Raw genomic sequence first — 107,018 nt, forward strand, 5'->3', positions numbered from 1 at the left:
GTCACGGCCCTGTGCCGCCTCCTCACCGGGCGGGCGATCCGCGCGCTGCTGCTCGTCGGCCCCGTCCTCGTCCTCAGCGTCGTCTCGGTGGGGTCGATCTTCCTGCCGCCCGTGCAGGAGCTTCTCGGGATGCTGGTCCCCGACGCCTCCTTCACCGGGCGCAGCGAGATCTGGACCTTCGCAGTCGAGAACATCGCGCAGCGCCCGCTCATCGGCTGGGGCTACGGCGCCTTCTGGATGACCGAGCGCACCATGTACGGAAGCGGGCTCGTGTCGGACTGGACCCACACGGCCAACCACGCCCACAACGCCTATCTCGACACCGCCCTGATCATGGGCCTGCCGGGCCTCGCCGTCACGATCCTGGCGCTCGTGCTGGCGCCGCTGCGGGACCTGCTCCGCCTCGCCGCCGGGCGTGATCTCGATCCCACGACGCTGCTGTTCGTTCGCCTCTGGTTCTTCGCGCTCGTCACGGCGAACTTCGAATCCGCTCTCTACAACGGCAACGACGCGACCTGCTGCATGCTGATGATGTCCGTCTTCGGCCTGCGCCTGCAGATGTCCCACCGGATGATCGCGGGCTGAGGCGCGCTTGCCCTCATTGCGGCAGTTCGAACACCACGAGCGCGTCGCCCGTGCCGAAGCCCGACGCCCTGGTGTAGGAGGAGCCGCCCGCCGCCACCGCCAGGTATTGCCGCCCGTCGAGCGCGAAGGTGACGGGCGGCCCGCTGATGCCCGCCCCGCACTGGAAGCGCCACAGGACGGCGCCGGTGCGCGCGTCGTGCGCGTCGAGATGCCCGTCCTCCTCGCCCGAGAAGACGAGGCCGCCCGCCGTCGACAGCGTGCCGCCCGAGAGCCGGCTCCCGGCCTTCACGGACCACGCGATCCGGCCCCCGGCGCGCAGATCGATCGCCGTCAGCGTGCTGAAGGCGGGCTCGCCCCGCGCCTCGCTCGTCTCGGTGTAGCGGATCTCGGGGCGGCCACCCGCCGCCGGCACGGTCTTGACCGTGTAGGTCGCCGCGCCGTGGCGCACCTGCGCGAAGGCCAGCCCGAGCGCCGGGTCGTAGGCGACCGGGTGCCAGGAGATCGCCCCGAGCGGCCCCGGGCTCACCACCGTGCCCTCCGGCGTCGGCGGCGCGTAGAGGTTCTTGTGCCGGATCACGGGCTCGGATCGGGCCAGCAGCCGCCCCGTCGCGCGGTCGTGCACGTAGAGCCAGCCGGTCTTGCTCGCCTGCGCCACCGCCTTCACGGGGCCGTCGGGCGTCGGATAGTCGAGCAGGAAGGGCGGGCTCGCGACGTCGTAGCCCCACTCGTCGTGGGGCACCTGCTGGAAGTGCCAGCGCAGGCTGCCGGTGCGCAGGTCGAGCGCCACGAGGCTCATCGTGTAGAGGTTGTCGCCCGGCCGGGTCAGGCCGAAATTCTGCGGCGCCGGGTTGCCGGTGCCGAGATAGATCAGGCCGAGATCCGGGTCGTAGGCCGGCGTCATCCAGAGCGAGCCGCCGCCGACCCGCCAGGCCTCGCGGTTGGCGGGAGCGGCCGCCTTCTCGGCCGCGACGTCGCGGTGGAGGGGCACGCCGTCCGCGGTCCTCTCGACGAAACCGCCCTCCCAGCCGTCGGCCTTCGTCACGTACCAGCGCCAGCGCTCGGCGCCGGTCCTCGCGTCGTAGGCCGCGAGCCAGCCGCGGCGGCCGTAGCCGCCCTCGATGCCGACCACCGCCCCGCCGTCGAGGCCGCCCTTGTCGTCCTCGACGTGCAGGCCGTAGCCGGCGCCCGCCACGCCCACGATGACGAGGCCTTCGGCCACGAGCGGCGGCATCTTGAAGCCGAGCCGGCTCGATCCCTGGACCGGCTTGTCGCCCAGGCGCGCCGCGAGCGCCGAGGCCGTCTCGGTCTCGCCCTCCTCGGGCCGCACCGCCTCGTGGTCCCAGACGATCTTGCCCGTCTTCGCGTCGAGGGCGATGACCCGCCCGTCCATGGTCGCCTCGTAGACGAGGCCGTTCGCGACCGCGACGCCCCGGTTCGAGGGCGGCCCGAAGATCTTCTCGGTCCGCGCCTTGTGCGTGTAGGTCCAGAGCACCCGGCCGGTCCTCGCCTCGAGCGCCGCGACGTGGTTGCCCGTCGTCGAGACGTACATTACGCCGTCGACGATCACCGGCTCGGCCTGGAAGAAGCCGGTCACGCCGGTCTGGAAGATCCAGGCGGGCCGGAGCCGGGCGACGTTGCTCCGGTCGATCCGGTCGAGAGGCGAGTGGTGGCCGTTGCCGTGGTCGCCGCCGAAGACCGGCCAGTCCTCAGCGAGGGCCGGCGAGCCGGCCGAGAGCAGGAGCGCGAGCAGGAGGCGCGCCGGGCGTGCGGGCCGGCGGGGGCTGTCGACGGGCATCGGGCGGTGTGTCCTCGGGTTCGGGCGGTCTCGCCCGGACGTCTGTTTCGGGGCGAGCCTACAGCGCTTCGGCGTAGAGCGCGCGGGCATCGGCCTCCGTCAGCGCGCGCGGGTTGTTCACGAGAAGGCGGGTCTGCAGCATCGCGTCTCGGGCCAGGGCCGGGATGTCGTCGCGGGTGATGCCGGCCGCCGAGAGGCGGGCGTCGAGGCCGAGTTCCGGGGCGAGCCGGGCGAGCGCCGCGACGAGGGACTGCGTGCGCGCTTCGGCGCTGCCGGCCGCCTCCGGCACCAGGATCCCGGCGAGTTCCGCGTAGAGCGCCGCGGCGGCGGGCGCGTTGAAGCGGATCACGGGGGCGAGCACCATCGCGTTCGAGAGCCCATGCGGCACGTGGAAGCGCGCCCCGACCGGGTAGGCGAGCGCGTGCACCGCCGCCACCGGCGCGTTGGCGAAGGCCGTGCCGGCGAGCATCGCGCCGAGCAGCATGCCCTCGCGGGCCGCCCGGTCGCGGCCGTCGCGGCAGGCCGTGCGGATGTGGCGCCAGAGGAGCGCCAGCGCCTCGCGGGCCAGCGCGTCCGAGAGCGGATTCTTGCGGTGCCGGCTCGTATAGGCCTCGATCGCGTGCACCATCGCGTCGATGCCGGTCGCTGCTGTCACGGCCGGCGGCAGGCCGAGGGTGAGGTCGGCGTCGAGCACCGCCCAGTCGGGCAGGAGAACGGGGGCGACGACGCCCTTCTTCTCGCCGGCAGGCGTCGTCAGGATCGCGATCGGCGTCACCTCCGAGCCGGTCCCGGCGGTCGTCGGGGCGAGAACCAGCGGCAGGCGCGGCCCGCGGGCGAGGCCGACGCCGTAGATCTCGGCGAGGGGCTGCGGCGTGCGCGCCAGGAGCGCCACGAGCTTGGCGACGTCGAGGGAGGAGCCGCCGCCGAGGCCCAGCACCGCGTCGGCCTCCGCCTCGCGCGCCTGCGCCGCCGCGGCCTCGACCGCCGATTCCGGCGGGTCGGCCGTGACACCGGCATAGAGGCTCGCGGCGATGCCGGCGGCCTTCAGCCCGTCGAGGGCCGGACCGAGGAGCCCTGCCCGCGCGATGCCGGAATCGGTCACGAGGAGGGCGCGGCGGCAGCCGAGATCGCGCAGCAGGCCGGCGATCCTGCCCGAGGCACCGGCCTCGACGAGGAGCGAGGGCGTTGTCTGGAAGGTGAAGCCCATCGTCGCGGCCCGTCCCCTGATGGCGAGTGAACGGAATCGAAGCCCGGGCGCGGCATGGCTGTCAATCGTGGGACCGGGCAGCGCATGCGGCCCGACGCTGCCCGGATGACCCTGCCCAGATGACGCTGGCCGGATTCAGGCCGGGCGCGGCGCCCGGGCGACCTGGGCCGGGGTGTCGGCGGCGCCCATGGCCCGCGCCATCTCGGCGGCGCTCTGCCCGGTGCCGTCGCGGCGGTCCGGATCCGCCCCGTGCGCGAGCAGCAGGTCCACCATCTCGGTGCGGTTGAACATCGCCGCCAGCATCAGGGCCGTGCGGCCGCCCTCGCCCGTGCCGTCGACCCGCGCGCCGTGCGCGAGCAGCAGCCGCGCGATGCCGGTCTCGCCCTTGAAGGCCGCGCCCGCGAGCGGCGTCTGGCCGCGATCGTTGGCGAGTTCCGGGTCGCCGCCGGCCTCCAGGATCACCCGCGTCGCGGCCTCTTGGCCGTTATAGGCGGCGAGCATCAGCAGGCTGTCGCCCTTGTCGTTGCGCAGATTGGCCGGGAGCCCCTGCGCGAACAGCGCGGCCAGCTCCTCCGCGTGCCCGGCCCGGGCGTACTGGAAGACCCGGCCCGCGAAGGCGAGAGTCTCGGCGTCGAGGACGGGCTTCGGAGCGTCGGGGTCGGCCATCGGGGTCTCGGGCGAGGATTTCCGTCCCGCGCATCTGGCGCCGGCGCGCTCCCCTGTCCAGCCCGCATAGGGGCGGGCCTCCCTCTGGCCCCGAAGCCGGGCTGGCCTCGTCACGGTCCGGGCGCCCGCCCTCGCGACCGGCCGCCCTCCGCTTCGGCGAAGATCGCTCCAGGTCGGCCGCCCGCAGCGCTCGGCAGGCCTCAACCGGACGGCAAGATCGGCGCCAGAATACAACTTCAAAGTGTAATATGAATATCTTCCGGAACAGGGCCAGATCCGATTACATTTCGGCACGACGGAACTACGCCCGCATTGAAACTGGACAGAATTTACAACCAACATAAGTTAGGATAATCCGGAAACATCAGAATCACGCCCGGACCGGCGCCCGGCTCCGACGGTGAAAACGCTGCTCAAACCTCGGGCTTGCTCGCCGCGCGGGGTGATTATTGAGATGCGAGCGGACATCGTCGCGGGAGTTCATCGATTGTCCATCGGAGTCTCGACATGCACGGAGCTGACGGACGCCGCACCGGTCGCCGATGGAGGTTGCCGATGGCGGCGATAGTCGGGATCGCGCGCCGATGAACGCACCGCCCAACATCCAGAGCTTCGCCTTCTCGTCGCGCGAGTTCCTGCGGCTGATCGAGAGCTACGGACTGACCGGCAACTGGGGCTGGACCTTCGCCACGAACGAGCATGTCTGGTCGGCGGGCTTCTACCGCCTGCTCGGGCTGGAGCCGAGGACGGTGCGTCCGAGCTACGAGCTCTTCCTCGGCCTCGTGCACCCGGAGGACCGGCCGGAGATCGAGACCAGCGCCCAGATCATGCAGCAGGGCCTCCTGCAGGATCACACCTTCCGGGTGATCCGTCCGGACGGCTCGATCCGCATCCTCTCAGGCCGGTCCGAGATCTACTTCGCGCCCGACGGCCGTCCGCGCGGCGCGGCCGGCATGGTGCTCGACATCACCGACCGCGAGGCGCTCGCCCGCCTGCAGGCCGCCTAGCGGCGGCGCAAGCAAGCGCTGTTCGAGCAGGCTGGCACCATGATCCTGGCACACGGCCCGCGGGGGGAGGCCATCGTTCCTGCGGAAGCGCCCGCGGTGTTCGGGATCCCACGGGAGGAGCTCGCCCTGGACATCGGCCTCGTCGTCGATCAGCGCGAGCGCGAGTATTGGCGACAGTTCGGCATGGGTTGCATCGCGACCGGAGAACCGTTCAACATCGAGGCGGCCGTGGTGCTGGCGAATGCCGAGACCGGCCGCTACCGGTTCGTCCTGGTCCCGGTGCGGGATGCCTCAGGACGGATCGTCGAGTGGACCGGCCTCACGCAGCCCGCAGCGGGATCGGGACCGGCCACAGGGATTCTCCGGCAGGGGCTGGAGCAGCGCGTGGGAGCGTGTCACATCCGGGCGGCGCGGGCCCTGCTCGGCTGGTCGATGGCCGATCTGGCTGCCGCAAGCAGCCTGTCCTTCTCCACGGTGCGCCGCCTGGAGCAGGACGGCGAGGCCGCCGCCGCCCGCTCGCGCCACACGGCCATCGCGGCCCTGCGGCAGGCCGGCATCCACTTCTCGCTGGCTGACGGCAACGTCGTCGCGGTTGCCAAGGCCTGATGGGCGCTGCCCTTTCCGGCACGCGCCCGAGCCGCCATATTCGGCCCATGCCGACTCCCAGAAAGCCCCGCCCCGCCTCGGGCAAGGCCGAGAAGCCCGAGCTGAAACCGCTCGACCCGTTCCTGGCCGAACTCCTCAACCCCGCCCTGAACCGCAACCGCCTGCCGGATCCGGTGCCGTCGCGGCCCGGAGAGCCGAAGCGGAAGGGCCGCGGCGGGAAGGCCGATCCGGCTGCCCGGACGGGCTTCGCCGAGGCGCCGCAGGCGAGCTTCGCGCATGGCAGCGCCGCCGACGTCGATCCACGGCTCGCCCAGGCTCTGGGACTGCGCGACGGCGAGGACGGGCCGGCGCCGGAGGGGGCCGTCGAGGACGGGTCGACCTCGCTCGCCGCGGACGGGGTCTCGGCCACGGTCGACGCGCTCTCGAAGCTGCTGACCGAGGGCAACCCGCTCTTCAAGGACGGCAAGACCTGGGTGCCGCACCGTCCCGAGCGGCCCCAGAAATCGGAAGGGGGCGTCGCCTTCCGGCTGAAATCCGACTTCACCCCGGCGGGCGACCAGCCGACCGCCATCGCCGAGCTCGTCGGGGGCGTGAAGGCGGCCGAGCGCGACCAGGTGCTCCTCGGCGTCACGGGCTCGGGTAAGACCTTCACGATGGCCAAGGTGATCGAGGAGACGCAGCGCCCGGCGCTGATCCTCGCCCCGAACAAGACGCTCGCCGCGCAGCTCTACGGCGAGTTCAAGAGCTTCTTCCCCGACAACGCGGTCGAGTATTTCGTCTCCTACTACGATTACTACCAGCCGGAGGCCTACGTGCCCCGGTCGGACACCTTCATCGAGAAGGAATCGTCGATCAACGAGCAGATCGACCGGATGCGCCACTCGGCGACGCGCGCGCTGCTGGAGCGGGACGACGTGATCATCGTCGCCTCGGTCTCGTGCATCTACGGCATCGGCTCGGTCGAGACCTACACGGCGATGTCCTTCACCGTGAGCCTCGGCGAGCGGATCGAGCAGCGCCAGCTCATCGCCGACCTCGTGGCGCTCCAGTACAAGCGCATCCAGTCGGACTTCGCGCGCGGCACCTTCCGGGTGCGCGGCGACGTGATCGAGCTGTGGCCGGCCCACCTCGAGGATCGGGGCTGGCGCATCGGGCTGTTCGGCGACGAGATCGAATCCATCGTCGAGTTCGACCCGCTCACCGGCAAGAAGATCAACGAATTGAAGTTCGTGAAGGTCTACGCGAACTCGCACTACGTCACGCCGCGCCCGACGCTGCAACAGGCGGTCAAGGGCATCAAGGGGGAGCTGAAGGGCCGCGTCGAGGAACTGACCCGGATGGGCCGCCTGATCGAGGCGCAGCGGATCGAGCAGCGCTGCACCTTCGACATCGAGATGATCGAGGCGACCGGCTCCTGCAACGGCATCGAGAACTATTCCCGCTACCTCACCGGCCGCAAGCCCGGCGAGCCGCCGCCGACCCTGTTCGAGTACCTGCCCGACAACGCCCTCGTCTTCACCGACGAGAGCCACGTCACCGTGCCCCAGATCGGCGGCATGTACCGGGGCGACTTCCGCCGCAAGGCGACGCTCGCCGAGTACGGCTTCCGCCTGCCCTCCTGTCTCGACAACCGCCCGTTGCGCTTCGAGGAATGGGACGCGATGCGCCCGCAATCGGTCCACGTCTCGGCGACGCCCGGCAAGTGGGAGATGGAGCGCACGGACGGCGTCTTCGCCGAGCAGGTGATCCGCCCGACCGGCCTCGTCGATCCCGTCATCGAGGTGCGCCCGGCCCGCTCCCAGGTCGACGATCTCCTCGGCGAGGTGCGCGAGGTCGCCCAGGCCGGCTACCGCACGCTCGTGACGACGCTGACGAAGCGCATGGCCGAGGACCTCACCGAGTACCTGCACGAGAACGGGGTGCGGGTGCGCTACATGCACTCGGACATCGACACGCTGGAGCGCATCGAGATCATCCGCGACCTGCGGCTCGGCGCCTTCGACGTCTTGATCGGGATCAACCTGCTGCGCGAGGGCCTCGACATCCCGGAATGCGCGCTGGTGGCGATCCTCGACGCCGACAAGGAGGGCTTTCTGCGGTCCGAGACGTCGCTCGTGCAGACGATCGGCCGCGCGGCGCGCAACGCCGAGGCGCGCTGCATCCTCTACGCCGACCAAGTGACGGGCTCGATGGAGCGCGCCATGGCCGAGACCGAGCGGCGGCGCCAGAAGCAGCTCGCCTACAACGCCGAGCACGGCATCACGCCGCAATCGGTCAAGCGGGGCATCGCCGACATCCTCGACAGCGTGTTCGAGCGCGACCACGTGCAGGTCGATACCGGGCTGGCCCGGGACGCGATCACGGTCGGCCACAACCTCAAGGCGGTGATGGCGGATCTCGAGAAGCGCATGCGCGCGGCCGCGGCCGATCTCGACTTCGAGGAGGCGGCGCGGCTGCGCGACGAGCTGAAGCGCCTGCAGGCGACCGAGCTCCTCGTCTCCGACGACCCCATGGCCCGCCAGGCGGAGGTGGAGCGCGAGGCCGGCAAGTACGGCACGAAGCCCGGACGCAAGGGCGCCGGCGGCTCGCGCATCGCGAAGCCCAGCCTCGACGACATGGGCCCGGGCACCGACCGCGAGCTGCCGGTCGGCGGCCCCGCGCCCTACCAGGAGCGCCCGAAGGCGCGCTCGACGCAGGGGATCGGCGGCCAGCGCCCGAAATACAAGGGCCGCGGCGGGCGGCGTTAGCCCACCTTCCCACCCGGATCGGGCCTGCCCGATCCGGGCCGGCAAGGGCGGATCCCGGACAGGCCCGAGCTCTGCGGGAGAGGAGAGCCGCGTCGCGCAGGCCCGGGAACCTCGAACCCTCTCCGGGCTTTGCTCCGGCAACATCGAGCCCCGCGGGCTCGGCCACGCAGCGACCGGACGAGAACATGCCGCGTTCCCCACTTCGCCCCCGCGCCGGCGGGGCCGCCACCGCCCTGTTCCTCGCGGGCCTCGCCGTGTCGGGCGGCGTCGCGCTCCTCGGCGCGCCGATGACCGAGACGGCCCAGGCCCAGACGGTGGCCAACCCGAACGACCAGCCGACCGCCGGCCCCCTCCCCGCCGGCACCTCGACGGTGACGGGCTCGGAGCCCGCCGCGAACCGCCCGACCGACGGGGTCGCGCCCCCCGCCACCATCCGCAGCCCGACCGCCGTGGTCGGCTCCGACCGGGACGGCAAGCGCGCGACCACGAACCCCCTCGACCACCTGCCGCCGCGCGACCGCTCGCACTAAGCGGTCCCGCAGCGGACGCGGGCGCAACCCCGGCCCCGCCCTGGCGTTGACCGCCCGAACGGCCGCGTTCGGCCGGCACTGGGAGGTGCGCCATGGGTCTGCTCGATTCGGTCATCGGAGGCGTCCTCGGGCAGGTGCTCGGCGGCGGGCGCGGCCGGCAGCAGGGCGCCGGCATGTCGCCCCTCGTGAAGGCGCTCCTGATGCTGCTCCTCGCCAAGGGCGCGAGCGGCGGCTTCGGCGATATCTTCGGCAAGGGCGAGAACCACGAACCCGGTCGCGGGCCCGGCCGCGAGCCCGGTCCCGCCGACGACCGCTCCGGCGGCGCCGGCCCCTACGGGCGCGACGGCGACATCGGCGGCTTCAACCAGGGCGGCGGCTATCGGCCGGACGATAGTCGGCAGGACACACCCCTCCCCCGCGGCGATTACGGCGACCTCTCCGGCATGCTCGACGGGCCGGGCGATGCCGGCCCGGCGAACCTGCCCGGCCGCAGCCCGGGCGCCGGCCCCTACGCCCATCTCGACCGCGAGCCGGGCGATTCCCCCGAGCGCGGCGGCCCGGGCGGGCAAGGCGGCGATCTCGGCGGCCTCGACGGCCTGATCGAGCGCTTCGAGCGCGGCGGCCTCGGCGACCTCATCGGCTCCTGGATCGGCCACGGCCAGAACCGCCCGGTCCAGCCAAGCCAGCTCGCCCAGGCGCTCGGCCCCGACACGCTCGACACCCTGGAGCGCCAGACAGGAATGGACCGCGACGCGCTGCTCGGCCAGCTCGCCCAGGTCCTGCCGGAGGTGATCAACGGCCTGACGCCGCAGGGGCGGGTACCGGGGCATGAGGAGCGCAGGGGCTGGTGAGCGGCCCGCCCCGCGCAGGGGCGCCGGCCCGCTCCCACCCGCGGCCCGCCTCACCCGGCCTCCCACCCGCGACCTCATCCTGAGGCGCCGCGAAGCGGCCTCGAAGGAGGCGTCCAGGCTCCGCGCGGGACCGGGAAGCCTCCTTCGAGGCCGACGCTGCGCCTCAGGATGAGGTCGCGGGTGGGATCGAGGGAGACGACGAGGGCGATCGTCCGGATGGGGTGACCGTACGTCGGGCCTTCGATCTGGCCCGCCCTCGACGCCGAGTCACAGAGCTCCCCCAGGCGCGCGGCCCCCACATACTCAATATCCAGGAGCGCCAGACGGGCCTGGACCGTGACACGCTGCCCGGCCAACTCGCGCAGGTCCTGCCAGAGGTGATCAATGGGCAAACGCCGCATGGGCGGGTGTGGGGGCCGGAGGAGCGCAGGGGCTGGTGAGCGGCCCGTCCCGCACACGATCCCCGGCCTGACCGGAGCGGAGGCGTCACGCATCGGCGGTCACGCCTTCCACGGTCCGACCCTCACGCCCATCCCACGCGACCGCTGACCGGTGACGTCCCGCCTGCGGCCCGCCCGACGCGACTCCCACCCACGACCTCATCCTGAGGCGCCGCGAAGCGGCCTCGAAGGAGGCGCCCAGCGATCTCGGCGCGTTCTGGAGGCCTCCTTCGAGGCCGGCGCTGCGCGCCGGCGCCTCAGGATGAGGTCGTGGGTGGGAGTACATGCTGAAAGTTGCACAAGCTCCTGGGTAAATCGTTCAGACGCCCTCAGTTGGCGCTTGCTGCTCAAGCACTCTCGACATCAAACTGATGGCAGCCGCTTTGCGTAGCATTGATTTCGCTTCGTGCACCGTTGTGGATTGATAAGCCGCTACTGAAACGGCAAGTTGATGCAACGCCTGGAATGGGATGCACAGCAATGTTCGGTTGGCGTGTGTGAAGAGCGAAAGTTTTAAAATTTATCTACTTGTTCCAGGTTTGACTGACTACAATGCACTCATTTTATGTATAAAGCGAGACAAAATGATACTGATAATTGCAGACAAATTTGATGCCCATGCAGATGCTGTTCAACATCATCTGTCAATTAGAAATTCAAAATTTTTCCGCTTAAACTTAGATATTGCGTCGCTTATGTTAAGTTATGTCTACATTGACGAGAATCAATGGACGATTTCGCAGAATAATGAAGAAATCCACCTCTCCGACATTTCCTGTGTTTGGGGAAGAAGATTAACCGTAAGTCTTGACCTTGAGAAGCAGTCGGTAGCGGAAGAACCCGATTTTCGTCTTTGGCGGTCGGAGTGGAATCGTTGTCTCTATGGTGTCTATGCCTATCTACGCGAGCGGTTTTGGCTTAACCCGATCGGTAACGCTTCTCTGATGGATAATAAATTTTTTCAGATGAAGGCAGCGCGGGCAGCCGGTTTTCAGATCCCCGAGTTCATTTCCAGCAACAAGAAGGCAGAACTGTTGAGTTTTGCTAGAGACCACAAATACGTTGCTCTGAAGTTTATGTCGCAGGAAATTTATAAAATGCCGGACGGAAGCTATTCAGGTTTGTATGTGAATAAGATTTCGGCAAAAGAGCTAGAAAGTTTTTCTGATGTAAATGAAAATCCTGTTACATTGCAGAGATATATCGAAAAGAATTTTGAGGTAAGACATACGTTCATAGATGGAAGTCACTTTTCTTGCAAAATAGACTCGCAGAAATCGAATAGAGCCAACGTGGATTGGAGGCGCTACGACATCCCATTTACTCCTCACGAACAAATTATAGCCCCAAGATGCATTACAAATTGCATAGAAAAACTGATGAAAGAAAACAATTTACGATATGGGGCATTCGATTTTATTGTCGATAGTGATAATAATTGGTGGTATTTAGAAGTAAACACCGCAGGTCAATGGCTTTGGATTGAAGACTTGGCGGGGATGCCAATATCAGCTAGGATAGCGGAGGCATTGAGCGCTCGTTAAAAGGAGGGTTAAACTCATGGCAGTTTTCGGCATGCGATTTATGGAGAAGATGCAGGCCAACAGCGTGGTAAACACAGAAGGTTGGGCTTGGAAGCCAAAATCGTCTGACGCTATACGAGTATACGCATCAGGAAACTCTACCAAGTCGCGCGAATCGACCTATGCAGCGGAAAAAGATGACCGCGCAGATGAAGATAGGCCGAATGAAGGCCTAGCTGCTTAATCATAATGATTAGTCGCGCATTATACGTCGCAGGCCGCTCATGATTTGATCATCTGAGCGGTCTGCAGTTGCCCATTCTAAAGAGCCTAATCCACCCGCCGCATCACGAGGCTCGCATTCGTCCCACCAAATCCAAAAGAATTCGACAGAACCACATCCACCCGCTTGCGCTTCGCCTCGTGCGGCACGAGGTCGATCTCGGTCTCGACGCTGGGGTTGTCGAGGTTGAGGGTCGGGGGGAGCACGCCGTCGCGGATGGCGAGGACCGAGAAGATGGCCTCGACCGAGCCGGCGGCGCCGAGGAGATGCCCGATGGCCGACTTGGTGGAGGACATCGAGGCTTTTCGGGCGGCCGGGCCGAGCAGGCGCTCGACCGCCTTCAGCTCCAATTCGTCGCCCATCGGCGTCGAGGTGCCGTGGGCGTTGATGTAGTCGATCTCGGAGGGGTCGATGCCGGCCCGCTTCACGGCGGCGCTCATGCAGCGGAAGGCGCCGTCGCCGTCCGGGGACGGAGAGGTGATGTGGTAGGCATCGCCCGAGAGGCCGTAGCCCACGACCTCGGCGTAGATCTTGGCGCCGCGGGCCTTGGCGTGCTCGTATTCCTCGAGCACCACGATGCCGGCGCCCTCGCCCATCACGAAGCCGTCGCGGCCCCGGTCGTAGGGGCGCGAGGCGCGGGTCGGGTCGTCGTTGAAGCCGGTCGAGAGCGCCCGGCAGGCCGCGAAGCCCGCGAGCGCGAGGCGGTTCACGGGTGATTCGGCCCCGCCCGCCACCATCACGTCGGCATCGCCGAGCGCGATCAGCCGGGCGGCGTCCCCGACCGCGTGCGCGCCCGTCGAGCAGGCCGTGACGACGGCGTGGTTCGGGCCCTTGAGGCCGTGCGCGATCGAGACCTGGCCCGAGGCGAGGTTGATGATGCGGCCCGGGATGAAGAAGGGCGAGATCCGGCGCGGCCCCTTCTCGTGCAGCGTCACCGAGGCGTCGTAGATGCCGCCGATGCCGCCGATGCCGGAGCCGATCAGGACGCCGGTGGCGTACTGGTCGGTGTCGCTCTTCGGGTGCCAGCCGGCATCGTCGAGCGCCTCGCCGGCCGCCGCCATCGCGTAGACGATGAACGGGTCGACCTTGCGCTGCTCCTTGGCCTCCATCCACCGGTCGGGGTTGAAGGTGCCGTTCCCGCCGTCGCCGAGCGGGATCGAGCAGGCGATGCGGCAGGCGAGGTCCTGGGTCTCGAAGGCCGTGACCTTGGCCGCGCCGCTGTCGCCCGCGATCAGCCGGCTCCAGGTGTGCTCGACTCCGCTGCCGAGCGGCGTGACCATGCCCAGACCCGTGACGACCACCCGACGCATCGCGACTTCCCGAAACCGTTACCGTCGATCCATGAACGGCGGGCGGGGCGTTTCGGCCCCATCCGCGCCGTCCGAAATTTTCAAGCGGAGTTCTTCTCGAGGAACTTCACCGCGTCGCCGACCGTCTGGATCGTCTCGGCGGCGTCGTCCGGGATCTCGACATTGAACTCCTCCTCGAACGCCATCACGAGCTCGACGGTGTCGAGGCTGTCGGCGCCGAGATCGTCGATGAAGTTCGCGCCCTCGACCACCTTCTCGGGCTCCACGCCCAGGTGCTCGACGACGATCTTCTTCACGCGCTCAGCGATATCGCTCATCGTTGTTGGTCCTCGTGTCTCATCGTGATGGTGAAGGCGCCGTGGCCGCTGTCCCGGTGCCGGGCGTTTCGCAGCGGCCGGTGACCGATCGCGCGTCGTCTTGGACTTGCAACCCGCTGAACGGTCAACCCCCCTTGCACGGCTGCCGGGGTGTTAACACAGGGTTCCCGCGCTGGCGAGAGCCGGTTCACGAACCGTTCAGACCTGTGGTTTTTCGAGCGATTTCCTCGGGTTGGGTGCAACCTGGATGCGAACTTCCCTCCCCTTCGCGGGGAGGGCGAGGCCCCTCACACCATCGCCATGCCGCCGTTGACGTGCAGCGTATGGCCGGTGACGTAGGCGGCCTCGTCGGAGGCGAGGTAGAGGGTGGCGGCCGCGACCTCGGCGCCGGTGCCGAGGCGGCCCATCGGCACGCGGGCGAGGATGCCCTCGCGCTGCTTGTCGTTGAGCTCGTCCGTCATCGGCGAGGCGATGAAGCCCGGGGCGATGCAGTTCACGGTGATGTTGCGCGAGGCGACCTCGGCGGCGAGCGCCTTGGTGAGGCCGACGAGGCCGGCCTTGGCCGCCGCGTAATTGCCCTGGCCGGGATTGCCGGTCGAGCCCACCACCGAGCCGATATTGACGATGCGCCCGTGCCGGCGGCGCATCATCCCCTTCACGGCGGCCCGCGACAGGCGGAAGGCGGCGGTGAGGTTGACGGCGATGACCGAATCCCACTCCTCGTCCTTCATCCGCATGAAGAGGTTATCGCGGGTGATGCCCGCGTTGTTGACCAGGATGTCGAGCCCGCCCATCGCCGCCTCGGCGGCCGGCACCAGCGCCTCGACGGCGGCCGGGTCCGCGAGGTTCGTCGGCGTGACATGGACCCGCTCGCCGCCGAGCTCCTGGGCCAGCGCGTCGAGCGCCTCTTGCCGGGTGCCCGACAGCGCGACGGTGGCGCCCCGGGCGTGGAGCGCGCGGGCGATCGCGCCGCCGAGGCCGCCGGTGGCGCCCGTGACGAGGGCCTTGCGGCCGGTGAGATCGAACATGGCGTGGGATCCTTCCGTTCAGGCCGCCGAGAAGGCGGCGACCTCGTCGGGGCCGCCGATCGCGGCGGCGGTGGCGCCCGGGGCGATGCGCTTGGCGAGGCCGGTCAGTACCTTGCCGGCGCCGAGCTCGAGGAAGCGCGTCACGCCGGCCCCGGCCATCGCCGCGACGCATTCGCGCCAGCGCACCGTGCCGGTGACCTGCGCCACCAGCGCCTCGCGAATCGCCTCCGGGCTCGTCACGGGCGCGGCCGTGACGTTGGCGTAGACGGGCACGAGCGGGGCGGCGATCCGCACCGCGGCGAGCGCCTGCCGCATCGCCTCGGCCGCCGGCTCCATCAGGCGGCAATGGAAGGGGGCCGAGACGTTGAGCATCACGGCCCGCTTGATGCCGCGCCCCTGCGCGATGGCGACCGCGCGCTCGACCGCCGCCGCGTCGCCCGACAGCACCACCTGGCCGCCGCCATTGTCGTTCGCCACGTCGCAGACCGCACCTTGCCGGGCCTCCGCCGCGATCTCGGCCGCCTGGGCCGGCTCGGCGCCGATCAGGGCCGCCATCGCGCCGGCGCCCGGCGCCACCGCGCGCTGCATCGCCTCGCCGCGGATGCGCAGGAGCTTGGCCGCGTCGGTGATCGTCAGGGTGCCGGCGGCGGCCAGCGCCGAATACTCGCCGAGCGAGTGGCCGGCGACGCACTGCACGTGCTCGGCGAGGTCGAGGCCGCGATCCTGCTCCAGCACCCGCAGCACCGCGAGGCTCGCGGCCATCAGGGCGGGCTGGGCGTTCGCCGTCAGCGTCAGCTCCTCGGCCGGGCCCTCGAACATCAGCCGCGACAGGTTCTGTCCGAGCGCCGCGTCGACCTCCTCGAACACGGCGCGGGCGGAGGGGTAGGATTCGGCCAGGGACCGGCCCATGCCGACGACCTGGCTGCCTTGGCCGGGGAAGACGAGCGCGAATTTCATGGTTTGTTCCGATCGGCGCGGCGGAAAGCGCGGCGCAGTCGCACCGCCGGGCGGGGCCTGTCAACAATGCATCGCACAAAGCGCGGCTCGGCTTGTTGCAGGGCGCCATCCGGTGTAAGACGCGCGATCCTCATCGAAATTTCGGCATTCCAGGTTCAGGAAGGAGCCGCCGCCCATGGCTCGCGTCACCGTTGAAGACTGCATCGACAAGGTCGAGAACCGCTTCGAGCTCGTCCTTCTGGCGAGCCACCGCGCCCGTCTCCTGGCCGCCGGCGCCCCCCTCACCATCGACCGCGACCGCGACAAGAACCCCGTCGTGGCCCTGCGCGAGATCGGCGACGAGACCATCACGGCGGACGACCTGAAAGAGCAACTCATTCATTCCATGCAGAAATATGTCGAGGTGGACGAGCCGGAGGCCGAGACGGTGCCGCTGCTCTCCTCCTCGCCGGCCGCCGCCGCGGTCGCCCCGCAGGCCTCGAGCGACGACAGCGCCGTCCAGTTCGACCGCATGAGCGAGGAGGACCTGCTGCGCGGCCTCGAGAACCTCGCGCCGCCGGCCGAGACGGACGACGAGGGCGACTGAGCGCGCCTCGCCCGACACCCCGCGCGCCCGACGAAACCCGGCCCCACGGCCGGGTTTTCGCGTCTGACGGGCCGAAATCGCGACGCTGCGACGCCGGAGGTCTGGCGCCCGCGCGTGCGATGCGGGAGAGTTTCGCCAACGAGGTGCGGCATTTCGGTCAGGAAAGGGTCCGTCGGCGGATGATGCGCCAGTATGAACTCGTGGAGCGGGTCAAGCGCTACAATCCCGCCGCGAACGAGGCCCTGCTCAACCGCGCCTACGTGTATGCGATGCGTGCCCACGGCACGCAGAAGCGCGCCTCCGGCGATCCCTTCTTCGCCCATCCCCTCGAGGTCGCCGCGATCCTGACGGACCTGCGCCTCGACGACGCGACGATCGTCGCCGCCGTCCTGCACGACACGGTCGAGGACACGGCCGCCACGCTCGACGAGATCCGCGAGGTCTTCAGTCCGGAAATCGGCGCTCTCGTCGACGGCCTGACCAAGCTGAAGCGCCTCGACCTTGTCTCGAAGCGGGCGGCGCAGGGCGAGAATTTCCGCAAGCTCCTGCTCGCCGTGGCGGCCGACGTGCGCGTGCTGCTCGTCAAGCTCGCCGACCGCCTGCACAACATGCGCACCCTCCACCACATGCCGCCGGAGAAGCGGGTGCGGATCGCGGAGGAGACCCTCGACATCTACGCGCCGCTCGCCGGCCGGATGGGCATGCAGGAACTGCGCGACGAGCTCGAGGATCTCGCCTTCCGCAACCTGAAGCCCGAGATCTACGCGACGATCACCCAGCGCCTCGGCGACCTCTCGGCCAAGTCGGAGCGGCTCGTCGAGAGCATCGAGAAGGATCTGACCACCAAGCTCGCCGCGCGCGGCATCACGGCCTCGGTAACGGGACGGCAGAAGCGGCCCTACTCGATCTGGTCGAAGATGGAGCGCAAGTCCGTCGCGTTCGAGCAGCTCTCCGACATCTTCGGCTTCCGGGTCGTCGTCGACACGCTCGCCGATTGCTACAGCGCGCTCGGCGTCGTCCACACGAGCTGGCCGATGGTGCCGGGTCGCTACAAGGACTACATCTCGACGCCGAAGCAGAACGATTACCGCTCGATCCACACGACCGTGATCGGCCCCAAGAGCCAGCGCGTCGAGTTGCAGATCCGCACGGCCGCCATGGACGAGATCGCGGAGTACGGCATCGCGGCGCATGCTCACTACAAGGAAGTCAGCGGCAAGGATGACGGCGGCATCCATCCGCGCCTCGCGACGGAGAGTGGCGCCTACCAATGGCTGCGCCGGACCATCGAGCTCCTGGCGGAAGGAGACAGCCCCGAGGAATTCCTCGAGCACACCAAGCTCGAATTGTTCCAGGACCAGGTCTTCTGCTTCACGCCGAAGGGTCGGCTGATCGCCCTGCCGCGCGGCGCGACGCCGATCGACTTCGCCTACGCGGTCCATACTGACGTCGGCAACACGGCGGTCGGCGCCAAGATCAATGGGCGCATGGCGCCGCTGCTCCACGAATTGTCCAACGGCGACGAGGTCGAGATCGCGCGGTCCGACGGCGCGTCGCCACCCGCGGCCTGGGAATCCCTGGTCGTCACCGGCAAGGCGCGCGCCGCGATCCGGCGGGCGACGCGCTCGGCGGTGCGGCGGCAATATGCCGGGCTCGGCAGGCAGATCCTCGACCGCGCCTTCGAGCGCGCCGGCAAGAGTTTCTCCGAGGACAAGCTGCGCGGCGCCCTGCCGCGCCTCGCCCGCGGCTCGACCGAGGACGTGTTCGCGGCGGTCGGGCGCGGCGAGATGTTCTCGGGCGACGTCGTGAAGGCTGTCTATCCCGACTACAAGGACGAGCGTCGCGCGGGCGCGACGACCGTGTCGCAGCCGCCGGCGAACGGTGCGGGCCGCCTGACGCGCTCGAAGGATCAGACCATGCGCCTGACCTTCCCGGACGGGGGAACCGAGGGCGGCCAGGCCGATGCGATCCCGATCCGCGGCCTTGCGGGCGACCTGCCCGTCAGCTTCGCGCCGAATGGCGGCGCCGTCCCGGGCGACCGCATCGTCGGCATCCTGACGCCGGGCATCGGAGTGACGATCTACCCGATCCAGTCCGCGGCGCTCGCCGCCTTCGACAACGAGCCCGCCCGCTGGCTCGACGTGCGCTGGGACGTCGAGGCCGGATCGAGCGAACGTTTTCCGGCCCGGATCGCCCTGCAGTCGATCAACGAGCCCGGCGTGCTCGCGCAGATCGCGCAGGTCATCGCGGACCACGACGGCAATATCGACAACCTGTCGATGAAGCGGCGGACGCAGGACTTCACCGACATCGTCATCGACCTCTCGGTCTGGGACCTGAAGCATCTCAACGCCATCATCGCGGAACTGCGCGGCAAGCGGGCCGTGAGCCGCGTCGATCGGGTCAACGGCTGAGGACCGGCCTCGCTTGCCTCCACCAGCCGCCGCTGCCACAAGCGGTCCGCCGAGTTCATATCCACGGAGTTCGAACGCCATGACCCCAGAGCAGGTGCTCGCCGAATTCCGCGATGCCGGCGCACTGCTCGAAGGTCATTTCATCCTGAGTTCCGGCCTGCGCTCCGCCGTGTTCCTGCAGAAGATGGCGATCTTCTCGGAGCCGCCGCGCACCGAGCGCCTGTGCCGGGCGCTCGCCGAAGCCGTCACGGCGCGCTTTGGCAAGATCGACATCGTCGTCTCGCCCGCGATCGGCGGCATCGTGCCCGGCTACGAGACCGCGCGGCACCTCGGGGCCCGTGCGATCTTCGTGGAGCGCGAACCCGGGGGGCCGTTCACGCTACGCCGCGGCTTCAGCATCCCGGAAGGCGCGCGCGCGGTGATCGTCGAAGACATCGTCACCACCGGCCTCTCGGCTCGCGAATGTCTCGCCTCCCTGCAGCAGGAAGCCGGTGAGGTCGTGGGTGCGGCCTGCCTGATCGACCGGTCCGGCGGCCGCGGCGAGATTGGGTTGCCGCTCCTGTCGCTCGTGACGCTCGACATCCCCGCCTATCCGGCCGACGCGCTTCCACCGGAGCTTGCCGCACTGCCCGCGGTGAAGCCCGGCAGCCGGGCCGTACCGAAGACCTGAGGGTGACACGAAGCATTTTTGGTGAGTTCGCGGCACTCTGTCGCGGCGGATTGTTTGGCGTACAAGGTTTACTCTAGGTTTCCACTGCCGGCTTCTTTGCGGAACGCCTTACGGCAGCGCTATTGCTCAAGCTGATTCATTTTCTTGACAGGGATCATTCTTGCTCACAAAGCTGATGCCAGTCCTATCGAATTTCTTCGTTTCGGCAGCTTAGTTTTTGGCAGTGCGTGCGTTGCCCGAGCTCGACTGAGCTCGAATGTCACATGGGACCGGACTATCGCTCGCCAGCAGATCCCCTTTGAGAAGCCAGACAAAGATCTGAGATAAGGAATTATTTGATTGAAAAATCCGCGTCACGCCATCTTCCGATTAGCTCAATCTTGATTAAATGAACGGAACGTGCCATGAGCACACAGCAACGCAGCGCGATTTTTATCGATGGTGCTAATTTATACGCGACCACGAAGGCACTCGGCTTCGACATCGACTACAAACGACTTCTCAAGGAATTCCAGAGCCGGGACAACCTCATCCGGGCTTTCTATTACACTGCCATGATCGAGGATCAGGAATATTCTTCGATCCGTCCGCTTATCGACTGGCTGGATTACAACGGTTATCGCGTCGTCACGAAGCCCGTGAAGGAATTCACGGATTCCATGGGCCGGCGCAAGATCAAGGGCAATATGGACATCGAGCTCGCTATCGATGCGCTCGAACTTGCCCCCTACATCGATCATATGGTGCTGTTTTCCGGGGACGGCGACTTCCGCTCGCTCGTCGAAGCCATGCAGCGCCGCGGCGTCAAGGTCACGGTGGTCTCGACGATCCAGACGCAGCCCGCCATGATCGCGGACGATCTGCGCCGGCAGGCCGACGAGTTCCTGGATCTCGTCCATCTCATCGCCAAGGTCGGGCGCGATCCCGGCGAGCGTCCGGGCCGGCCTGCAAGCGAGAACGGACGTCCCGCACGCGACTATGGCGATCGTCCGTCCCGCGCACATGCCGGACTCGAGAGCCGCTACGGCATTCGGCAGAGTGCCCATTCGGACGAGGTGGCCGAAGATTGAGGTTCAGGCTTCGCCCGTGTCGAGCCAGGCCAGAAGCTCGACTGCGCTGCGATCCGGCGGAAACACCGGGTAGAACACCTTCGTGACGATCCCGTCGTCGAGCACGAGCGTGAAACGACGCAGCAGGATCTGCCCGGCGACCGAGAAGGTCGGAAGGCGGGCGGCCTGCACCAGTGCGCGGTGCGGATCGGCGAGCAACGTGAACGGCAGGCGCAGGCGCTCGGCCGCTTCGCGCTGGTAGGCGCTCGTCTGCGTCGAGAGGCCGTGGACACGGGCGATGCCGCGCGCGAGGAGTTGCGCGTGGTGATCGCGGAAATCGCAGGCTTGCGGCGTGCAGCCGCGGGCCCCGGGGATCGCGTCCCAGTCCGCCACCAGGTTAGGCCGTCCTGGCTCGCCCGTGCGCGGATAGGCGTAGACGACGCTGCGCCCGGCAAGGCGCGCGAGGGAGACCCGGCCGCCATCCGTCGCCTCCAGCGAGACATCCGGCAGCCGTCGGCCCACGAGGTGGGCTGTCGCGCCATCGTCGACCGGAACCGGAAGATCATCCGGAAGGCTCAGATAATCAGGGTCCATGGCGCCTCTCCGTTCGGCGCCATCCTACCTGCGATCCGCCGTGAGGGTCAGCCCTTGTCACGCAGGAGACGGGCGCGGTCACGTTCCCAGTCTCTCTGCTTCGAGGTCTCGCGCTTGTCGTGGAGTTGCTTGCCCTTGCCGAGGCCGAGTTCGACCTTCGCACGGCCGCGGTCGTTGAAGTAGATCTTAAGCGGGATGACCGTGTAGCCCTGGCGCTGCGTCGCTCCGATCAGCTTGTCGATCTGGCGCCGGTGCAGGAGGAGGCGCCGCGGTCGCTTGGTATCGTGGTTGAAGCGATTCGCTTCCAAATATTCCGGGATATAGGCGTTGAAGAGCATCAGGTCGTTGCCGGACGGGCCGGCATAGGCCTCCCCGATCGTCGCCTTGCCGTTGCGCAGCGATTTCACCTCGGTGCCGGTCAGCGAGATGCCGGCCTCGATCGTGTCCGAGATCGCGTAATGGAACCGCGCCGCGCGATTGTCGGCGACGACGCGGCGAGAGGGATCGGATTTCGGGGCCATGTCTCTTTCAGGTCCGGCGGGCCTCGCGAACGCGGCCGTTTACGAGGATATGGGGCGCCGCGCCTCGACCTGGGAGCCCGGGTGCCTGAGGCCGTCTCCGGCATCGCGAGGACGGCCGTCTGTGATCGAGCGGCGGCGCTCGCCGGATTCCCCGACGCGAGGAAGCGCTAGCCCTCGATCAAACCGGCATGGCGCAGCGCGGCATCGACGAGGCCCCGCGTCCCGTCGCCCACAGGCAGCAGCGGCAGGCGTACGTCTTCCGACATATGGCCGAGCTTCGCCAACGCGTACTTGACCGGCGACGGATTGGTTTCGAGGAAAAGGCTGGTGTGCAGAGGCAGGAGTTTGTCCTGAATCGTCAAGGCCTTGGCGTAGTCACCCGAGAGCGTTGCCTCCTGCAGATCGGCACAGAGGCGCGGCGCGACGTTTGACACGACCGAGATGCAGCCGCGACCGCCATGGGCGTTGAAGCCGAGCGCCGTCGCATCTTCGCCAGAAAGCTGGATGAAATCTTCGCCCATGGCTTGGCGTTGCAAGCTGACTCGGTCGAGCTTGGCCGTGGCATCCTTCACGCCGGCGATGTTCTTGAGCTCGAACAGGCGCTTCATCGTGTCGACGCTCATGTCGACAACCGAACGACCGGGAATGTTGTAGATGATGATCGGGATGCCGACCGCGTCGTTCACGGCCTTGAAGTGGGCGTACAGGCCCGCCTGCGTCGGCTTGTTGTAATAGGGCGTGACGATGAGGACCGCGTCCGCCCCGGCCTTCTCCGCATGACGCGCGCGCTCGACGGCCTCGGCAGTCGAGTTGGAGCCGGCGCCGGCCACCACCGGAACGCGGCCGCCCGCCTCGTCGATGCAGACCTCGACGACGCGATCATGCTCGGCATGGCTCAGCGTGGGGCTCTCGCCGGTCGTGCCGACCGGCACGAGTCCGTGGCTGCCCTGATCGATCTGCCAAGCGACGAAGGCACGGAACGCGGCTTCGTCGAAGGCGCCCTCGCGGAACGGGGTCGCCAGCGCGGTCATCGAGCCCTTCAGGCGTCGGGCGTTCGTCTCGGTCATCCTGGCGTTCCCAGCCGGTCCATATCCAGGCCGGTCGTCCGGCCACTCGCCTCATGCGGCGGCGCAGACATAGGCGTTCCGCCTTCCCCGCGCAAACGCTCCGCTCGCGCGGTTAATGACTTCTTCAGAGGGCCGGGGCGAGCCTTGTTCCCGTCCGCTTCCGTCGGGGACTGATCGGAGCCATGGCGTCTCTCACGCGCTCGCATCTCGCGGTCCTCGCCTTCGCGCTCACGGCAGGCGTCACGATGACGGTCCTCGGCGCCAGAGCCGGCGTCGGGGGCGGAGAGCCGGCATCCCAACCGACGCCGCCGGCAAGCGACGCGGCGGCATCGTCGAGCCAGGTCCAGGATCAGAAGGCGGCCGTTGATCCCGTGGCGGCCGATGCCCTGAAGGTCGAGGCGGCCGCCCCCGAGGCAGCGCCTGCCAAGCCCGTGCCCGCGGGCGCTACCGCCTACGCCTCTGCGGACGCGGATGCGCCCGTCTCCTTCCCGCTGCCGGATGCGGGCGTCACGCCGGCAGCGCCCGTGCCGGAAGTGCCCGACCCGAATCGGTCGGCCCGCGTCGGGGACACCGATGTGACGCTCCTGCGCCAGGCGATCGATCTCTACCGCAAGGGCAAGGTCGCGGACGGTGACCGCGTGCGCGACGGGCTGACGGATCCGGCCGCGCGGGCGCTCCTCGAATGGATCGCGATCCGTGCCGGCGCCGGGATCGGTTTCGAGCGAACCGTCGCCTTCACGCGGGCGCATCCGAACTGGCCGGCGGGGCCGTTGCTGCGCCGCCGCGCCGAGGAGAGCCTCCTTTCCGAGCGCAAGAGTCCCGCTACGGTCCGGGCCTTCTTCGCGACGTCGAAGCCCGCGAGCGCGCCCGGCAAGTTCGCCCTCGCTCTCGCCTTCAGGGCCGATTCCCTCGACGAGGACGCGGCGGCCCTAGTGCGCGAGTTGTGGCGCGACGAGATCTTCGGCCGCACGCTGGAGAGCAAGGTGCTCGACGCGTTCCCGAACGTGCTCACCCGGATCGATCACCGGACCCGCATGGAGCGGGCCCTGCTGAAGGAAGATTGGGACGCGGCGGGCCGCGCTGCGGGCTACGCGGGCGGCTCCTACGGCAGCCTCGTGCGGGCTCGGCGTGCCGTCGAGGACAAGAGCTCGGGGGCTCTCGCGGCCCTGAACGCCGTGGCGCCGTCGCTGCGCAACGACTCATCCTACCTGCTCTCGCGGGCGCAGTACCACCGCAGGGCCGACCGGACGGCGGAAGCGGCCGCGATCCTCGCCAAGGCGCCGACGAATCCCGACGTGCTGGTGGACGGCGACGAGTGGTGGGTCGAGCGCCGGATCGTCGCCCGCAAGCTCCTCGACCTCGGCGATGCGAAGACGGCCTATAGCGTCGCGAGCGCGCACAGCGCCCGCACGGTGGAGAAGCGGATCGAGGCCGAGTTCCACGCGGGCTGGATCGCGCTGCGCTTCACCGATGATCCGACGGCTGCTGCCCGCCATTTCGCGCTGGCATCGCGTATCGCCGAGACGCCGATCTCGCTCGCGCGCGCGGCCTATTGGCAGGGCCGTGCCGCCGAGGCGCTCGGCCAGGCCGCCGAGGCGAAGGCCTTCTACGAGCGGGCCGCGCTGCAGCCGATCGCCTATTACGGGCAGCTGGCGCGGGTGAAGCTCAGTCAGACGAGCCTGCCGCTGCGGGCTCCCGCCGACCTCGATCCGGCGGCCCGTACGGCCTTCGAGAACCGTCTCTGCATCCGTGCTCTGCGGCTCCTCGGCGAAGCCTCGCTCAGGGAACTCGCGCTGCCCCTCTACATCGACACGGCGCAGAAGCTGACGGATCCGAGCGAGTTCCAGGCACTCGGCGATCTCGCCATCGAGATGAAGGACGCGCGCGCCCTGGTGGCCATCGGCAAGCTCGCGGTCCAACGCGGCCTGCCGCTCGACGCGCATGCCTATCCGACGATCGGGATCCCGAATTACGAGGCTTTCTCGGCGGTCCCGCTCGTCGAGAAGGCGATGGTCTTCGCCATCGCCCGCCAGGAGAGCCAGTTTGATCCGCGCGCGCAATCGGGCGTCGGGGCACGGGGCCTGATGCAGATGATGCCGGCCACCGCCCAGCGCACCGCGCGGCGCGTCAGCGCGGCCTACGATCAGGACCGCCTGACCAGTGATCCCGCCTACAATGCCCGGCTCGGCCAGGCGCATCTCGGCGAATTGATGGAGGATTGGCGCGGTTCCTACATCCTCGCCTTCGCGTCCTACAATGCGGGCGGGGGCAATGTGAAGAAGTGGATCGACGCCTACGGCGACCCGCGCAAAGGAGAGGTCGATCCCGTCGACTGGGTCGAGCGCATCCCGTTCACGGAAACGCGCAACTACGTGCAGCGGGTGATGGAGAATCTGCAGGTCTACCGCAACCGCCTCGACGGAAAGAGCGCGCTTCTCATCGAGAGCGACCTTCGCCGGGGCGCGCGCTGACGCGGCGGCTTCAGGTCTCGGCGGAGGGCCTGCGTGCGCCGAGCCTTCTCGCCGTCGCCCCGCAGAGACAGCCGCCGAGGTAGACCCCGAGCATCAGAGCAGCGCTGTCCACCCACAAGCCGGCACGTCCGGGAACGAGGCCGGCGACGGCCACGCCCGCCAGGCATGCGGCGGCCGTGCCGAGGCCGAGGCCGAGCGCGACGGCCCGGGGCATTCCCGTGAGCCGGCCGACGGCGAGGCCGAGGAGCAATGCTCCGGCAAGGCCCGGCCACAGGCCGGACAACAGCAGCGTCATGGATCATCCCTCATGCGGGGCGGCGATGGCCGGCCCGATTCACGAGCGCAAGGTGAACGCGATGGCCTGGCGATCTCCCGGCGTCGTGCCGGCAGGAGCCGCGGCGACCTGATCGGCACCGACGCCCGCTTCGAGCAGATACTCGACGATCGCGAGCGCGCGCTGGTGAGGCAGATCCTGGTCCGGCATCGGATCGGGCTGAGCGGCCGTCGTGTCGGACGGCTTCGGCTTCTCGCCGGACTTGGCGTGCGCCTTGTCGTGAGCCTTGTCGTGAGTCTTGGCGGGTTTCGCCTCGGCCTTGCGCGCCGCCGTCACGCCCTCCTCCCTCCGGATGGCATTCCTGCCGAAATCCGGCTTGGCCTGGGCGGCCCTGCTCGCGACCGGGCCGGGATGGTCGATCGACGCCGTGCTCTGAACACCGCCATCCGGGGCGGGCCTGACCTCATGAGGCGACGCTCCGGCCGGATCTGCGTGCCCGGCCACGAGGACGCGCAAGGCCGGGCAAGCCTTCGCCAGGGCAGCGAGCGCATCGAGCACCGGATAGAATTCCGGCCGCAGGGCGCTGCTTCCGGGTTCGAAGCGCAGAGTCCGGCCGTCCGTTTCCGAAGCGAACTGGCGGCGGCAGGTGTCTGCGTCGCGCTGCTCCGCCGGATTGCGGGCCTGGACGGCGACGATGGCGCTCCACGCGGCCGGCATCGCGGGCGGCAGCGTCTCCGAGAGGCGTCGCGCGCTCTGCGCGTAGAGGCTTTCCCCCGCCAAGCGCAGGCTCCGGTCCGTCGCGGCGATCTCGCCGCTGGCGAGCGTTGCCAGCCGGGGGATGGCAGCCTGCAAGGCCGCTACGAGGTCGGCGGGCGCACCGTCGGCGAGTCTCGCCTTGTCGACGATGCGCTCGCGGAAGAAGTGGGGCCTCATCGACGCGAGAACGCGCTCGCGCGTCGCCGCATCCGGCAGGTGGCCGCTCACCGTGACGGCGTCGGCGTCGCGCCGGATCGTGACCCGGTAGGGCGAGAGGGGCCGCGCGCTCAGGGCCACGGTGCCGGCGCCGACGCCGGCGGGCCTCCGGTCCCGCATCAGCGCCTCGGCCTCGGCGATGGCCTGCGCGTCGAGAGCATGACCGGAGACGGACAGGGTTCCGCCCTCGAAGCGCACCGAGCCATCCTGCAGGAGCTCGACGAGCGAGACGGCGAAGCGGGTCAGCGCCTCGCCGTCGATCCCGGCCGCCAGACCGCGCGCCGTCTGCGTCGAATCGTCCACAAAGGCCCCGTCGGCAGCCTCGGCGGCCGCGGCAAGCAGCTTGGCGCGAGCTGCCTCGGAGACCGCATAGCCCGTCAGGATCAGCCCGCCTTCGGTCACCCGCTCGATGCCGAAGCGGAAATCCCGGATCGTCGGCGGGAGGATCTCGACGCGGCCGAGGCTGTAGCCCTGGGGCGGGTTGGCGAAGGCGGTGCGCAGGGCATCGTACTCCGCGACGCCGATCGCCTCGCCCTGAAACGACAGGGTGGTGTCCTTGACGGTCGCGGTTGCGCCCCGGGCGAGGTCGCGCAGGCGGGACACCGCATAGGTCGCCGCGGCCAGGAAATCCGGCGGCGCACCGCGCGCTGCCCTGGTCTCGTCCGTGAGGACCAGACTGGACGGAAGGTCCGTCCGGAGGCTCGCCGCGAGCCGCGCACGGCCGAGATCGACGGGTCGATTGCCCCCGAGGAAGATTTCGTCGCGGTCCGCCCGCGTCGCCGTCCAGGCGAACGGCGAGGCCTCCTCGACGATCCCGATGCCCGAGACGATGCGGCGGACGCCCGAGACCGCCGCCAGCTTCCCGAGGGCCTGCTCGCGCGAGGACGCGGTCGGCGCCTCGCCCCTTGCGACGAGATCGCGCCCCTCGATCGACACGCGCAGCCATGGCTCGCCGGTCTCGGCCACGGTCTCTCTCGCCACTCGCTCCGCCGCGTCGTCGACGGACCGCTCGATAGAGGGCATCGCCAGGAAGGTCGCGCCGCCCCAGAGCAGCGCGAGCAACGGCAACCCGAGCAGCCAGCCCGCTCGATGCCGATGGAGGCTTTGGAGGCGCAAAGAGAGCACGGAGGCCTCGACGAGACGGAAACCGCGGGAGCGGGACGACCTCAGCCGATCATCACGGCTTCTTGAAGGCCGCCGCAGGTTTCGTTGGCGATGCGGCGGAGGTCGACGAGGCCCGGTCAGCGGGCGGAGAACCGCCGCACTGGCTGTCGGCCGGACGATCCAAGGTCATTGCCCCTGTGCCCCACGCAGCATCTCGAGAGCGAGCCACCGATCTTCCGCGGCGGCGAGGCCGGTCTCGGCCTCGACGAGCGTAGCCGAGGCCTTCTCGAACCGGGCCGGGTCGCGGGCATAGAGGCCGGGATCCGCCAGGATCGCGCGGAGCTGCGCGATCGCGCCCTCGAGTTTCTCGATCCGGGCCGGCAATGTCTTGAGCTCGTGCTGCTCCTTGAACCCGAGCCTCGCGCGCGTCGGTGAGGCCGATGCCTCGATGACCGGCGGCTTCTCGCGCGCCTCCGAGCGCCCGCGATTGGCTGCGCGGGCCTGAACGCCCTCCCCGCGCTGCGCAACCATGTCGGTGTAACCGCCCGCATACTCGATCCAGCGCCCCTTCCCCTCGCTCACCAGAACGCTGCCGACGACACGATCGAGGAAGTCGCGATCGTGGCTGACGAGGATCAGCGTGCCGGCGTAGTCGCCGAGCATCTCCTGGAGAAGATCGAGGGTCTCGAGATCGAGGTCGTTCGTCGGCTCGTCGAGGACGAGGAGATTGGCAGGCTGCGCCAGCGCGCGCGCGATCAACAGCCGGTTGCGCTCGCCACCGGAGAGCACGCTGACCGGCGTGCGCGCCTGCTCGGGGGTGAACAGGAAGTCCTTGAGATAGCCGATCACGTGCCGGTTCTGGCCGCCGACCGTGACGGTATCGCCGCGCCCGCCGGTGAGGACCTCGGTCACGGTCTGTCCCGGCTCGAGCACGGCCCGCGCCTGATCGAGGAGCATCATCCTCAGGTTGGTGCCGAGCTGCACCGTACCGGCATCCGGCGCGAGCGTGCCGGTGAGCAGATTGACGAGCGTCGTCTTGCCGGCCCCGTTCGCCCCGACGATGCCGAGGCGGTCGCCGCGCATCACGCGCAGCGACAAGCCGTCGACGATGCGCCGCTCGCCGTAGGCCTTGGAGATGCCGCGCGCCTCGATCACGAGCGAGCCGGAGGCTTCCGCCTCGCTGGAGGCCATGCTCACCGTCCCGATTGGCCGGCGCTCCTCGCGCCGCTGCTTGCGAAGATCATGCAGGTTGCCGAGGCGCCGCACGTTGCGCTTGCGCCTCGCCGTCACGCCGTAGCGGAGCCAATCCTCCTCGGCCGCGATCTTGCGGTCGAGCTTGTGCCGGTCGCGCTCCTCCTCCTCGAAGTAGGCGTCGCGCCACGCCTCGAAAGTCGAGAATCCCTGCTCGATGCGCCGCGTCACGCCGCGGTCGAGCCAGACCGTGCTGCGCGAGAGCGCCGAGAGGAAGCGGCGGTCGTGGCTGATCAGGACGAGGGCCGCGCGCGTGCCCTGCAACTCGCCCTCCAGCCACTCGATGGCGGGCAGGTCGAGGTGGTTCGTCGGCTCGTCGAGGAGCAGGATATCGGGCTCGGGCGCCAGCGCCTGGGCAAGCGCGACGCGCCGCCCTTCGCCGCCCGAGAGACGGGACGGATCCTCGGCCCCACTGAGGCCGAGGCTCTCCAGCAGGTAACGGGCCCGGTGGTGCTCGTTGCCGGGCGCCATGCCGGCCTCGACGAAGGCCAGAGCGGTCTCAAAGCCCGAGAAATCCGGTTCCTGGGCCAGGTAGCGGATCGTCGTGCCCGGCTGCATGAAGCGCACGCCGCGATCGGGCTCGGCGAGTCCGGCGGCGATACGCATCAGGGTCGACTTGCCCGAGCCGTTGCGGCCGACGAGGCAGGTCCGCTCGCCCGGAGAGATCGTGAGTTCGGCGCGCTCGATCAGCGGGGTGCCGCCGAAGGTGAGCGCGACGTCCTGAAGCGTGAGAAGCGGTGGTGCGGCCATGCGCGGGCTTATGACAGCGCCGACGCCCGCGAACAAATGCCGTGGCCCGCTCTCAGGCGGTCGGATTGGCTGGACCGGTCGGCGACGGGTCGGGCGTGATCTGGGGCGACGTGCCCGGGTCGTTGATCGGCACCTCGGTCGGCCGTCCGCCCGGGGCTTCCGGCGGCGTCTCGCCGGGGATCTCCGGACCCGGGCTCGGCTGCGGCGTGTGAGGCGGCTCGTAGGGCGTCTCGGGGACGGGAGCCTCGGGGATCGGGCCTGGATTCGACATGGACGGACGCTCCTCTGAAGCCGCTGAACGGTTTCGTCGGCAACGGCGCCGGTCGGGGCCGGTTCCGCCCAGCCTACTTCTTGGTGAGGAGCAGGTTGCCCTCCTTGCCCACCGACTTGCGGATCTTCTCGGCAAACAGCGCGAGCAGCAGCGGCAGCCGCACCTCGACGCGCACGCTCTCGGGACCCACGTCGATCTGGCCGTCGACGCTCTGGGTGAGAGCGGACAGGGCGAAGTCGAGGCGATCTCCGGTCCAGGCGAGATTGCCGATGGTCACGCCGCTCTTGGCAAGCAGCGCGCGCCCCTGCTCGACGCCGGTCTCGATGCGGCGCCGGGCCTCGTCGCGGCCGAGGTCGTGCGGGATCTCGACAATCAGGGGCTTTGCCATCTTGGGAGGACCATCCTTCGTTCCGTGGCCCGTCAGATGGGGGTGGCCGGCGCCTCAGGCAACGCCGGCCACGCGCCCGATCAATCCAGCACGTGGAGGGAGACGTAGGTGGTGCCGCCCATCCCGAGCGCCCGGGCCGAGCCGCGAGACAGGTCGATGATGCGGCCGCGCACGAACGGCCCACGATCGTTGATGCGCACCACCACGGACCGGCCGGTCCGCTGATTCTCGACGCGGACGCGGGTGCCGAAGGGCAGGCTGCGATGAGCTGCGGTCATCCCGTTCGGATTGAAGCGCTCGCCGTTGGCGGTCCTGTGCCCGCTCCCATACCAGGAGGCACCTCCGCTCTGGGCAGAGGCCTGGTCCAGCGCGGCGACGGAGATGACGGTTCCCAGGATGGCGGCGACGGTCCAACGAACAGGCTTCATGTGAATCCGCATTCCCTTGTTGTTAGCGAATGCCGCGGAAAATGAAGCCAATATCGACGAAAATGAGACGCGTTTATCGCGGCGCAGCATGCCGCATTTCCGGCTAGATCCCTCCACATCGAGAACGACGACGCGGCGAAGTATTGTATAAGTTTTCAATTCATGGCGGGTACTTCGGAGGGGAAGCTCGATACATCGCGCAACTTTGGGCGCAAGTGGACGCGAAGCTCAACGAAACCTCGGGCGCAGACGGCGAGACCTGCGCTCAGCGAAACCCAGCCTTTCGCTCAGTGCCCGAAGCGCGGGGCCAGCGAATGCCAGCGGGCGCCAGGCTTGACCGGGCACCGAGGCCGAGGCGTGGGTGATCGGTCGCGGGATGCGCGCGGTCGGGGCCTCGGCACGAAAGGCCAAAGCATCATGCCGGTCGCATCAAGTGAAATCCTTGATCCGCAATGACTTGAAACGATGCAGACGGCGATTGCTACAGGAAGAATCAGGCCAGTCGGCAAAAACTGCAGCCCCAAATCGAGACGCATTTTGCTCGCCGCGGCAACCCGACCTTTACCCTGCTGCCAGCATGGTGCCCCGGTCAGTCGCGTAACCGGTGTTTGCCATGGCCTCCCCGCGTACCGTGGTCGCCGGCGCCGCCGCCCGGAAACAAGTCTCGCGTACCGGGCGGCTTGCGTCGGCGCCACGGATGGGTCTCGTACCCGTCGTCCAGCGTCTTCCCCTCGATGAAATTCTGGTCGGCGATTGCATCGCCGCGATGGACAGCCTACCGGCCGCGAGCGTCGACTGCGTTTTCGCCGACCCGCCCTACAACCTCCAACTCGGCGAGGGCTCGCTCCTGCGTCCCGACCAGAGCCGCGTCGATGCCGTCGACGACGAGTGGGACAAGTTCGCGAGCCTTGCGCAGTACGATACCTTCACCCGCGCCTGGCTGACGGCCTGCCGCCGGGTGATGAAGCCGAACGCCACCCTGTGGGTCATCGGCTCGTACCACAACATCTTCCGCGTCGGCAGCGCCTTGCAGGATCTTGGTTTCTGGATCCTGAACGACGTCGTCTGGCGGAAAGCCAACCCGATGCCGAACTTCCGCGGCAAGCGCTTCACCAACGCGCACGAGACGCTGATCTGGGCATCGCGCAGTCCCGAGGCGAAGTACACGTTCCACTACGAGGCGCTGAAGGGCGGCAACGAAGACCTTCAGATGCGCTCGGACTGGTTCATCCCGCTCTGCACGGGCGACGAGCGCCTGAAGGACACGCATGGCCAGAAGGTCCACCCGACGCAGAAGCCCGAGGCGCTGCTCGCCCGGACCCTCCTGTCGGCGACGAGCCCGGGCGACGTCGTGCTCGACCCCTTCTTCGGAACCGGCACGACCGGCGCGGTCGCCAAGCGCCTCGGGCGCCGCTTCATCGGCATCGAGCGCGAGACCGTCTACGCGGACGCCGCCCGCACGCGGATCGAGGCGGTCGAGCCGCTCTCCCAGGCGGCCCTCGCACTCGCGCCGGCCAAGCGCGCCGAGCCGCGCGTGCCCTTCCTCAGCGTGATCGAGGCCGGGCATGTCCGGCCCGGCGAGATGCTCAGCGACGCCCGCGGCCGGTTCAAGGCCGTCGTGCGGCCCGACGGCACCCTGATGGCCGGGCCCGCCACGGGCTCGATCCACAAGATCGGTGCCCTGGTGCAGGGTCTTCCCGCCTGCAACGGCTGGGAGTTCTGGCACGTGGAGCGCAGCGGCCGCCGCGTCGTCATCGACGCGTTCCGGGCGGCCATGCGGGCCGAGATGGGCCCGGCCGCCTGAAGCGGGGATCCACGCCTCAGCGCCTCGCAGTGCGAGGCCGCCGGCCCGTCGCCCTCGGCCGGGAGGCCGCACGAGGCGGCACCGGCTGATCCGACACCTCGTCGGCGATCTCGAAGTCCGGCTCGGCCGCGGAGCGATCCGCGGCCGGACGAGGTTCGGACCTCGGCTTCGGCACCGGCCGGAAGCTCGGCTCGTGAGGAGGCGCATCCGGCGGCGGCTCGGCCGCGGCCAGGAGCGGGACCGGCGCCGGCTCCTGTCGCGGACGCCCGCGCGGCGGCTTCGTGGTCTCCGGCCTCGGATCGAAGGCGTGGGCGAGGATCTTCTTCATCAGACCCGGCAGGGGCTCCTCGTCGAGGTCGCGCCGAGGGGTGAATCGCATGCCCGCTGGCGCCGCCGTGCCGAGGCCGACGCGGGCCTGAAACACCGTGAGTTCGAGCGGAAAATGCGTGAAGCCGTGGCGCACGAGGCCGGGCAGACGCTTCCAGCGCGCATCGATCGGCGCATCGAGGAGCGCCTGGGCGGAATCGTAGTCCGGCTCCCATGAACTCATCGGCGGCTCGGCCATGGCGCCGAGCAGGCCGCCCGCCGGGCGCGTGCGCAGCAGGACGGCCTCGTCCCCGCTGCGCAGCACCACGAAGGCCGCGCCCCGCCGCAGGGTGCCCTTCACGGCCCTCACCTTGTGGGGAAACGTCTCCTGCAGGCCGAGCGACCTGGCGCGGCAGGGCGCCATCCAGGGGCAGAGCGCGCAGACCGGCCGCTTCGGCGTGCAGATCGTCGCGCCGAGATCCATCAGGCCCTGCGCGAAGTCGCCGGGCCGGTCGGCGGGGACGAGCGTCTGCGTCAGCCTGCGGATCTCGGGACGGCTCGCGGGAAGCGGAGTCTCGACAGCGAAGAGACGCGTCATCACCCGCTCGACATTGCCGTCGACGGCAGCCTCCGGCCGGTCGAAGGCGATGGCCGCGATAGCGCCCGCCGTGTAGGCCCCGATGCCCGGAAGCCTGCGCAGGCCGTCCGCCGTGTCCGGAAAGCGGCCCGCGGCGGCCACGGCCTTGGCGCAGGCGTGGAGGTTGCGCGCCCGCGAGTAGTAGCCGAGGCCCGCCCATGCCGACATGACGGCTTCCTCGGGCGCCTCCGCCAGGGCGTCGATGGCCGGGAACCGCTCCAGGAACCTGTGGAAATACGGCTTCACCGCCGCGATGGTGGTCTGCTGCAGCATCACCTCGGAGAGCCAGACCCGGTACGGGTCGGGCCGCTCGCCGGGAAGCGCGCGCCAGGGCAGGATACGGCGATGCCGGTCGTACCAGCCAAGGAGGTCGGCGGCCCGAGGCCCCGGATTCGTCGCATCGGGCGCTGTCATGCGGATGCGTGCATAGCCGGGCGCGCGGACCGATCAAAGCGCTCCCGTCGCGGCGCGGCTTGGCGTATCATCGCGGCCTTTCCGGGTCGGGGCCGCGAACACCGCATGGCGCGCGTCAAACCGCTTGCCGAACTCATCGAGGCCTGCGTCGGGCCCGCCTTTGCCGCGCAGGGTTTCGCCTCGACCGACATCCTGGCGGCCTGGCCCGATATCGTCGGCGCGCGGCTCGCCCGTTACTGCCAGCCCTCGAAGCTCGAATGGCCGCGGCGGCGGCGCAAGGAACCGGAGGGGCGGCCCGAATCCGGCACCCTGGTCGTTCGGGTCGAGGGCGTCTTCGCGATCGAGCTCCAGCACCTCGTGCCGGTGGTGATCGAGCGGATCAATGCCCATTACGGCTGGGCCTGCGTCGGACGCATCGTGATGCAGCAGGGCCGCCTCGCGCGGCCGTCGCGCCGGGCGCAGGCACCGATCCTCGATCCGGCGCGGCGCGGCGAGGTGGCGCTGGCTGTCTCGGGGATCGGGGACGAGGCCCTGCGCGATGCCCTCGACCGGCTCGGCACGGCGGTCGTGGCGGCGCGCCCGAAGCGCTGAGGCGTGGCGCCGGGCTGCGGCGACAGCGAGGCGGCTTGCCACGATGCGCCCGAAATTCTACCGCAGCTCTACATCCCGAGAGATGTCTATCGGAGCTTGCACCTCATGATCACCCGGCGCGACGCCCTGAAAGCCACCGGCCTCGCGGTCGGCGCGGCCATCCTCCTGCCGAAGCTGTCCCTCTCGGCCCTAGCGCAGAGCGAGAACGTCGCGGCGCTGATGCAGCCGGGCCCTCTCGGCGACGTCTGGCTCGGGCCGAAGGACGCCAAGTGCACGATCATCGAGTACGCCTCGATGACCTGCTCGCACTGCGCGGCCTTCCACCGCCAGACTTGGCCGGAGCTGAAGGCCCGCTACATCGACACCGGCAAGGTGCGCTTCACCCTGCGGGAATTCCCGCTCGATCCGCTGGCCACCGCCGCCTTCATGCTGGCGCGCTGCGACGGCGATGCGAAGTACTACCCGATCACGGACCTGCTCTTCGACCAGCAGCCGACCTGGGCCTTCGTGCAGAAGCCGCAATCCCCCGTCGACGCGCTGGAACAGATGCTCCGCCAAGCCGGCTTCTCGAAGGAGAAGTTCGAGGCCTGCCTGAAGGATCAGAAGCTGTACAACGCCGTGAACGCCGTGAAGCAGCGCGGCCTCGACACCTTCAAGGTGGATTCGACCCCGACCTTCTTCATCAACGGCGAGCGCTATAAGGGCGAGATGTCGATCGAGGGCATGGAGAAGGTGATCAAGCCGATCCTGGGCGCCTGACAGGTCCAGCTCCGCTCGGAGGCGATCGCGGCCTGCCTGGAAACGGGCCGCGGACGGTCATGCAAGAACGTTTCGGCGGAGTCGCGTCGAAACAATATTATTTCATATCTTTCAATGACTTAATGCATATCTCGATCGCCTTGACACCCAAGGTGGGCGAAACTATGGTGCGCCGCGCCTGAAGGGGGCGTTCCAGCGGGTTTCTGTCACTCTCGTCTATGTGAGTTATCGCCGTGAGCGGCAACGACGCGAAGGACGAGGGGGGGCGGGAGCGGGGAACGGCACCGGACGGCGATCTCTCCGCGAGGCTCAAACGTCTCGAGACGCAAATTGACCGGAAGCGGCCATCGGCCTCTCCCGATCCTTCCTTGCGTCCCGGGTCGTCGGACGGGCCATCCCCTCTCGGGCGCGCGATGCAGCTCTCCACCGAGTTCGTCGCGGGCGTGATTGCGGGGGGAATCCTCGGCTGGATCTTCGATCGGTTTCTGGGGACTAAGCCCTGGGGCCTGATCGTGTTCCTCATGCTGGGTTTCGTCACGGGCGTCTACAACGTGATGCGCGCGTCCGGCTTCAGCGGGCCGCGCTCCGGATCGGGCGACCGGGGGGGATCGTAAAGGCAGACAGGCTTCACGGGAGGCGGGCCGAGGGATGATCCCCGGCGCTCCCCGGAGACAGGCAGGGGACGGAAGCGGGCATGGCGGTCAATGTAGACCCGATCCACCAGTTCGAGCTGAAGCCGCTCGTGTCCCTCGGGCACATCGGCAACCAGCAGATCGCCTTCACACAATCGGCGCTCTACATGTTCGCCGCGGTCGGCGTCATCGCGCTGATCACCATCGTGGCGACCGCCAATCGCTCGGTGGTGCCGGGCCGGATGCAGTCGCTCGCGGAGGTCTTCTACGAGTTCATCGCCGACACGCTGCACCAGGCGACCGGCGACAGCGGCAAGAAGTTCATGCCGCTCGTCTTCTCGCTCTTCATGTTCGTGCTGATCCTGAACCTGTTCGGGATGATCCCGTACGCTTTCGCGGTGACCAGCCACCTGATCATCACCTTCGGGCTCGCCGCCCTCGTGATCGGCGTCGTCATCGGCTACGGCCTGATGAAGCACGGCACCCATTTCCTCGGGCTGTTCGTGCCGTCGGGCGTGCCGAAGCCGCTGCTGGCGATCCTGGTGCCGATCGAGATCATCTCGTTCATCTCGCGGCCGATCAGCCTTTCCGTCCGTCTGTTCGCCAACGTCCTGGCCGGACACATCGCGATGAAGATCTTCGCCTTCTTCGTGGCGGCCCTCCTTTCCGCCGGCGCCTGGAGCGTGCTATCGCCCCTGCCGCTCGCACTCACGATCGCGCTCACGGCCCTCGAGTTCCTCGTGGCGGCCCTCCAGGCCTACGTCTTCGCGACGCTGACCGCGATCTACCTCAACGACGCCCTTCACCCCGGCCACTGACGGTCGGCTCATCCCGCCGAAAACGAACACTCGGTTCTTCGAACACATCAGGAGTTACTCATGGATCCCGTCGCTGCGAAGTACATCGGCGCCGGCCTCGCCTGCCTCGGCATGGCGGGCGCGGGCATCGGCCTCGGCAACCTGTTCGGTCAGTTCCTCGCCGGCGCCCTTCGCAATCCCTCCGCGGCCGACGGCCAGCGCGCGACGCTGCTCCTGGGCTTCGCCCTCACCGAAGCGCTCGGCATCTTCTCGCTGCTGATCGCCCTCCTCCTGCTCTTCGCCGTCTAAGGCCCGAGCAGCGGCCTCCGCGGCACGGCCGCGGAGCCCGGCGGGGACGCCGGCGAGCCACGGGAGAGCGCTCCGGACACGCGGAGCGCTCGTTTTTTCAAGATCACGGACGAGGCCATGGCGCAGCCAAACCCCCTCACGCAACCCTCGCCCAACGCCGACACGCATGTGGGCGCTCACACCAAGCAGCCCGCGCCGCACGGCGCCGCCTTTCCCCCCTTCGAGAGCCACACCTTCCTGTCGCAGCTGCTCTGGCTCGCGCTCTCGTTCGGTCTTCTCTACTACCTGATGGACAAGGTCGCGCTGCCGCGCATCCAGGCCATCCTGCACGAGCGCTCGAACCGCCTCTCGGCGGATCTCGAGGAGGCGCAGCGCATGAAAGTCGAGGCCGACACGGCCGGCGCGGCCTACGAGAAATCCCTCAGCGACGCGCAGGGCAAGGCCCGCGACATCGCGCAGGAGACCCGCAACGCGCTCACCGCCGAGGCCGAGACCAAGCGCAAGGCGCTCGAGGCCGAGCTGAACCAGAAGCTCGCGGCCGCCGAGGCGACCATCCGGACCCGCACCCAGGACGCGATGAGCAATGTCCGTGGCATCGCGTCCGAGACGGCGTCCGCCATCGTCGAGCGCCTGACGGGGCAGGCCCCGGACCAGGCCAGCCTCGACCGGGCGCTCGACCGCGCCGTGACCGCGCACTGATACGGGAGCGACGAGCATGTTGCTGACAGCAGAGTTCTGGGTCGCGGTCGCCTTCGTCGTCTTCATGGCGATCGTGTGGAAGGTCGGCGGCTTCGGCATGATGACCAAGGGCCTCGACGGCCGCGCGAAGCGCGTCCGCGCCGAGCTCGACGAGGCGCGCCGCCTGCGCGAGGAGGCCGCAGCGGTGCTGGCCGACTACAAGCGCCGCCGCACCGAGGCCGAGCGCGAGGCCGAGGCGATCGTCGCCAGCGCCCGCGAGGAGGCCCAGCGCGCCGCCGAGGAGGGTCATGCCCGCCTCAACGACTTCGTCGCCCGCCGCACCAGGGCGGCCGAGACGAAGATCGCCCAGGCCGAGGCTCAGGCCGCCGCCCAGGTCCGGGCTGCCGCTGCCGACGCGGCGGTCCAGGTCTCCGAGACGATCCTGCGCGAGCGGATGCAGGGTGAGGCTGCCCAGGACCTCGTCCGGCTGAGCCTCGGCGAGGTCCGGAACCGCCTGCGGGCCTGACTGGCACCGCACGGCATTCGAAGCCGCCCCCGGGCGGCTTTTTTCGTTGGCGCCTGTTTCGGCGCCGTCCCGGCCCCGGCCATGCTATAGGGCCGCCCCGCGCGACGCCGCGCCCGCGCGTCCTCGCCGCTCCAGCGGAATGCCATGGCCCCGATCATCTCGATCGCCGATCTGTCGAAGGTCTACGCCTCGGGGCTCGTCGCGCTGCGCGACGTGAACCTGGAGATCGCGCGCGGCGAGATCTTCGCCCTGCTCGGGCCGAACGGCGCCGGCAAGTCGACGCTCATCAACATCGTCTGCGGCATCGTCACGCCGAGTGCCGGCACGGTGCGGGCGGACGGGCACGACATCCTCTCGGACTATCGCGGCGCACGCCGGGCCATCGGCCTCGTGCCGCAGGAGCTCACGACGGACGCCTTCGAATCCGTCTGGAACACCGTCAGCTTCACCCGCGGGCTGTTCGGCCTGCGCAAGGACCCGGCCCATATCGAGCGGGTGCTGCGAGATCTCTCCCTGTGGGAGAAGCGCGACAGCCGCATCATGACCCTGTCGGGAGGCATGAAGCGGCGCGTGCTGATCGCCAAGGCGCTCAGCCACGAGCCGCGCATCCTCTTCCTCGACGAGCCGACGGCGGGCGTCGACGTGGAGTTGCGCCAGGATATGTGGCGCCTCGTGCGCCAGCTCCGGGACCGGGGCGTCACCGTCATCCTCACCACCCACTACATCGAGGAGGCCGAGGAGATGGCCGACCGGATCGGCGTGATCCGGCGGGGCGAGATCATTCTCGTCGAGGAGAAGGCGGAGCTGATGCGCAAGCTCGGCCGCAAGCAGCTGACGCTGCAACTGCAATCGCCCCTGGGCGAGATCCCGCCGGCCCTGGACGGGCACGGGCTCGAACTCGCGAGCGACGGGCGCGAGCTCGTCTACACCTACGACACCAAGGGCGAGCGGACCGGGATCACCGGCCTCCTCACCGCCCTGTCGAGCGCGGGCATCCGCTTCAGCGACCTGCGGACGAGCCAGAGCTCGCTCGAGGACATCTTCGTCGGTCTCGTCAGGGAGCGGGCATGAACTGGCAGGCGATCCGCGCCATCTACAGCTTCGAGATGGCGCGCTTCTGGCGCACCGCGATGCAGAGCATCCTGGCGCCGGTCATCTCGACCTCGCTCTACTTCGTGGTGTTCGGCGCCGCGATCGGCTCGCGCCTGAACGTGGTCGACGGCGTGCCCTACGGGCTGTTCATCGTGCCGGGCCTCGTGATGCTCTCGCTCCTCACGCAGAGCATCGCGAACGCCTCCTTCGGCATCTACTTCCCGCGCTTTGCCGGAACAATCTATGAAATCCTGTCGGCCCCGATCTCGCCGGTCGAGGTGGTGCTCGGCTATGTCGGCGCGGCGGCCTCGAAGTCGATCGTGATCGGGCTCATCATCCTGGCGACGTCGGCGCTGTTCGTGCCGCTGCGGATCGAGCACCCGGTCTGGATGGTGGCCTTCCTGCTGCTGACGGCCCTGACCTTCAGCCTGTTCGGCTTCGTCATCGGCCTGTGGGCGGACGGGTTCGAGAAGCTGCAGCTCGTGCCGCTCCTGATCGTGACCCCGCTGACCTTTCTCGGCGGCAGCTTCTACGCCATCGAGATGCTGCCGCCGTTCTGGCGGGCCGTGAGCCTGTTCAACCCGGTCGTCTACCTGATCAGCGGCTTCCGCTGGAGCTTCTTCGGCAAGGCCGACGTGAGCCTCGGCGTCAGCGTGGCGATGACGCTCCTGTTCCTCGCGATCTGCCTCGGCCTCGTCACCTGGATGTTCCGGACGGGCTATCGCCTCAAGAGCTGAGCCTCAGGGCCGGGCGGCCAGGAAGGCCAGGACGCCGTCGCGGTGGGGCTTGGCGCCGACCGCGGTGCTGTGGTCGCGGTCGAGGATCTCGAGGGCCCGGGCGTTCGGCATCAGGGCCGCGAGGCCGCTCGCGGATCCCGCCACCGTGTCGAGGGTGCCGACGGAGACGAGCGTCGGCAGCTCGATCTGCGCCACCTCCGCCCGCGACAGGGTCTGGCGCGAGCCGCGCATGCAAGCGGCGAGCGCGCGCAGGTCGCTCCGCGTCTGCTCGGCGAAGAGGCGGAAGGCCTGGGCGGTCGGGTTCGGCGCCGGCGTGCCGGGCGGCGCCTCGAGCGCCTCGGCGATGCCGCTCGGCAGCCCCCGCCCCTCGACGAGATGCATCCCGAGGCCGCCGAGCAGCGCCGAGCGCAGCCGGCTCGCGTGATCGAGGGCGAGATAGGCGGTGATGCGCGCGCCCATCGAGTAGCCCATCACGTCGGCCCGCGCGATGCCGAGATGGTCGAGCAGGCGCACGGCGTCGCCCGCCATCGCGTCCGAGCTGTAGGCGGCCGGATCGTAGAGCTTCTCGCTCTCGCCGTGGCCCCGGTTGTCGAGGGCGATCACCCGGTAGCCGGCCTGCGAGAGGGTCCTCACCCAGAGCGTGTTGACCCAGTTGACCGCGTGGTTCGAGGCGAAGCCGTGGATCAGGAGAACCGGATCGCCGGCGCCCCGGACGGCCGGAACGTCGATATAGGCGATGGTCACGCCGTCGGAATCGAAGGTCTGCATCGGTCGGTCTTCACCTCGGCTCGCGCGCCCCGAGCCCCGCTTAGATCAGCTTCGCCCGCATGGGCAATGCGGAACCGCTTGCAGGCGAACACCTTGGCTGGCATCACGCCTGCCGATGAAGGACACCCAGCCCTACGGAACCTACGCCCCCGCGGGCCTCGTCGCCCGGATCGCGGAACGCACCGGCCGGATCGCGACCGGAACCTGGCGCGGGCGCCGGCTCGCCCTGCTGCTGCGCCGGATCGCGATCTCGCTGCTGCGGGGCCGCCCCCTCGACGTCGAGCGTTTCGGCGCCCGGATGCGGCTGCACCCCTACAACAACAATTGCGAGAAGAAGGTGCTCTTCACGCCGCAATTCTTCGATCCCCAGGAGCGCGCCATCCTGAAGGCGCGGCTGCCGGCCGACTGCGTCTTCCTCGACATCGGCTCGAATATCGGCGCCTACGCGCTGTTCGTGGCGGCCTTCGCGGGGCCGCGCGCCCGCATCCTCGCGGTCGAGCCGCAGCCCGACGTGTTCGACCGGCTGACCTACAACATCGCCCAGAACCCGTTCGGCACGGTCAAGGCGGTCGCCTGCGCGGTGGCCGACAAGTCGGGCGAGCTCACCCTCTTCATCGATCCGCGCAACCGCGGCGAGTCGAGCCTGAAGATCGTCGGCACGAACGAGGGCGCGCAGATCAAGGTGCCGGCCGTGACGCTGCTCGACCTCGTCCGCAACGAGGGCATTACCCGGATCGACGCGGTCAAGCTCGACGTCGAGGGGGCCGAGGACCTGATCCTGGAACCGTTCCTGCGCGAGGCGCCCGAATCCCTCCTGCCGACGCTGCTGCTCGTCGAGAACGGCATCGACCAGTGGCAGCTCGACCTGCCGCGGCTTCTCGGCAGCTACGGCTACCGGGAGATCGCGCGCTCGCAGCTGAACCTCGTGTTCGAGCGTCCCCGGCCGGCGAGCGCCTGACCGGTCGGGCCGGGCACGACGCCCGCAGGCTCCGCCGCATATGGCCGCCGTCCCGGGCGCGCACTAATTGGCGCCAAGCGCAATCCTCGGCGCGAAGCGCATTCCTCGGTGCCAAGCGCATTCCTCGGCGCGAAGCGCACGCGACCTCTCCCGGGCCTTCATGAGCACCGATCCGACCGCCGTCACCGCCGCCATCCTCGTCATCGGCGACGAGATCCTGTCCGGGCGCACCAAGGACAGGAACATCGGCACCATCGCCGACTACCTGACGGCGGTCGGGATCGACCTGCGCGAGGTCCGCATCGTGCCGGACGAGGCGCCGATGATCGTCGGGGCGGTCAACGCGCTGCGGGCGCGCTACACCTACCTGTTCACCACGGGCGGCATCGGCCCGACCCACGACGACATCACGGCCGATTGCGTGGCCGAGGCGTTCGGCGTGCCGATCGACGTCGACCCGCGGGCCCGCGCGATGCTGCTCGAGCGGATCAAGCCGGAGGATCTCAACGCCGCGCGCCTGCGCATGGCCCGCATTCCCGACGGCGCCGACCTCATCCCGAACCCGATCTCGAAGGCGCCGGGATTCCGGATCGGCAACGTCTTCGTGATGGCCGGCGTGCCGGCGATCATGCAGGCCATGCTCGATCAGATCGGGCCGACGCTCGCGACCGGGGCGCGGGTGGTGTCCGAGACGGTCGAGGCCGGCAACCTGCCCGAGGGCGCCTACGCGTCCGACCTCGCGGCCGTCGCGGCCCTGCATCCCGGCGTCTCGATCGGCTCCTATCCGTCGATGACGGAGACGGGCTTTCTCAACCGGATCGTGGCGCGTGGCAAGGATGGGCAGGCCGTTGCCAGCGCGCGGGCCGAGATCGAGGCGCTCCTGGCGCGGCTGCGCGGGTAGGGCCGGCGGCCTGCTGAATCGAGGCAGCGCAATCAACGGGTTGGACGCGAAGCATGACGGACCGGGCCGAGGCGGTCGCCAAGCGCGACGAGACGATCGACGCCGTCAACGCGATCGGGCGGCCCGACGCCCTCGTGCTGCACGAGGTGATCCGGCGCGAGGGCGACGAGGAGCTGCGCCGCCACGGTGTCGCGCTGTTCCTCTCGGCCTTCGCGGCGGGCCTGAGCATCGCGCTCTCGCTGATCGTGCCGGGCGTCCTGAAGGCGCACCTGCCGGAGGCGGAATGGACGGCGCTGATCACCAGCATGGGCTACGCGGTGGGCTTCCTGGTGGTGGTACTGGGGCGCCAGCAATTGTTCACGGAGAACACCATCACGCCGATCCTGCCGCTGCTGCACGATCGCTCGATGAAGACGGCGTGGCGCGTCCTGCGGCTCTGGGCGATCGTCCTGACCGGCAACATCCTGGCGACCGCCGCCATCGCGACCGTCCTGGCGCATTCGGAGGCCTTCGGGCCCGCGGTCACGGCGGCCTTCGCCGAGATCAGCCACCACGCCATCGCGTTCCCGTTCGGCACGACTCTCGTCAAGGCGATCTTCGCCGGCTGGATGATCGCCCTGATGGTCTGGATCCTGCCCGCGACCGGCAGCGCGGCGCCGTTCGTGATCTTCCTGATGACCTGGCTCGTCTCGATGTGCGGCCTCGCCCACGTCGTCGCGGGCTCGGTGGAGGCGTTCTTCCTCGTGGCGAACGGTACCGCCACGCTGGCCGAGTACGGGACGAAGTTCTTCCTGCCGACCCTCGTCGGCAACGTCTTCGGCGGCGTCGCGCTGGTGGCGGTGCTCAATTTCGGGCAGGTCGCGCCGGAGGTCGAGGAGCACCGCGAGGTCGAGGACGAGCCCTCGCCCCGTTGAGGAACCGGGCGGATCAGGCCCGGTCCGATTCGTAGATGCCCCGCACGTAGCCGCGCGAGATCAGCCGGTCGCGGCGCAGCGTCCGCCGCTCGGCCTCGCAGAGGTCGGTCAGCGCATCGCGGATGATGGCCCGGATCGCCGCCGAGGCGTCACCCTGCGCCGCCTCCAGATAGGCGGCCGCGATGGCCTCCACGGTCGGCGATTGAGAGGTTTCGGCGCTCGGTCGCGGAGGCATGGCAGGTCCTGTCTGGAGAACAGAACAAGAACACGCCACGGCGCGGGTGGTTCGGTCAAGGGCGCGCGGGCGACAAGCTGTTATTCATCGCCCGATGGCGGTTGCGGGCGCGGCGCCGCCGTTTCGGAAGGGAAAGCGTTGTGTTTCCGAAGGCTGAGCGCCACCGCGATCCGCAAGCTGCCCGTGCGGGAAGGCCGCCCCGTCGGGCGCCCCTCCCGCGTCATGCCCGCGCCGGGGCCTTCTTGAGGGCGGTGGCGAAGGCCTTGAGCTGGCGGTTGAGGTCGGCGAGTTCGTTCAGCGCGATGGTCTTGTGACCGTCCTTGACCGCACGCTCGATGTCCTCGACCTGCGAGGCGGCGAGCCGCCTCAGCGCGGCTGCGAGTTGTTCCCGGGTCATCGGCGCTCCTCGTCTCCCCTGCGGCGGATCACCTGCCGGTGATAGGGGCTCATGCTTAACCGCAGGTTTTCTCGGAGGCGCCGGGATCTCGGATCGGCAACGAATCGGTCGGGCGGCCGCGCGGCGGGTCAGGTCCGCCAGGGATGCGCCGGCAGCTCCGTCGCCCCGATGGCTCTGGCGCCCGCCTCGGCGACCGCGTGATCGTTCTCGACGGTCGATCCGCTGACCCCGATGGCGCCCGACATCACCCCGTCCGAGTCGACGATCGGGATGCCGCCCGGAAAGGTGATGAGGCCGTCATTCGAGTGCTCGATGCCGTAGAGGGGACCGCCCGGCTGCGAGAGCTTGCCGATGGCCCCGGTCGGCATGCCGAAGAACAGGGAGGTCTTGGCCTTCTTCTGCGAGATGTCGATGGAGCCGACCCAGGCGTCGTCCATCCGGTAGAAGGCCTTCAGGTTGCCGCCGGAATCCACGACGGCGATGCACATCTGTGTGCCGAGCTCCACCGCCTTGGCGCGGGCAGCCTCGATGGCCTTGTGCGCGTCCTCGATCGTCACGTGCATGGCGGGTCTCCTGTGGGCTTGGCCGCGTCGGGCGCGGCGTTGCGGGAAAGGCTAGATATGGCGGCCGGTTCCGTCATCGGGACGGCGGGCCAGCCATGTCACGGAGGCGTAGGCGCCGAGCCAGGAGCCGAGCGCCGCGAACAGCACGTAGAGCGCGTTCTGCGTGTAGTTGATGACCGCGAATGCGGAGAGCAGGTACCAGACCGCGCTCCAGTTCGCGGCGCGGACGCGATGCCGGGCGCCGACCGCCGCGTTGAAGAACACGTAGGCCGCATCCGTCACCGCGGTGGCGAGGACGACCCCGAGGGTGACGAGGGGATCGAGGCTCGAGGCCTGCAACGCTGAGAGATGCATGGGCGGCTCCTGCACGCCCCGCCTGCCGGACGAGGCTCGTCCCGGCGGGATGCGCCGAGCCTGCCTCGCGCGGGCGGACGCGCCAAGCCAACCCACCTCTCCCGTGCGGGAGAGGTCGAGTCCGCTGAACGCGGACCGGGTGAGGGGTTTGCCGTCTCCGGAGAGGTCGCACCCCTCACCCCAACCCTCTCCCGCACGGGAGAGGGGACCCGCGCCGGACCTTGGGAACCATCGAGCCCTGCACCGACGACTTCGGCGTGGCTCGGCAGGTCCGAGCGGGAGAGGTGGCGCGGATCAGCCGGGAGGGGTCGCTCCCTTACTTCGCCGCCATCGCGTTGGCCTTCTCGATCAGCGCCTCGGCCATGCGGATCGAGGCGATGTCGATGAGGCGGCCGTCGAGCGAGACGGCGCCGCGGCCGGCGCGTGCCGCCTCCTCCATCGCTTCGAGGATGCGGCGGGCCTTGGTGACCTCGGCCTCGGAGGGCGTGAAGACCTCGTTGGCGAGCTCGATCTGGGTCGGGTGGATCGCCCACTTGCCCTCGAAGCCGAGCGCCGCGCAGCGCTTGGCCGCCGAGACGTAGCCGTCCTTGTCGGAGAAGTCGCCGAAGGGGCCGTCGATCGGACGCAGGCCGTAGGCGCGGCAGGCCACCAGCATGCGGTTCTGGGCGAAGAGCCACGGATCCTGCCAGTGGGTCTGGCGGCCGCCGGCCTCGTCCTTGTCGGTGAGCACGCTGTAATCCGGGTTCACGCCGCCGATCACGGTCGAGCGGGCGCGGGCGGAGGCCGCGTAGTCGGCCACGCCGAAGGACATGGCCTCGAGCCGCTTCGAGGACTGGGCGATCGCCTCGACATTGGCCATGCCGAGCGCTGTCTCGATCAGCACCTCGAAGCCGATCTTCTTCTCGCGCTTCTTGGCCTGTTCGATCTGGGTGACCAGCACGTCGATGGCGTAGACGTCGGCCGGCACGCCGACCTTGGGGATCAGGATCATGTCCAGCCGCGGACAGGCCTCGACGATGTCGACGACGTCCCGGTACATGTAGTGGGTGTCGAGACCGTTGATGCGGATCATCATGGTCTTGCTGCCCCAGTCGATCTCGTTGAGCGCCTGGATGATGTTGGTGCGGGCCTTCTCCTTGTCGTCGGGCGCGACCGCGTCCTCAAGGTCGAGGAAGATCACGTCCGCGGCGGACGAGGCCGACTTCTCCATGAAGGTCGGGTTCGAGCCGGGAACCGCGAGTTCCGAGCGGTGCAGGCGCGGGGTGGCCTGCTGGATCAGGGTGAAGCTCATCGGGGTCCTCCTTGGGGTCTTGCTTGGGTCTCGTCTGGGGTCTCGGCGTCAGGCGCGCAGCTAGGGCGCGGCACGCCTGCACTTCAACACGGGCGGCGGCGCCCCCTGAGACAGGGCCGCCCGATCGTTCGCATCAGCCCGTCGCGCCGAAGCCGACCGCGATGCAGTTGATCGACAGGAGCAGGGCGGATTTCACCGCCTCGCGCTGATCCTCGTCGGGCTCGCTGCGGAAGCGGCGCAGGAGCTCCACCTGCTCGCGGCTGACCTGGTTGATGGTCGGCAGGCGCTCGTTCAGGCGGTCGCGGAACAGGGGGAAGCGCTCGGCCACCTCGCGGTCGCCGCTGACGCGCAACGCCATCTCGCGGGTGAGCCGGTACTCCGCCTCGATCATCCCGAAGATGGTCTCGCGCGCGCCCTCGTCCGGGACGAGGCCCGCGTAGTCGCGGGCGATCTCGAGATCGACCATCAGGAGAGTCTTCTCGACCTCGTCGAGGATGAGCCGGAACAGGCGCGACTCCCGGAACATGCGCCGGAGCTGCGCCTCCCCCTGCGCGCCCCGCACGTCGATGAAGCTCTTCAGCCCCGAGCCGACGCCGTACCAGCCCGTGATGACGTGGCGGTTCTGCGCCCAGGCGAACACCCAGGGGATCGCCCGGAGATCCCCGAGCGAGCGGGCGCCGAAGCGCCGGGCCGGCCGCGAGCCGATGTTGAGGAGCGCGATCTCGTCCAGCGGGCTCGCGCAGCTGAAATAGGTGACGAGGTCGGGGTGCTGGATCAGGTTGACGTAGGCGGCGCGCGACGCGCCCGAGAAGGCCTCCAGCACGTCGTCGAACTCGGCCCGCGGCAGGGAAGCGGCCTCGCGCTCGGATTTCAGCGCGTGCTCGAAGACCGAGGAGGCGAGAAGCTCCATCTGGTAGGCGGCCGTGCCGCGGTTGGCGTACTTGAACGAGACCACCTCGCCCTGCTCGGTCGTGCGGAAGCGCCCGTTGATCGAGCCCGGCGGCTGCGCCGCGATGGCGCGCGCGGTCGGGGCGCCGCCGCGGCTCACCGAGCCGCCGCGGCCGTGGAAGAAGGCGATCGGCACGCCGAGATGCTTGCCGAGGACCGTGAGCTTCGACTGCGCCTTGTAGAGCTCCCAGTTCGAGGCGACGAAGCCGCCGTCCTTGTTCGAGTCCGAGTAGCCGATCATCACCTCCTGCACGCCGCCCTGCCAGCGGGTGGAACGGCGCACGACGGGAATCGAGAGCAACTCCTTCATGATGACGGGCGCGGCGCGCAGGTCGTCGATCGTCTCGAACAGCGGCACGATCGGCAGCGGGCAGATCTCGGTGCCCGCCGTGTCGAGGAAGATGCCGGCCTCCTTGGCCAGCAGATAGGCGCCGAGGATGTCGGGCACCGAGCGGGTCATCGACAGGATGAAGGCGCCGAAGGCCTCGCGGTCGAGCTGCTCGCGCATCTCGCCGACGAGCGCGAAGGTCTCGAGCGTCTCGCGCGCGTCGTCGGGCAAGTCGTCGAAGGAGCGGTCGGGGTTGCGGGGCTTGGCGAGCTCGGCGATGAGCCACGCCTTCCACTCGGGCGCCTCGACCTCCGGCGGGGTCTTGCCCTCGCCGTGCTGCTGGCGCCAGAGGGCCTGGAGCGCCAGCGTCGTGCGGGTGCTGTTCTCGCGCAGATCCAGCCGCACGGTGGAGAAGCGGAAGATCTCGACCATGCGCCGCACCGGCCGCACGAGGTCGATCGCCAGCGAGGCGCATCGCGAGTCGATCAACCCCTGCTCCAGGATCCGCAGGTCGTTGATGAGGCCGTCGGCGCTCGGATAATCCGGCCCCGTCGACTTCGCGCCCTCGTTGCGCGCGATCGTCGCCTCGATCTTGCGCAGGATGCAGGTCAGGAACTGCCGGAAGGCCTCGCCCGGATTGCGGCCGGCGATTGCCCGCGCGTCGCCGCTCTCGGCCAAGAGGTGCGCCAGTTCGCGGCGGAAGCTCTCGGGCACCGGCAGCGAGCGCTCGGTGAGCGAGAGCATGCGGCCGAGCCCGTTCACGCCGTCGCGATAGCGCCGCAGCGAGGCGAGCGCGTTGCGCTGGAGCGTCGTCCGGGTGACGCCGGCGGTGACGTAGGGGTTGCCGTCCCGGTCGCCGCCGATCCAGGAGCCGAACTGGAAGAAGGCCGGCACCTCGAACCGCTCGTCCGGGTAGTAGAGCGCGAGGCTCTCCTCCAGGGAATAGAGGACCTCGGGCAGCATCTCGAACAGGGTCTCGTCGAAGAAGTGCAGGCCCCAGGCGACCTCGCGCTCGACGGTCGGCTTCTCCAGATGCAGCTCGCCCGTCATCCAGACGAGCTCGATCTGGTCGCGCAGGTCGTTCATCAGGCCGTTGCGCTCGCGCTCGGTCCAGCGCGGCAATTCGAGCTCGCGCAGCAGCAGGTAGATGCGGCGGAACTTCTCCAGCACGGTGACGCGCTTGCCCTCGGTGGGGTGCGCCGTGATGGTCGGGCGGATGCGCAGGTCCTTGAGGAGGGCGTGGATCTCCCGGGGCCCGATGCCGCTCGCGGCGGCCTCCGCCAGGATCTTGCTGAAGCTGCTGCCGAGCGCCTCGCGGCCCTCGTTGCGCTCGATGTGCCGGCGCCGGCGCATGGCCGCGTTCTGCTCGGCGATCGAGAGCAGCTGGAACCAGATCCCCTGCACCTGGAGCGCGCGCGCGAGGAGCTCGGGCGAGAATTCCGAGATGTTGGCGTTGCCGTGCAGAACCGCCTCGAGCTCGGGCTCGTGGCGGCGCGCGACCTCGAGCAGCGCGTGGAACAGGATGTCGAGCGCCTCCTTCGAGGAGGTGCCGGTGATCACCGGGGGCGCGAAGATCGGGTCGACCGCGGCGCCCGGCGAGGCGTGCAGGGTATGGGTCATGGCTGTTCGTGCCTCCCGCGCGACGGACGCTCTCCTCCCCTTGCGGGGAGGGAATGAGCGCCTACGCCGCGCGCCTGCTCATCACCTGTGCGACGGTGGTGCCGAAGGAGCCCGGATCCGGCGCCACCGTCAGGCCGTAGGAGCGCATGATCTCGGCCTTCTCGGCGGCGCTGTCGCCGGTGGCCGAGATGATCGCGCCGGCATGGCCCATGCGGCGGCCCTTCGGGGCGGTGAGCCCCGCCACGAACCCGATCACGGGCTTCGACATGTTCTGCTTGATCCAGGCCGAGGCCTCGGCCTCCTGGGGGCCGCCGATCTCGCCGATCATCAGCACCGCGTGAGTGTCCGGATCCTGCTCGAACAGGGCGAGGTGGTCGAGGAAGGAGGAGCCGTTGATCGGGTCGCCGCCGATGCCGACCGAGGTCGAGACGCCGATGTTCTGGGCCATCATCTGCGAGGCGGCCTCGTAGCCGAGCGTGCCCGAGCGCGAGATGATGCCGACATTGCCCTGCAGGTAGATGTGGCCGGGCATGATGCCGAGCATCGACTTGCCGGGCGAGATGATGCCGGCGCAGTTCGGGCCGACCACCATCGAGCGGCGCTCGCGGGGATAGCGCATCAGGTAGCGCTTCACCCGCATCATGTCCTGGGCCGGGATGCCGTCGGTGATCGAGCAGATCAGCCGGATGCCGGCATCGGCCGCCTCCATGATGGCATCCGCCGCGAAGGGGGGCGCCACGAAGGTGATCGAGGTGGTGGCCCCGGTCTCGCGCACCGCGTCCTTGACGGTGTTGAAGACCGGCACGCCGACATGGGTCTTGCCGCCCTTGCCGGGGGTGACGCCGCCGACGACGTTCGAGCCGTAGGCGATCATCTCCTGGGCGTGGAAGGTGCCCTTGTCGCCCGTGATGCCCTGGACGAGGATCGGGGTCTTCTCGTCGATGAGAATGCTCATGATGGGATCTCCTCCGGTCCGGGCTCAGGCGGCCTTGGCGCCGTTGCAGGCCGTGACGGCCTTCCGGGCGGCGTCCGTCAGGGTGTCGGCTGTGATGAGGTCGAGCCCGCTCTCGGCCAGGATCTTCTGGCCGGCCTCGACATTGGTGCCGGCGAGCCGGACGACGAGCGGCACGTCGATCTTCACCTCGCGGGCGGCCTTCACGACGCCCTCGGCGATCCAGTCGCAGCGGTTGATGCCCGCGAAGATGTTGACGAGGATCGCCTTGACGTTGCGGTCGGAGAGCACCAGCCGGAACGCCGTGGCGACGCGCTCGGGCGAGGCGCCGCCACCGACGTCGAGGAAGTTCGCCGGCTCGCCGCCCGCGTGCTTGATCATGTCCATCGTCGCCATGGCGAGGCCCGCGCCGTTGACGATGCAGCCGATCTCGCCCTCGAGGCCAATGTAGTTGAGGTTGTGCTCGGCGGCCTGCGCCTCGCGCGGGTCGCTCTGCGAGGGATCGTGCATGTCCGCGATGTTGCGGCGGCGGAACATGGCGTTGTCGTCGAAGGACATCTTGGCGTCGAGCGCCAGGACGCGGTCGTCCCTGGTGACGACGAGCGGGTTGATCTCCAGCATGGTGCCGTCGCAGTCGCGGAACGCCCGGTAGGCGTTCATGATCGTCTTCACCGCGGCCGAGACCTGCTTGATGTTGAGGCCGAGCTGGAAGGCGATCTCGCGGGCCTGGAACTGCTGCAGGCCGACGGCCGGCTCCACGACCACCTGGATCAGGGCCTCGGGCTCCTTGGCTGCGATCTCCTCGATGTCCATGCCGCCGCGCTGGCTCGCGATGACGCGCACGCGCTCGGCCTTCCGGTCGAGCACGTAGCCGAGATAGAGCTCGCGCTCGAACGGGTCGGCGGTCTCGACGTAGACGCGCTGGACGGGCTTGCCCTCCGAGCCGGTCTGGATCGTCACGAGGCGCTTGCCGAGCAGTTCCTTGGCGGCATCGCGCACCTCGTTGTAGGTGCGGCAGAGCTTGATCCCGCCGGCCTTGCCGCGGGCGCCCGCGTGGATCTGCGCCTTCACGGCCCAGAACGAGCCGCCGAGCTCGGTCGCCGCGTAGACCGCCTGGTCCGGGCTGAAGGCCACGGCCCCTTTCGGCACGGCGACGCCGAAGCTCGCGAGCAGCTCTTTGGCTTGATACTCGTGAACGTCCATCTGAGACCTCCTTGTCGCGTTTCCTTGGAGGCGATCATCCCGTAAATTTCATTTCACGGGAAGCACTCCTGCATTTATATTTTTTTGCATCCTCTTTAAGTCTGCCTTGAAGGGCAGCCGGAATGCTTCTCGTCTTCAGTCCTCGGTTCTCCCCGATCGCTTCGGCCGGAGGCGAGAACGATGCGCCGGCTCAGTTCGACTGCGCTGAGCCGGCCCGTCGGGCCGGGATCCTCAGACCAGCTTGGCCTTGACCACCTCGTAGATGCGCTCGTTCAGCGCCCCGGCATCGCCGACGAGCCCTTCGAGCTCCTTCAGGCGCTCCTCCGCGAAGGCGCGGTCGTTCAGGCCCTTGGCGTTGACGTAGACGTTCAGCGCCGCGCTGCGCAGGCCCGCATAGGCCGAGAGAACGGCGACGCCCGCGTCCGAGATGACGTTGAGGTTGCCCTTCTCGGCCACGATCCCGGCAAGGTCGATCACCTCGCGGCAGACGCGGCAGCAGGCGAGCGGGACGTCGGTCGCCTCTTTCAGCGCCGCCTGGATCCTCTCGGCGCGCGCCGCCTTCTGCGCGTCGGTGTCCTTGGGCAGGCCGTAGGCGCCCATCACGGCGTCGAAGGCCGCGACGTCGTCGGCGATCATGCCGGTGAGCGTGGCGCGCAGGGCCTCGGACTTGGCCAGCACCTCCTTCAGGTCGGCCTCGACCTCGACGTACTTCTTCTTGCCGATGGTGAGGTTGCACACCATCGACACGAGGGCGGCGCCCATCGCGCCCGAGATCGCGGCGGCCCCGCCGCCGCCCGGAGTCGGGGCCGAGCTCGCCAGCCCGTCGAGGAATTTTTCGATCGTTTCGTTCTGGGCCATGGCGTCTCACCGGATTTGAAGTCATCGACGCGGGTCTGCCCTCCCCCTTGCAGGGAGGGGTCGGGGCGGGGCGGTGCAGGAGGCACCGCCGAGGTCCTTCCGGCGCCAACCCCGCCTCCCCCCGGATCGGTCCGGTCCCGGGCAAGCCCGAGACCGGTGGGGTGGAGAGGCTCGTGGCGCTGCGGCCCTCAGGCCATCTTCTTGGCCAGCGCGTAGATCGCCTCGGCGTCGAGCACCTGCTCGGTATTGTCGAAGAGCTGGCCGACGCAGGCGCGGTGGAGCTTGAGCTTGAGGCCGCCGATGCCGAGCGCGCCGAAGACGCGCTTGCCGTGGCGCTCCTTGCCCTTGTCCATCGCGTCGATGCCGCCGAAGCCGAGCGGCGGCTGGGCGTTGTAGTCGGCGAGGTACTCGATGCTCGCCTCGTCCCTCCAGGCCTCCTCGGGCAGGAGTTCGAGGCCGATGGCGCCGGCCGAGAACACGATGTTCTGGCCCTTCACGATCCTGGCGCGCGAGCCCGCATCCGGGGTCTCGGCGGCCGAGACGTTGACGCCGAAGCGCTTGTTGATGGCGTCCGCGGAGGCCTGGGCCTTGTCCAGCGAGCGGCCCGCGACGGTGACCTGCGCGCCCTCCTTGGCGAGCAGCGCGGCCGAGCGCATGCCGACCGGGCCGGTGCCGGCCAGGATCACGGCCTTCTTGCCTTCGAGCGACCCGGCCGCCTTGGCGACGAGGGCGACGCCCGCGGCGGCCGTGGTGTTCGAGCCGTTCGAGTCGAGCATGGTCGAGACCCGGAAGGGCCCGAAGAAGCGCTTCTTGACCGCCGCCAGCACCGCCTCGCCGGCCGCCATGTTGCCGCCGCCCACGAAGATCGCCGTCGACTTCTTCTCCGACCCGCCGCGGGTGTAGATCGTGCCGTCGACCAGCGCCCCGACATTCTCCGGCGTCACGCCGCCGTAGCCGGTGATGTGGTCGGCGCCGCCGTCGTAGCCCACCACCGTGTCGAACACGCTCGGCACCGCATCCGTGTCGAACAGGAAAAGCAGCTTCTTCATTGTTTGTCCCTTCGTCCGCGCGGCCTCGCGCGGTTCAGCGTTTCCAACTCGATCCCGAGGCCGACGGTCCGCCTCCCGCATCCTCGTCCCGGGGCCGCGGGGGCAGCCCGCAATTCGGACGCGCGAGAGGCGCAGGCCGGACCTCGACCCGCGGCGCCCCGGGATGGCGAGGCGGCGGGCCGTGGCGGCCCGGCCGCCGACGGCCGCCACGGCCCGCGTCAGCCCTCGACGACGTTCTGCGGCTTGCCCCCGACGAACGCCTCGATGTTGTCGACGAGCTGGTCGGCGAGGATCTGCATCGCCTGCTTGCTCGCCCAGGCCACGTGCGGGGTCACGATCAGGTTCGGCAGGTCGGCGTCGGCCAGGATGTTGCCGTTCTTCGGCGGCTCCTGCGCCACCACGTCGAAGCCCGCGCCGGCGATCGTGCCGCTCTTGAGGGCCTCCAGCAGCGCCTCCTCGTCCACGAGGCCGCCGCGGGCCGTGTTGATCAGGATGGCGCTGCGCTTCATCTTCGCGAGCTCGTCGCGCCCGATCATGTTCTTGGTGTCGGGGGTGAGCGGCACGTGCAGCGTGATGACGTCCGAATCCCTCAGGATCGTCTCGAAATCGACGAGGCCCTCCTGCGGGAAGACGTCGTAGGCGATCACCTTCATGCCGAGCGCCTCGGCCCGCTTGGCGATCGACTTGCCGAGCGCCCCGTAGCCGACGATGCCGAGCGTCGAGCCCGCGATGTCGTGGATCGGGTAGTCGAAGTAGCAGAACTGGGTCGACTTCGCCCAATCGCCCCGGCGCACCGAGTTGGCGTAGGGCACGATGGCGCGGCGCAGCGCGAACATCAGCCCGACCACGTGCTCCGGCACGGTGTTGAAGGCGTAGTTGCGGATGTTGACGACCGTGACACCCTGCTGCTTGGCCTGGGCCTTGTCGACGACGTCGGTGCCGGTCGCCGCCACCGCGATCAGCTTCAGCTTGGGCAGCTGCTTCAGCGTGTCGGCCCGCATCGGCACCTTGTTGATGATGGCGATCTCGGCATCCTTCAGGCGCTCGACGATCTCCTCGGGCGTCCAGGTCGACTCGTACTCCGTGTATGCGTGCGGGAAGTTGAATTCGCGCACCTTGGCATCGAGGGATTCGCGGTCGAGGAAGACGATGTTCTGCGTCATGGAGAACCCCTTTCAGAACCCGGTTTCCGGGCGGCCGGCGCTGGCGTCCGCGGGCCTTCATCGGTCCGTGTCTTAGAGCGGACGGGGCCGAGTCGGCCGGCCCCGTCCGGGTTATCCACTAGGCCTTCGAGAGGGGGTTCTCGCGCAGGTAGCTCGAGGCCGCGGCGACGCCCGAGCCCGGGGTCACCTTGATGCCGTTGTCGAGCATCGACATCTCGGCGCCGGCGATGGCGGCGAGCAGCGACAGCTCGTTCAGGTCGCCGACATGGCCGATGCGGAACACCTTGCCGGCCACTTCCGACAGGCCCGCGCCGAGCGCGAGGTTGTAGCGGACATAGGCGTGCTTGATGATCTTGGCGGCGTCGACGCCCTCCGGCACGACGATCGCCGTGACGGTGTCGGAGTTCCACTTGGGCTCCTTGGCGCAGGTCTTGAGGCCCCAGGCCGCGACGGCCTGGCGGGTCGCCTCGCCGAGCACCGCGTGCCGGTTGTAGACGTTCTCGAGGCCCTCCTCGAACAGGCAGGCCAGCGCCTCGCGCAGGCCGTAGAGGAGCGGCAGCGGCGGCGTGTAGGGGAAGTAGCCGGTCGGGTTCGCCTTCCGCTGGTCGGCGTAGTCGAAATAGACCTTGGCGAGGCGGTCGTTCTTGCCCGCCTGGCTCTCGGCGGCCTGCAGGCCCTTCGGGCTGATGCAGGCGACGCCGAGGCCGGCCGGCAGCATCAGGCCCTTCTGGGAGCCCGCGATCGCCGCGTCGACCTTCCACTCGTCGGCCTTGAAGGGCAGCGAGCCGATGGAGGACACACCGTCCACGAAGAGCAGCGCCGGGTGGCCGGCCGCGTCCATCGCCTTGCGGACGGCGCCGATGTCGCTCGTCACGCCCGTGGCGGTCTCGTTGTGGACCACCATGACGGCCTTGATCTCATGGTTCTTGTCGGCCCGCAGGGCCTCCTCGATCCGCTGCGGGTTCGCGCCCGTGCCCCAGGCCTCCTCCTGCACGATCACGTCGAGGCCGAGGCGCTGCGCCATGTCGATCCAGAGATGGCTGAACTGGCCGAAGCGCGAGGACAGCACCTTGTCGCCGCGGGCGAGCGTGTTGCAGAGCGCCGATTCCCAGATGCCGGTTCCGCTCGAGGGGAACAGGAAGATGGTGCCGTCCGTCGAGCCGAACACCTTCTTGGTGTCCTCGAACAGGGGCTTCGTCAGCGAGGGGAAGTCGATCGAGCGGTGATCCTCCGACTGGACCATCATGGCCCGCAGGACGCGGTCCGGGATGTTCGTCGGGCCCGGCACGAACAGATGGTTACGACCCGGCCGTCTCGTTGCCGCCATGTTGTTTCCTCCGATTTCCAAACTCGATGGCCGGACCGATGCCGGCGCCAGGATGAAGTCAGCGAGCCGCCGTCGCTCGTGGTTGCCGCGATCGTCGGGGGAGGGGTCCCCTCGACCGCTCGGGTGCGAAGGTGGTCACGGACGGGACGGTCCGTACTTCGCGGATCCCGCCGCCCGGAACAGGCCGGACCGGTTGCACCGGGCCGCGTTCCATTCCGTCGACGTCGTCCACCCCCGAGGTCAGATCATGGTGCCGTGCGGAGCGGCGGGGCGGCATGTGCCGCTCGCGGTCGCGGCATGGTTGCATGCCGGTCGCCTCCGAGTAGCCAGAGCCTCAATGCGTCGGTCGGCGCGCGCTTGCAAGCGCTCCGACGTATCATGGACACCTTCCTTCCTGTCGTCGGCGATCCCGTTGGCCGTTTCCGGCGCCAGGCTCGGCCCGGCGGTCTCCTTGGCCACAATTATGACTGCCTCGGCGAGGGAAGGAAAACTCAAAAAACTTGGCCGCTCGTCAAAAAAATTATCGTGCGATGCAACGTCCCGCTGCGCATCCGCTCAATCTCTTCGGCAGTGCAGCAAGGTTTCCCCGGCGGCGTCATCAAACTGATACCGGAATCCGGTTTGGCTCGGGGCCTCGAATCCGCCGGGAGACGCTCGTGGCCGAAGACACGGAGAAGGCGACCCGCGTCCGGACGCTCTTCCTGTCCGACATGCATCTGGGCACGAAGGGCTGCCAAGCCGGTCTGCTCTTGAATTTCCTCAAGGACTACGACGCGGACGAGATCTACCTCGTCGGCGACATCGTCGACGGCTGGCAGCTCCGCTCGGGCTGGTACTGGCCGCAGGCACACAACGACGTCGTCCAGAACCTGCTGCGCAAGGTCCGCAAGGGCTCGACGATCATCTACGTGCCGGGCAACCACGACGAGTTCCTGCGCGACTATATCGGCACGACCTTCGGGGGCGTCGAGATCGCCGAGAGCCGCATTCACGAGGCGGCGGACGGACGGCGCTACCTCGTGATCCACGGGGACCAGTTCGACATGGTGGTGCGCCACGCCAAGTGGCTCGCCTATCTGGGCGACGGCGCCTACACCTTCGCGCTCTTCGTGAACACGGGCCTCAACCGCGTGCGCCGCCGCCTCGGCCTCGCCTACTGGTCGCTCTCGGCCTGGGCCAAGCTGAAGGTGAAGAACGCCGTCAACTTCATCGGCAAGTTCGAGGAATTCCTGGCCGCCGAGGCGCGCCGCGTCGGCGCCGACGGCGTCATCTGCGGCCACATCCACCACGCGGCCAGCCGCGAGATCGATGGGCTGCGCTACCTCAACACGGGCGACTGGGTGGAATCCTGCACGGCGATCGTCGAGCATTACGACGGCACCATGGAGGTGCTGCACTACCCGAGCGTGCTGCGCGCCCGCGAGGCGGCGCTGGCGGCTGCCGTCCAGGCAGCCGAGCCGGAGCCGGCCGGACGCCGGGCCGTCGCATGATCCCGCCCGTCGGGCGCCCGCGCGTCCATCCCACCCGGACCCGCGCCTCGGGCCGTCCGGCCACGGCCGGCGGCCAGTCATGCGGGCGGCTCGTCCCATGAGGCTCCTCATCGCCACCGATGCCTGGGCTCCGCAGGTGAACGGCGTGGTGCGCTCGCTGGAGCACATGGCGGCGGCGGGGCGCGGCCTCGGCTTCGACCCCGTCTTCCTGACCCACCAGGATTTCCGCTCGGTACCCCTGCCGGGCTACCCGGAGATCCGGCTCTCGCTCGCGACGAAGCGCAGGATCGCGGACAGCTGGGGCCGCCTCGACCCGACCTACGTGCATATCGCCACCGAGGGGACGGTGGGCTACGCCACGCGCCGGTACTGCCTGTCGCGGGGGCGGCCCTTCACCACGAGCTACCACACCCGCTTCCCCGAATACCTCGCCGCCCGCGCCCCCGTGCCGGAATCCTGGAGCTACGCCTGGCTGCGCCGCTTCCACGGGGCGGCGAGCGGCACCATGGTGTCGACGCCCTCGCTGGAGCGCGATCTCGCCGGCCGCGGCTTCACCAACCTGATGCGCTGGACCCGCGGCGTCGACACCGAGCTGTTCCGGCCGCAAGCCTCGGACGCGCTCGACGGGCTGCCCCGGCCGATCTTCCTGTTCGTCGGGCGGCTCGCCGTGGAGAAGAACGTCGCGGCCTTCCTCGGCCTCGACCTGCCGGGCACCAAGGTGATCGTCGGCGACGGGCCGGACCGGGCCCGCCTGGAGGCACTGGCGCCGGCCGCGCGCTTCCTCGGCACGCAGACCGGGGCCGCCCTCGCCCGCCTCTACGCGGCGGCCGACGCCTTCGTGTTCCCGAGCCTCACCGACACGTTCGGCATCGTGCTGCTCGAGGCTCTGGCCTGCGGCCTGCCGGTGGCGGCCTTTCCGGTCACCGGGCCCCTCGACGTGATCGCGGGGACGGGGGCGGGCGTGCTCGATCCCGACCTGCGCGCGGCGGCGCTCGCGGCGCTCGGGATCCCCCGGGCGCGCTGCCGGGAGGAGGCGCTGCGCCACACCTGGGCCGAGAGCGCGCGCCAGTTCTACGCCAATATCGAGGCGGCCCACGCGCGCGGGCCGTCGCCGCGCCGCTGCGCCCGCGCGCGTGGGAGCGGCGCCGTCGAACTCGGCTGAGGAGGCGCGCGAGGGCACCCGTGACGCGGGCCGCGGAAGCTGCGAAGGGTGCGGCCCCGGTCCCGTATCCCGCCCCGATCTCCCATGCCCCCCTTCGACCCGGCACGCGCCGCGAGCTATCCCGCCGTGATCGGCTGCGACGAGGTCGGCCGCGGCGCCCTGTGCGGACCCGTGATGGTGGCCGCGGTGTGGTTCGACCCCGCCGCCCTGCCGGCCGACCTGCTGGCCCGCCTCGACGACAGCAAGCGCCTGGCGCGGCCCCTGCGCGAGGCGCTGGCGCCGCTGATCCGCGTCCATGCCCGCGTCGCCGTGGCGGCGGGTTCGCGCGCCCTCGTCGACCGGCTCAACGTGCGGGGCGCCACTCTCGACGCCATGCGGCGCGCCGTCCTGAAGCTCGGGCTCGACGCGCCGGTGCTGGTCGACGGGCGCGACCTCGTCCCGGGCCTGAGCCAGGCCTGCCGGGCCGTGGTCGGGGGCGACCGGGCCGTGCCGCAGATCGCCGCCGCCTCGATCGTCGCCAAGACGCTGCGCGACGACCTGATGCGGGCACTCGCCCGCCGCCACCCGGACTATGCCTGGGAGCGCAACGTCGGATACGGCACCGCCGCCCACCGCGCCGGCCTGACCCGGCGGGGCTTGAGCCCGCATCACCGCCGGACCTTCACGCGCGCCTTCGCGTGACCCGTTCAGAACAGGGCGAGCTGCGCCCCCGGCACCGCGAAGGCGCCGGCGTTCAGCGTCACGCGCTCGCGCGCGAAGCCGAGCCGCGCCTTGGCGAGGCGCATGCGCTGCACGATCAGCTCGGCGTAGGCGCCCTGCCCCACCATGCGGCGCCCGAAGGCCGCGTCGTAGGCGCGGCCGCCGCGGGCCTGGCGGACGAGCGCGAAGGCGTGCTCCCGGCGCCCCGGGTAATGCTCGGCGAACCAGTCCGAGACGAGCGCGTCGAGCTCGTGCGGCAGGCGCAGGAGCACGTGGTTCGCCTCCCCCGCCCCGCAGGCGCGGGCCTCCGCCAGGATCGCCTCGATCTCGTGGTCGTTCAGGGCGGGGATCACCGGCGCCACGATCACCATGACGGGGATGCCGGCGGCGCTGAGCGCCCGGATCGCCTCGAGGCGCTTGCGCGGGTGCGGCGCCCGCGGCTCCATCCGGCGGGCGAGGACGGGGTCGAGGGTGGTGACGGAGACCGCGACCTTGACGAGCCCGTCGGCCGCCATCGCGGCCAGGATGTCGAGGTCGCGCGTGACGAGGTTCGACTTCGTGACGATCCCGACCGGGTGGCGGAAGCGCGCCAGAACCTCGAGGAGACTCCGCGTCAGGCGGTGCTCGCGCTCGATCGGCTGGTAGGGGTCCGTGGCGGTGCCGAGCGCGATGGTGCGGGGCGCGTAGCCCGGGGCCGAGAGCTCGCGCGTGAGGAGACGCGCCGCGTCGGGCTTGGTGAAGAGCCGCGTCTCGAAATCGAGGCCGGGCGAGAGGCCGAGATAGGCGTGGTTCGGCCGGGCGAAGCAGTAGATGCAGCCGTGCTCGCAGCCGCGATAGGGGTTGATCAAGCGGTCGAACGGGATGTCGGGCGAGGTGTTGCGCGTGATGATGCGCCGCGCCCGCTCGGGCGTCACCGCGGTGCGCGCCGGAAGCGCCTCCGCCGCGCCCCAGCCGTCGTCGAAGGCCTCCCGCCGCGTCGCCTCGAAGCGCCCGTCGGGATTGGCCGTGGCGCCGCGCCCGCGCCGCGCCTGCGGGTCGGTCGTCGTCGTGGCAAGCCGGCGGGGCAGCGATTCGGGAAAGCCGGCGGCAACCGGTCTGGGCATGCCGAATCCCCCCTCCGAACGAGCCAACGAACACGCGGACCAGAACATATCAGGAACAGATCCCCTCGTCAGCGCCTCAATTTCAGGCACCGCACCGCTCGGCGGGGCGGCGCGGCGGCGGACAGGAGGAAGCGGCGCGACGGGCTGTCGCGAGCGCACGAAAATGGTCTATGGGCGCGCATGATCTCCGCTCTGACCTACGTGGCGCGACCGGCCGACCCGGATGCGATCGACCGCCTCGCCGACACCCTGAGTGCGCTCGTCACCGGCGTGGCGGCCGGGCTGGTCGGCGACGCGATCATCGTCGTCGTCGGCGCCAACGAGGCGGTCGAGACCGTGGCGGAGGCGACCGGCGCGACCCTCGTCCTGCGGCCGCGGGGCGGCAGCCCCTGGGTCGCCGGCGCCAGGGCCGCGCGGCGCGACTGGGTTCTGTGCCTCGAGGCCGGCGACGTGCCGGCCGAGGGCTGGATCCGCACCCTCGACCGGTTCGTGAACACGGCCCGGCCGGACGTCGCCCTGGCGCGCCTGCGCCGGCCCCACGCGGGCCTGCCCCACCGCATCGCCACGCGCGGAGAGAGCGTGATCGGCGTGCGCGCGGCCCGGGCCGGCGACCTCGTGCGGCGCGACCGGCTCGTCGCCGGCCCGACCTTCTCGCCGCGCCTGAAGCCCCGCCAGCTGATCGCCCGGCTGGAGCGCGCCTGAGCCGCGCGCCCGTGCGGGCTCGGCGGCTCACGCCTCGCGGCAGGCGGTCGTTCTCCGAAACGCCAGGGGTTTCCCATCCGCTCGCGGGGCGGCACGGGCCCGGTCCGACCGGCCGGGCCGGCGATCAGGCGCTCGAAGATGCGCCCCGGCGCAGGTGCTCGTCGAGGCGGGGCATGATCTCGACGAAGTTGCAGGGCCGGTGCCGGTAGTCGAGCTGCTGGGCGAGGATCCCGTCCCAGGCGTCCCGGCAGGCGCCGGGCGAGCCCGGCAGCACGAAGATGTAGGTGGCCCCGGCAACCCCGGCGGTGGCGCGCGACTGCAGCGTCGAGGTGCCGATCTTGTCGTAGGAGAGGCGGTGGAACACCGCCGAGAAGCCGTCCATGCGCTTCTCGAACAGGGGCTCCAGGGCCTCCGGCGTCACGTCGCGCCCGGTGAAGCCGGTGCCGCCCGTGGTGATCACGACGTCGATGCCCGGATCGCGCGTCCACGCCTCGACCTGGCCCCGGATGGAAGCGACCTCGTCCGGCACGATGGCGCGGGCGGCGAGGCGGTGTCCGGCTTCCGTGAGGCGCTGCGCGAGCGTGTCCCCCGAGCGGTCGTCCTCCGGCCGCCGCGTGTCCGAGACTGTCAGCACGGCGATCGAGAGCGGGATGAAGCTGCGGGCGGTGTCGGGGGCGGGCATGGGGTCCTCGGCGGGTCTCGGGCGGGAATCCGGCCCGCTCCGGGCCGGTCGCCCGCAACGGGAGACTGCCGCCCGAGATAATCGGGCGCGAGCCGGTGTCGAGACCTGAAGGGCTTCTTCACATCTCGCGTGCAGGATTCAGGCGACATCGCCCCCGATCTCGCCCCCCGGTCCCGCCCCAGCCTTGACGCGCCCGCCCGACGAGTTCCCGGAAGACGGCGCGCCGCCCGCCCGGCCCGTTCCGCCGCACGGCGTCGCGGACTGGCCGGGCCGGCGCGACGGGCCCGCCCGGCCCGAGGCGCTGCCGGATGGGCGCCCGTGGCCGCGGGTGCGGGTCTTGACCTTCGCGCGCGCGGACAATCCGGACCTGCCGGACACCATCGCGTCCGTGCTCGCGCAGGATTACGCGCCGGTCCGGCACGAGGTGGTGCCGGCCGCAGCGGCCGAGGCGGCCATCGGCGCCGCGCTGGCCGACCCCGCGACCGACCACGTCCTGTTCCTGCGTTCCGGCGACCTGCTGGCGCCGGGCGCGCTGACGGCGCTGTGCCTCGAAGCGGCGCTGACGGGTGCGGCGGCGGTGGCGGGCCTGCGCGTCCTGTTCGACCGGACCGTGGCCGGCCTCGACGTGCCCTCCCTTGCGGGCGAGGAGACCGGGGCCGGCATCCCCTTCACGGGCGGCGAGGTCCTGTTCGCGCGCCGCGCGCTCGCCGCTGCGGGTGCGGATCCGGCGCCCGCCGAATCCGCGAGCGCGGCGTGGCTGCGCCTTTCCCACGCCGGCGCTCCCCTGGCGCGGATCGGCCGGCCGGTTCTGCTCCAGCGCCGGCCGGAGGCGGACCTGCCGCGCGAGCCCGGCCTGTCCATCGTCTCGCTGACGGGCTCGGGATATCAGGGCGGCGCCGGCATCGCGCAGCGCCGGCTCGCCGAGGCGCTCGCCCTGGCCGGGCATCGGCTGACGCACCGCGCGCTCGCCGACGAGTCGCCGCCCGCTTCCGCCGAGTGGACCGACCGCTTTCCGCGGGCCGAGGCGGCGATCCTCGGCGGCGGCCACGACCTCGTCCTCGCGGGCAACCTGCACGGGGCGACCCGCAGCCTCGACGTCCTGGGGCGCCTCGCGGCCCGGCTGCCGGTCGCGGCGGTGCTGCACGATCTCTTCCCGCTGACCGGGCGCTGCGCCTACCCGAAGGACTGCACCCGCATCGCTGCCGGCTGCGACGCCGCCTGCCCGACGCCGGACCAGTACCCGGAGCTTCGCCGAGGCCGGATCGCGAGCGTGCACGCGGCCAAGCGCCGGATCCTCGACGCCCCGCGCGCGCCCCTCCTCCTCGCCAATTCCGCCTGGACCGCGGCGCGGGCGCGGGACTACGCGCCCCCCGGCGCCGGCATCGCCGAGATCACCCTGGCCTTCCCGACGGGGGTGTTCCGCCCCGCCGACCGCCGGTCGCTGCGTCGCGGCCTCGGGCTGCCCGAGGACGATTGCCTGATCGTCTTCTCGGCCGTGATCGTCGACGCGCCCGACAAGGGCTTCCCGGACCTCGTCGCGGCGCTGCACCGTGTCGCGCGGCCGGGCGTCGGCTTCGTGGCGATCGGCCGCCTCGACGACCCGGGCGCGCTCGGCCTGCCGAACCTGTTCGCGCCGGGCCCCGTCGCCGAGGAGGCGAGCCTCGCCGCCTGGTACGGCGCCTGCGATCTCCATGTCACGGCAAGCCGCGTCGAGACCCTGGGGCAGACCCCAGTCGAGGCGGGCCTATGCGGCACGCCGACCCTCGCCTACGCGGCGACGGGGCTGACCAGCGCGGTGATCGACGGCGTGAGCGGCCGCCTCGTGCCCCCGGAGCCGGGCGCGCTCGCCGAGGCGCTCGAAGGGCTCGTCGCCGACGCGGCCGAGCGAGAGCGGCTCGGCGCCTTCGCGCGCATCGCCCTGGAGGGCCGCTTCAGCCACGCCTCTGCGGCGATGCGGCTCGACGAGGTGCTGCGGGACGAGGGCCTGCTGCCCGCCTCCGGGGAACGCCTGCGCTTCCCGCCCGCGATGCTCGGCCGCTTCGCCTTCGCGGCCGAGCGGCATCCGGGCGCCGGCGCCACGGTGCCGGCGCCCTCGCACGCCCTCGTGCGCCGCCTGCGCCGCGCCAAGCAGGCGCTGTTCGGTCGATCCATGCCCTACTGGATCCGGCGCGCCCTCTCCGTCTCGGCCCGGTTGCGGCAGGGTATCCGGGCTCTTGGAATGGCCCGATGAGCCCGCGCCGCGTCACGATCGACCAGACCCATCTGCGCGGCCACGTCACGGGGATCGAGCGCGTCGCCCGGGATCTGTTCGCGCCGGAGCGGCTGAGCCCGCACCCGGTCCGCCTCGTGCGGAGCCCGAGCCTGGCCCGGATGATCCTCGCCCAGCAGGTCGGGCTGCCGCTGCGGGGCATGGCCGACCGCTCCGGCCTCTATCTCTTCCCGGGCTTTCCGCCCGGCCCCCTCTGCGCGCTCATCGGGACCCGCTGCATCCTCTACGTCCACGACACGTTCCTGATCACGCGCCCGCGCGACCTGAGCTGGAAGAGCCGCCTCTACATGGCGCCGAGCTTCCGGCTGGCGATGCGCTACGGCCGCCGCTTCCTCGTGAACTCCCACACCACCGGCGAGGCCCTGCGCGCCGTCTGCGCCCCGGACGCCCTCGTGGCGCTGCTCCGGCCGTCGGTCGCGGACGTATTCGGGCTGTCCGGCTCGGCCGGCCCCGCGCCTTACCGGGCGGGCGAGCCCCTGCGGCTCCTCGCCATCGGGACGATCGAACCGCGCAAGGACTACCCGGCGGCGCTCGCGCTCGCCGCCGCCCTCAACGCCGCGGGCGTGGCGGCCGAACTGCACATCGTCGGACGCGTCGGCTGGGGCCGGCACGCGTTCCTCGACGCCCCGCCGCCTTTCCTGACGCTCCACGGCTACGTGGACGATGCGGCCCTGCGCCGGCTGGCCGAGAGCTGCCACGCCCTCGTCTCGACCTCGAAGGCGGAGGGGCTCGGGCTGCCGCTCCTCGAGGTGCAGCACGGCGGCCTGCCGGTGATCGCGCCCGAGGGCGCCGTCTTCTCGGAAGTGCTCGGCGGCTCCGGTCTCTTCATCCGCCCCGAGGATCCGCAGGGCTCCGCCGCGCGGCTGATCGACTGGCTCGGGACCGGAACCCTCGACGCCGCGGCCCGGGCGGCCCGGAGAAACGTCGCGCGCTGGAACGCGCTCGCCGCCGGGGATGCGGAGCGTTTCCGGCACTTCCTCGCGGCCGGACCGAGCGCCTACGCGGCCGCAGGCACGGTCCCGCCGCCCTGAGCGCAGCTCGGAACCGCGGCGCATCGCGCGCAGCGAGCCGGACTATTCGCGCCCTGCGGTACAATATCACAAATAGCATTCATGAATATATTCCATCATAAATAGTATATCGTCGATCAAAAGCTCGTTTTTTCTCTGGAAACCAGCCGATATCGTCAGTCAATACGGAAGTCAGACGCCGGCTGACATGCTCAATCTGCCAGGCATAGCGGTTGCGACTGGTTGACGGACCGTCACCGCCCTGTCGAGGCCTGTGCCAATCCGGCACGGGCCGGTTTCAGGACGGTGGAGACGGGACCACGCCGCGGCCGGATCGTCCCGGCGTCGGACAGGTCGAGGGACAAGACAGATGTTCGACTTCGCGACGCCGATCCGCGGCGAGCCGGTTGAGGTGGTCCTGCCGCAGACGCGCGCGCGGCAGCCCGACCCGCGCACCATCCTGCGCCGCCTGTGGAGCGGCGGCAGCTTCATCCTTCTCGGCGGCCTGTTCATGCTGGCGGTGGCCGTGGCGGGGATGGGTCTGCTGACGCCGAGCTACACCTCCAACATCCAGATCCTGATCGATCCGTCCGATCTGCGCGTCGTGGAGAACGACGTCAACGCGCGCACGCCGCAGGCCGACAGCGGCGTCTCCATCGTCGAGAGCCAGGTGCGGGTGATCCAGGCCGACAACGTTCTGCGCCGGGTGGTTCGGAAGCTCGGGCTCGATCGGGACGACGAGTTCATGAAGCCCGATTCCGACAACTCCCTTGTCGTCGGGCTGAAGCGGGCGCTCGGCATGACGCCGCCGCCTGGGAGCCGCGACCCCGTCAACATCGCCCTCGACACCCTGCGCCTCAAGCTGAGCGTCCGGCGCGCCGAGCGCACCTTCGTGATCGATGTCGGCGTGCAGTCGCGCGATCCCGAGAAGGCGGCGCGCATCGCCAACGCCATCGGCGACGCCTACTTCGCCGAGGAGGCCGCGGCCCGCACGGAGGCGGCGCGGCGCGCCTCCGACGCGCTCACGGGCCGCCTGAACGCCCTCCGGCAGGGCGTCGAGGAGGCGGAGAGCCGGGTCGTCCAGTATCGGGAGGACAACCGCCTCGTCGCGGCGAGCGGTCGCCTCCTGACCGACCAGCAGCTCGGCGACCTGAACCAGCAGCTCGTCACCGCCTCGATCAAGACCGCCGAGGCGCGCTCGCGCCTCGACCAGGCCAAGAAGATGAAGGCCGGGGACGGCAGCACGGCGCTGCCCGAGATGCTGCAATCCCTCGAGATGCAGGCGCTGCGCCAGCAATACGCGACGCTCTCGCGCAACACCGCCGAGCTCGCGACCCGGCTCGGCGAGCGCCACCCGGCCATGGCCGAGCAATACGCCCAGCAGCGCGACCTCCAGCGTCTGATCCAGCGCGAGAAGGAGCGCATCATCGAGACCACGCAGAAGGATTTCGACCGGGCCGCGGCGAGCGAGGCCGCCATCCGCAAGAGCCTCGACCGGGCCAAGGCCGAGACCGCCGCGAGCGACCGCGCCAATGTGGGCCTGCGCGAGTTGGAGCGGGCGGTGGAATCCCGCCGCGGCGTCTACGAGGCCTTCCTGCGGCGCTCCCGCGAGGCGAGCGAGCAGGAGCGGCTGAACAGCACCAACGTGCGCGTCATCTCGCCGGCCACGCCCGCACGCCTGCGCACATGGCCCCCCTCGCCCAAGGTCGTGCTGCCCGTGGCCCTGGTCCTGGGGCTGGCGCTCGGCGCCGGCATCGCGCTCCTGCTCGGGGCCGACCGCGAACGCCGCCGCTCCGCCCGCACCCCGTTCGAGGGCACGCGCAGCTTCCGGGCCGCCGATGCGTGAGGCCGGCGGATCAGTCCCGGGGGAGCAGGCCGTGATGGCGCGCCGCGTCGGACATGGTGAGGACCGGCACGCCGTGATCGGCGAGCAGGGTCAGGGCCTCGTCGAGGATGCGGGGCGAGGCCCCGATCGGCGTCGGCTCGGCGGCGACGTCGTGGGTGTAGAGGATCAGCCATCCCCGCGCCTCCACGGTGCGGCGGACGAGGACGGCGAGGCGCTCCCGGTCGTACCCGGCGTCGAACAGGCCGACCGCCCCGAGGAGCGCCGGGTCGATCCGGCCGAGATTCGGGCTCTCGTAGATCGAGCGGCAGGTTGCGAAGCGGCCCGCGAGATAGCGCTTCTGCGAGAGCCCGAGATCGCCGAACGGATAGCAGAAATGCCGCGGATCCTGACCGCAGATCTCGATCAGGAGGTCGCGGCTGCGGTCGCACTCGCGGGCGAGTTCGGGCAGGCCCAGGGACTGCACGTTGACGTGGCGCGCGGTGTGGCACCCGATCTCGTGGCCGGCGCGCGCGACGGCACGGATCTCGGAGCGCCCGGCGACGCGCCAGTGCCGGTCCCGGCGCCCGCACCATTCCGCGGCGACGTAGAACGTGCCGGCCACGCCCCGCCGCTCGAGGAGCGGTGCGCCGACGGTCGCGGCCGAGTCCGGCACGTCGTCGAAGGTCAGGCTCGCCACCGCGCACGGCCCGGCCAGGGCCACGCGCCGCGCCGGCGCCCGGCGAGCCAGGAAGCGCCACAGCTTGCGGTCGAGCCCGTCCGACCAGCCCTGCTCCACGGCGGGCAGCGGCGCGCGGCTCAGCATCGCGGCGCCGATGGCCGCATGGCCGCTCGTCCCGCTTCGAGTCCCGTCCTCACCCTCGCGAGTCCCCCGGCATGAGCCTGAGCCTGTTCGGAATCGCCTTCACCACGGGCGACGCGGCCGAGGTTCTCGCCACGGCCGCGGCGCGTCCCGGCCCGAGGCCCCGCCTCGTCGTGACGGCGAACGTGGATCACATCGTGGCCCTGTCCGAGAACGCCGCCTTCCGGAAGGCCTATGCGGGGGCGGCCGCGCGGACGCTCGACGGCATGCCGCTCGTCTGGCTCGCCCGGCTGACCGGTCGCTACGGCGCGCAGCGCGTCACCGGGCACGACCTCCTGGCCTGCGCGCTCGCCGCATCCCGGGCGCCGGGAACGCGGGTGTTCCTCGTCTGCGCGAGCCTGCTCGTGGGCGAGCGGATGCGGACCCGCCTCGTCGGCGCCGGCCTCGCGCCCGGGGACGTCGCCATCGCGGTGCCGCCCTTCGGCTTCGAACGGGACGCGGCCTACGGGCACGCGCTCGCCGAGCGGGTGCGCCGCCACGGGACGACGCTGCTGGTGATGGGCGTCGGGGCGCCGAAATCCGAGATCTGGGTCGACCGGCAGGGCGAGGCTCTCGGCGCGCCCGTGGTTTTGGCGGTCGGCGAGGCGCTGAACGTGGCGGCCGGGCTCGCGCCGCGGGCGCCCCGGTTGATGCAGCACGCTGGCCTCGAATGGCTGTTCCGCTTCCTGCACGCGCCGCAGCGCCTGTTCCACCGCTACTTCGTCCGCTCCTGGCGCTTCGTCAGGATCATGGCGAACGAGCGCGACCATCCCGCCGGGTAGGCGGCGGCTGGCCTGCGCTCCGAACTGTCGATCCCGACTCATCGGCGAAGATGATCCGCGAGAAACCTTGCGGAAATCCTGCACGGCGCATCGTAGTCAGAATGTTGCGTGCGCAACATTACGCTCGCCGTCCAGTAACGCGCCTGCCGGCCGACGAATATCCGCGCGGGCACAGGCCCGGTCCGATCATTCGGGCGCGAACAGATGGGGGTGGCGCAGGCGCAGCGCGAAGGTGAGGAGCAGGGTCTTGACGTCGGTGAGCGCGCCGCGGTCGCTCATCTCGGCCAGCCGGTCGAGCGGCACCTCGTGGACCGTGATCGCCTCGTGCTCGTCCGCGAGGCCGCCGCCGGGGCCGGAATGGTCGGCCGCCGAGAAGGCCGCGAGGTACAGGTCCATCTGCTCGGTGGAGATGCCCGGCATGCTCCAGCCGCGCGCGACCGGCTCGAGGGCGGCGAGTTGCACGCCCGTCTCCTCGTAGACCTCGCGCCGGGCGCCGTCCTCGGGCTCGGCCTCGTCGAGGAGGCCGGCCGGCACCTCCAGGATCTCCTCCGTCCCGTCCGCGTAGAAGGGGGGTGCCCGGAACTGCGAGATCAGGACCGCGATCCGGCGCTCGGCGTCGTAGGGCAGCACCGCGACCGCCCGGCCATGGTCCTCGACCTCGCGCTTCAGGCGGGTGCCGTCCGGCATCGTCACCTCGGCGACGAGGAAGCGGCTCCAGCCGTCATGCACCGTGCGGGTGCCGCGGATGATGGGGGCCATGGCAAGTCTCCGCCGGAGGTCTCTGACGATTCCGCGCGGTCCGGGGACCGCCCTCTCGCGGCTCTAGCGGCGAGATGGCGCATGAATGAGGCGGCCCATCACTTTCGCGTCAGGGCGCCGCGCGCCGGATCCTGAAGCGGATCGCGTCCCCGTCCCGCTCCACCACCTCGACGCAGTCGCCCTCCTGCCGCACGAGGTTCGGGATGTCGATGGCCGACATCGGGTCGGTGCAGGTCACAACGAGGCCGGCGCCGGCGGGCAGCCCGCGCAGCGCCTTGCGGGTGCGCAGCACCGGAAGCGGGCATTTCAGGCCGCGCAGGTCGAGCTCGCCGATGTCGGAGGCCGCCGCACCCTCTCGCCCGTCGTCCTGGCCCACGCGAAAACCCCGCCGACGGCACGCGCCGTCGACGGGGTTCTAGCCGAAGGGGACGGCGCCTGTCAGGCGCCATCGCGTCTCGGGGCCGGGCCTCAGTAGCCCCAGCCGGAGGCGGGATAGCCGTAGCCGTAGCCGTAGGCCGGGTAGCTGTAGCCGTAGCCCACATTGCCGTAGCCGTAAGCCGGGTAGCCGTAGCCGCCCCCGTAATAGCCGTCGTAGTAGCCGTAGCGCGGGGCGGCGCTCGCCGCGATGGCGCCGCCGATCAGGCCGAGGGCGGCACCGGCCGCGAGCGCACCGCCGACATTGCGGCGATAGCCGTAGCCGCGATAGCCGTAGCCCCGATAGCCGCCGTAGCCGTAGCCGCCGCGCCAGCGGACCTGATCGACATTGGCTTTCGGGCCGCCGACCTGGGCGGAGTTCAGGGCCGGGAGCGGCGCGGCATCCGCGGCCGTGAAGGAACCGGCGGAGAGGCCGAGGGCCGTGGTGCCGGCCAACGCCAGGGAAAGGATGCGCGACATGCGTGCGATCTCCGTGATGGGTTTCGTGCCCTAGGAACGGCGCAGCCGTGTTTCCGTTCCGCGCGAGACGGACGCCGCTCCTCCGCCGGCGTGTGTTCACGCACTCGTGCGCGGTGCCGGCGCGGTCCGGAGCGGGATCGCGGCCGAGCCGCTCCCGCCGCCGAGCGGGGCGGCGGGCATCCAAGCGCCCGAGCGGAGACGCTCAGCAGCCGCAGCCGTAGCCCGAGTAGCCGTAGGAGGGGTAGCTGTAGGAGGGATAGGCGTAGCCGTAGCCCGCATTGCCGTAGCCGTAACCGTAAGCCGGGGCGGCGTAGCCGTAGCCCGCGCCGGAATAGCCGCCGTAATAGCCCGGCGCCGCCGCGGCCGCCGCGATGCCGCCGCCGATCAGGCCGAGGGCCGCGCCCGCCGCCACGCCGCCGGCGACGCCGCCCCAGCCCCGCCGGTAGCCGTAACCGCGATAGCCGTAGCCGCCGTAGCCGTAGCCGCCGCGCCAGCGGACCTGGTCGACATGGGCCTTCGGGCCGCCGATCTGGGCGGCGTTCAGGGCCGGGAGCGGCGCCACCCCGGCCGAGCCGAGGGAGGGGGCCGCGAGGCCGAGGCTGGCGAGGGCCGCGAAGGCGAGGCTCGTGACGCGCGACATCGATGGAAGCTCCTGCGAAACGCCCTGGGGTCCGGGGCGGCCGGTCGCCGGGCCGGCGTCCCGCGCCGTCCCGAATGCCCGCGAGGCTCGCAGGATTCGCCCGCTCCGTCGAAGGGTCAGAACACGCAGTCGCTGAAGGCCGGCTCGACGGAATGCCGCCAGGGCCCCTCGTAATCGGCGAGCCTGTCCTCGGCCCGGGAGCGGCCGGCCGCCACGATCGCCTCGAGCGGCTGCAGGTGGATCGTCTCGTCGCGCCCGCACGCGTCGCGGCGCGCGCGCGCCTGCAGGCCCGCCCGGGCGATGGAGAGCGCCTCGGCCGCCACCGCGCCGATGCTGCGGCCGGCGACGGGCGTCGCGAGCCCGAGCCGCGGCACGGTCGCCCGGACGGCCTCGCGCTCGGCCGCGCCCCAGCCCTTCGCGAGGTCGAGGGCCGCGTCGAGCGCGGTTCCGTCGTAGAGAAGCCCCGTCCAGAAGGCGGCCTGGGCCGCGATCATCGCGGGGTCGCCGACATCGGAGCCCCGCATCTCGAGGAAGCGCTTGAGCCGCACCTCCGGGAAGGCGGTCGAGACATGGTTCGCCCAGTCCGAGACCGTGGCGAACTCGCCCGGGAGCGCGGGCAGCCGGCCCGCCATCAGGTCGCGGAAGGACGCGCCCGAGACGTCGTGATAGGTGTCGCCGCGCTTGACGAAGTACATCGGCATGTCGAGCAGCCAGTCGACATAGGCCTCGTAGCCGAAGCCCGGCTCGAAGGCCCGCGGCAGCATGCCGGTGCGGTCGGCATCGGTGTCGCGCCAGATCTCCGAGCGGCGGGACAGGAACCCGTTCGGCCGCCCGTCCGTGAAGGGCGAGTTGGCGAAGAGCGCGGTGGCGACGGGCTGCAGGGCGAGCGAGGCGCGCATCTTGCGCGCCATGTCGGCCTCCGAGCAGAAGTCGACATTCACCTGCACGGTGGCGGTGCGCAGCATCATGTCGAGGCCGAGCGTTCCGACCTTCGGCATGTAGCCCGCCATGATGCGGTAGCGGCTCTTCGGCATGACGGGGGTCTCCTCCCGCGTCCATTTCGGGCTCATGCCGAGGTCCAGGAAGCCGATGCCGAGCGGGTCGGCGGCGCGGGCGGTGGCGGCCAGGTGCTCGCTCAGCTCGCGCACCGTGGCGTGCACGTCGGGCAGCGGCGCGCCCGACAATTCGAACTGTCCGCCGGGCTCGATCGAGATGGCGCCGCCCTCCCGGCCCGCCAGCCCGATGATGTTGCCGGAATCGACGATCGGCTCCCAGCCCGTCTCGCGGGCGAGCCCTTCGAGCAGCGCCCGGATGCCGCGCTCGCCCGCGTAGGGTACGGGCTCGCGGGTCTCGCGGTAGAACGGGATCTTCTCGTGCTCGGTGCCGATCGCGAAGCTGTCGCGCGGCTTCTCGCCCGCGGCGAACCACGCGATCAACTCGGCGCGCGTGGTCAGCGGGGTCGTGTCGGACGTATCGCGCGCCATGCGCTGCCTCGTCTGCGAAGGTCGTTTGCGGAAGCCGAGGCGGCGACCACCTTGGTACGGGTGAGCCCCTTCGAGCGGGATGTCGTGCTCTTAATCCAGCCTGCAAGGCCGGACAACGCGCTGCGGGCGGGCCCGGCTTGCGCGTCACTGAACTGTGCGCGTCTCACCGGTTCCGGCGCCGCTTCGATGTGCGCGGGCGCACGCGGCCTCAGCGGGCATCCCCCAGCACGGCCTGGACGAGGGCCAGCGCCGCGACCGCCGCCGTGTCGGCCCGCAGGATGCGGGGGCCGAGGGAGAGCGCCACGGTGTTCGGGCGCTCGGCGAGCATGGCCCGCTCCTCGGGCGCGAATCCGCCCTCGGGCCCGACCAGAACGGCGAGCGGCGGCGGCGCCCCCGGATCGGCCGCGCCGCGGAGCGCCGCGACCGGATCGCTGACCGGCGCGTCCTCGTCGCAGAAGACGAGGAGGCGCCTCGGTTCGAGCTCCGCCAGGGCGGCCGGCAGGCGGACCGGCTGCAGCAGGTCGGGGATCGCCAGGATGCCGCATTGCTCGGCGGCCTCGACGGCATTGGCGCGCAGCCGCTCGAGATTGATGCGCTCCCCTTGCGTGTAGCGGGTGATGACGGGCCGGATCGAGCCGGCCCCCATCTCGACGGCCTTCTGGGCGAGATAGTCGAGCCGCGCGCTCTTCAGGGGGGCGAACAGGTAATGAAGGTCGGCGCGCCCGCCCTGCGGCCGGGTGCGCTCGGCCACGACGAGGTCGGCGCTCTTGCGCCCCGTCGGGTCGAGACGGGCGCGCCACTCGCCGTCGCGGCCGTTGAAGAGCAGGACCGGGTCCTCGGGCTTCCGCCGCAGCACGTTGAGCAGATAGTTCGCCTGCGCCCGGTCGAGGGGGAGGCGGGTGCCGGCGGCGAGCGCGTCCTCCACGAAGAGGCGTGGCGCGGTGAAGTCGTAGGCGGCCATCCGGCCCTCGTCGCGTGGGCGGCGGGGCCTGTCAACGCGGGCATCGCGGCGGGCGTCGCGCGGGCGCGGACGCGATCGTTGCAAAAACGTTACGGCGGATTCTTTTCTGAACTTTGCCCACGCCGGACCCCGGCCTCCGGTTTGCGGCTCGAATGACGCCACATTCCTATGCAGAACCGGGCACCAGCATCACGGGATCGGCGCCCCGCGGCACCGGCCGGCACCCGCGCCCTGCGGACGAGCGGATCCGGACCCAGCGCCAGGCGAGAGAGGAAACGAGGCAATGCTCACCAAATCCATCGCGACGGTGATGGCCGGCGCGCTCGCGGGCGCCCTCCTGTTCGGCGCCTCGGCCCTCGCCCAGTCGGCGGAGTGCGGCGAGATCCAGAAGACCCTCCAGGCCCGCAAGGACCTCGTGGCCAAGGCCAACTCGGCCTCGACCACCAAGAAGAAGATGACCCCGCAGGAGGCCTGCGCCCTGTTCGGCAAGCTCCAGAGCAACGGCGCCGACGGCCTGAAATGGATCGCTGCCAACAAGGAATGGTGCTCGATCCCCGATTCCTTCGCGGAAGGGTTCAAGGCCGACCACACGCGGGTGATTGGCATCCGCACGAAGGTCTGCGCGGTCGCCGCCCAGGCAACGAAGATGGAGGCCCAGGCCCGTGCCCAGGCCCAGAACGGCGGCGGCGGCGGTCTCCTCGGCGGCCCCGGCCTGCAGGGATCCTTCAAGGTGCCGCAGGGCGCGCTGTAAGCGCACGGGCTTGCCGGCCCCCTCGGGCCGATCGCTCCGCGATCGCGGATGTACGGTTCCCGGCGGCGCCCCGGCACGTCGTGATCGCGCGCGGGACATCTCTGCCGTTCGGCGGAGGGGTCGCGTCGCGGACGGGGGACGGTCGTGGCGGATCGGATGCGGCGCACGCCTGACGACGATGCGAGATTGCCCGAACCTGCCATGAGCGCGAAGCGTCCGCCGCAGAACCCGACATCCCGGTCCGGCGCATGAGCGGGGGCAACGGGGAGCAGGGCCGCGTCGCCGATGCGGTGGCGGGGCATTGGGTCGACCGGCTGGCGCCGCGCCGGCTCCGTCCCTACCTGCGGCTCGCCCGCATCGACCGGCCGATCGGCTGGTGGCTCCTGCTCCTGCCCTGCTGGTGGTCGGCCGCGCTCGCGGCGATCCGGGCTGGGGCGCCCTACCCGAACCCCTGGCACCTCGCGCTGTTCCTGGTCGGCGCGGTCGCCATGCGGGGGGCCGGCTCGACCTACAACGACATCGCCGACCGCGACCTCGACGCGCAGGTGGAGCGCACCCGCTCGCGCCCCCTCCCCTCGGGGCAGGTGAGCCCGAGGGCCGCCGCCGCCTTCCTGGTCGTCCAGGCCCTCATCGGCCTCGCGGTGCTCCTGCAGTTCAACGGCACCGCGATCCTCGTCGGCATGGCCTCGCTCCTTCCGGTGGCGATCTACCCGTTCATGAAGCGGGTGATGCCGCTGCCGCAGGCCGTGCTCGGCCTCGCCTTCGCGTGGGGCGCGCTGATGGGGTGGGCCGGCGCGTTCGGCCGGCTCGATCCGCCGGCCCTGCTGCTCTACGCGGGCGCCATCGCCTGGGTCGTCGGCTACGACACGATCTACGCGGTGCAGGACATCGAGGACGACGAGATCGCGGGGATCCGCTCCTCGGCGCGGCTGTTCGGGAGCCGCCTGCGCCTCGCGGTGGCGGTGTGCTACGGGCTCGCCGTGCTGTTCGTGGCCCTGGCGGCGCGGGGCGCGGGCGCCGGGCTCGTCGGTGCGCTCGGCGTCGGGCTGTTCGCCGCCCATCTCGGGCGCCAGGTCCTGCGGCTGCGCGAGCGAGACGGGCGGGGCGCCCTCGCGCTGTTCCGCTCGAACCGGGATGCCGGCCTGATCCTGTTCCTGGCGCTAGCCGCCGACGCGGTCCGGCAAGGGTGGACCGGCTGAGGCGCCTCAGGAGCGGGCGATGATCTCCTTCTCGCCCCGGTGGATCTGCGGCCGCACCGGCAGGCGGCCGGTCTTGCGGCGCACGAGGAAGCGCGGGCGGCGGTCTCCCAGCAGGCCGTGGCGGCGGCGGGTGCGCGTGGTGCCGAGCGCGACCCGGCCGAGCTGCCGGGAGACGAGGCTCAGCACGCCGTCCTCGCGCACGATCATGCGGGGCAGGCCGGTCCGGGCGGCGAGGTCGCGCCAGACCGCCACCACGTCCTCCTCGGCGAAGGGGCCGAGGCGGGAGAGCGCCTCCCCGTCGGCATCGACGAGGATGAGGGCGAAGCGATCCTCGCCGCAGGATTCGGCGGCCTCGTTGGCGAAGGCCAGCGCGATGCCGGCGGCCTTGGCCGCGTAGCCCTGCGGCCCGATCACGGGCAGCGGCGAGGCGACGGGCGTGAAGCCCTGCGCCAGGATGTCGGCGGGAACATGCGCGTTCATGGTCTGATAAGTGTTCATCTGCCCGACGCCCTGTTGCAAGTGGCGACCGCTGTCCGGCCTGCCGTTATGCCAAGCAAAATCGCGTCTAACCCCCTCCATCCACCTTAAGAGCGAGCGTTAAGCGAACGTGGATGGCGGGTTTGTCGGCGGAATGCTCAACGCTTCCTTGCCGGGATTGCGACAACACGGCCGTATGCAACTCTGCGGCCTCGTCCTTGTGACGAATCGGGGCGCGGCCTAAGCTCAACCGGTGCATCGGGTCCGCGTCGCCGCCGCGATCGGGCGTCCCGCAACGAATCGCCCCAAGCCCGCTTGTACCCTGGACCGCCGCGGGCGGTCCCAAGACCCACGAAGACCGGAGCCCCATGTCCGACCGGAGCCCCATGTCCGACACGATGTCCCCCGAGGCCGCGCAGGCGCTCCTGCCTGCCCTTCGCGAGACCATCCGCGAGGCGGCCTCGCTCGCCCTGCCGTATTTCCGGACGGGTGCGCAGACGCGGGCGCGGATCTGGTCGAAATCCGGGGGGTCGCCGGTGACGGAGGCCGACGTCGCGGTCGACGCCTTCCTGAAGGTGCGGCTGAGCGAGATCGTGCCGGAGGCCGCGTGGCTGTCGGAGGAGACCCGGGACGACCCGGTCCGGCTCGGCCACGACCTCGTCTGGATCGTCGACCCGATCGACGGCACCCGCGCCTTCCTGTCGGGGCATCCGGACTGGTCGATCGCGGTGGCGCTGCTGTCGGCCGGGGAACCGCTGGTCGGCTTCGTGCACGCGCCCGCGGGGGAACATTTCTACGAGGCGGTCTCCGGCGGCGGCGCCACCCGCAACGGCCAGCCGATCGCGGCCTCCGCCCGCGCCGGCCTTGCGGAAGCGCGGGTGACGGGGCCGAAGCCGATGATCGACCGGCTGACGCGCGGGCTCGCCCGGGAGGGGGTCGATCCCGCCTTCGTGCGGGTCGACCGGGTGCCGTCGCTGGCCCTGCGCGTGGCGCGCGTCGCCGAGGGCTCGATCGATGTCGGCCTCGTCTCGACGGATGCGCGGGACTGGGACCTGGCGGCCGCCGACCTCATCCTGCGGGAAGCGGGGGGCATGGTCTGCGGCCTCGACGGCCGGCCGACGGTCTACAACCGTCCCGAGCCGATCCACGGAGAGCTGGTGGCGGTGCCCGCACGCCTGCGCGACGCGGTGGTCGCGGCGATGGCGTGAGGCCCGGTCGAGCCTCCCGACCGGTCGCCCCGGGCCGCGGGTGCGGGGCCCGGGATCGTGAGGTGCCGACGCCGAGGCGTCAGGCGCGTCCTGCTTCCCGCAGGTCGACGGCGCCGGGCTTGATCCCGAGGCGGTCGGCGAGGTGCCAGCGCAGCTCGCGCGGGGAGTGGTAATTGTAGGACAGGTCGATGAGGTGGCTCAGGTCGACGGTCGGCTTGCCTCGCGTCGCGGCCTGGTTCAGGCGGTCCACCTTGAAGGTCGCCGCGTCGGTGACGGGCGAGCGGGCGCCGCGGCGCCGGGTGTACTCGAACAACATGTCTTTTCTTCTTGTCTTTCTCTCGCACAGGATACCCGCCCGGAGGCGAAGTCCTGCTTCGTTTCTGGTTCTTGGTCTGGCGTTTTCCCGCCGGCGCGGCGTCCCCGAGGGGAGCGGCGTCGGAAGGCGGGGCCGTGCGCGACGGCCGGTCGGGCGGACGCCAGCCCGATCGGGCTGGCGCCGCGGGCATCAGGCCGCCTGAAGGTTGCCGGCCGCGTCCTTGCCGCTGCGCTTGTCGGTCAGGATCTCGTAGGAGATCTTCTGGCCCTCGACGAGGTTGCGCATCCCAGCGCGCTCGACAGCGGAGATGTGAACGAACACATCCTTGCCGCCGTCATCCGGCTGGATGAAGCCGTAACCCTTGGTCTCGTTGAACCACTTAACAGTGCCGGTATTCACGAATAGAACCTCGTATCGTCCATTGGCCAATAGCTCTCGTCTGCTCGACGCGAGCATCATGACCTCTTCCGTAATGCGACGGATCGGCGGGGCGTGAGACGCAGGACCATTGAGCGTCCGTCTCAACCAACGTGGCCCCCCGAAGCCCTATTTAGGCACTTCATGCGGCCGCAACAAGGCGTGGGGCCCAATCTCTTGGCCGGTCGCTCGGCCGGATCGCTCGGCCGGATCCCTCGGCGGCCCTCCCGGCCAAGCCCTGGGCCCGGCGCCGCTCCGACGGCTGGCGCGTCCTGCACCGCGCCCCGCACGATGTGGGGCCGCATGTGGGAACGCGAGGGCCCGCCCTGTGATTTTCCCCGCCTACGGTCCATATACAAGTTCGGTTCCGGGCAGTTAGGCGATCCATGGCGGGTATTTCGGTTTCCCTCGAAGGCGCGAACATCCAGCTCTCGTTCCAGAAGGACGATCAGGCGACCGCCGTCGTGATGGACGCCCGCGCCGCCCGCGCCCTGGTGCGCGCCGTGGGCCAGCTCCTCACCGCCATCGACGATCCGGACGAGGCGGACATGCCGGAGGATCTCGGCGAGGAGGACATCGCGATGCTCGACGTGACCTCCTCGGCGATCGAGGTCGGCACCGACGAGCAGGGACAGGCGGTGGTCGCCCTGCAAGCCGGCGCCCTGCCGCCCTTCCAGCTTCGCCTGACGGACGAGGAGGCCCGCCACGTCGCGACGAGCCTCTCCGAGATCCTCAACGCCCCGCGCGACGTGCGGACCTCGCACGGAGGCCACTGAGCCCGGGGCCGCTGGGCTTGGCCCGGGGCCGCCAGGCTTGGGAGCGATCGACGCCGGCGCCTACATCCGGACGCCGGGATCGGTCGGGTTGCCGGGCAGGTAGTCCGGCTCGGAGCCCGGGCCGCCGGGGTCGTCGATGCCGGGATCGTTGACCGGGTAGGGCGTGCGCGGTCCGGTCGGGCCGATATCCGGCTGCTCGTCGGGTTGGGGCGGAGCGGGCAGGTCGCCCGGGATGCCGCCGCCGGGCGTGGGTTCGGGAGTCGGAAGGCCGGGATTGGCCATGCGAAGCCTCCTTCGGATTGTGGGGGTATGCAGGACAAACGACCCGTACCTTGGGCGGTTCCGTGCGGCATCGGGCTGCCGGAACCGCGACGCCGCCGTGCGGTTGCGCCTCCAGATCCACGCCAACGGAGGTAGTGCCATGGCCGACATCACGCGGGCCAAGATCCTGATTCTCGCGACCGACGGCTTCGAGGAGGCCGAGCTGACCGTGCCCCGGGCCAAGCTCAGCGAGGCCGGCGCGACCGTGCACGTCGCGGCCCCGCAATCGCGCCAGACCAGGGAGACGATCCGCGGCTGGGACAAGACCGACTGGGGCAAGAGCGTGCCGGTCGACAAGGACCTGGAGAGCGTCAGCACCGGCGATTACGACGCTCTCGTGCTGCCGGGCGGCCAGATCAACCCGGACAAGCTGCGGCTGGAGCCGAAGGCCCTCGAGGTGATCCGAAGCTTCCTGACCTCCGGCAAGGTCGTGGCCGCGATCTGCCACGCGCCCTGGCTCCTCGTCGAGGTCGGCGCCGCCAAGGACCGCGATATGACCTCCTACGCCTCGATCCGGACCGACGTGACCAACGCGGGCGGGCGCTGGCGCGACGAGGCGGTGGTGACCGATGACGGCATCATCACGAGCCGCAATCCCGGCGACCTCGACGCCTTCTCGGCCAAGATCATCGAGGAGGTCCAGGAAGGCCGCCACCAGCCGCGCCGCCTCGCCGCCTGATCCAGCCGCCGGTTGATGCCTTCGCTTCGGCGTTGCCGGTGCCGCACTCGCCGACACCGAAGGGATCGAGCGGTCGTGGGGTCCGATGCGGCGGGCCCGTGCGGCGACTGGGCGACGCCGACATCCGTCGCCCCGAAGCGGTCAGGCGGATCTGATGGCCGCGGGCCGCCTCAGCGCTTGGCGGCCGCCTTCTGCGGACGCGGCTTCTCGGCCGTCGTGCTGGCGATCAGGGCCGAGAGGTGGTCCTGGTCGAGGCCGCGGGCCGGCGTCTCCGCCCGGGTCGCCTCGGCCGGGCGCTCGAACCGGCGCGGCTCGATCGAGCCCGTCGTGACGGGGTCCGTCAGCGCCGCGATGGCCGGCGCCGCGGGGCTCGGCTCGCGCTGGACACGCATCGCCCAGTGAGCCGCAGTGGAGAGAGCAGCGATCGCCAGGATCGCCTTGATGCCGCCGGTGAGGAGGCGCCGCATGGTGGTCAAACCCGAGAGAACGCGAGGGCACGCGACCGGTATCCCGGTCTTCCCCGATCTTCACGCAGGATCGTGAACGAAGTCGCCGCGGCGGGGCGGCCCCGCAGTCCCGGAATGAGGCAGCGCCGGGAAGGAGGTGGGCCATGCGCCAAGATCCGCGGTTCCTGTTCCCCGCGCTCCCGACACGCCTGCAGCTACTCGGCCCACTGAGCCTCACAGGAAAGGTGCAGAGAACTGGTCCGCACCGTCCCGTCACTGCCGGCCCCGCTGCCACGCAGGCCCGAGAGGGCTCGCGAAACCATCGGGCGCATCGGCAGCCGGGGAGTGCCGATGTAGAGGGCGGGGCGCGTGCCGGCAACCGACCCAGGGCGATTCAGCGTGGCTGTGGCGGCCGGCCGGCGCCGGAAACGCCTCACTGAAGGAAACCCCTCCCCGAAGACGAGAGCCCGGCGCGGGCGGCCGCGCCGGGCTCTCGAAGGTGTTCGGGGCCGAACCCCGGTCGGGACGGCCTACCGCAGCGAGCCGCAGAAGCGCTGGATGCGGTGGCAGGCCTCTTCCAGCGTCTGGTTCGAGGTGGCGTAGGAGATGCGCAGGTTGGGGCCGAGGCCGAAGGCCGAGCCGTGGACGGCGGCGACGCCCTCCGCCTGCAGCAGCTCCGTGACGAAATCCTCGTCCGTCTCGATGGTCTTGCCCGACGGCGCCTTGCGCCCGATCGTCTCGGCGCAGGACGGATAGACGTAGAACGCCCCCTCCGGCACCGGGCATTGCAGGCCCTTGGTCTGGTTCAGCATCGAGACCACGAGGTCGCGCCGCTCCTGGAAGGCCGCCTTGAAGCGCGCCAGGTGCTCCTGCGTCCCGTCGAGGGCCGCCACCGCCGCCCACTGGGAGATCGACGAGGCGCCCGAGGTCTGCTGGCCCTGCACGAAGTCCATGGCCTTGATCAGGTGCTCGGGGCCGGCCGCGTAGCCGATGCGCCAGCCCGTCATCGCGTAGGCCTTCGAGACGCCGTTCATGGTGAGCGTGCGCTCGTAGAGGCCGGGCTCGACCTGGGCCGGGGTGACGAACTCGAAATCACCGTAGGTCAGGTGCTCGTACATGTCGTCGGTGAGCACCCAGACATGCGGATGGCGCATCAGCACGTCGGTGATCTTCCGCATCTCGTCCCGCGTATAGGCGGCGCCCGACGGGTTCGAGGGCGAGTTGAGGATGATCCACTTGGTCTTCGGCGTGATGACCCGCTCGAGCTCCTCGGGTTGGAGCTTGAAGTCGTGCGCCATGTCGGTGTCGGCGAAGACCGGGGTCGCGCCGCACAGGATCACCATCTCGGGGTAGGAGACCCAGTAGGGGCGCGGGATCACGACCTCGTCGCCGGGGTTCAGGGTGGCGAGCAGCGCGTTGTAGATGACGTGCTTGCCGCCGGTGCCGACGATGGTCTGCGAGACCTTGTAGTCGAGCCCGTTCTCGCGCTTCAACTTCTTGACGATGGCCTCGCGCAGCGGGTTGATGCCGGAGACGGGCGGGTACTTGGTCTCGCCGCGCCGGATCGCCTCGATCGCCGCCTCCTTGATGTGATCGGGCGTGTCGAAGTCGGGCTCGCCGACCGACAGGCTGATCACGTCCATACCCTGCGCTTTCAGCTCGCGCGCCTTCTGCGTCATCGCGATGGTCGCGGACGGCTTCACGCGGGAGAGGGCGTCGGCCAGAAAGCCCATGGGGTCGTACTCCGATCGATGTCAGGTGGTGTGCCGTGTTCCAGGCGGCGCGGACCGTAGTCGCGGCGCTCAAGCCGGGCAAGGTGCGGCGCGCGGCGAATCCGCGCTTTGTCATGCGTGGCGGTTCGGGGTCGGGTCCGCCCCCCGCACCGGGCGCAAGCTGCGCGGGGGGCATGCCGGCGCCGCGGGGCCGGCGCCTCGCCCCGGCGCGGGGGCCTCCCCATCTCACGGGGATGCTGCCCCTCTCCGTCCTCGACCTCTCCTTCGTGAATGCCGGCGCGGCGCCCGCGCAGGCGCTGCAGGATTCGCTCGCCCTCGCGCGCCATGTCGACGGTCTCGGCTACACGCGCTACTGGCTCGCCGAGCACCACGCGCTCCCCTCCGTGGCGAGCCCCGCGCCCGAGATCATGATCGGCCAGATCGCGGCCGCGACGCGCCGTCTCCGGGTGGGCTCGGGCGGCATCATGCTGCCGAACCACGCGCCCCTGATGGTGGCCGAGCGCTTCAAGATGCTCGAGGCGCTCTTCCCCGGCCGGATCGACCTCGGCCTCGGCCGGGCGCCGGGCACCGACGGGATCACAGCCCAGGCCCTGCGCCGGCGGGAGGCCCCGCGCGGCGGCGACGACTTTCTCGAGCGGTTGCAGGAGCTGATGCTGTGGGAGACCGGCGGCTTCCCGGAGGGCCACCCGTTCGCCAGCGTCGCGGTGATGCCCGCGGGCGCGCCGCTGCCGCCGATCTTCCTGCTCGGCTCGTCCGATTACAGCGCGCATCTCTCCGCGCAGATCGGCACCGGCTTCGCCTTCGCGCAGCATTTCGCGGCCTTCGACGCGGCCGACGCCATGCTGGCCTACCGCCGCCTGTTCCGGCCCTCGCGCTGGCGGGAGCGCCCGCACGCGATCCTGGCGGTGGCGGCGATCTGCGCGCCGACCGACGCCGAGGCGGAGCGGCTGGCGCTCAGTTCGCAGCTCGCGACGCTCCGGCGGGAACGGGGCGAGTACGTGCCGCTGCCGAGCCTCGCGGAAGCCGAGGCCTATCCCTACTCGGAGGCCGAGCGCGCCCGCATCGCGCGCGGGCGCGCCCGGCTCCATATCGGCTCGCCGGAGACCCTGGCAGCCGCCCTCGCGGGTCTCGCCGAGGCGACGCTGGCCGACGAGATCATGGTCTTCTCGGCGATCCACGATCAGGAGGCGCGGCGCCGATCCTACGCCCTGATCGCGCAGGGCTGCGGCCTCGCGGCTTCCCGTGCGCAAGATGACGGCTCGGACGGATTCGGCGGCGCGTAAGCCCCCCTTCGATCCGGATCCGCACAGGTTAATGCGGCGAGCGGGATCAGCGCGTTAGGTGGCCCTACGCCGTCAACGGGAGCAGCCATGCCTCGCTATTTCATCGACGCATCCATGGGCGCCCGGCACCATCGCGATGACGAGGGGGTGATCGTTCTGGACGACCTGAGTGCGCACGAGTTCGCCGTCGCCACCCTGCACGACCTCGCCCGCATCGCGACCGCGGAGGGGCGCGAGGAGCCGCTGAGCGCTGTGGTGCGCACGGAAACCGACGAGCGGCTCTGCACGGTCTCGATGATCATGACCACGCAATGGTGCCGCAAGATCGGGCTCGTGGAGGACCGGGTGCCGGACGAGGTCTCGTAGGTCCCGCAGGGCTCGCGCTCAGGGGGCGGGGAACCAGCGCTGGACCGCCTCGGCCGTGCCGGTCGGCCGCGTGTTGAAGCAGAGCCTCGCCCGCGGCGCGTGGGCGTGCACGATGTTGACGAGCTTCTCGAACAGCGGCGTGTTCTCGGGAACAAGGCGCACGCCCGCGCCGATCATGACGCAATCGAACGGCGTCCCCGCCAGGCGATCCCGCACGACGGCCTCCGCGGTCTCGCCGAAATCGACGAGGCAGATCGCGGCCTCGTAGCCGAGCGCCTCGAGACGGGCCTGGTCGGCCCGCAACCCGGTCCGGACCTTGTCGGCGCTCATGCCCGGGAAGGCCGCGTAGGCCGGCGAGGCGAAGTCGATCAGGTCCGGATCGAGGCCGATCATCACCACGCTGGTCCGGGCCATGGCAGCCTCCCTATGGCAGCCTCGCTGCGGCCGAACCGGGGGCCGCGCGGCGCGAGCATAGCCCCCGCGGTCGGAGACGGCCACGGGCCCCCTCCCCTTGCGGGGGGCGCGTCGCGCCGCTCAGCCGCCGAACAGGCGGCGCAGGGCGGCCAGGAGGCCGCCGCGCTCGCGGCCCGCCTCGGGCGCGGGCGAGGCCACGGCCTCCGCAGCGGCCGGGCGCGGCGCCTGGACGAGGCCGAGCGCCGCCGTGTCGGTGGTCTCGCGGTCGATCAGGATGAGGCCGCCGGTGTCGCGGTTGCGCGCGTAGGCGTCGAACGCCACCGCGCGGTCGAGGCTGAGCGTCACGTCGCCGATGTCGTTGGCCGCGAGGCGCTCGGCCGGTCCGGCCTGGCCGGTCTCCGGGTCGATGCGGGTGCGGATCGCCGCCACGGTGGCGTTCACCGTCACGGTGCCGATCTTGGCGAGCAGGGCGGCGCCGGGCCGCAGCTCGGCCTCGGCCGCCCAGAACAGGCGGACGTCGAGCGTGTCGGCGACCTGCATCGGCGCCTCGGCGGCCGCGATCACGGCGCCGCGCGAGGCATCGATCTCGTCGGCGAGGACCAGCGTCACCGACCGGCCCTCCACGGCCTCGGCGAGGTCGCCGTCGGCCGTGTGGATGCGGGCGATACGGGAGCTGCGGCCGGAGGGCGCGACGGTGACGGCATCGCCCGGACGGACCCGGCCGCTGGCGATCAGCCCCGAGAAGCCGCGGAATTCCGAGTTCGGCCGGTTGACCCACTGCACCGCCATGCGGAAGGGGGCCGCCTGCGCCTCCTCGTGCACCGGCACTTCCTCGAGATACTGGAGCAGCGGACTGCCCGTGTACCAAGCTGCGGCCGTGCCCGGCAGAACGACGTTGTCGCCGTTCTTGGCCGAGAGCGGGATCGCCCGCACCTCCGCGAAGCCGAAGGATGCCGTGAAGGCGTTGAAGCCGGCGAGGATCGCCTCGAACCTGTCCTGCGACCAGCCGACGAGGTCCATCTTGTTCACGGCGAGCACGGCCCGCCGGATGCCGAGCATCGAGACGAGGAGGGCGTGGCGGCGCGTCTGCCGGGTCAGGCCCTGGCGGGCATCGACCAGGATCACGGCGACGTCCGCCGTCGAGGCGCCGGTCGCCATGTTGCGGGTGTACTGCTCGTGGCCGGGCGTGTCGGCGACGATGAAGGAGCGCCGGTCGGTGGAGAAGAACCGGTAGGCGACGTCGATCGTGATGCCCTGCTCGCGCTCGGCCTGGAGGCCGTCGACGAGGAGCGCGAGGTCGACCTCGGCCCCTTGCGTGCCGTGCTTGCGCGAATCCCGCTGCAAGGCCGTGATCTGGTCGTCGAAGATCTGCTTGGTGTCGTGCAGCAGGCGCCCGATCAGGGTCGACTTGCCGTCGTCCACGGAGCCGCAGGCGATGAAGCGCAGGACTTCCTTGCGCTGGTGCGCGGCCAGGAAGGCGTCGTAGCCGAATGCCTCGGGTGACTGATGGATCGTCATCAGAAGTAGCCCTCCTGCTTCTTGCGCTCCATGGCGCCGGCGCCGTCCTTGTCGATCACCCGGCCCTGGCGCTCGGAGGTGCGGGCGGCGAGCGTCTCGCCGATGATCTCGGGCAGCGTCTCGGCGCGGCTCTCGACGGCGCCGGTGAGCGGGTAGTCGCCGAGCGTCCGGAACCGCACGGAGATGTCCTGCGGCGCCTCGCCGGGCGCGAGCGGCAGGCGCTCGTCGTCCACCATGATGAGCTGCCCCTCGCGCTCGACGACCGGGCGCTCCTTGGCGAAGTAGAGCGGCACGATCGGGATCCGCTCCTGCTCGATGTAGAGCCAGATATCGAGCTCGGTCCAATTGGAGAGCGGGAAGACGCGAAGCGATTCGCCGCGCTTCTTCTTCATGTTGTAGAGGTGCCAGGGCTCGGCGCGCTGGCGCTTCGGGTCCCAGCGATGCTGGGCCGTGCGGAGCGACACGATGCGTTCCTTGGCGCGGGACGCCTCCTCGTCGCGCCGCGCGCCACCGAAGGCCGCGTCGAACTTGTGCGTGTCGAGCGCCTGGCGCAGGGCCTGCGTCTTCATCACGTCGGTGTGGACTTCCGAGCCGTGGCTGATCGGGCCGATGCCCCTGGCCAGGCCGTCCTGGTTCGTGTGCACGATCAGCTCGGCGCCGATCTCGGCCGCGCGCCGGTCCCGGAAGGCGATCATCTCGCGGAACTTCCAGGTCGTGTCGATGTGCATGAGCGGGAACGGCAGGCGCCCCGGCGCGAAGGCCTTCAGGGCGAGGTGCAGCAGGACGGAGGAATCCTTGCCGATCGAGTAGAGCATCACGGGGTTCTCGGTCTCGGCGACCGTCTCCCGCAGGATATGGATGCTCTCCGCCTCGAGGCGCTGCAGGTGGGTCAGGCGATCGAGGCCGATCCGGGCGGCCGTGGTCGCGGGGGCAGCGCTCATCGGGCCATCTCCGGTGTCTTGAGGTTCGTGGTCTCGCGTTGCGCGGTCTCGAAGGCGGCCGCCTCCCGGCCGGGCTGCACGCGCGCCTCGGGGGCGTGCACGTGCAGGCCGCACTCCTTCTTGGATTCCTGCTCCCACCACCAGCGGCCGGCGCGCTCGGGCTCGCCGACGCGCACGGCGCGGGTGCAGGGCGCGCAGCCGATCGACGGGAAGCCGCGATCGTGCAGCACGTTGTAGGGGATGAAGTTCTCGCGCACGAAGGCGTCGACGTCGGCCCGCGTCCAGTCGGCGAGCGGGTTCACCTTGATGAGGCCGCGCGCCTCGTCGGCCTCGGCGAGCGGCGTCTCGGCGCGGTTCGCGGATTGCCCGGCGCGCAGGCCCGTGAACCAGACGGCCGCGCCCTTCAGCGCCCGTCCCAGCGGCTCGACCTTGCGGAAGCCGCAGCAGGCCTGGCGCGCGGCCACGGAATGGCGGAAGCCGTTGATGCCCTCCTCGCGCACGAAGCGCTCCTCGGCCTCACGCTCGGGCGCGTAGGCTCGGATGCGGATGCCGTAGGCGGATTCGGTCTCGGCCCAGACGTCGTAGGTCTCGGGAAACAGGCGGCCGGTATCGAGGGTGACGATCTCGGCGCGCGACTTCCCCATGGCGAGCGCGTGCGTCAGCGCCTGGTCCTCGATCCCGAGGCTCGTGGTGAAGACGAGGCGGCCGGGGATCCGCTCCTCGACGAGGGCGATGCGCTGCCGAAGGGTCAGCCCCGCCATCGCCGCGGCGAGGGCCTCCGCAGCCCGTGCGAGTTCGAGGGTCATGGTCGGTTGATGGATACCTGCTTGTCCGAACCCTGAAATGTTCGCTATAACGAACGGTGTCAAGGCGGATACGGCCCGGCTCGGGCATTCCGGCAATGCAAAATCGTGTGGGCGGGCAACTCGCCGGCTCCCCGGACGGTTGCGGCCGGAAGAAAGATCCTTCTCATGCGGCCGCGGGGCGGTGCGCGGCCGCACGCCGCCCCCGAACGAACGAGGTTCAGCTTGGATTCGATCGACCTGAAGATCCTCGCGCTCCTGCAGAACGACGCGACGCTCTCCATCGCCGCCATCGGCGAGAAGGTGGGCCTGTCGCAGACGCCGTGCTGGAAGCGCATCCAGCGCCTCGAGGCGGACGGCGTGATCGATCGGCGCGTGGCCGTGCTCGACCCGGTCAAGCTCGGCCTCGGCCTGACCGTGTTCGTCTCGATCGAGACCGCGGACCACTCGCGTGAGTGGCTGGAGCGCTTCGCCGCGACGGTCGCGGCGATGCCGGAAGTGCTCGAATTCTACCGGATGGCGGGCGATGTCGACTACATGCTGCGCGTCGTCGTGGCCGACATGCAGGCCTACGACGCCTTCTACAAGCGCCTCATCGCGACGCTGCCGCTGAAGAACGTCACCTCGCGCTTCGCCATGGAGAAGGTGAAATCCACCACGGCGCTGCCGCTCCCGGCCCCGCCCCGCAACACCCGCCACGCCCCGGCACTCGCCCTGGTCGGAGAATAGTTTTCTCTTTCGCACTGCAACAGCAGGTAGCTCCTTCTCTCTCGGCGCCGTTCTGTAAAACGGACATTCCCCGTTGACAGACGGCCCGCGCAATACGACATGGTCCCTTGATGTCACGACAAGCACTCCTCCCCCGAACCGCCCCCTTCGGCGACACCGAGCGGGCCAATCTCGACGCCGTCCTCGGCGCCGCGACGCCGATCCAGCGCGCCTGGCTGGCGGGCTTCCTGGCGGGGCTCGACGCGGCCGCGGGCCAGCCGGCCGCCGTGCCGGCGGCGCCCCCGAAGGCCGCCGAGCCGCTGACGGTCATCTACGCAAGCGAGTCGGGCAATTCCGAGAAGCTCGCGGGCGACGTCGCCAAGCTCGCGCGCAAGAGCGGCTTCAAGCCGAAGGTGATCGACTTCGCCGACCTCGACGTCGCGAGCCTCGCCAAGGAGAAGCGGATCGTCGCCATCGCGGCGACCTGGGGCGAGGGCGAGCCCCCGGCCCGCGCGGTCCGTGCCTACGGCGAGCTGATGGGCGGGAGCGCGCCGCGCCTCGACGGCGTCGAGTTCGGCGTGCTGGCGCTCGGGGACACGAGCTACGCCGAGTTCTGCGCCATCGGCAAGGCGCTCGATGAGCGGCTCGAGGCGCTGGGCGCCAGGCGCGTGCATGAGCGGGCCGACCTCGACCTCGATTTCGAGGCGCCGGCCGCCGAGTGGATCAAGGGCGCGCTGAAGGCGCTCAGCCCCCCGCCCGCGGCCGCCGACAACGTCGTGGCTGTCGACTTCGCCCGGGGCGCTGCCGCCGACGAGGATGCGGAGCCGAGCCGCGAGCCGGTTCTGGTCGAGGTCGTCGACCACGTGAACCTCAATTCCTCGCGCTCCGACAAGGAGACGATCCACCTCGCCCTCGCCTTCGAGGAGGGTGCGCCGGCCTACGAGCCGGGCGATTCGCTGGAGATCTATCCCGAGAACGACCCGGTTCTCGTCGAGGAGATCCTCAAGGCCACGGGCCTCACCGGCGACGAGGCCCTGCGCCGGGCCCTCCTCTCCGAGCGCGACATCACCACGCTCTCGGCCACCACGGTCGAGCGTTTCGCGAAGGCGACCGGCCAGGCGGAGGCGACGCGCCTGATCGAGAGCGGCGAGGTCCGCGCCTGGATCGAGGGGCGCCACCTCATCGACCTGATCGAGACCTACCCGGCCGCTCTCTCGGCAGAGCACCTCAACACCATCACCCGGCCGCTGCCGCCGCGCGCCTACTCCATCGCCTCCTCGCGCAAGGAGGTCGGCGACGAGGTGCATCTGGCGATCGCGGCCGTGCGCTACGAGAGCCAGGGCCGGGCGCGCTCCGGCGTCGCCTCCGTGCACGTCGCCGACCGCATCCGGAACGGCGCCAAGCTGCGGGTGAAGCTGAAGCCGAACCGACACTTCCGCCTTCCCGCCGATCCGGCCGCCGACATCGTCATGGTCGGCCCCGGCACCGGCGTGGCGCCGTTCCGCGCCTTCGTGCAGGAGCGCCGCGCCCTCGAGGCCGAGGGCCGCAAGGTCGGCCGCTCGTGGCTGTTCTTCGGCGACCGGCACTTCACCCACGACTTCCTGTACCAGCTCGAATGGCAGGAGGCCCTGGAGGACCGCTCGCTCACGCAGATCGACGTCGCCTTCTCCCGCGACCAGCCCGAGAAGATCTACGTCCAGGACCGCCTGCTCGAGCGCCGCAGGGAGCTCGTGGACTGGCTCGATGGGGGCGCCTACCTCTATGTCTGCGGCGACGCCAAGAACATGGCCAAGGACGTGCGGGCGGCGGTGGTCAGGGCCTACGCCGACGTGAAGGGCCTCTCCGAGGCCGACGCGGAGGCCGCCGTCGCGGCGCTGGAGCGGAGCCACCGCTACCAGCAGGACGTTTACTGAGACGACCGATCCTCCCCTTCAGCGGGGAGGGACCGTACTTAATCATCGTTGCGGAACAGGATGGGGCGCGGGTCCCCTCTCCCGTGCGGGAGAGGGACAGGGTGAGGGATCCAGGTCTTTCCGGTGAGGTCGCACCCCTCGCCCCAACCCTCTCCCGCACGGGAGAGGGGGCCTCTCGCGGATCCGTTTCGAGCCCTGAGCCGTCGCTCCTCTCTCCTGCTCCGCTCGGCACCCTCCCCCGTAGACGGGGAGGGAGACGCGTTCAGACACCGGATTCATCCCATGGACGACCACAGCCCCCGCGACGACGCCGACACCGACTCCCCGGCCGAGCGCACCTACGAGACACCGCCCGAGGGCCGCCCGATCACCGAGGCGGAGGCCGCGCGGGCCGAGAAGCTCTCGGCCAACGAGCACATCAAGATCGCGAGCGGCTACCTGCGCGGCACGCTGGCCGAGGGGCTCCTGAAGAACGCCACCGGCGCCATCTCGGAGGATGACGGGCAGCTCGTGAAGTTCCACGGGATGTATCTGCAGGACGACCGCGACCTTCGCCCCGAGCGCACCAAGAAGAAGCTCGACAAGGCCTACAGCTTCATGATCCGCCTGCGCATCGCGGGCGGCGTCGTGACGCCGAAGCAGTGGCTGATCCTCGACAACATCGCCACCACCTACGCGAACGGGACGCTCCGCGCGACGACGCGCCAGACCTTCCAGTACCACGGCGTCATCAAGTCGAACCTGAGGCGCACGATGGCGGCGATCGACTCGGCGCTCCTCGACACGATCGCGGCCTGCGGCGACGTCAACCGCAACGTGATGGCGGCGACGAACCCGGCCCAGGCCGGCGCCCACAAGGCGGCCTACGACCTCGCCAAGGAGATCTCCGACACGCTGCTGCCGAAGACCGGCGCCTGGCGCGAGATCTGGCTCGACGGCGAGCGGGTGGTCGGCGGCGAGGAGGCGGCCGAGATCGAGCCGATCTACGGCAAGACCTACCTGCCCCGGAAGTTCAAGACCGTGATCGCGGTGCCGCCCTCGAACGAGGTCGACATCTTCGCCCACGACCTCGGCTTCATCGCGATCCTCGACAAGAAGGGCAGGCTGACGGGCTGGAACGTCACGGTCGGCGGCGGCATGGGCATGACCCACGGCGAGACCGACACCTTCCCGCGCACCGCCGACGTGATGCTGTTCTGCGCTCCCGGCGACGCCTTGAAGGTGGCCGAGGCCGTGATGACGGTCCAGCGCGACTGGGGCAACCGCAAGAGCCGCAAGAACGCGCGCCTCAAGTACACGATCGAGCGCTACGGTCTGAAGGCTTTCCGGGCCGAGGTCGAGGCGCGCGTCGGCAAGCCGCTCGCCGACCCGAAGCCGTTCCAGTTCACGTCGAACGGCGACCGCTACGGCTGGGTCGAGGGTGAGGACGGGCGCCACCACCTGACGCTCTACGTCCCCTCGGGCCGCATCAAGGACGTCGAGGGCGGTCCGCGCTTCCTGTCGGGCCTGCGCCGCATCGCCGAGGTGCATGCGGGCGACTTCCGGCTCACCGGCAACCAGAACGTCATCATCGCGAACGTGCCGGCCGACAGGCGGCCCGAGATCGAGGCGCTCGTCGGCGAGTACGGCCTGACCGAGGGCGCGGGCGCGCTCCGGCGCAACTCCATGGCCTGCGTGGCGCTGCCGACCTGCGGCCTCGCGCTCGCGGAGAGCGAGCGCTACCTGCCGGACCTCCTCACCGAGCTCGAGGACAGCCTCGCCCGCCACGGCCTCGCGGAGGACGAGATCACCATCCGGATGACGGGCTGCCCGAACGGCTGCGCGCGGCCCTTCATCGCCGAGATCGGCCTCGTCGGCCGCGGCCCCGAGCGCTACCACCTCTATCTCGGCGCCGCCTTCGACGGCTCGCGCCTCGGCAAGCTCTATGCCGAGGACGTCACGGCCGGCGAGATCAAGTTGGTGCTCGATCCGCTGTTTGCCGCCTATGCCGGGGGCAGGACCGAGGGCGAGCGCTTCGGTGACTTCCTGATCCGGGCGGGCTACGTGGCCCGCACGATCAACGGCCCGGACTTCCACGACCGGACCGGCGCCCTGAAGAGCGCGGCCTGAACCCGGGCCCTCATGTCCTTGCGGGAGGGCCGGGCCGCGCGCGATCCTGCCCCCGCAAGTCCCGCCTTGCAGCGAAATCTGTCCTTCGCGCAATCGAGCCGCGTCCGTTCCCGCACCGCCGGGCTCAAGCTCGGCCGCTCGGCGCGGAAAAGCTTGAGGCGGCGTGAACCGTTGCTTGGGACGGCCGTTGTAAGCTCAGGTTCAGCGGGAGGCGGACAATGGCCAAGCACGAGATCCTCGGCTACTTCGAGCATCGCCGCGACGGCGCCTGGGTCTGCGTGAAGCCGTTCACGCTCACCACCAAGAACGCCAGCATCGACATCCGCCAGGGCATGCGCTTCGATTACGGCAAGCGCGTCGGCGGCGTCGACCTCGCGGAATACCTGGAGCAGCTCGGCTCGCAGTTCGGCTCGTAGCCGCTCACGCGCTCACAGGCGGTAGGCGGTGCGGCAGGCGCCCCAGTGGCGGCCCTGCACGCGGATCGGCGCGTCCACCTCACGCACCATCACGATCTGCCCGCCGACCTCGCGGCGGTAGACCTGCACGGTGGCGGGCCGGGTCGATCGCGCCGCCGTGATGCCGGTGCGGTCGTCGAAGATGCGCAGGTTCCGGCAATTGGCGTTGTTCCAGACCGGATCGTCGGGGCGCTGCTTCTGCGAGACGCGCCGGTTGTGCACCGGCAGGAAGCCGTTCCGGTCCGTCACGATGCAGAACAACATCTCGTTGTCGCGCACGAGTTCCGGCTCGAGGATGTCCGGCAGCAGCCGCTCGAGGGGCTCGACCGCCTGCGTGCGGTATTGCTGCGGGTTCGTGCCCGGGATCGGCCGGTAATCCGTGTCGAACAGGCTCGCGGCCGAGAGTCGCCCGGCGGCGAGTTCCGCCTCCATCAGGTCGCCGATGCGCCGGGCGAGGCCCTGGGCCCTCGTCACGAGCGGCGCGTAGGCCGCCTGGATCTCGGCGATCTTGCCCTGCAGGCGCGCCAGCGCGTCGGCCTCGAGCGCGCCGAAGGCGCAGTGCAGGCCCATCGGGCTCACCGCCACGATCGCGGCGGGCACCCGGCCGATCGCATCGATGTCGAGGCTCAAGGTCCGGCCGGCCGCGAGCGCCGCGCCCTCGGGGATCGAGAGCAGCACGCCGCCCTCGCTGATGTCCATGGTGCGGCTGCGGCGGCCGTCGCCGAGATCGACCGCGAGCTCGACGGGATAGCGGTCGAAGCGGCGGCGGTCGCCGATCTCGCTCTGGCGGATCACCGCGACGAAGCGGCGCCCGAGGCCGGCCGCCTGCTCGGCCGCGTGGCCGGCGGCCGATTCCATCGCCTTGGCCTGCCCGTCGAGGGCGACCGTCGCCGTGCTGGCGCTGCCGGCTTCCGCGTTCAACGCGGCGCCGAGATCGGCCGCGCGCGCGGCGTCCGAGACGACGCCCGCCACGATGCCGGCCTGCTCGTCGGCGATGCCCTGCACGGTGCCGAAGGCCGGGCGGACCGCCTCGATCGCGCTCGCCACCGATTCGATCGCCATGCCGGACGCGACCGCGCCCTCGCGCAGCCGGGTGATGCGGGTGCGCACCTCGTCGGCCGCCCGCGCGGTCTCGACCGAGAGCGCCTTGACCTCGCTGGCCACCACCGCGAAGCCGCGGCCCGCCTCGCCGGCGCGCGCCGCCTCGATGGTGGCGTTGAGCGCGAGCAGATTCGTCTGGCGCGCGACCGCCGAGATCGTGTCGACGATGCCGGCGATCTCGTTGCCGGCCTGGGCGAGCGCGGCCACGAGCGTGCGGGCCTCGGCGCCGCACAGGCCCGCATGGTCGAGATGGCCGCCGGCCTCGCTCATCGCGCCCCCGATCCGGGCCGAGGTGGCCGAGAGGAGCCCGGTGCGCTCGGCCAGGCCCAGGCTCGCCCCGGCTGCCGCCTCGGCGGCGGCGGCGAGCGCGTCCATCCGGGCCCGGATGCCGGCAAGGCCCGCCTGCATCCGCACCACCTCGCCGCTCGCGTCCGCGATCGAGGCGCCGACGCCGCCGATGGCGGCGAGCACGTCCGCCTCGATCGCGTCGAGAACCTCGGAGCCGCCCGCCCGCGGCGGGCCGACCGCCGGCCCGGCCTGCGGGACGACCTCGACATCCGTCGGGATCGGCGCGACCGCCTCTACCGTCGGTTGCAGAAAACGGGGACGAGAGAAGACCGGCATGCCCCCGAGAAGACATCGGCGATGTCTAATTTTCCCCTAAACGTCAGGGCGCGGCGAGATCTCGACGGGACGATCAGCGTTCCGCGCAGTGGTTGCAGGCGCCTTCAGGCGCCGCCCCACTGCATCGTCAATCCACCGTCGACGACCCAGGTCTGTCCCGTCACGTAATCCGCGTCGTCGGATGCCAGGAACAACGCGACCCTGGCGATGTCCTCGGGCTGCCCGGCCCGGTGCCAGGGGATGCTCTTCAACGATGCTTCGAGCTTCTCCGGATGCTCGAAGCGTTCCTGCGTCATGGGCGTCTGGATCAGGCCCGGCGCGCGGCGCCGTCCGCGTCGGTGTGGTAGGTGACGGCCATGTCCGCGCCCTCGCGCGCGAACAGTTCGGCGGTGGCCTGGCCGATGCCGGAATCCGCGCCCGTGATCAGGGCCTTCTTGCCGCGCAGCTTCATCGAGCGTCCTTGCGAGATCGGGGATTCGGATCCGGGGCGGATGCCTCCGCCCCAGCCAATCCCGCCCCGCCGACGCGGTTCCCGGCCGGGACGGCGGCCCCGCGGGAAGAGTTTCCGGTCACGTTGGCACTTTGCCGGCAACTCGTACTTATGTCTGAGAGATTTCGCGCGTGCCTCTTTTGACGCCGGATGCGCCCCGGCTTAGGTTCCGGCCATGAACCGTGACGCTGCCCAGGACCTTGTTCTCGCCGACGAAAGTGCCCCCACCACCCGGTGCCGCATTCTGGAGACGGCCGAACGGTTCTTCCGGGAGATCGGCTATCAGAAGACCACCGTGGCCGACATCGCCAAGACCCTGCGGATGAGCCCGGCCAACGTCTATCGCTTCTTCGACTCGAAGAAGGCGATCAACGAGGCCGTGGTCGAGCGGGTGACCCGCGAGGTCGAGGCGCTGATCGCCACGATCGCGGCCGAGCCGGGCATGGGCGCCTCGGAGCGCATCGCCGAGATCATCCGGGCGCTGCACCGCGACTGCCTGGAGCGCTGCAAGGACAATCCCCGCATCCACGAGATGGTGGAGGCGGCGATGACCGAGAGCTGGGACGTCTGCCGCCACCACGTCGACCGGATCAGCGCCGTGCTGGTGCGCGTGGTGAGCGAGGGCGCGCGCACCGGCGAGTTCGCGGCCGAGGACCCCGCCATGGCGGCCCAGTGCGTCCACGTCGCGATCGTGCGCTACTGCCACCCGGTCCTGGTGAGCCAGTACCCGAACGCGCCGGCCCCGCCGATCGAGAGCATGATCGCCTTCCTGCTGCGCGCGCTCGGGGCGGCCGGCCAGCCCCGAGCCTCGTCCCCGGCCGCGCCGCAGGCGGCGATGCCGTGACCGCGACGGCGCGAGGCGCGGCAAGGCCCGGGGCCGCGGCGCCCTGATCCGCGGCGAGCCGCCGCGCGACCAGTGCGAGAGCCTGCGCGCGGCGGTTGCGCTTCCCGTCCGGCCGCGTGAGGAATGGCACCCCGGCCGGCTCGCGCCGCCGGGCCGCCCGGTCTAAGAACGGTTCGGCCCCGTTGAGCCCTGCCCCCAGCACGGAAACCGATCCGGCCCCATGGCGAGCCCGAGCGAACATGCGAGCTTCCTGCCGCCGGTCCTGACCTTCCTGTCGGCGGCGGTGATCGGCGTACCGGTCTTCCGGCTGCTCGGCCAGAGCGCGGTGCTCGGCTACCTCGTGGCCGGCGTCCTGATCGGGCCGTTCGGGTTCTCGCTGATCGCCGAGCCCGAGACCGCCGCGAGCGTGGCCGAGATCGGCGTGGTACTGCTTCTCTTCATCGTCGGGCTCGAGCTGCACGTCTCGCAGCTCGTCTCGATGCGGCGCGACATCTTCGGGCTGGGCACCGCACAGCTTCTCATCTGCGCCCTCGTGCTCGGGGGCGCGGGCGCGCTGTTCGGCCTGCCGGCCACCGCGGCCGCCGTGATCGGCATCGCGCTGGCGCTCTCGGCGACCGCGGTGGCGCTGCAACTCCTCGAGGAGCGCGGCGACCTCGGCACGCCCTACGGCGGCCGGGCCTTCGCGGTCCTCCTGTTCCAGGACCTCTCGGTGGTGGCGATCCTGGCGCTGATGCCGCTCCTGGCCTCGGCCGGCGGCGGGGGCGGCGAAAGCTTCTGGTTCGGGGCCGCCGTGCAGTCGACCGGCAAGGCGCTGGCGGCGATCCTGGCGGTGGTGCTGGTCGGGCGCTACGGCCTCAACCCCTTCTTCCGGCTCCTCGCCGCGAGCGGCGCCCGCGAGGTGATGACGGCGGCCGCCCTTCTCGTCGTGCTCGGCACCGCGCTCCTGATGCAGGAGGTCGGCCTCTCGATGGCGATGGGGGCGTTCCTCGCCGGCATCCTCCTCGCCGAGTCGAACTTCCGCCACCAGCTCGAGGCCGATATCGAGCCGTTCCGCGGCATGCTGCTCGGCCTGTTCTTCATGAGCGTCGGCATGTCGATCGACGGCGGCCTCGTGAAGGCCGTCTGGCCCGCCCTGTTCGGGGCCACCGCCGCGGCCATCCTCGTCAAGGTGGCGCTCGTGGCCGGCCTGTTCCGCCTGTTCGGCTCGTCCTGGCTCGACGCGGTGCGGGGCGCCGCGATCCTGGCGCCGGCCGGCGAGTTCGCCTTCGTGCTCCTGCCCGTCGGCAACGGGCTCGGCCTGCTCGACGCCAACGCCACGCGCTTCGCGGTGGCGCTCGCGGCGCTGACCATGCTGATCGGCCCCGTCGCCGCCAAGGCCCTCGACGCGGCGCTGGCGCGCCGCCCCGTCCAGGCGCTCGAGCAGGCCACCGACGTGATCGAGGCGACCGAGGCCCGCGTCCTCGTGATCGGCTTCGGCCGCTTCGGGCAGATCCTGACGCAGGTGCTGCTCGCCGAAGGGGTCAGCGTCACCGTCATCGACAAGGACGTGGAGCAGATCCGCTCCGCCTCGCGCTTCGGCTTCCGGGTCTATTACGGCGACGGAACCCGCCTCGACGTGCTGCGGGCCGCCGGCATCGGCCGGGTCGAACTCGTCTGCATCTGCATCGACGAGCCGGAGGCCGCGCTGAAGATCGTCGACATGGTGCACGAGGAATTCGAGAGCGTGCGCACCTATGTCCGGGCCTATGACCGCACGCATTCCGTCGAGCTGATGAACCGGGACGTCGACTACCAGCTCCGCGAGACCGTCGAATCCGCCCTCGCATTCGGGCGCGCGACCCTGGAGGGGCTCGGCGTGCCGGGCGAGGCGGCCGCGCGCACGGCCGAGGACGTGCGCAAGCGAGACGTCGCCCGCCTCGTGCTGCAGCAGGCCGGCGCCCTGCCGGACGGGTCGAGCTGGCTGCGCGGCATGCAGCCGGAGATCAAGCCCGAGCCGCTGACCGCGCCCCAGCGCCCGGCCCGGGCCCTCAGCGCCGAGACCCGCGACATCATCGGCCACGAGCGCCGCGACGCGGCGCAGCGGGCGCTCGAGACCCAGGACGGCGCGCCGGATGCCTGAGGGGCCGATCAAGCCCGGCGAGGAAGGCCTGCCGCCGCGCCCCGCCGCGCCCGCCGACCCGTCCGCGCGCTTCGTCGAGGGCTCGGTCCTGCGCCACGTCGTGGTGATGAGCGGCACCGGCTCGATCGGCCTGATGGCGATCTTCGTCGTCGACCTGCTGTCGCTCCTCTACGTCTCGAAGCTCGGCGACCCGAAGCTGACGGCGGCGGTCGGCTTCGCCACCATCGTCCAGTTCTTCGCCATCTCCATCAATATCGGGCTGATGATCGCGGCGGGCGCCCTGGTCTCGCGAGCGATCGGGGCGCGCGACCACGCCACGGCCCGCCGCCTCGCCACCTCGGCGAGCCTGCACGGCCTCGTCGTGGCGGCCGTTCTGGTCGTCCTGATGCTGCCCCTCCTCGGCCCCCTGCTGCGCCTGATCGGCGCCGAGGGCGAGACCCTCGCGGTGGCCGAGCGCTTCCTCTGGATCGCCCTGCCCTCGAACGTGCTGATGGGCCCCGGCATGATGTTCTCCGGGCTGCTGCGCGCGGCCGGGGCCGCGCGTCAGGCCATGTACGTGACGCTCGGCGGCGCCATCGTGACGGCCGGGCTCGACCCGCTCCTGATCTTCGGGGCGGGGCTCGGGGTCGACGGGGCCGCGGTGACGACCTGCGCGGCGCGGGCGACCTTCGCGCTGATCGGCTGGCAGGGCGTGCGCGCGCACCGGATGCTGGCGCGCCCGCGCCTCGCCGACGTGCTCGGCGACGCCCCGACCGTGTTCCGCATCGCGCTGCCGGCGGTGCTGACGAACCTCGCGCCCTCCGTCGCCAGCGCCTTCATCGCCCATGTGCTGGCGCAGTTCGGCGCCGTGGCGGTGGCGGCCAACGTGGTGATCGACCGCCTCACCCCGGTCGCCTTCGGGGGCCTCTTCGCCATGTCGGGCTCGATCGGCCCGATCCTCGGCCAGAACTGGGGCGCGGGCCGCTTCGACCGGATGCGCGGCGTGCTGCGCGACGGCACCCTGGTGACCGGCCTCTACGTCGCCCTGGTCTGGCTCGCCCTCGTGCTCGGCCGGGCGCCGCTGATGCGCCTGTTCGAGCTCCGCGACCTGGCGGGCGACCTGTTCGGGTTCTTCTGCCTCGTCAGCGGCGGCGTCTGGTTCTTCAACGGGCTCCTGTTCCTCGCGAACGCCTCCTTCAACAATCTCGGCTTCCCGTTCCTGTCGACCGGGCTCAATTGGGGCCGGGCCACGCTCGGCACCATGCCGCCGGCCCTCCTCGGCGCCGCACTCTACGGGCCGCGCGGCGTCATCGCGGGGGTCGGGATCGGCTCCCTCGGGTTCGGCTGCCTCGCCATCGTGCTGGCCTTCCGCACCGTCGACCGCCTGGAGCGGCGCGCCCGCGCCATCCGGGCCGCCAACCCGCCGCTGCCCGAGGCGGCCCGGGCCGAGGCCGAGGCGGCGCTCGCGGCCGGACCGGCCCGGACCGGCGCGCTCGTCTGACCCTCGGCCCTCGCCGCAGGGCGTGACCGGCGCCGGCTCGATCGGCGCGCCAGGGGCCCTCTCTCCCGTGCGGGAGAGAGGCCGCGCCGCCGCCATCCACGGCGGATTGCGCCCGTTTCCCGGCAAAGGACGCCCGACCCTGGCCAGTCAAGGCCCGATCGGACTAGACTTGCGCCCTTCGCGCAGGGGTGAGGCCCGCCATGCCGGGCGCCGATGGATGATGAGGCCGACGGCCATGTTCAACCCGATCGACATCCTGCAGGCCCAGAGCAGCGCCGGAATGCAGGGCATGGCGCAGCAATTCGGCCTGACGCCGGACCAGACCCGCCGCGCCCTCGAAGCGCTGATGCCCGCCTTCGCCCTCGGCTTCCAGCGCAACGCGGCGCAGGACCCGACCGGCCTGTCGCAGTTCTTCGGCTTCGGCGCCGCGCCCCGGGCCGCGGCCGGCGACGCGCCCTTCGCGATGCCGGGCGGCCTGTTCGGCTCGCCGATGCTCGCCCAGGCCGTCATCCAGCAGGCGGCCGCCGCGAGCGGCGTCGGCTCTCAGGTGCTGCGCCAGATGCTGCCGATCATGGCCGGCATGATCGTGGCGAGCGTCGTGCACATGCTGCTCAACCAGAGCGCGTCCGATCCGGCGCCGCCGCGCCAGCCGGCCGAGCCGGCCAACCCCTACGGGAACCCGAGCGCGCTCTGGACCGAGATGATGCGGGCCTTCCTGCCGCCGCAGGCCGAGGCCCCCGTGCCCGCCGCGCCCCCGCCCGCCCGGCCGAAGCCGCCCGCCGACACGCGCGCGGCGCCCGCGCCCCTGCCCGCGCCGCAGGGCGACGCGGCTCCCGAGACGGCACCCTTGGACATGTTCCAGCAGATGCTTCAGACCGGCGCCGAGGTGCAGGAGCAGAACGTCAAGGCGATGCAGGGGATCTTCGACGCCTTCTGGAGCGAGGCCGGCAAGGACGCGCCGAAACCCGCCAAGGCGCCGGGCCGGACCTCCGCCGGCTCGCCCGGCAAGGCGCTCGGCAACACGCCTGGCAATGCACTTGGCAAGGCACCTGGTAAGGCACTCGGCAAGGCGCCGGCCAGGACCTCCGCGAAGGCCCCCGCCCGCAAGCCGCCCGCGGCACGGCGCGCGCCCGCGAAGGACACCGGCCCGAAATCGGGCTGAGCCCGGTCCGTCACTGGATCTGGGCCGAGATCTCCGTGCCGATCCGGTCGTAGACGGTGTTCATCTTCGTCCCGTAGAGCCGGAGACTGCCGGCCAAGACCGCGAAGATGAGCCCCGCGATCATCGCGTACTCGATCGCCGTCACGCCGCGGGCATCCGCCCGGAGCCGGCGGGCGCCGTCGAGGAGGACGCGCCCGATCCTCCCTCCCGCTCCCGGCCTCGTCATGGATCGCCGCCTTCCGCCGCCCTCACGCCGGGCCCGACCTTAGAGGCGCTTCGTTTCGGATGCTTTAAGCCGATCGTCGAGGCGCCCGCCCTCAGGCGCGCCCGGCCTCCTTGCGCAGGGCATCGATGCGCTTCGAGGCCTCGGCCTTGTCGAGGTCCGGGTCGAAGGCCTTCGGCTCCTTGGCCTCCTCAGACAGGGTCTTGAGATAGGAAGCCTGGGCGCCGGTCATCGGCTCGCCGCCGGTGGTCCACTGGTCGGGATCCTTGATCTGGTTCGAGACGTCCTTCGGGTCAGATTTGGGATTCCGGGTCGCGTTCGCGGATTTCGTCATATCGGACACCTTGTTCATGTTTTGTTCCGAAATAACGCATCCGCCGCGAACCGGTTCCGGGCCGCGGCGGACAGGATGTCTCAGGCCGCGTGAGCCTTCGGCTGGACCTCGGCGGTGTAGTCGTCCATCAGCGTCTTGGTCATCGCCCCCGGCGTGAAGCGATGGGGGCCGATCTCCGAGACCGGCGTCACCTCGGCCGCCGACCCCGTGATGAAGCACTCCTGGAAGCTCTCCAGCTCCTCGGGCCGGATGCGCCGCTCGATCACCTCGAAGCCGCGCCGGCGCGCGAGCTCGATCACCGTCTGCCGGGTCAGTCCGTTGAGGAACCGGTCGGCGAGCGGGGTGTGGATCACGCCGTCCCGGATGAAGAACACGTTCGCGCCGGTGCACTCGGCGACGTTGTCCTCCCAGTCGAGCATGAGGGCGTCGGCATAGCCCTTGTTCTCGGCCCGGTGCTTCGAGATGGTGCAGATCATGTACAGTCCCGCAGCCTTCGAGGTCGAGGGCGCGGTGCGCGGGTCGGGCCGGCGGTAATCCGCGATGTCGAGGCGGATGCCCTTCATCTTGGTGGCCGGGTCGAAGTAGCTCGGCCATTCCCAGGCCGCGATGGCGAGGTGGATCGTGTTCTGTTGCGCAGCGACGCCCATCATCTCCGAGCCGCGCCAGGCGACGGGGCGCAGGTAGGCATCCGCGAGCCCGCTCGTCTTGAGAACGAGCGCCTTGGCGGCCTCGATCTCGTCGACGCTGTAGGGAATCGTGAAGTCGAGGAGCTCGGCCGAGCGGCGCAGGCGCTCGGAATGCTGCCGGCTCTTGAAGATGCGCCCGCCATAGGCCCGCTCGCCCTCGAACACCGCCGATCCGTAGTGGAGACCGTGGCTGAGTACGTGGATCTTGGCCTCCCGCCACGGCACCATGACGCCATCGAACCAGATGGTGCCCTCGCGCTCGTCGAACGGGATCACGGACATGGCGACACTTCCTCGTCGCGCGGCCGCCCGGAAAAAGGGCCGCGGGGTCAATCGATCGGGCTAAGGCCGGCAGGCGGGCGCGTGGGCGCGTGCACCGGTAGCCCGTCTTGCCGGAAGGCTTGACGGGTATCAACTGGGCTGAGATATGTCAATAACACTGACTTATATCGGGATCGATCGAGACGTGACACGACCCATGGCGCGGGAACAGGTACTGGATGCCGAGATCGTGCAGGCTCCGGGCGAGGATTGCCCGGCGGCGCGGGACAGCGCGAGCGACGACCTGATCGAGTTGCTGTTCTTCGCCTACCGGGACTTCGTCGGCGATCCGGACCGGATCCTGGCGAAGTACGGCTTCGGGCGTGCCCATCACCGGGTGCTCCATTTCGTGGTGCGCTATCCCGGTCTCACGATCGCCGAACTTCTCGATATCCTGCGGATCACCAAGCAGAGCCTCAACCGGGTGCTGAAGGATTTGATCGAGCAGGGCTATATCGAGCAGAAGACCGGCACCAGCGACCGGCGCCAGCGGCTTCTGTTCTGCACCCGGGCAGGTGCCGACCTCGCGGCCGACCTCACCCGCGTGCAGACTCGACGCGTGGCCCGCGCCCTGGCGGGCCCCGTCGCGTCGGCGAGCGACCCCGCAGCCTCCGCGCAGGATTTCCTCCTCGCCATGATCGAGCCCGAGGAACGGGCCGCGGTGCGCCGCCTGATGGCCCGTCGCGTCCGGGGGGGCGCCTGATGGGCGCCGTGGCCTCCAGCATGCGGTGCGAACTCTCCGATCAGGCACCGCACGTCCTCGTGGTCGACGACGACCGCCGGGTGCGCGAGCTCCTCTCCCGCTACCTGTTCGAGCAGGGCTTCCGCGTCACCGCCGCCGCGAACGCGGCCGAGGCCCGGGCCAAGTCCCAGAGCCTCGTCTTCGACGCCATGGTGCTCGACGTGATGATGCCGGGCGAGAATGGGTTCGACTACGCGCGCAAGGTCCGCGAGACGTCGCGGGTGCCGATCCTGATGCTGACGGCACGCAACAACACCAACGACCGCGTGATGGGGCTGGAGATCGGCGCCGACGATTACCTGCCGAAGCCCTTCGAGCCCCGCGAGCTGATCCTGCGCCTGAACAACATCATCAACCGGGCCGCGGGTCCGCGCCGGGACTCAGGCGGCGACACGGTCACCTTCGGCCCCTTCTCGTATCGGATCGACCGCGGCGAATTGCGCCGCGAGGACGAGATGATCCGGATCACCGAGCGCGAGCGCGAGATCCTGACGATCCTGGCCGCGGCGGGCGGCGCCAATGTCGAGCGCGAGGTGCTCGCGGGCAGCGGTGGCGCGGCCGCGGAACGGACCATCGACGTCCAGATCAACCGGCTGCGCCGAAAGACCGAGGTCGACCCGGCCAACCCCACCTTTCTGCAGACGGTGCGCGGCGTCGGCTATCGCCTCGTGATCGACTGACGGCTATCGGGCGGCTGCCATGAACGCCCACGACCCGACCCCGGCGCGGATGGTGCGGCAGGCCCGCCGGGTCGGGGGGACCGTGCCGGGGCCGCGGACCCTCTGGCGGCGTATGGCGCGCGCGATCGGCGACGCGCTGCCGAAGGGTCTCTACGCCCGCTCGCTGATCATCATCATCGCGCCTGTGGTGCTGCTGCAATCGGTGATCGCCTACACCTTCATGGAACGGCACTGGCAGCTCGTCACGAAGCGCCTCTCCTCGGCCGTGACGGCCGATATCGCGGCCCTGATCGATATCTACGAGAGCTATCCCCAGGACAAGGACACCGAGACCCTCGCCCGCATCGCGGGCGAACGACTCAACCTCGATCTAGACATCCTCAAGGGCGCCAAGCTGCCTGCGCCGGGGCCGCGCCCCTTCTTCTCCATCCTCGACGAGGCCCTGTCGGACGAGATCAAGCGACAGATCCGGCGGCCCTTCTGGATCGACACGGTGGGCCGATCGAGCCTCATCGAGATTCGCGTGGCCATCCCCGACGGCGTCATGCGCATCACCGCGCGGCGCAGCCAGGCCTATGCCTCGAACTCGCACATCTTCCTCGTCTGGATGATCGGCTCGTCGATGGTGCTCCTCGGCGTCGCGATCCTCTTCCTGCGCAACCAGATCAAGCCGATCCTGCGGCTCGCTGCGGTGGCCGAGGGCTTCGGCAAGGGCCGCGAGATCGAGTTCCGTCCCCGAGGCGCGCGCGAGGTGCGTCAGGCAGGCCAAGCCTTCATCGAGATGAAGGGGCGCATCGAGCGGGCCATGGAGCAGCGCACGATGATGCTCAACGGCGTGAGCCACGACCTGCGCACCATCCTGACCCGCTTCAGGCTCTCGCTGGCGCTCGTCGAGCAGACGCCCGAGGTCGACGACCTGTCGCGCGACGTCGACGAGATGAGCCGCATGCTCGAAGCCTATCTCGCCTTCGCCCGCGGCGACTCGGCGGAACCGGCCGCGCCGACCGACATGCGCGCGCTCCTAGAGGATCTGCGCACCGACGTCGAGCGGCTCGGCGCGCACGTGGCGACGGTCGACCTCGACGGATCCCCGGTCGCGACCGTGCGGCCCGACGCCTTCCGCCGCTGCCTGTTCAATCTCGCCGCGAACGCTGCGCGCTACGGCGAGACCGTGGCCATCTCGGGCCACGAAGAATCAGGCTCGTTTCTCGTCTCCATCGACGATGATGGCCCAGGGATTCCGGTCGAGAGCCGCGAGGAAGTGTTCAAGCCCTTCATGCGTCTGGACGACGCTCGCCAGGACGCGGGCGGCTCGGGCCTCGGCCTCGCCATCGCCCGGGACATCGCCCGGGCCCATGGCGGCGACGTGTCGCTCGAGAACAGCCCGCTCGGCGGGTTGAGGGCGACGGTGCGCATCCCTGCTTGAGTCGATGCCATGGCGATCGCCCTGCCCGATTTCAAACGAGCCCGGTCCCGCCGGCCGGCATCAGCGATCGGGCGGGACGCACGCCTCTCGCTCGGATCTGCCGATCAGTATGGCAACGCCGGCGAGACGCTCCTCTGAGAGCGCCGGCGCATCTGCCGTCAATCGCCGCAACCCGCGAGAATCTTTCACCGGGGGTGTCCCCAGCGCGGCTTGGCGGTGCTATGGACGGACGCTTTTTCGCCAATCTGGTGCCGGGAGGTTCAGGCTGCCCGGTCAGACGTGAGTGCCGATCATGAACAATCCGCTGACCCCGCTCCTCATCCTCGTGCTCATCCCGATCGCCGCCATCGGCGCAGTGCTCTTCACCGACCAGGGAATCGAGCCGGCGCTGTTCTATGCGTCGGTGAAGACCTTCATCATCCTCGGCATCCTCGGCGTCGCTCTGTCCTTCGCGGCGAGCCGCCTCGCGGAACGCTCCAAGAGCTGAGCGTTCGCCGGCCCGTTTGACCTGGCCGGCACGGTTCTCGAATGACAAGGACGGCGGCGCTGCCTCGGCGCCTTGCCGTCCAGCGCAGGAGGTTCCGCTCATGATCTCGATCGTTCCCGCATTCGGGCGCATCGGTGAGGAGAACGCCTTCGCGGTTCTGGCCCGTGCCAATCAGCTCGCGTCCGAGGGACGCGACATCATCAATCTCGGCATCGGTCAGCCCGACATGCCGACGCCGTCCCACATCGTCGAGGCCGGCATCAAGGCCCTGCGCGACGGCCATCACGGCTACACACCGGCGGTCGGCATCCTGTCCTTGCGCGAGGCGGTCTCCCGCGACATTCGACGGCGCCACGGCATCGAGGTCTCACCCGACAGCGTGCTGATCGTGCCCGGCGGCAAGGTCACCATGTTCATGGCGATCCTGATGTTCGGCGAGCCGGGCGCCGAGATCCTGTATCCGGATCCGGGCTTCCCGATCTATCGCTCGATGATCGAGTTCACGGGCGCGACCCCGGTGCCGGTTCCGATCCGGGAGGCCAACGGCTTCGCCTTCTCGGCCGAGGAGACGCTGTCACTGATCACCGACAGAACGCGCCTGCTGATCGTGAACTCGCCCGCCAACCCGACGGGCGGCGTCACCCCGAAGGCGGAGATCGACGCCCTCGTGGCGGGGCTCGCCGACCATCCGGGCGTGGCCGTGCTGTCGGACGAGATCTACGGAACCATGACCTATGACGGCGAGGCCCATCACTCGCTGCTCGCTTATCCGGAAATCCGCGACCGCCTGATCTATCTCGATGGCGCCTCGAAGACTTACGCGATGACGGGCTGGCGCCTCGGCTGGTCGGTGTGGCCGAAACCGCTCTACGACGCGGCCCGCAAACTCGCGGTGAACGCGCATTCCTGCGTCAATGCCGCGACCCAATGGGCCGGCATCGCGGCACTCGACGGCCCGCAGGATTGCGTGGCCGAGATGGTGGCCGAGTTCGATCGGCGCCGGACCCTGGTGGTCGAGGGATTGAACGCCCTGCCGAACGTCTCCTGCATCACGCCGAAGGGCGCCTTCTATGCGTTCCCGAATGTCGGGAAGACGGGCTGGCAGGCCAAGAGGCTCGCCTCGGCGCTCCTCGAGGAGGTCGGCGTCGCGACGATCGGCGGGCCGGATTTCGGCGTGCATGGCGAGGGCTACATCCGCCTCTCCTACGCCAACTCCGCCGAGAACATCCTGCGTGCCCTTGAGCGGATGCAGAACTTCCTGAGCGAGCGCGCGCGCGGCTGACTCAGGCCGCGAGGTCGCGGTCGACCTGGGCAGCGGCATCCTGCGGAACGTCGAGGGCTTCGGCCAGCATTCTCAGGAACTGCCGCTCCTGCAAGGTGTCGGCCTCGATGGCGAGCCGCGCGGCGGCGTAAATTCGCGCGGCCGCATCGGGATCGTTGACCGGCTCGGCGATCTCGTCGACGCTTGCGGGCTCCGCCAGTTCCCGCTCGAGCCAGGCGCGGCCGTCGCGGTCGAGACCCGCATTCTCCACGGCCTGCGTAAGCCGCCGCCTCTCGTCCTCGTCGATCAAGCCGTCGGCTGCCGTGGCCGCCACCATCGCCCGCAGCATGAGACGGGCCTCGTCCTCGTCGACCTGCGCGAACGGCGTGTCCGACCGCGCGGCGGCCGGCGCTTCGCCGCGCGTCGCACGAAAGGCAAGGCTGGCGATCAGTGCGAGGCCGCCGAGTGCCGCCCCGGCCGCGAGCCCGCCGCGGCGGGAGCGCACCAGCGCATCGACGATCTGCTTCGCATCGGCCATCTCTCGCCTCCGAACTCAACCATGGTTCCGGAGCTGCAACGACGAAGAGGCCTACTCGGTTCAGCGCATCGGCGCGGGCCTCACTCGGCGGCGACCCGAGGCGGTGCGTAGGACGGGCGGTCGTTGGCCGCGAAGCCCGGCGGCGAGTAGGCCTCCTCCTCGGGCTCGTCGCGCTCGCCGATGAAGCGGCCGAACAGGCGCACGAGCCCGCGCGAGAGGTCATCCATTAGGACGAAGACGGCCGGGACGAAGACGAGGGACAGGATTGTCGACACGATCAACCCGCCGATCACAGCGATCGCCATCGGTGACCGGAACTCGCCACCGATGCCGAGCGCCATCGCGGAGGGCACCATGCCGGCCGCCATCGCGATGGTGGTCATCACGATCGGACGGGCGCGCTTGCGGCCCGCCTCGACGATGGCGGTCGTCCGGTTCACCCCGCGGGCCATCTCCTCGACCGCGAAATCGACCAGCATGATGGCATTCTTGGTGACCACGCCCATCAGCATCAGGATGCCGATCACCACCGGCATCGAGATCGGTTTCTGGAAGACAAGGAGCCCCAGGATC

General features: G+C 70.4%; 111 protein-coding genes and 1 pseudogene (2 of these 112 only partly in view). 55 read left to right on the forward strand and 57 right to left on the reverse strand.

Annotated features, from left to right (window positions below; genetic code table 11):
• Positions 1-585, forward strand: partial view of an O-antigen ligase family protein gene (locus WDW90_RS01855; protein WP_336485561.1) — the final stretch only. 735 nt of this gene lie to the left of the window's left edge; only the last 585 of its 1,320 coding nucleotides appear in the window; its start codon lies beyond the left edge, outside the window; its stop codon occupies positions 583-585.
• Positions 586-598: 13 nt separating this feature from the next.
• Here WDW90_RS01855 and WDW90_RS01860 read toward each other — a convergent pair whose 3' ends face one another.
• From WDW90_RS01860 to WDW90_RS01870, 3 genes are all read right to left on the reverse strand, one after another.
• On the reverse strand, positions 599-2,380 hold the full coding sequence (locus tag WDW90_RS01860; protein WP_336485562.1) for a pyrroloquinoline quinone-dependent dehydrogenase: 1,782 nt from the start codon (positions 2,378-2,380) through the stop codon (positions 599-601).
• 58 nt (positions 2,381-2,438) lie between these two features.
• Entirely contained in the window at positions 2,439-3,587 is a 1,149-nt protein-coding gene (locus tag WDW90_RS01865) for an iron-containing alcohol dehydrogenase (protein ID WP_336485563.1), read from the reverse strand.
• A gap of 135 nt (positions 3,588-3,722) precedes the next feature.
• A complete protein-coding gene (locus WDW90_RS01870) occupies positions 3,723-4,253 on the reverse strand; it encodes an ankyrin repeat domain-containing protein (protein WP_336485564.1) in 531 nt (176 codons plus the stop codon).
• Between the two features lie 584 nt (positions 4,254-4,837).
• Here WDW90_RS01870 and WDW90_RS01875 point away from each other — a divergent pair.
• The 8 genes from WDW90_RS01875 to WDW90_RS01905 all read left to right on the forward strand — a co-directional run bounded on the left by WDW90_RS01875 (position 4,838) and on the right by WDW90_RS01905 (position 12,201).
• Positions 4,838-5,260 (forward strand): PAS domain-containing protein, encoded by a 423-nt coding sequence (locus tag WDW90_RS01875; protein ID WP_336485565.1) that lies wholly within the window; start codon positions 4,838-4,840, stop codon positions 5,258-5,260.
• 39 nt (positions 5,261-5,299) lie between these two features.
• Positions 5,300-5,866 carry a helix-turn-helix domain-containing protein gene (locus WDW90_RS01880; protein WP_336485566.1) on the forward strand — a complete coding sequence of 189 codons (567 nt, stop codon included), beginning with the start codon at positions 5,300-5,302 and terminating at the stop codon, positions 5,864-5,866.
• A 47-nt stretch (positions 5,867-5,913) separates the two neighbouring features.
• A complete protein-coding gene (uvrB, locus tag WDW90_RS01885; RefSeq protein ID WP_336485567.1) occupies positions 5,914-8,613 on the forward strand; it encodes an excinuclease ABC subunit UvrB in 2,700 nt (899 codons plus the stop codon).
• 185 nt (positions 8,614-8,798) lie between these two features.
• A complete protein-coding gene (locus WDW90_RS01890) occupies positions 8,799-9,143 on the forward strand; it encodes a hypothetical protein (RefSeq protein WP_336485568.1) in 345 nt (114 codons plus the stop codon).
• Between the two features lie 92 nt (positions 9,144-9,235).
• Positions 9,236-9,994, forward strand: a complete 759-nt coding sequence (locus tag WDW90_RS01895; RefSeq protein WP_336485569.1) for a YidB family protein — start codon at positions 9,236-9,238, stop codon at positions 9,992-9,994.
• Between the two features lie 221 nt (positions 9,995-10,215).
• On the forward strand, positions 10,216-10,434 hold the full coding sequence (locus tag WDW90_RS40680) for a YidB family protein (RefSeq protein WP_431310950.1): 219 nt from the start codon (positions 10,216-10,218) through the stop codon (positions 10,432-10,434).
• Positions 10,435-10,931: 497 nt separating this feature from the next.
• The gene (locus WDW90_RS01900; RefSeq protein ID WP_336485570.1) at positions 10,932-11,978 is read left to right on the forward strand and encodes an MvdC/MvdD family ATP grasp protein; all 1,047 of its coding nucleotides are present in this window, start codon (positions 10,932-10,934) and stop codon (positions 11,976-11,978) included.
• Positions 11,979-11,994: 16 nt separating this feature from the next.
• Positions 11,995-12,201: a hypothetical protein gene (locus WDW90_RS01905; protein WP_336485571.1), complete on the forward strand. Its 207-nt coding sequence runs from the start codon at positions 11,995-11,997 to the stop codon at positions 12,199-12,201.
• A gap of 86 nt (positions 12,202-12,287) precedes the next feature.
• On the opposite strand, the gene fabF is transcribed toward WDW90_RS01905, so the two are convergent.
• From fabF to fabD, 4 genes are all read right to left on the reverse strand, one after another.
• Positions 12,288-13,550: a beta-ketoacyl-ACP synthase II gene (gene fabF / locus WDW90_RS01910; protein ID WP_336485572.1), complete on the reverse strand. Its 1,263-nt coding sequence runs from the start codon at positions 13,548-13,550 to the stop codon at positions 12,288-12,290.
• Between the two features lie 80 nt (positions 13,551-13,630).
• On the reverse strand, positions 13,631-13,867 hold the full coding sequence (locus WDW90_RS01915; protein ID WP_018044468.1) for an acyl carrier protein: 237 nt from the start codon (positions 13,865-13,867) through the stop codon (positions 13,631-13,633).
• Between the two features lie 287 nt (positions 13,868-14,154).
• Complete coding sequence (fabG, locus tag WDW90_RS01920; RefSeq protein WP_336485573.1) at positions 14,155-14,895, reverse strand: 3-oxoacyl-[acyl-carrier-protein] reductase; 741 nt, start codon at positions 14,893-14,895, stop codon at positions 14,155-14,157.
• 18 nt (positions 14,896-14,913) lie between these two features.
• Positions 14,914-15,852, reverse strand: a complete 939-nt coding sequence (fabD, locus tag WDW90_RS01925) for an ACP S-malonyltransferase (RefSeq protein ID WP_336485574.1) — start codon at positions 15,850-15,852, stop codon at positions 14,914-14,916.
• A 175-nt stretch (positions 15,853-16,027) separates the two neighbouring features.
• On the opposite strand from fabD, the gene rpoZ reads away from it, so the two are divergent.
• From rpoZ to WDW90_RS01945, 4 genes are all read left to right on the forward strand, one after another.
• Entirely contained in the window at positions 16,028-16,438 is a 411-nt protein-coding gene (gene rpoZ / locus WDW90_RS01930) for a DNA-directed RNA polymerase subunit omega (protein WP_336485575.1), read from the forward strand.
• Between the two features lie 179 nt (positions 16,439-16,617).
• Positions 16,618-18,852 carry a RelA/SpoT family protein gene (locus tag WDW90_RS01935; RefSeq protein WP_336485576.1) on the forward strand — a complete coding sequence of 745 codons (2,235 nt, stop codon included), beginning with the start codon at positions 16,618-16,620 and terminating at the stop codon, positions 18,850-18,852.
• A gap of 79 nt (positions 18,853-18,931) precedes the next feature.
• Positions 18,932-19,522 (forward strand): orotate phosphoribosyltransferase, encoded by a 591-nt coding sequence (gene pyrE, locus WDW90_RS01940; protein WP_336485577.1) that lies wholly within the window; start codon positions 18,932-18,934, stop codon positions 19,520-19,522.
• A gap of 404 nt (positions 19,523-19,926) precedes the next feature.
• Complete coding sequence (locus WDW90_RS01945) at positions 19,927-20,592, forward strand: LabA-like NYN domain-containing protein (protein WP_336485578.1); 666 nt, start codon at positions 19,927-19,929, stop codon at positions 20,590-20,592.
• Positions 20,593-20,595: 3 nt separating this feature from the next.
• Here the strand turns inward: WDW90_RS01945 and WDW90_RS01950 are convergent, their stop codons facing one another.
• The 3 genes from WDW90_RS01950 to dapA form a co-directional block, all read right to left on the reverse strand.
• Positions 20,596-21,165 carry a peroxiredoxin gene (locus WDW90_RS01950; protein WP_336485579.1) on the reverse strand — a complete coding sequence of 190 codons (570 nt, stop codon included), beginning with the start codon at positions 21,163-21,165 and terminating at the stop codon, positions 20,596-20,598.
• A 47-nt stretch (positions 21,166-21,212) separates the two neighbouring features.
• Positions 21,213-21,686: an SsrA-binding protein SmpB gene (gene smpB / locus WDW90_RS01955; protein WP_336485580.1), complete on the reverse strand. Its 474-nt coding sequence runs from the start codon at positions 21,684-21,686 to the stop codon at positions 21,213-21,215.
• 167 nt (positions 21,687-21,853) lie between these two features.
• Complete coding sequence (gene dapA / locus WDW90_RS01960; protein WP_336485581.1) at positions 21,854-22,753, reverse strand: 4-hydroxy-tetrahydrodipicolinate synthase; 900 nt, start codon at positions 22,751-22,753, stop codon at positions 21,854-21,856.
• 182 nt (positions 22,754-22,935) lie between these two features.
• Between dapA and WDW90_RS01965 the strand changes: the two genes are divergently transcribed.
• Positions 22,936-25,224 (forward strand): lytic transglycosylase domain-containing protein, encoded by a 2,289-nt coding sequence (locus WDW90_RS01965; protein ID WP_431310951.1) that lies wholly within the window; start codon positions 22,936-22,938, stop codon positions 25,222-25,224.
• Between the two features lie 10 nt (positions 25,225-25,234).
• On the opposite strand, the gene WDW90_RS01970 is transcribed toward WDW90_RS01965, so the two are convergent.
• The 6 genes from WDW90_RS01970 to WDW90_RS01995 form a co-directional block, all read right to left on the reverse strand.
• The gene (locus tag WDW90_RS01970; RefSeq protein WP_336485582.1) at positions 25,235-25,519 is read right to left on the reverse strand and encodes a hypothetical protein; all 285 of its coding nucleotides are present in this window, start codon (positions 25,517-25,519) and stop codon (positions 25,235-25,237) included.
• Positions 25,520-25,558: 39 nt separating this feature from the next.
• Positions 25,559-27,595 (reverse strand): flagellar motor protein MotB, encoded by a 2,037-nt coding sequence (locus WDW90_RS01975; protein WP_336485583.1) that lies wholly within the window; start codon positions 27,593-27,595, stop codon positions 25,559-25,561.
• 165 nt (positions 27,596-27,760) lie between these two features.
• A complete protein-coding gene (locus tag WDW90_RS01980; RefSeq protein ID WP_336485584.1) occupies positions 27,761-29,575 on the reverse strand; it encodes an ABC-F family ATP-binding cassette domain-containing protein in 1,815 nt (604 codons plus the stop codon).
• Between the two features lie 52 nt (positions 29,576-29,627).
• The gene (locus tag WDW90_RS01985; protein WP_336485585.1) at positions 29,628-29,846 is read right to left on the reverse strand and encodes a hypothetical protein; all 219 of its coding nucleotides are present in this window, start codon (positions 29,844-29,846) and stop codon (positions 29,628-29,630) included.
• Positions 29,847-29,919: 73 nt separating this feature from the next.
• A complete protein-coding gene (locus WDW90_RS01990; RefSeq protein WP_336485586.1) occupies positions 29,920-30,234 on the reverse strand; it encodes a polyhydroxyalkanoic acid system family protein in 315 nt (104 codons plus the stop codon).
• A gap of 80 nt (positions 30,235-30,314) precedes the next feature.
• A complete protein-coding gene (locus WDW90_RS01995) occupies positions 30,315-30,662 on the reverse strand; it encodes a septal ring lytic transglycosylase RlpA family protein (RefSeq protein ID WP_336485758.1) in 348 nt (115 codons plus the stop codon).
• Positions 30,663-31,275: 613 nt separating this feature from the next.
• Here WDW90_RS01995 and WDW90_RS02000 point away from each other — a divergent pair.
• On the forward strand, positions 31,276-32,466 hold the full coding sequence (locus WDW90_RS02000; protein ID WP_336485587.1) for a site-specific DNA-methyltransferase: 1,191 nt from the start codon (positions 31,276-31,278) through the stop codon (positions 32,464-32,466).
• A gap of 16 nt (positions 32,467-32,482) precedes the next feature.
• Here WDW90_RS02000 and mutY read toward each other — a convergent pair whose 3' ends face one another.
• Positions 32,483-33,823 carry an A/G-specific adenine glycosylase gene (gene mutY / locus WDW90_RS02005; protein WP_336485588.1) on the reverse strand — a complete coding sequence of 447 codons (1,341 nt, stop codon included), beginning with the start codon at positions 33,821-33,823 and terminating at the stop codon, positions 32,483-32,485.
• 105 nt (positions 33,824-33,928) lie between these two features.
• On the opposite strand from mutY, the gene WDW90_RS02010 reads away from it, so the two are divergent.
• The 9 genes from WDW90_RS02010 to WDW90_RS02050 all read left to right on the forward strand — a co-directional run bounded on the left by WDW90_RS02010 (position 33,929) and on the right by WDW90_RS02050 (position 39,944).
• Entirely contained in the window at positions 33,929-34,414 is a 486-nt protein-coding gene (locus WDW90_RS02010) for a DUF721 domain-containing protein (protein ID WP_336485589.1), read from the forward strand.
• A 105-nt stretch (positions 34,415-34,519) separates the two neighbouring features.
• Positions 34,520-35,173, forward strand: coding sequence for a thioredoxin domain-containing protein (locus tag WDW90_RS02015; RefSeq protein WP_336485590.1), 654 nt, complete (start codon positions 34,520-34,522; stop codon positions 35,171-35,173).
• A gap of 233 nt (positions 35,174-35,406) precedes the next feature.
• A complete protein-coding gene (locus tag WDW90_RS02020) occupies positions 35,407-35,787 on the forward strand; it encodes an AtpZ/AtpI family protein (protein WP_336485591.1) in 381 nt (126 codons plus the stop codon).
• A gap of 80 nt (positions 35,788-35,867) precedes the next feature.
• Positions 35,868-36,623, forward strand: a complete 756-nt coding sequence (locus WDW90_RS02025; protein ID WP_336485592.1) for a F0F1 ATP synthase subunit A — start codon at positions 35,868-35,870, stop codon at positions 36,621-36,623.
• Positions 36,624-36,683: 60 nt separating this feature from the next.
• A complete protein-coding gene (locus tag WDW90_RS02030; protein WP_007566773.1) occupies positions 36,684-36,911 on the forward strand; it encodes a F0F1 ATP synthase subunit C in 228 nt (75 codons plus the stop codon).
• 117 nt (positions 36,912-37,028) lie between these two features.
• Positions 37,029-37,610, forward strand: a complete 582-nt coding sequence (locus WDW90_RS02035) for a F0F1 ATP synthase subunit B (protein ID WP_336485593.1) — start codon at positions 37,029-37,031, stop codon at positions 37,608-37,610.
• 19 nt (positions 37,611-37,629) lie between these two features.
• Entirely contained in the window at positions 37,630-38,115 is a 486-nt protein-coding gene (locus WDW90_RS02040; RefSeq protein WP_336485759.1) for a F0F1 ATP synthase subunit B family protein, read from the forward strand.
• A 144-nt stretch (positions 38,116-38,259) separates the two neighbouring features.
• Complete coding sequence (locus WDW90_RS02045; protein ID WP_336485594.1) at positions 38,260-39,186, forward strand: ABC transporter ATP-binding protein; 927 nt, start codon at positions 38,260-38,262, stop codon at positions 39,184-39,186.
• Positions 39,183-39,944 carry an ABC transporter permease gene (locus WDW90_RS02050; protein ID WP_336485595.1) on the forward strand — a complete coding sequence of 254 codons (762 nt, stop codon included), beginning with the start codon at positions 39,183-39,185 and terminating at the stop codon, positions 39,942-39,944. Before WDW90_RS02045 ends, WDW90_RS02050 begins: the two co-directional genes overlap by 4 nt.
• Before the next feature lie 3 nt (positions 39,945-39,947).
• Here the strand turns inward: WDW90_RS02050 and WDW90_RS02055 are convergent, their stop codons facing one another.
• Positions 39,948-40,712 carry an alpha/beta fold hydrolase gene (locus WDW90_RS02055; RefSeq protein WP_336485596.1) on the reverse strand — a complete coding sequence of 255 codons (765 nt, stop codon included), beginning with the start codon at positions 40,710-40,712 and terminating at the stop codon, positions 39,948-39,950.
• Positions 40,713-40,827: 115 nt separating this feature from the next.
• Here WDW90_RS02055 and WDW90_RS02060 point away from each other — a divergent pair, with 115 nt between their 5' ends.
• From WDW90_RS02060 to WDW90_RS02070, 3 genes are all read left to right on the forward strand, one after another.
• Positions 40,828-41,670 (forward strand): FkbM family methyltransferase, encoded by an 843-nt coding sequence (locus tag WDW90_RS02060; protein WP_336485597.1) that lies wholly within the window; start codon positions 40,828-40,830, stop codon positions 41,668-41,670.
• A gap of 160 nt (positions 41,671-41,830) precedes the next feature.
• Positions 41,831-42,571 carry a competence/damage-inducible protein A gene (locus WDW90_RS02065; protein WP_336485598.1) on the forward strand — a complete coding sequence of 247 codons (741 nt, stop codon included), beginning with the start codon at positions 41,831-41,833 and terminating at the stop codon, positions 42,569-42,571.
• Between the two features lie 53 nt (positions 42,572-42,624).
• Positions 42,625-43,485 (forward strand): formate/nitrite transporter family protein, encoded by an 861-nt coding sequence (locus WDW90_RS02070; RefSeq protein WP_336485599.1) that lies wholly within the window; start codon positions 42,625-42,627, stop codon positions 43,483-43,485.
• A 13-nt stretch (positions 43,486-43,498) separates the two neighbouring features.
• Here the strand turns inward: WDW90_RS02070 and WDW90_RS02075 are convergent, their stop codons facing one another.
• The 12 genes and pseudogenes from WDW90_RS02075 to WDW90_RS02130 all read right to left on the reverse strand — a co-directional run bounded on the left by WDW90_RS02075 (position 43,499) and on the right by WDW90_RS02130 (position 55,773).
• Positions 43,499-43,720 (reverse strand): hypothetical protein, encoded by a 222-nt coding sequence (locus tag WDW90_RS02075; protein ID WP_336485600.1) that lies wholly within the window; start codon positions 43,718-43,720, stop codon positions 43,499-43,501.
• A gap of 220 nt (positions 43,721-43,940) precedes the next feature.
• A complete protein-coding gene (locus WDW90_RS02080) occupies positions 43,941-44,117 on the reverse strand; it encodes a hypothetical protein (protein WP_336485601.1) in 177 nt (58 codons plus the stop codon).
• Positions 44,118-44,245: 128 nt separating this feature from the next.
• A complete protein-coding gene (locus tag WDW90_RS02085) occupies positions 44,246-44,680 on the reverse strand; it encodes a GlcG/HbpS family heme-binding protein (protein ID WP_336485602.1) in 435 nt (144 codons plus the stop codon).
• 51 nt (positions 44,681-44,731) lie between these two features.
• Positions 44,732-45,034 carry a hypothetical protein gene (locus WDW90_RS02090; protein ID WP_336485603.1) on the reverse strand — a complete coding sequence of 101 codons (303 nt, stop codon included), beginning with the start codon at positions 45,032-45,034 and terminating at the stop codon, positions 44,732-44,734.
• A 316-nt stretch (positions 45,035-45,350) separates the two neighbouring features.
• Positions 45,351-46,325 (reverse strand): HpcH/HpaI aldolase/citrate lyase family protein, encoded by a 975-nt coding sequence (locus WDW90_RS02095; RefSeq protein WP_336485604.1) that lies wholly within the window; start codon positions 46,323-46,325, stop codon positions 45,351-45,353.
• Between the two features lie 133 nt (positions 46,326-46,458).
• Positions 46,459-49,221 (reverse strand): phosphoenolpyruvate carboxylase, encoded by a 2,763-nt coding sequence (locus WDW90_RS02100; protein WP_336485605.1) that lies wholly within the window; start codon positions 49,219-49,221, stop codon positions 46,459-46,461.
• A gap of 61 nt (positions 49,222-49,282) precedes the next feature.
• Positions 49,283-50,176, reverse strand: a complete 894-nt coding sequence (gene sucD, locus WDW90_RS02105; protein ID WP_336485606.1) for a succinate--CoA ligase subunit alpha — start codon at positions 50,174-50,176, stop codon at positions 49,283-49,285.
• A gap of 24 nt (positions 50,177-50,200) precedes the next feature.
• Positions 50,201-51,379 (reverse strand): annotated as a pseudogene (locus WDW90_RS02110) (malate--CoA ligase subunit beta); the annotation flags it as partial.
• A 228-nt stretch (positions 51,380-51,607) separates the two neighbouring features.
• Positions 51,608-52,234 carry a methenyltetrahydrofolate cyclohydrolase gene (gene fchA, locus WDW90_RS02115; protein ID WP_336485607.1) on the reverse strand — a complete coding sequence of 209 codons (627 nt, stop codon included), beginning with the start codon at positions 52,232-52,234 and terminating at the stop codon, positions 51,608-51,610.
• 188 nt (positions 52,235-52,422) lie between these two features.
• Positions 52,423-53,283 carry an NADP-dependent methylenetetrahydromethanopterin/methylenetetrahydrofolate dehydrogenase gene (locus WDW90_RS02120; RefSeq protein ID WP_336485608.1) on the reverse strand — a complete coding sequence of 287 codons (861 nt, stop codon included), beginning with the start codon at positions 53,281-53,283 and terminating at the stop codon, positions 52,423-52,425.
• Between the two features lie 218 nt (positions 53,284-53,501).
• Entirely contained in the window at positions 53,502-54,446 is a 945-nt protein-coding gene (locus tag WDW90_RS02125; protein ID WP_336485609.1) for a D-2-hydroxyacid dehydrogenase, read from the reverse strand.
• A 118-nt stretch (positions 54,447-54,564) separates the two neighbouring features.
• Positions 54,565-55,773, reverse strand: coding sequence for an aminotransferase class V-fold PLP-dependent enzyme (locus tag WDW90_RS02130; protein ID WP_336485610.1), 1,209 nt, complete (start codon positions 55,771-55,773; stop codon positions 54,565-54,567).
• 710 nt (positions 55,774-56,483) lie between these two features.
• Here WDW90_RS02130 and WDW90_RS02135 point away from each other — a divergent pair.
• The 3 genes from WDW90_RS02135 (at position 56,484) to rnhB (ending at position 59,106) form a co-directional block, all read left to right on the forward strand.
• Positions 56,484-57,263 carry a UDP-2,3-diacylglucosamine diphosphatase gene (locus WDW90_RS02135; protein WP_431310956.1) on the forward strand — a complete coding sequence of 260 codons (780 nt, stop codon included), beginning with the start codon at positions 56,484-56,486 and terminating at the stop codon, positions 57,261-57,263.
• Between the two features lie 97 nt (positions 57,264-57,360).
• Entirely contained in the window at positions 57,361-58,425 is a 1,065-nt protein-coding gene (locus WDW90_RS02140) for a glycosyltransferase family 4 protein (RefSeq protein ID WP_336485612.1), read from the forward strand.
• Positions 58,426-58,509: 84 nt separating this feature from the next.
• Positions 58,510-59,106, forward strand: coding sequence for a ribonuclease HII (gene rnhB / locus WDW90_RS02145; RefSeq protein ID WP_336485613.1), 597 nt, complete (start codon positions 58,510-58,512; stop codon positions 59,104-59,106).
• Positions 59,107-59,111: 5 nt separating this feature from the next.
• On the opposite strand, the gene WDW90_RS02150 is transcribed toward rnhB, so the two are convergent.
• Positions 59,112-60,227, reverse strand: a complete 1,116-nt coding sequence (locus WDW90_RS02150) for a PA0069 family radical SAM protein (RefSeq protein ID WP_336485614.1) — start codon at positions 60,225-60,227, stop codon at positions 59,112-59,114.
• Between the two features lie 180 nt (positions 60,228-60,407).
• Between WDW90_RS02150 and WDW90_RS02155 the strand changes: the two genes are divergently transcribed.
• Positions 60,408-60,929, forward strand: coding sequence for a hypothetical protein (locus tag WDW90_RS02155; protein WP_336485615.1), 522 nt, complete (start codon positions 60,408-60,410; stop codon positions 60,927-60,929).
• Positions 60,930-61,053: 124 nt separating this feature from the next.
• Here WDW90_RS02155 and moaB read toward each other — a convergent pair whose 3' ends face one another.
• A complete protein-coding gene (gene moaB, locus WDW90_RS02160) occupies positions 61,054-61,611 on the reverse strand; it encodes a molybdenum cofactor biosynthesis protein B (protein WP_336485616.1) in 558 nt (185 codons plus the stop codon).
• 184 nt (positions 61,612-61,795) lie between these two features.
• On the opposite strand from moaB, the gene WDW90_RS02165 reads away from it, so the two are divergent.
• The 3 genes from WDW90_RS02165 to WDW90_RS02175 all read left to right on the forward strand — a co-directional run bounded on the left by WDW90_RS02165 (position 61,796) and on the right by WDW90_RS02175 (position 66,736).
• Complete coding sequence (locus WDW90_RS02165) at positions 61,796-63,841, forward strand: glycosyltransferase (protein WP_336485617.1); 2,046 nt, start codon at positions 61,796-61,798, stop codon at positions 63,839-63,841.
• Positions 63,838-64,911, forward strand: a complete 1,074-nt coding sequence (locus WDW90_RS02170) for a glycosyltransferase (protein WP_336485618.1) — start codon at positions 63,838-63,840, stop codon at positions 64,909-64,911. Before WDW90_RS02165 ends, WDW90_RS02170 begins: the two co-directional genes overlap by 4 nt.
• A gap of 349 nt (positions 64,912-65,260) precedes the next feature.
• A complete protein-coding gene (locus WDW90_RS02175; RefSeq protein WP_336485619.1) occupies positions 65,261-66,736 on the forward strand; it encodes a GumC family protein in 1,476 nt (491 codons plus the stop codon).
• A 10-nt stretch (positions 66,737-66,746) separates the two neighbouring features.
• On the opposite strand, the gene WDW90_RS02180 is transcribed toward WDW90_RS02175, so the two are convergent.
• Positions 66,747-67,538, reverse strand: coding sequence for a polysaccharide deacetylase family protein (locus tag WDW90_RS02180; RefSeq protein WP_336485620.1), 792 nt, complete (start codon positions 67,536-67,538; stop codon positions 66,747-66,749).
• Positions 67,539-67,609: 71 nt separating this feature from the next.
• Here WDW90_RS02180 and WDW90_RS02185 point away from each other — a divergent pair, with 71 nt between their 5' ends.
• Positions 67,610-68,356, forward strand: coding sequence for a WecB/TagA/CpsF family glycosyltransferase (locus WDW90_RS02185; protein ID WP_336485621.1), 747 nt, complete (start codon positions 67,610-67,612; stop codon positions 68,354-68,356).
• Between the two features lie 186 nt (positions 68,357-68,542).
• Here the strand turns inward: WDW90_RS02185 and WDW90_RS02190 are convergent, their stop codons facing one another.
• The 6 genes from WDW90_RS02190 to WDW90_RS02215 all read right to left on the reverse strand — a co-directional run bounded on the left by WDW90_RS02190 (position 68,543) and on the right by WDW90_RS02215 (position 73,094).
• Positions 68,543-69,115, reverse strand: coding sequence for an NUDIX domain-containing protein (locus WDW90_RS02190; protein WP_336485622.1), 573 nt, complete (start codon positions 69,113-69,115; stop codon positions 68,543-68,545).
• 109 nt (positions 69,116-69,224) lie between these two features.
• Complete coding sequence (locus WDW90_RS02195) at positions 69,225-69,491, reverse strand: sulfurtransferase TusA family protein (RefSeq protein ID WP_336485623.1); 267 nt, start codon at positions 69,489-69,491, stop codon at positions 69,225-69,227.
• A 92-nt stretch (positions 69,492-69,583) separates the two neighbouring features.
• The gene (locus WDW90_RS02200) at positions 69,584-70,009 is read right to left on the reverse strand and encodes a hypothetical protein (RefSeq protein ID WP_336485624.1); all 426 of its coding nucleotides are present in this window, start codon (positions 70,007-70,009) and stop codon (positions 69,584-69,586) included.
• A 202-nt stretch (positions 70,010-70,211) separates the two neighbouring features.
• Complete coding sequence (locus WDW90_RS02205; RefSeq protein WP_336485625.1) at positions 70,212-70,649, reverse strand: hypothetical protein; 438 nt, start codon at positions 70,647-70,649, stop codon at positions 70,212-70,214.
• A gap of 116 nt (positions 70,650-70,765) precedes the next feature.
• Complete coding sequence (locus WDW90_RS02210; RefSeq protein ID WP_336485626.1) at positions 70,766-72,133, reverse strand: glutamate--cysteine ligase; 1,368 nt, start codon at positions 72,131-72,133, stop codon at positions 70,766-70,768.
• A 208-nt stretch (positions 72,134-72,341) separates the two neighbouring features.
• Positions 72,342-73,094, reverse strand: coding sequence for a 16S rRNA (uracil(1498)-N(3))-methyltransferase (locus WDW90_RS02215; protein WP_336485627.1), 753 nt, complete (start codon positions 73,092-73,094; stop codon positions 72,342-72,344).
• Between the two features lie 283 nt (positions 73,095-73,377).
• Between WDW90_RS02215 and WDW90_RS02220 the strand changes: the two genes are divergently transcribed.
• Both WDW90_RS02220 and ubiA read left to right on the forward strand, forming a co-directional pair.
• Entirely contained in the window at positions 73,378-73,845 is a 468-nt protein-coding gene (locus tag WDW90_RS02220; RefSeq protein WP_431310952.1) for a hypothetical protein, read from the forward strand.
• Between the two features lie 248 nt (positions 73,846-74,093).
• Positions 74,094-75,044: a 4-hydroxybenzoate octaprenyltransferase gene (gene ubiA / locus WDW90_RS02225; RefSeq protein WP_336485628.1), complete on the forward strand. Its 951-nt coding sequence runs from the start codon at positions 74,094-74,096 to the stop codon at positions 75,042-75,044.
• Positions 75,045-75,050: 6 nt separating this feature from the next.
• Here the strand turns inward: ubiA and WDW90_RS02230 are convergent, their stop codons facing one another.
• On the reverse strand, positions 75,051-75,542 hold the full coding sequence (locus tag WDW90_RS02230; protein ID WP_431310953.1) for a DUF6101 family protein: 492 nt from the start codon (positions 75,540-75,542) through the stop codon (positions 75,051-75,053).
• 365 nt (positions 75,543-75,907) lie between these two features.
• Here WDW90_RS02230 and WDW90_RS02235 point away from each other — a divergent pair, with 365 nt between their 5' ends.
• The gene (locus WDW90_RS02235) at positions 75,908-76,729 is read left to right on the forward strand and encodes an inositol monophosphatase family protein (RefSeq protein ID WP_336485629.1); all 822 of its coding nucleotides are present in this window, start codon (positions 75,908-75,910) and stop codon (positions 76,727-76,729) included.
• A gap of 79 nt (positions 76,730-76,808) precedes the next feature.
• Here WDW90_RS02235 and WDW90_RS02240 read toward each other — a convergent pair whose 3' ends face one another.
• Positions 76,809-77,045, reverse strand: a complete 237-nt coding sequence (locus WDW90_RS02240) for an AsnC family transcriptional regulator (RefSeq protein WP_336485630.1) — start codon at positions 77,043-77,045, stop codon at positions 76,809-76,811.
• Between the two features lie 189 nt (positions 77,046-77,234).
• Complete coding sequence (locus tag WDW90_RS02245; protein WP_109896418.1) at positions 77,235-77,444, reverse strand: cold-shock protein; 210 nt, start codon at positions 77,442-77,444, stop codon at positions 77,235-77,237.
• Positions 77,445-77,848: 404 nt separating this feature from the next.
• On the opposite strand from WDW90_RS02245, the gene WDW90_RS02250 reads away from it, so the two are divergent.
• Positions 77,849-78,238, forward strand: a complete 390-nt coding sequence (locus WDW90_RS02250; protein WP_336485631.1) for a hypothetical protein — start codon at positions 77,849-77,851, stop codon at positions 78,236-78,238.
• A gap of 60 nt (positions 78,239-78,298) precedes the next feature.
• Here the strand turns inward: WDW90_RS02250 and WDW90_RS02255 are convergent, their stop codons facing one another.
• Positions 78,299-78,520, reverse strand: a complete 222-nt coding sequence (locus WDW90_RS02255; RefSeq protein WP_336485632.1) for a hypothetical protein — start codon at positions 78,518-78,520, stop codon at positions 78,299-78,301.
• Positions 78,521-78,659: 139 nt separating this feature from the next.
• Between WDW90_RS02255 and WDW90_RS02260 the strand changes: the two genes are divergently transcribed.
• Positions 78,660-79,238, forward strand: coding sequence for a type 1 glutamine amidotransferase domain-containing protein (locus WDW90_RS02260; protein ID WP_336485633.1), 579 nt, complete (start codon positions 78,660-78,662; stop codon positions 79,236-79,238).
• Positions 79,239-79,408: 170 nt separating this feature from the next.
• On the opposite strand, the gene WDW90_RS02265 is transcribed toward WDW90_RS02260, so the two are convergent.
• Together WDW90_RS02265 and WDW90_RS02270 are read right to left on the reverse strand one after the other, a co-directional pair.
• Positions 79,409-79,705 (reverse strand): hypothetical protein, encoded by a 297-nt coding sequence (locus WDW90_RS02265; RefSeq protein WP_336485634.1) that lies wholly within the window; start codon positions 79,703-79,705, stop codon positions 79,409-79,411.
• A 509-nt stretch (positions 79,706-80,214) separates the two neighbouring features.
• Positions 80,215-81,417, reverse strand: coding sequence for a pyridoxal phosphate-dependent aminotransferase (locus tag WDW90_RS02270; protein ID WP_336485635.1), 1,203 nt, complete (start codon positions 81,415-81,417; stop codon positions 80,215-80,217).
• 233 nt (positions 81,418-81,650) lie between these two features.
• Here WDW90_RS02270 and WDW90_RS02275 point away from each other — a divergent pair, with 233 nt between their 5' ends.
• On the forward strand, positions 81,651-82,700 hold the full coding sequence (locus WDW90_RS02275) for an LLM class flavin-dependent oxidoreductase (protein ID WP_336485762.1): 1,050 nt from the start codon (positions 81,651-81,653) through the stop codon (positions 82,698-82,700).
• An 87-nt stretch (positions 82,701-82,787) separates the two neighbouring features.
• Positions 82,788-83,066, forward strand: coding sequence for a DUF6894 family protein (locus WDW90_RS02280; RefSeq protein WP_336485636.1), 279 nt, complete (start codon positions 82,788-82,790; stop codon positions 83,064-83,066).
• 18 nt (positions 83,067-83,084) lie between these two features.
• Here the strand turns inward: WDW90_RS02280 and WDW90_RS02285 are convergent, their stop codons facing one another.
• From WDW90_RS02285 to WDW90_RS02300, 4 genes are all read right to left on the reverse strand, one after another.
• Positions 83,085-83,480, reverse strand: a complete 396-nt coding sequence (locus WDW90_RS02285; RefSeq protein WP_336485637.1) for a hypothetical protein — start codon at positions 83,478-83,480, stop codon at positions 83,085-83,087.
• A 120-nt stretch (positions 83,481-83,600) separates the two neighbouring features.
• Positions 83,601-84,998 (reverse strand): sulfate adenylyltransferase subunit CysN, encoded by a 1,398-nt coding sequence (gene cysN / locus WDW90_RS02290; RefSeq protein ID WP_336485638.1) that lies wholly within the window; start codon positions 84,996-84,998, stop codon positions 83,601-83,603.
• Positions 84,998-85,939 (reverse strand): sulfate adenylyltransferase subunit CysD, encoded by a 942-nt coding sequence (gene cysD, locus WDW90_RS02295; RefSeq protein WP_336485639.1) that lies wholly within the window; start codon positions 85,937-85,939, stop codon positions 84,998-85,000. Before cysD ends, cysN begins: the two co-directional genes overlap by 1 nt.
• Positions 85,936-86,745, reverse strand: coding sequence for a phosphoadenylyl-sulfate reductase (locus WDW90_RS02300; RefSeq protein ID WP_336485640.1), 810 nt, complete (start codon positions 86,743-86,745; stop codon positions 85,936-85,938). Before WDW90_RS02300 ends, cysD begins: the two co-directional genes overlap by 4 nt.
• Positions 86,746-86,967: 222 nt before the next feature.
• Between WDW90_RS02300 and WDW90_RS02305 the strand changes: the two genes are divergently transcribed.
• The 4 genes from WDW90_RS02305 (at position 86,968) to WDW90_RS02320 (ending at position 91,888) form a co-directional block, all read left to right on the forward strand.
• Positions 86,968-87,471, forward strand: coding sequence for an Lrp/AsnC family transcriptional regulator (locus WDW90_RS02305; RefSeq protein WP_336485641.1), 504 nt, complete (start codon positions 86,968-86,970; stop codon positions 87,469-87,471).
• A gap of 110 nt (positions 87,472-87,581) precedes the next feature.
• Positions 87,582-89,363, forward strand: coding sequence for a diflavin oxidoreductase (locus tag WDW90_RS02310; RefSeq protein ID WP_336485642.1), 1,782 nt, complete (start codon positions 87,582-87,584; stop codon positions 89,361-89,363).
• A gap of 282 nt (positions 89,364-89,645) precedes the next feature.
• Positions 89,646-91,472 carry an NADPH-dependent assimilatory sulfite reductase hemoprotein subunit gene (locus WDW90_RS02315; protein ID WP_336485643.1) on the forward strand — a complete coding sequence of 609 codons (1,827 nt, stop codon included), beginning with the start codon at positions 89,646-89,648 and terminating at the stop codon, positions 91,470-91,472.
• A gap of 218 nt (positions 91,473-91,690) precedes the next feature.
• Complete coding sequence (locus WDW90_RS02320) at positions 91,691-91,888, forward strand: hypothetical protein (RefSeq protein WP_336485644.1); 198 nt, start codon at positions 91,691-91,693, stop codon at positions 91,886-91,888.
• Positions 91,889-91,900: 12 nt separating this feature from the next.
• Here the strand turns inward: WDW90_RS02320 and WDW90_RS02325 are convergent, their stop codons facing one another.
• From WDW90_RS02325 to WDW90_RS02335, 3 genes are all read right to left on the reverse strand, one after another.
• Positions 91,901-93,652, reverse strand: a complete 1,752-nt coding sequence (locus tag WDW90_RS02325; RefSeq protein ID WP_336485645.1) for a methyl-accepting chemotaxis protein — start codon at positions 93,650-93,652, stop codon at positions 91,901-91,903.
• Positions 93,653-93,756: 104 nt separating this feature from the next.
• Positions 93,757-93,948 carry an SDR family oxidoreductase gene (locus WDW90_RS02330; RefSeq protein WP_336485646.1) on the reverse strand — a complete coding sequence of 64 codons (192 nt, stop codon included), beginning with the start codon at positions 93,946-93,948 and terminating at the stop codon, positions 93,757-93,759.
• Positions 93,949-93,959: 11 nt separating this feature from the next.
• Positions 93,960-94,103 carry an SDR family NAD(P)-dependent oxidoreductase gene (locus WDW90_RS02335; RefSeq protein ID WP_431310954.1) on the reverse strand — a complete coding sequence of 48 codons (144 nt, stop codon included), beginning with the start codon at positions 94,101-94,103 and terminating at the stop codon, positions 93,960-93,962.
• Between the two features lie 214 nt (positions 94,104-94,317).
• On the opposite strand from WDW90_RS02335, the gene WDW90_RS02340 reads away from it, so the two are divergent.
• The 4 genes from WDW90_RS02340 (at position 94,318) to WDW90_RS02355 (ending at position 99,747) form a co-directional block, all read left to right on the forward strand.
• Positions 94,318-94,986 (forward strand): TetR/AcrR family transcriptional regulator, encoded by a 669-nt coding sequence (locus WDW90_RS02340; protein ID WP_336485647.1) that lies wholly within the window; start codon positions 94,318-94,320, stop codon positions 94,984-94,986.
• Positions 94,987-95,206: 220 nt separating this feature from the next.
• Complete coding sequence (locus WDW90_RS02345; protein WP_336485648.1) at positions 95,207-97,105, forward strand: monovalent cation:proton antiporter-2 (CPA2) family protein; 1,899 nt, start codon at positions 95,207-95,209, stop codon at positions 97,103-97,105.
• Positions 97,098-98,585 carry an MATE family efflux transporter gene (locus tag WDW90_RS02350; protein WP_336485649.1) on the forward strand — a complete coding sequence of 496 codons (1,488 nt, stop codon included), beginning with the start codon at positions 97,098-97,100 and terminating at the stop codon, positions 98,583-98,585. Before WDW90_RS02345 ends, WDW90_RS02350 begins: the two co-directional genes overlap by 8 nt.
• Positions 98,586-98,820: 235 nt before the next feature.
• Positions 98,821-99,747, forward strand: a complete 927-nt coding sequence (locus tag WDW90_RS02355) for a DUF937 domain-containing protein (protein ID WP_336485650.1) — start codon at positions 98,821-98,823, stop codon at positions 99,745-99,747.
• 10 nt (positions 99,748-99,757) lie between these two features.
• Here the strand turns inward: WDW90_RS02355 and WDW90_RS02360 are convergent, their stop codons facing one another.
• The 3 genes from WDW90_RS02360 to WDW90_RS02370 all read right to left on the reverse strand — a co-directional run bounded on the left by WDW90_RS02360 (position 99,758) and on the right by WDW90_RS02370 (position 101,272).
• A complete protein-coding gene (locus tag WDW90_RS02360; RefSeq protein WP_336485651.1) occupies positions 99,758-99,973 on the reverse strand; it encodes a Flp family type IVb pilin in 216 nt (71 codons plus the stop codon).
• A gap of 91 nt (positions 99,974-100,064) precedes the next feature.
• The gene (locus tag WDW90_RS02365) at positions 100,065-100,322 is read right to left on the reverse strand and encodes a DUF3072 domain-containing protein (protein ID WP_336485652.1); all 258 of its coding nucleotides are present in this window, start codon (positions 100,320-100,322) and stop codon (positions 100,065-100,067) included.
• Between the two features lie 62 nt (positions 100,323-100,384).
• Positions 100,385-101,272, reverse strand: a complete 888-nt coding sequence (locus tag WDW90_RS02370; protein WP_336485653.1) for a branched-chain amino acid aminotransferase — start codon at positions 101,270-101,272, stop codon at positions 100,385-100,387.
• 196 nt (positions 101,273-101,468) lie between these two features.
• On the opposite strand from WDW90_RS02370, the gene WDW90_RS02375 reads away from it, so the two are divergent.
• The 5 genes from WDW90_RS02375 (at position 101,469) to WDW90_RS02395 (ending at position 105,928) form a co-directional block, all read left to right on the forward strand.
• A complete protein-coding gene (locus WDW90_RS02375) occupies positions 101,469-102,014 on the forward strand; it encodes a MarR family winged helix-turn-helix transcriptional regulator (protein ID WP_336485654.1) in 546 nt (181 codons plus the stop codon).
• On the forward strand, positions 102,014-102,733 hold the full coding sequence (locus WDW90_RS02380) for a response regulator (protein WP_336485655.1): 720 nt from the start codon (positions 102,014-102,016) through the stop codon (positions 102,731-102,733). The genes WDW90_RS02375 and WDW90_RS02380 overlap by 1 nt, the downstream gene beginning before the upstream one ends.
• A gap of 19 nt (positions 102,734-102,752) precedes the next feature.
• Positions 102,753-104,159, forward strand: a complete 1,407-nt coding sequence (locus tag WDW90_RS02385) for an ATP-binding protein (RefSeq protein WP_431310955.1) — start codon at positions 102,753-102,755, stop codon at positions 104,157-104,159.
• 292 nt (positions 104,160-104,451) lie between these two features.
• Positions 104,452-104,646 carry a hypothetical protein gene (locus WDW90_RS02390; RefSeq protein WP_336485656.1) on the forward strand — a complete coding sequence of 65 codons (195 nt, stop codon included), beginning with the start codon at positions 104,452-104,454 and terminating at the stop codon, positions 104,644-104,646.
• Positions 104,647-104,746: 100 nt separating this feature from the next.
• Positions 104,747-105,928 carry a pyridoxal phosphate-dependent aminotransferase gene (locus WDW90_RS02395; protein ID WP_336485657.1) on the forward strand — a complete coding sequence of 394 codons (1,182 nt, stop codon included), beginning with the start codon at positions 104,747-104,749 and terminating at the stop codon, positions 105,926-105,928.
• A gap of 1 nt (position 105,929) precedes the next feature.
• Here WDW90_RS02395 and WDW90_RS02400 read toward each other — a convergent pair whose 3' ends face one another.
• Complete coding sequence (locus tag WDW90_RS02400) at positions 105,930-106,445, reverse strand: DUF533 domain-containing protein (RefSeq protein ID WP_336485658.1); 516 nt, start codon at positions 106,443-106,445, stop codon at positions 105,930-105,932.
• A gap of 80 nt (positions 106,446-106,525) precedes the next feature.
• Positions 106,526-107,018 carry the end of an efflux RND transporter permease subunit gene (locus WDW90_RS02405; RefSeq protein ID WP_336485659.1) on the reverse strand. Its footprint extends 2,648 nt past the window's final position, so 493 of the gene's 3,141 nt are visible here — the last part of the coding sequence; its start codon lies off the right edge, out of view; the stop codon is at positions 106,526-106,528.

The sequence above is a fragment of the Methylobacterium nigriterrae genome, assembly GCF_037106235.1.
GTDB classification, from domain to species: Bacteria; Pseudomonadota; Alphaproteobacteria; order Rhizobiales; family Beijerinckiaceae; genus Methylobacterium; species Methylobacterium nigriterrae.

What these genes read in the sequence shown, in the direction of transcription:
- fchA (WP_336485607.1), bottom strand. Translation starts at nt 52,234, where the DNA reads ATGGCCCAGAACGAAACGATCGAAAAATTCCTCGACGGGCTGGCGAGC.
- moaB (WP_336485616.1), bottom strand. Translation starts at nt 61,611, where the DNA reads ATGCCCGCCCCCGACACCGCCCGCAGCTTCATCCCGCTCTCGATCGCC.
- smpB (WP_336485580.1), bottom strand. Translation starts at nt 21,686, where the DNA reads ATGGCCCCGAAATCCGATCCCTCTCGCCGCGTCGTCGCCGACAATCGC.
- sucD (WP_336485606.1), bottom strand. Translation starts at nt 50,176, where the DNA reads ATGAGCATTCTCATCGACGAGAAGACCCCGATCCTCGTCCAGGGCATC.
- WDW90_RS02080 (WP_336485601.1), bottom strand. Translation starts at nt 44,117, where the DNA reads ATGACCCGGGAACAACTCGCAGCCGCGCTGAGGCGGCTCGCCGCCTCG.
- WDW90_RS02310 (WP_336485642.1), top strand. Translation starts at nt 87,582, where the DNA reads ATGTCACGACAAGCACTCCTCCCCCGAACCGCCCCCTTCGGCGACACC.
- WDW90_RS02265 (WP_336485634.1), bottom strand. Translation starts at nt 79,705, where the DNA reads ATGCGGCGCCTCCTCACCGGCGGCATCAAGGCGATCCTGGCGATCGCT.
- WDW90_RS01980 (WP_336485584.1), bottom strand. Translation starts at nt 29,575, where the DNA reads ATGGCCGCACCACCGCTTCTCACGCTTCAGGACGTCGCGCTCACCTTC.
- WDW90_RS01880 (WP_336485566.1), top strand. Translation starts at nt 5,300, where the DNA reads ATGATCCTGGCACACGGCCCGCGGGGGGAGGCCATCGTTCCTGCGGAA.
- WDW90_RS02400 (WP_336485658.1), bottom strand. Translation starts at nt 106,445, where the DNA reads ATGGCCGATGCGAAGCAGATCGTCGATGCGCTGGTGCGCTCCCGCCGC.
- WDW90_RS02325 (WP_336485645.1), bottom strand. Translation starts at nt 93,652, where the DNA reads ATGCCGGTCTTCTCTCGTCCCCGTTTTCTGCAACCGACGGTAGAGGCG.
- WDW90_RS02220 (WP_431310952.1), top strand. Translation starts at nt 73,378, where the DNA reads ATGCTCACCAAATCCATCGCGACGGTGATGGCCGGCGCGCTCGCGGGC.
- WDW90_RS02365 (WP_336485652.1), bottom strand. Translation starts at nt 100,322, where the DNA reads ATGAACAAGGTGTCCGATATGACGAAATCCGCGAACGCGACCCGGAAT.
- WDW90_RS02215 (WP_336485627.1), bottom strand. Translation starts at nt 73,094, where the DNA reads ATGGCCGCCTACGACTTCACCGCGCCACGCCTCTTCGTGGAGGACGCG.
- WDW90_RS02015 (WP_336485590.1), top strand. Translation starts at nt 34,520, where the DNA reads ATGATCACCCGGCGCGACGCCCTGAAAGCCACCGGCCTCGCGGTCGGC.
- WDW90_RS02255 (WP_336485632.1), bottom strand. Translation starts at nt 78,520, where the DNA reads ATGGCCAATCCCGGCCTTCCGACTCCCGAACCCACGCCCGGCGGCGGC.
- WDW90_RS01990 (WP_336485586.1), bottom strand. Translation starts at nt 30,234, where the DNA reads ATGGCAAAGCCCCTGATTGTCGAGATCCCGCACGACCTCGGCCGCGAC.
- WDW90_RS02090 (WP_336485603.1), bottom strand. Translation starts at nt 45,034, where the DNA reads ATGCATCTCTCAGCGTTGCAGGCCTCGAGCCTCGATCCCCTCGTCACC.
- fabF (WP_336485572.1), bottom strand. Translation starts at nt 13,550, where the DNA reads ATGCGTCGGGTGGTCGTCACGGGTCTGGGCATGGTCACGCCGCTCGGC.
- WDW90_RS02345 (WP_336485648.1), top strand. Translation starts at nt 95,207, where the DNA reads ATGGCGAGCCCGAGCGAACATGCGAGCTTCCTGCCGCCGGTCCTGACC.
- WDW90_RS02140 (WP_336485612.1), top strand. Translation starts at nt 57,361, where the DNA reads ATGAGGCTCCTCATCGCCACCGATGCCTGGGCTCCGCAGGTGAACGGC.
- WDW90_RS02270 (WP_336485635.1), bottom strand. Translation starts at nt 81,417, where the DNA reads ATGGGCTTTCTGGCCGACGCCCTCTCCCGCGTGAAGCCGTCCGCGACC.
- WDW90_RS02010 (WP_336485589.1), top strand. Translation starts at nt 33,929, where the DNA reads ATGGCGCGCGTCAAACCGCTTGCCGAACTCATCGAGGCCTGCGTCGGG.
- WDW90_RS02185 (WP_336485621.1), top strand. Translation starts at nt 67,610, where the DNA reads ATGAGCCTGAGCCTGTTCGGAATCGCCTTCACCACGGGCGACGCGGCC.
- WDW90_RS02125 (WP_336485609.1), bottom strand. Translation starts at nt 54,446, where the DNA reads ATGACGCAGAACATCGTCTTCCTCGACCGCGAATCCCTCGATGCCAAG.
- WDW90_RS02335 (WP_431310954.1), bottom strand. Translation starts at nt 94,103, where the DNA reads ATGAAGCTGCGCGGCAAGAAGGCCCTGATCACGGGCGCGGATTCCGGC.
- WDW90_RS02230 (WP_431310953.1), bottom strand. Translation starts at nt 75,542, where the DNA reads ATGAACACTTATCAGACCATGAACGCGCATGTTCCCGCCGACATCCTG.
- pyrE (WP_336485577.1), top strand. Translation starts at nt 18,932, where the DNA reads ATGACCCCAGAGCAGGTGCTCGCCGAATTCCGCGATGCCGGCGCACTG.
- WDW90_RS01935 (WP_336485576.1), top strand. Translation starts at nt 16,618, where the DNA reads ATGATGCGCCAGTATGAACTCGTGGAGCGGGTCAAGCGCTACAATCCC.
- WDW90_RS02320 (WP_336485644.1), top strand. Translation starts at nt 91,691, where the DNA reads ATGGCCAAGCACGAGATCCTCGGCTACTTCGAGCATCGCCGCGACGGC.
- WDW90_RS02395 (WP_336485657.1), top strand. Translation starts at nt 104,747, where the DNA reads ATGATCTCGATCGTTCCCGCATTCGGGCGCATCGGTGAGGAGAACGCC.
- WDW90_RS02175 (WP_336485619.1), top strand. Translation starts at nt 65,261, where the DNA reads ATGTTCGACTTCGCGACGCCGATCCGCGGCGAGCCGGTTGAGGTGGTC.
- WDW90_RS02070 (WP_336485599.1), top strand. Translation starts at nt 42,625, where the DNA reads ATGACGGACCGGGCCGAGGCGGTCGCCAAGCGCGACGAGACGATCGAC.
- WDW90_RS02055 (WP_336485596.1), bottom strand. Translation starts at nt 40,712, where the DNA reads ATGCAGACCTTCGATTCCGACGGCGTGACCATCGCCTATATCGACGTT.
- WDW90_RS02385 (WP_431310955.1), top strand. Translation starts at nt 102,753, where the DNA reads ATGAACGCCCACGACCCGACCCCGGCGCGGATGGTGCGGCAGGCCCGC.
- WDW90_RS02095 (WP_336485604.1), bottom strand. Translation starts at nt 46,325, where the DNA reads ATGAGCTTCACCCTGATCCAGCAGGCCACCCCGCGCCTGCACCGCTCG.
- WDW90_RS02380 (WP_336485655.1), top strand. Translation starts at nt 102,014, where the DNA reads ATGGGCGCCGTGGCCTCCAGCATGCGGTGCGAACTCTCCGATCAGGCA.
- WDW90_RS02315 (WP_336485643.1), top strand. Translation starts at nt 89,646, where the DNA reads ATGGACGACCACAGCCCCCGCGACGACGCCGACACCGACTCCCCGGCC.
- WDW90_RS02025 (WP_336485592.1), top strand. Translation starts at nt 35,868, where the DNA reads ATGGCGGTCAATGTAGACCCGATCCACCAGTTCGAGCTGAAGCCGCTC.
- WDW90_RS02065 (WP_336485598.1), top strand. Translation starts at nt 41,831, where the DNA reads ATGAGCACCGATCCGACCGCCGTCACCGCCGCCATCCTCGTCATCGGC.
- WDW90_RS01875 (WP_336485565.1), top strand. Translation starts at nt 4,838, where the DNA reads ATGAACGCACCGCCCAACATCCAGAGCTTCGCCTTCTCGTCGCGCGAG.
- WDW90_RS02000 (WP_336485587.1), top strand. Translation starts at nt 31,276, where the DNA reads ATGGCCTCCCCGCGTACCGTGGTCGCCGGCGCCGCCGCCCGGAAACAA.
- WDW90_RS01950 (WP_336485579.1), bottom strand. Translation starts at nt 21,165, where the DNA reads ATGGACCCTGATTATCTGAGCCTTCCGGATGATCTTCCGGTTCCGGTC.
- WDW90_RS02275 (WP_336485762.1), top strand. Translation starts at nt 81,651, where the DNA reads ATGCTGCCCCTCTCCGTCCTCGACCTCTCCTTCGTGAATGCCGGCGCG.
- WDW90_RS02300 (WP_336485640.1), bottom strand. Translation starts at nt 86,745, where the DNA reads ATGACCCTCGAACTCGCACGGGCTGCGGAGGCCCTCGCCGCGGCGATG.
- WDW90_RS02045 (WP_336485594.1), top strand. Translation starts at nt 38,260, where the DNA reads ATGGCCCCGATCATCTCGATCGCCGATCTGTCGAAGGTCTACGCCTCG.
- WDW90_RS01865 (WP_336485563.1), bottom strand. Translation starts at nt 3,587, where the DNA reads ATGGGCTTCACCTTCCAGACAACGCCCTCGCTCCTCGTCGAGGCCGGT.
- dapA (WP_336485581.1), bottom strand. Translation starts at nt 22,753, where the DNA reads ATGACCGAGACGAACGCCCGACGCCTGAAGGGCTCGATGACCGCGCTG.
- cysD (WP_336485639.1), bottom strand. Translation starts at nt 85,939, where the DNA reads ATGAGCGCTGCCCCCGCGACCACGGCCGCCCGGATCGGCCTCGATCGC.
- mutY (WP_336485588.1), bottom strand. Translation starts at nt 33,823, where the DNA reads ATGACAGCGCCCGATGCGACGAATCCGGGGCCTCGGGCCGCCGACCTC.
- rnhB (WP_336485613.1), top strand. Translation starts at nt 58,510, where the DNA reads ATGCCCCCCTTCGACCCGGCACGCGCCGCGAGCTATCCCGCCGTGATC.
- fabG (WP_336485573.1), bottom strand. Translation starts at nt 14,895, where the DNA reads ATGTTCGATCTCACCGGCCGCAAGGCCCTCGTCACGGGCGCCACCGGC.
- uvrB (WP_336485567.1), top strand. Translation starts at nt 5,914, where the DNA reads ATGCCGACTCCCAGAAAGCCCCGCCCCGCCTCGGGCAAGGCCGAGAAG.
- WDW90_RS02100 (WP_336485605.1), bottom strand. Translation starts at nt 49,221, where the DNA reads ATGACCCATACCCTGCACGCCTCGCCGGGCGCCGCGGTCGACCCGATC.
- WDW90_RS01860 (WP_336485562.1), bottom strand. Translation starts at nt 2,380, where the DNA reads ATGCCCGTCGACAGCCCCCGCCGGCCCGCACGCCCGGCGCGCCTCCTG.
- rpoZ (WP_336485575.1), top strand. Translation starts at nt 16,028, where the DNA reads ATGGCTCGCGTCACCGTTGAAGACTGCATCGACAAGGTCGAGAACCGC.
- WDW90_RS02205 (WP_336485625.1), bottom strand. Translation starts at nt 70,649, where the DNA reads ATGTCGCGCGTCACGAGCCTCGCCTTCGCGGCCCTCGCCAGCCTCGGC.
- cysN (WP_336485638.1), bottom strand. Translation starts at nt 84,998, where the DNA reads ATGACGATCCATCAGTCACCCGAGGCATTCGGCTACGACGCCTTCCTG.
- WDW90_RS01870 (WP_336485564.1), bottom strand. Translation starts at nt 4,253, where the DNA reads ATGGCCGACCCCGACGCTCCGAAGCCCGTCCTCGACGCCGAGACTCTC.
- WDW90_RS01970 (WP_336485582.1), bottom strand. Translation starts at nt 25,519, where the DNA reads ATGACGCTGCTGTTGTCCGGCCTGTGGCCGGGCCTTGCCGGAGCATTG.
- WDW90_RS02085 (WP_336485602.1), bottom strand. Translation starts at nt 44,680, where the DNA reads ATGCACGTGACGATCGAGGACGCGCACAAGGCCATCGAGGCTGCCCGC.
- WDW90_RS02150 (WP_336485614.1), bottom strand. Translation starts at nt 60,227, where the DNA reads ATGCCCAGACCGGTTGCCGCCGGCTTTCCCGAATCGCTGCCCCGCCGG.
- WDW90_RS02030 (WP_007566773.1), top strand. Translation starts at nt 36,684, where the DNA reads ATGGATCCCGTCGCTGCGAAGTACATCGGCGCCGGCCTCGCCTGCCTC.
- WDW90_RS02340 (WP_336485647.1), top strand. Translation starts at nt 94,318, where the DNA reads ATGAACCGTGACGCTGCCCAGGACCTTGTTCTCGCCGACGAAAGTGCC.
- WDW90_RS02260 (WP_336485633.1), top strand. Translation starts at nt 78,660, where the DNA reads ATGGCCGACATCACGCGGGCCAAGATCCTGATTCTCGCGACCGACGGC.
- WDW90_RS01895 (WP_336485569.1), top strand. Translation starts at nt 9,236, where the DNA reads ATGGGTCTGCTCGATTCGGTCATCGGAGGCGTCCTCGGGCAGGTGCTC.
- WDW90_RS02280 (WP_336485636.1), top strand. Translation starts at nt 82,788, where the DNA reads ATGCCTCGCTATTTCATCGACGCATCCATGGGCGCCCGGCACCATCGC.
- WDW90_RS02170 (WP_336485618.1), top strand. Translation starts at nt 63,838, where the DNA reads ATGAGCCCGCGCCGCGTCACGATCGACCAGACCCATCTGCGCGGCCAC.
- WDW90_RS01965 (WP_431310951.1), top strand. Translation starts at nt 22,936, where the DNA reads ATGGCGTCTCTCACGCGCTCGCATCTCGCGGTCCTCGCCTTCGCGCTC.
- WDW90_RS02060 (WP_336485597.1), top strand. Translation starts at nt 40,828, where the DNA reads ATGAAGGACACCCAGCCCTACGGAACCTACGCCCCCGCGGGCCTCGTC.
- WDW90_RS02130 (WP_336485610.1), bottom strand. Translation starts at nt 55,773, where the DNA reads ATGGCGGCAACGAGACGGCCGGGTCGTAACCATCTGTTCGTGCCGGGC.
- WDW90_RS02135 (WP_431310956.1), top strand. Translation starts at nt 56,484, where the DNA reads ATGCATCTGGGCACGAAGGGCTGCCAAGCCGGTCTGCTCTTGAATTTC.
- WDW90_RS02360 (WP_336485651.1), bottom strand. Translation starts at nt 99,973, where the DNA reads ATGACGAGGCCGGGAGCGGGAGGGAGGATCGGGCGCGTCCTCCTCGAC.
- WDW90_RS02075 (WP_336485600.1), bottom strand. Translation starts at nt 43,720, where the DNA reads ATGCCTCCGCGACCGAGCGCCGAAACCTCTCAATCGCCGACCGTGGAG.
- WDW90_RS02235 (WP_336485629.1), top strand. Translation starts at nt 75,908, where the DNA reads ATGTCCGACACGATGTCCCCCGAGGCCGCGCAGGCGCTCCTGCCTGCC.
- fabD (WP_336485574.1), bottom strand. Translation starts at nt 15,852, where the DNA reads ATGAAATTCGCGCTCGTCTTCCCCGGCCAAGGCAGCCAGGTCGTCGGC.
- WDW90_RS02050 (WP_336485595.1), top strand. Translation starts at nt 39,183, where the DNA reads ATGAACTGGCAGGCGATCCGCGCCATCTACAGCTTCGAGATGGCGCGC.
- WDW90_RS02375 (WP_336485654.1), top strand. Translation starts at nt 101,469, where the DNA reads ATGGCGCGGGAACAGGTACTGGATGCCGAGATCGTGCAGGCTCCGGGC.
- WDW90_RS02370 (WP_336485653.1), bottom strand. Translation starts at nt 101,272, where the DNA reads ATGTCCGTGATCCCGTTCGACGAGCGCGAGGGCACCATCTGGTTCGAT.
- WDW90_RS02355 (WP_336485650.1), top strand. Translation starts at nt 98,821, where the DNA reads ATGTTCAACCCGATCGACATCCTGCAGGCCCAGAGCAGCGCCGGAATG.
- WDW90_RS02180 (WP_336485620.1), bottom strand. Translation starts at nt 67,538, where the DNA reads ATGCTGAGCCGCGCGCCGCTGCCCGCCGTGGAGCAGGGCTGGTCGGAC.
- WDW90_RS02330 (WP_336485646.1), bottom strand. Translation starts at nt 93,948, where the DNA reads ATGACGCAGGAACGCTTCGAGCATCCGGAGAAGCTCGAAGCATCGTTG.
- WDW90_RS02155 (WP_336485615.1), top strand. Translation starts at nt 60,408, where the DNA reads ATGATCTCCGCTCTGACCTACGTGGCGCGACCGGCCGACCCGGATGCG.
- WDW90_RS01905 (WP_336485571.1), top strand. Translation starts at nt 11,995, where the DNA reads ATGGCAGTTTTCGGCATGCGATTTATGGAGAAGATGCAGGCCAACAGC.
- WDW90_RS02285 (WP_336485637.1), bottom strand. Translation starts at nt 83,480, where the DNA reads ATGGCCCGGACCAGCGTGGTGATGATCGGCCTCGATCCGGACCTGATC.
- WDW90_RS01890 (WP_336485568.1), top strand. Translation starts at nt 8,799, where the DNA reads ATGCCGCGTTCCCCACTTCGCCCCCGCGCCGGCGGGGCCGCCACCGCC.
- WDW90_RS02120 (WP_336485608.1), bottom strand. Translation starts at nt 53,283, where the DNA reads ATGAAGAAGCTGCTTTTCCTGTTCGACACGGATGCGGTGCCGAGCGTG.
- WDW90_RS01985 (WP_336485585.1), bottom strand. Translation starts at nt 29,846, where the DNA reads ATGTCGAATCCAGGCCCGATCCCCGAGGCTCCCGTCCCCGAGACGCCC.
- WDW90_RS02190 (WP_336485622.1), bottom strand. Translation starts at nt 69,115, where the DNA reads ATGGCCCCCATCATCCGCGGCACCCGCACGGTGCATGACGGCTGGAGC.
- WDW90_RS02390 (WP_336485656.1), top strand. Translation starts at nt 104,452, where the DNA reads ATGAACAATCCGCTGACCCCGCTCCTCATCCTCGTGCTCATCCCGATC.
- WDW90_RS02035 (WP_336485593.1), top strand. Translation starts at nt 37,029, where the DNA reads ATGGCGCAGCCAAACCCCCTCACGCAACCCTCGCCCAACGCCGACACG.
- WDW90_RS02210 (WP_336485626.1), bottom strand. Translation starts at nt 72,133, where the DNA reads ATGGCGCGCGATACGTCCGACACGACCCCGCTGACCACGCGCGCCGAG.
- WDW90_RS01915 (WP_018044468.1), bottom strand. Translation starts at nt 13,867, where the DNA reads ATGAGCGATATCGCTGAGCGCGTGAAGAAGATCGTCGTCGAGCACCTG.
- WDW90_RS02250 (WP_336485631.1), top strand. Translation starts at nt 77,849, where the DNA reads ATGGCGGGTATTTCGGTTTCCCTCGAAGGCGCGAACATCCAGCTCTCG.
- WDW90_RS02350 (WP_336485649.1), top strand. Translation starts at nt 97,098, where the DNA reads ATGCCTGAGGGGCCGATCAAGCCCGGCGAGGAAGGCCTGCCGCCGCGC.
- WDW90_RS02200 (WP_336485624.1), bottom strand. Translation starts at nt 70,009, where the DNA reads ATGTCGCGCATCCTTTCCCTGGCGTTGGCCGGCACCACGGCCCTCGGC.
- WDW90_RS01945 (WP_336485578.1), top strand. Translation starts at nt 19,927, where the DNA reads ATGAGCACACAGCAACGCAGCGCGATTTTTATCGATGGTGCTAATTTA.
- WDW90_RS01995 (WP_336485758.1), bottom strand. Translation starts at nt 30,662, where the DNA reads ATGAAGCCTGTTCGTTGGACCGTCGCCGCCATCCTGGGAACCGTCATC.
- WDW90_RS02240 (WP_336485630.1), bottom strand. Translation starts at nt 77,045, where the DNA reads ATGTTGTTCGAGTACACCCGGCGCCGCGGCGCCCGCTCGCCCGTCACC.
- ubiA (WP_336485628.1), top strand. Translation starts at nt 74,094, where the DNA reads ATGAGCGGGGGCAACGGGGAGCAGGGCCGCGTCGCCGATGCGGTGGCG.